At 68.0% G+C, this 113,446-nt stretch carries 100 protein-coding genes, 3 pseudogenes and 2 riboswitches (1 of these 105 cut by a window edge); of the genes and pseudogenes, 49 read left to right on the forward strand and 54 right to left on the reverse strand.

Annotated features, from left to right (window positions below):
- The 14 genes and pseudogenes from HPS01S_RS04840 to HPS01S_RS04895 form a co-directional block, all read left to right on the forward strand.
- A partial coding sequence (locus HPS01S_RS04840; RefSeq protein ID WP_174545231.1) for a TnsB C-terminal domain-containing protein occupies positions 1-1,004 on the forward strand: 1,004 nt, incomplete at its 5' end.
- Complete coding sequence (locus HPS01S_RS04845) at positions 991-1,950, forward strand: TniB family NTP-binding protein (RefSeq protein ID WP_066151837.1); 960 nt, start codon at positions 991-993, stop codon at positions 1,948-1,950. The genes HPS01S_RS04840 and HPS01S_RS04845, both read left to right, overlap by 14 nt.
- Positions 1,947-2,966, forward strand: a complete 1,020-nt coding sequence (locus HPS01S_RS22500) for a TniQ family protein (RefSeq protein WP_066151839.1) — start codon at positions 1,947-1,949, stop codon at positions 2,964-2,966. Before HPS01S_RS04845 ends, HPS01S_RS22500 begins: the two co-directional genes overlap by 4 nt.
- A gap of 245 nt (positions 2,967-3,211) precedes the next feature.
- Positions 3,212-3,580 (forward strand): annotated as a pseudogene (locus HPS01S_RS22455) (TniQ family protein); the annotation flags it as partial.
- Positions 3,581-3,682: 102 nt separating this feature from the next.
- Positions 3,683-5,020, forward strand: coding sequence for a hypothetical protein (locus HPS01S_RS04855; RefSeq protein ID WP_255284158.1), 1,338 nt, complete (start codon positions 3,683-3,685; stop codon positions 5,018-5,020).
- Positions 5,021-5,139: 119 nt separating this feature from the next.
- Positions 5,140-5,538 carry a hypothetical protein gene (locus HPS01S_RS04860; RefSeq protein ID WP_066151842.1) on the forward strand — a complete coding sequence of 133 codons (399 nt, stop codon included), beginning with the start codon at positions 5,140-5,142 and terminating at the stop codon, positions 5,536-5,538.
- 398 nt (positions 5,539-5,936) lie between these two features.
- Positions 5,937-6,137, forward strand: a complete 201-nt coding sequence (locus HPS01S_RS04865; protein ID WP_157576099.1) for a YlcI/YnfO family protein — start codon at positions 5,937-5,939, stop codon at positions 6,135-6,137.
- A 178-nt stretch (positions 6,138-6,315) separates the two neighbouring features.
- Positions 6,316-7,644 (forward strand): RES family NAD+ phosphorylase, encoded by a 1,329-nt coding sequence (locus HPS01S_RS04870; protein WP_066151846.1) that lies wholly within the window; start codon positions 6,316-6,318, stop codon positions 7,642-7,644.
- 73 nt (positions 7,645-7,717) lie between these two features.
- Positions 7,718-8,806: an HNH endonuclease gene (locus HPS01S_RS04875; protein ID WP_157576101.1), complete on the forward strand. Its 1,089-nt coding sequence runs from the start codon at positions 7,718-7,720 to the stop codon at positions 8,804-8,806.
- Between the two features lie 88 nt (positions 8,807-8,894).
- A pseudogene (locus HPS01S_RS22130) lies at positions 8,895-9,682 on the forward strand (isocitrate lyase/PEP mutase family protein).
- A 156-nt stretch (positions 9,683-9,838) separates the two neighbouring features.
- A complete protein-coding gene (locus HPS01S_RS04885; protein WP_255284159.1) occupies positions 9,839-10,270 on the forward strand; it encodes a helix-turn-helix domain-containing protein in 432 nt (143 codons plus the stop codon).
- Positions 10,254-11,492, forward strand: coding sequence for a type II toxin-antitoxin system HipA family toxin (locus HPS01S_RS04890; protein WP_066151849.1), 1,239 nt, complete (start codon positions 10,254-10,256; stop codon positions 11,490-11,492). The genes HPS01S_RS04885 and HPS01S_RS04890 overlap by 17 nt, the downstream gene beginning before the upstream one ends.
- Before the next feature lie 74 nt (positions 11,493-11,566).
- Positions 11,567-11,833 (forward strand): hypothetical protein, encoded by a 267-nt coding sequence (locus tag HPS01S_RS22135; RefSeq protein ID WP_255284160.1) that lies wholly within the window; start codon positions 11,567-11,569, stop codon positions 11,831-11,833.
- Positions 11,814-12,410 carry a protein NO VEIN domain-containing protein gene (locus tag HPS01S_RS04895; protein WP_255284161.1) on the forward strand — a complete coding sequence of 199 codons (597 nt, stop codon included), beginning with the start codon at positions 11,814-11,816 and terminating at the stop codon, positions 12,408-12,410. Before HPS01S_RS22135 ends, HPS01S_RS04895 begins: the two co-directional genes overlap by 20 nt.
- Before the next feature lie 32 nt (positions 12,411-12,442).
- Here the strand turns inward: HPS01S_RS04895 and HPS01S_RS04900 are convergent, their stop codons facing one another.
- Both HPS01S_RS04900 and HPS01S_RS04905 read right to left on the reverse strand, forming a co-directional pair.
- On the reverse strand, positions 12,443-13,228 hold the full coding sequence (locus tag HPS01S_RS04900) for an NYN domain-containing protein (RefSeq protein ID WP_066151851.1): 786 nt from the start codon (positions 13,226-13,228) through the stop codon (positions 12,443-12,445).
- 158 nt (positions 13,229-13,386) lie between these two features.
- Positions 13,387-13,824 carry a PACE efflux transporter gene (locus HPS01S_RS04905; RefSeq protein ID WP_066151853.1) on the reverse strand — a complete coding sequence of 146 codons (438 nt, stop codon included), beginning with the start codon at positions 13,822-13,824 and terminating at the stop codon, positions 13,387-13,389.
- 82 nt (positions 13,825-13,906) lie between these two features.
- Here HPS01S_RS04905 and HPS01S_RS04910 point away from each other — a divergent pair, with 82 nt between their 5' ends.
- Positions 13,907-14,251: a thioredoxin family protein gene (locus tag HPS01S_RS04910; protein WP_066151855.1), complete on the forward strand. Its 345-nt coding sequence runs from the start codon at positions 13,907-13,909 to the stop codon at positions 14,249-14,251.
- Positions 14,252-14,311: 60 nt separating this feature from the next.
- Here the strand turns inward: HPS01S_RS04910 and HPS01S_RS04915 are convergent, their stop codons facing one another.
- Genes HPS01S_RS04915 through HPS01S_RS04930 form a run of 4 tightly spaced genes read right to left on the reverse strand, consistent with a single transcriptional unit; the run spans position 14,312 to position 19,143 of the window.
- Positions 14,312-15,367 (reverse strand): bifunctional nicotinamide-nucleotide adenylyltransferase/Nudix hydroxylase, encoded by a 1,056-nt coding sequence (locus HPS01S_RS04915; protein ID WP_066151857.1) that lies wholly within the window; start codon positions 15,365-15,367, stop codon positions 14,312-14,314.
- Between the two features lie 5 nt (positions 15,368-15,372).
- Positions 15,373-17,073 (reverse strand): NAD+ synthase, encoded by a 1,701-nt coding sequence (locus HPS01S_RS04920; protein ID WP_066151859.1) that lies wholly within the window; start codon positions 17,071-17,073, stop codon positions 15,373-15,375.
- Positions 17,070-18,266, reverse strand: coding sequence for a nicotinate phosphoribosyltransferase (gene pncB / locus HPS01S_RS04925; protein WP_066151861.1), 1,197 nt, complete (start codon positions 18,264-18,266; stop codon positions 17,070-17,072). The genes HPS01S_RS04920 and pncB overlap by 4 nt, the downstream gene beginning before the upstream one ends.
- 13 nt (positions 18,267-18,279) lie before the next feature.
- A complete protein-coding gene (locus HPS01S_RS04930; protein ID WP_066151863.1) occupies positions 18,280-19,143 on the reverse strand; it encodes a cysteine hydrolase family protein in 864 nt (287 codons plus the stop codon).
- Between the two features lie 391 nt (positions 19,144-19,534).
- Between HPS01S_RS04930 and rbp the strand changes: the two genes are divergently transcribed.
- Positions 19,535-19,831: an RNA-binding regulator gene (gene rbp / locus HPS01S_RS04935; protein ID WP_066151866.1), complete on the forward strand. Its 297-nt coding sequence runs from the start codon at positions 19,535-19,537 to the stop codon at positions 19,829-19,831.
- A gap of 71 nt (positions 19,832-19,902) precedes the next feature.
- Here rbp and HPS01S_RS04940 read toward each other — a convergent pair whose 3' ends face one another.
- Both HPS01S_RS04940 and HPS01S_RS04945 read right to left on the reverse strand, forming a co-directional pair.
- Complete coding sequence (locus HPS01S_RS04940) at positions 19,903-21,189, reverse strand: O-acetylhomoserine aminocarboxypropyltransferase/cysteine synthase family protein (RefSeq protein ID WP_066151868.1); 1,287 nt, start codon at positions 21,187-21,189, stop codon at positions 19,903-19,905.
- Positions 21,190-21,193: 4 nt separating this feature from the next.
- Complete coding sequence (locus HPS01S_RS04945) at positions 21,194-21,661, reverse strand: CoA-binding protein (protein ID WP_066151869.1); 468 nt, start codon at positions 21,659-21,661, stop codon at positions 21,194-21,196.
- Positions 21,662-21,680: 19 nt separating this feature from the next.
- Here HPS01S_RS04945 and HPS01S_RS04950 point away from each other — a divergent pair, with 19 nt between their 5' ends.
- Positions 21,681-21,920, forward strand: a complete 240-nt coding sequence (locus HPS01S_RS04950) for an ATP-binding protein (protein WP_066151872.1) — start codon at positions 21,681-21,683, stop codon at positions 21,918-21,920.
- Between the two features lie 69 nt (positions 21,921-21,989).
- Complete coding sequence (locus HPS01S_RS04955; protein WP_066151874.1) at positions 21,990-22,598, forward strand: M15 family metallopeptidase; 609 nt, start codon at positions 21,990-21,992, stop codon at positions 22,596-22,598.
- Positions 22,599-22,616: 18 nt separating this feature from the next.
- Here HPS01S_RS04955 and HPS01S_RS04960 read toward each other — a convergent pair whose 3' ends face one another.
- From HPS01S_RS04960 to HPS01S_RS05000, 9 genes are read right to left on the reverse strand one after another with little or no spacing between them, the layout of a single operon-like run.
- On the reverse strand, positions 22,617-25,109 hold the full coding sequence (locus HPS01S_RS04960) for a hypothetical protein (protein WP_066151876.1): 2,493 nt from the start codon (positions 25,107-25,109) through the stop codon (positions 22,617-22,619).
- Between the two features lie 17 nt (positions 25,110-25,126).
- Positions 25,127-28,636, reverse strand: a complete 3,510-nt coding sequence (locus HPS01S_RS04965) for a S8 family peptidase (protein WP_066151878.1) — start codon at positions 28,634-28,636, stop codon at positions 25,127-25,129.
- A gap of 54 nt (positions 28,637-28,690) precedes the next feature.
- Positions 28,691-29,041, reverse strand: coding sequence for a hypothetical protein (locus tag HPS01S_RS04970; RefSeq protein ID WP_066151880.1), 351 nt, complete (start codon positions 29,039-29,041; stop codon positions 28,691-28,693).
- A 15-nt stretch (positions 29,042-29,056) separates the two neighbouring features.
- Positions 29,057-29,899, reverse strand: a complete 843-nt coding sequence (locus HPS01S_RS04975; RefSeq protein ID WP_157576103.1) for a hypothetical protein — start codon at positions 29,897-29,899, stop codon at positions 29,057-29,059.
- Positions 29,900-29,902: 3 nt separating this feature from the next.
- On the reverse strand, positions 29,903-32,248 hold the full coding sequence (locus HPS01S_RS04980) for a hypothetical protein (RefSeq protein WP_066151884.1): 2,346 nt from the start codon (positions 32,246-32,248) through the stop codon (positions 29,903-29,905).
- 20 nt (positions 32,249-32,268) lie between these two features.
- Positions 32,269-34,959 (reverse strand): hypothetical protein, encoded by a 2,691-nt coding sequence (locus tag HPS01S_RS04985; protein ID WP_066151888.1) that lies wholly within the window; start codon positions 34,957-34,959, stop codon positions 32,269-32,271.
- A 33-nt stretch (positions 34,960-34,992) separates the two neighbouring features.
- On the reverse strand, positions 34,993-37,584 hold the full coding sequence (locus tag HPS01S_RS04990) for a hypothetical protein (RefSeq protein ID WP_066151889.1): 2,592 nt from the start codon (positions 37,582-37,584) through the stop codon (positions 34,993-34,995).
- 49 nt (positions 37,585-37,633) lie between these two features.
- The gene (locus HPS01S_RS04995; RefSeq protein ID WP_066151893.1) at positions 37,634-39,436 is read right to left on the reverse strand and encodes an amino acid adenylation domain-containing protein; all 1,803 of its coding nucleotides are present in this window, start codon (positions 39,434-39,436) and stop codon (positions 37,634-37,636) included.
- 2 nt (positions 39,437-39,438) lie between these two features.
- Entirely contained in the window at positions 39,439-41,973 is a 2,535-nt protein-coding gene (locus HPS01S_RS05000; protein WP_066151895.1) for a hypothetical protein, read from the reverse strand.
- 321 nt (positions 41,974-42,294) lie between these two features.
- Here HPS01S_RS05000 and HPS01S_RS05005 point away from each other — a divergent pair, with 321 nt between their 5' ends.
- Positions 42,295-42,960 (forward strand): nitroreductase family protein, encoded by a 666-nt coding sequence (locus HPS01S_RS05005; protein ID WP_066151897.1) that lies wholly within the window; start codon positions 42,295-42,297, stop codon positions 42,958-42,960.
- A 22-nt stretch (positions 42,961-42,982) separates the two neighbouring features.
- Here the strand turns inward: HPS01S_RS05005 and HPS01S_RS05010 are convergent, their stop codons facing one another.
- On the reverse strand, positions 42,983-44,548 hold the full coding sequence (locus HPS01S_RS05010; protein WP_066151900.1) for a methyl-accepting chemotaxis protein: 1,566 nt from the start codon (positions 44,546-44,548) through the stop codon (positions 42,983-42,985).
- Between the two features lie 136 nt (positions 44,549-44,684).
- Here HPS01S_RS05010 and HPS01S_RS05015 point away from each other — a divergent pair, with 136 nt between their 5' ends.
- Entirely contained in the window at positions 44,685-45,935 is a 1,251-nt protein-coding gene (locus tag HPS01S_RS05015; RefSeq protein ID WP_066151902.1) for an MFS transporter, read from the forward strand.
- Here HPS01S_RS05015 and HPS01S_RS05020 read toward each other — a convergent pair.
- On the reverse strand, positions 45,904-46,323 hold the full coding sequence (locus HPS01S_RS05020) for a MarR family winged helix-turn-helix transcriptional regulator (RefSeq protein WP_066151904.1): 420 nt from the start codon (positions 46,321-46,323) through the stop codon (positions 45,904-45,906). The two genes, HPS01S_RS05015 and HPS01S_RS05020, sit on opposite strands and share 32 nt — an antisense overlap.
- A 124-nt stretch (positions 46,324-46,447) precedes the next feature.
- On the opposite strand from HPS01S_RS05020, the gene HPS01S_RS05025 reads away from it, so the two are divergent.
- Complete coding sequence (locus tag HPS01S_RS05025; protein ID WP_066151907.1) at positions 46,448-48,358, forward strand: FAD-dependent monooxygenase; 1,911 nt, start codon at positions 46,448-46,450, stop codon at positions 48,356-48,358.
- A 33-nt stretch (positions 48,359-48,391) separates the two neighbouring features.
- Here the strand turns inward: HPS01S_RS05025 and HPS01S_RS05030 are convergent, their stop codons facing one another.
- Positions 48,392-49,042, reverse strand: a complete 651-nt coding sequence (locus tag HPS01S_RS05030) for a DUF4844 domain-containing protein (RefSeq protein ID WP_066151910.1) — start codon at positions 49,040-49,042, stop codon at positions 48,392-48,394.
- Positions 49,043-49,186: 144 nt separating this feature from the next.
- Positions 49,187-49,654 carry an Lrp/AsnC family transcriptional regulator gene (locus HPS01S_RS05035; protein ID WP_174545232.1) on the reverse strand — a complete coding sequence of 156 codons (468 nt, stop codon included), beginning with the start codon at positions 49,652-49,654 and terminating at the stop codon, positions 49,187-49,189.
- Between the two features lie 93 nt (positions 49,655-49,747).
- On the opposite strand from HPS01S_RS05035, the gene HPS01S_RS05040 reads away from it, so the two are divergent.
- Together HPS01S_RS05040 and HPS01S_RS05045 are read left to right on the forward strand one after the other, a co-directional pair.
- Positions 49,748-50,380 (forward strand): LysE family transporter, encoded by a 633-nt coding sequence (locus HPS01S_RS05040; RefSeq protein ID WP_066151913.1) that lies wholly within the window; start codon positions 49,748-49,750, stop codon positions 50,378-50,380.
- Positions 50,381-50,431: 51 nt separating this feature from the next.
- Entirely contained in the window at positions 50,432-51,178 is a 747-nt protein-coding gene (locus HPS01S_RS05045; RefSeq protein ID WP_066151916.1) for an SAM-dependent methyltransferase, read from the forward strand.
- Positions 51,179-51,199: 21 nt separating this feature from the next.
- Here the strand turns inward: HPS01S_RS05045 and HPS01S_RS05050 are convergent, their stop codons facing one another.
- From HPS01S_RS05050 to HPS01S_RS05060, 3 genes are all read right to left on the reverse strand, one after another.
- Entirely contained in the window at positions 51,200-52,177 is a 978-nt protein-coding gene (locus tag HPS01S_RS05050) for a Bug family tripartite tricarboxylate transporter substrate binding protein (RefSeq protein ID WP_066151919.1), read from the reverse strand.
- A 127-nt stretch (positions 52,178-52,304) separates the two neighbouring features.
- The gene (gene cueR / locus HPS01S_RS05055) at positions 52,305-52,880 is read right to left on the reverse strand and encodes a Cu(I)-responsive transcriptional regulator (RefSeq protein WP_307173024.1); all 576 of its coding nucleotides are present in this window, start codon (positions 52,878-52,880) and stop codon (positions 52,305-52,307) included.
- Between the two features lie 100 nt (positions 52,881-52,980).
- On the reverse strand, positions 52,981-53,172 hold the full coding sequence (locus HPS01S_RS05060; RefSeq protein WP_066151922.1) for a heavy-metal-associated domain-containing protein: 192 nt from the start codon (positions 53,170-53,172) through the stop codon (positions 52,981-52,983).
- 150 nt (positions 53,173-53,322) lie between these two features.
- On the opposite strand from HPS01S_RS05060, the gene HPS01S_RS05065 reads away from it, so the two are divergent.
- Positions 53,323-55,539: a heavy metal translocating P-type ATPase gene (locus HPS01S_RS05065; RefSeq protein ID WP_066151925.1), complete on the forward strand. Its 2,217-nt coding sequence runs from the start codon at positions 53,323-53,325 to the stop codon at positions 55,537-55,539.
- Here the strand turns inward: HPS01S_RS05065 and HPS01S_RS05070 are convergent.
- Both HPS01S_RS05070 and HPS01S_RS05075 read right to left on the reverse strand, forming a co-directional pair.
- Positions 55,520-55,918 carry an OsmC family protein gene (locus HPS01S_RS05070; RefSeq protein WP_066151929.1) on the reverse strand — a complete coding sequence of 133 codons (399 nt, stop codon included), beginning with the start codon at positions 55,916-55,918 and terminating at the stop codon, positions 55,520-55,522. The two genes, HPS01S_RS05065 and HPS01S_RS05070, sit on opposite strands and share 20 nt — an antisense overlap.
- A gap of 13 nt (positions 55,919-55,931) precedes the next feature.
- On the reverse strand, positions 55,932-56,447 hold the full coding sequence (locus HPS01S_RS05075) for an OsmC family protein (protein ID WP_066151931.1): 516 nt from the start codon (positions 56,445-56,447) through the stop codon (positions 55,932-55,934).
- A gap of 186 nt (positions 56,448-56,633) precedes the next feature.
- On the opposite strand from HPS01S_RS05075, the gene HPS01S_RS05080 reads away from it, so the two are divergent.
- Genes HPS01S_RS05080 through HPS01S_RS05090 form a run of 3 tightly spaced genes read left to right on the forward strand, consistent with a single transcriptional unit; the run spans position 56,634 to position 58,352 of the window.
- The gene (locus HPS01S_RS05080; RefSeq protein ID WP_066151934.1) at positions 56,634-56,972 is read left to right on the forward strand and encodes an NIPSNAP family protein; all 339 of its coding nucleotides are present in this window, start codon (positions 56,634-56,636) and stop codon (positions 56,970-56,972) included.
- Positions 56,973-57,009: 37 nt separating this feature from the next.
- Positions 57,010-57,699, forward strand: a complete 690-nt coding sequence (locus HPS01S_RS05085; protein WP_066151938.1) for an ArsR/SmtB family transcription factor — start codon at positions 57,010-57,012, stop codon at positions 57,697-57,699.
- On the forward strand, positions 57,696-58,352 hold the full coding sequence (locus HPS01S_RS05090; RefSeq protein WP_066151941.1) for an NAD(P)H-binding protein: 657 nt from the start codon (positions 57,696-57,698) through the stop codon (positions 58,350-58,352). The genes HPS01S_RS05085 and HPS01S_RS05090 overlap by 4 nt, the downstream gene beginning before the upstream one ends.
- Before the next feature lie 63 nt (positions 58,353-58,415).
- On the opposite strand, the gene HPS01S_RS05095 is transcribed toward HPS01S_RS05090, so the two are convergent.
- From HPS01S_RS05095 to HPS01S_RS05110, 4 genes are all read right to left on the reverse strand, one after another.
- Positions 58,416-59,045 (reverse strand): YdeI/OmpD-associated family protein, encoded by a 630-nt coding sequence (locus HPS01S_RS05095; protein ID WP_066151947.1) that lies wholly within the window; start codon positions 59,043-59,045, stop codon positions 58,416-58,418.
- Complete coding sequence (locus tag HPS01S_RS05100) at positions 59,042-59,938, reverse strand: alpha/beta fold hydrolase (protein WP_066151950.1); 897 nt, start codon at positions 59,936-59,938, stop codon at positions 59,042-59,044. Before HPS01S_RS05100 ends, HPS01S_RS05095 begins: the two co-directional genes overlap by 4 nt.
- A 149-nt stretch (positions 59,939-60,087) precedes the next feature.
- Positions 60,088-60,537 (reverse strand): carboxymuconolactone decarboxylase family protein, encoded by a 450-nt coding sequence (locus HPS01S_RS05105; RefSeq protein ID WP_066151953.1) that lies wholly within the window; start codon positions 60,535-60,537, stop codon positions 60,088-60,090.
- A gap of 160 nt (positions 60,538-60,697) precedes the next feature.
- Complete coding sequence (locus tag HPS01S_RS05110; RefSeq protein ID WP_307173034.1) at positions 60,698-61,627, reverse strand: sigma-70 family RNA polymerase sigma factor; 930 nt, start codon at positions 61,625-61,627, stop codon at positions 60,698-60,700.
- A gap of 125 nt (positions 61,628-61,752) precedes the next feature.
- On the opposite strand from HPS01S_RS05110, the pseudogene HPS01S_RS05115 reads away from it, so the two are divergent.
- Positions 61,753-62,003, forward strand: a pseudogene (locus tag HPS01S_RS05115) (DUF1428 domain-containing protein); the annotation flags it as partial.
- Positions 62,004-62,015: 12 nt separating this feature from the next.
- Here HPS01S_RS05115 and HPS01S_RS05120 read toward each other — a convergent pair.
- Complete coding sequence (locus HPS01S_RS05120; RefSeq protein ID WP_066151960.1) at positions 62,016-62,621, reverse strand: glutathione S-transferase family protein; 606 nt, start codon at positions 62,619-62,621, stop codon at positions 62,016-62,018.
- Between the two features lie 116 nt (positions 62,622-62,737).
- Here HPS01S_RS05120 and HPS01S_RS05125 point away from each other — a divergent pair, with 116 nt between their 5' ends.
- The 4 genes from HPS01S_RS05125 to HPS01S_RS21450 all read left to right on the forward strand — a co-directional run bounded on the left by HPS01S_RS05125 (position 62,738) and on the right by HPS01S_RS21450 (position 67,702).
- A complete protein-coding gene (locus HPS01S_RS05125; protein ID WP_066151963.1) occupies positions 62,738-63,706 on the forward strand; it encodes a helix-turn-helix transcriptional regulator in 969 nt (322 codons plus the stop codon).
- A gap of 275 nt (positions 63,707-63,981) precedes the next feature.
- Positions 63,982-65,394 (forward strand): 3'-5' exonuclease, encoded by a 1,413-nt coding sequence (locus HPS01S_RS21440; protein WP_084397065.1) that lies wholly within the window; start codon positions 63,982-63,984, stop codon positions 65,392-65,394.
- Entirely contained in the window at positions 65,391-66,032 is a 642-nt protein-coding gene (locus tag HPS01S_RS21445) for a DarT ssDNA thymidine ADP-ribosyltransferase family protein (protein WP_084397067.1), read from the forward strand. The genes HPS01S_RS21440 and HPS01S_RS21445 overlap by 4 nt, the downstream gene beginning before the upstream one ends.
- Positions 66,029-67,702: an ADP-ribosylglycohydrolase family protein gene (locus HPS01S_RS21450; protein ID WP_084397069.1), complete on the forward strand. Its 1,674-nt coding sequence runs from the start codon at positions 66,029-66,031 to the stop codon at positions 67,700-67,702. The genes HPS01S_RS21445 and HPS01S_RS21450 overlap by 4 nt, the downstream gene beginning before the upstream one ends.
- Before the next feature lie 287 nt (positions 67,703-67,989).
- Here the strand turns inward: HPS01S_RS21450 and atzF are convergent, their stop codons facing one another.
- The 6 genes from atzF to HPS01S_RS05155 all read right to left on the reverse strand — a co-directional run bounded on the left by atzF (position 67,990) and on the right by HPS01S_RS05155 (position 76,836).
- The gene (gene atzF / locus HPS01S_RS05130) at positions 67,990-69,822 is read right to left on the reverse strand and encodes an allophanate hydrolase (protein ID WP_066151966.1); all 1,833 of its coding nucleotides are present in this window, start codon (positions 69,820-69,822) and stop codon (positions 67,990-67,992) included.
- Between the two features lie 27 nt (positions 69,823-69,849).
- Positions 69,850-73,476 carry an urea carboxylase gene (uca, locus tag HPS01S_RS05135; RefSeq protein ID WP_066151970.1) on the reverse strand — a complete coding sequence of 1,209 codons (3,627 nt, stop codon included), beginning with the start codon at positions 73,474-73,476 and terminating at the stop codon, positions 69,850-69,852.
- Positions 73,477-73,555: 79 nt separating this feature from the next.
- Positions 73,556-74,224 (reverse strand): urea amidolyase associated protein UAAP2, encoded by a 669-nt coding sequence (locus HPS01S_RS05140; protein ID WP_066151973.1) that lies wholly within the window; start codon positions 74,222-74,224, stop codon positions 73,556-73,558.
- Positions 74,225-74,240: 16 nt separating this feature from the next.
- Entirely contained in the window at positions 74,241-74,939 is a 699-nt protein-coding gene (locus HPS01S_RS05145) for an urea amidolyase associated protein UAAP1 (protein WP_066152528.1), read from the reverse strand.
- A gap of 152 nt (positions 74,940-75,091) precedes the next feature.
- A complete protein-coding gene (locus tag HPS01S_RS05150) occupies positions 75,092-75,952 on the reverse strand; it encodes an ABC transporter ATP-binding protein (protein WP_066151976.1) in 861 nt (286 codons plus the stop codon).
- Positions 75,953-75,957: 5 nt separating this feature from the next.
- Positions 75,958-76,836 carry an ABC transporter permease gene (locus tag HPS01S_RS05155; protein ID WP_084397070.1) on the reverse strand — a complete coding sequence of 293 codons (879 nt, stop codon included), beginning with the start codon at positions 76,834-76,836 and terminating at the stop codon, positions 75,958-75,960.
- Between the two features lie 68 nt (positions 76,837-76,904).
- Positions 76,905-77,031, reverse strand: a riboswitch (guanidine-I (ykkC/yxkD leader).
- A gap of 260 nt (positions 77,032-77,291) precedes the next feature.
- On the opposite strand from HPS01S_RS05155, the gene HPS01S_RS21715 reads away from it, so the two are divergent.
- Together HPS01S_RS21715 and HPS01S_RS05160 are read left to right on the forward strand one after the other, a co-directional pair.
- Complete coding sequence (locus HPS01S_RS21715; RefSeq protein ID WP_157576107.1) at positions 77,292-78,839, forward strand: DUF4365 domain-containing protein; 1,548 nt, start codon at positions 77,292-77,294, stop codon at positions 78,837-78,839.
- A gap of 159 nt (positions 78,840-78,998) precedes the next feature.
- Complete coding sequence (locus tag HPS01S_RS05160) at positions 78,999-79,400, forward strand: ankyrin repeat domain-containing protein (protein WP_169803932.1); 402 nt, start codon at positions 78,999-79,001, stop codon at positions 79,398-79,400.
- 15 nt (positions 79,401-79,415) lie between these two features.
- Here HPS01S_RS05160 and HPS01S_RS05165 read toward each other — a convergent pair whose 3' ends face one another.
- Positions 79,416-80,129 carry an enoyl-CoA hydratase/isomerase family protein gene (locus HPS01S_RS05165; protein ID WP_066151981.1) on the reverse strand — a complete coding sequence of 238 codons (714 nt, stop codon included), beginning with the start codon at positions 80,127-80,129 and terminating at the stop codon, positions 79,416-79,418.
- A gap of 117 nt (positions 80,130-80,246) precedes the next feature.
- On the opposite strand from HPS01S_RS05165, the gene HPS01S_RS05170 reads away from it, so the two are divergent.
- Together HPS01S_RS05170 and HPS01S_RS05175 are read left to right on the forward strand one after the other, a co-directional pair.
- Positions 80,247-80,459 carry a hypothetical protein gene (locus HPS01S_RS05170; protein ID WP_066151984.1) on the forward strand — a complete coding sequence of 71 codons (213 nt, stop codon included), beginning with the start codon at positions 80,247-80,249 and terminating at the stop codon, positions 80,457-80,459.
- Between the two features lie 99 nt (positions 80,460-80,558).
- Entirely contained in the window at positions 80,559-81,113 is a 555-nt protein-coding gene (locus tag HPS01S_RS05175; RefSeq protein ID WP_066151987.1) for a glycine zipper 2TM domain-containing protein, read from the forward strand.
- Positions 81,114-81,132: 19 nt separating this feature from the next.
- On the opposite strand, the gene HPS01S_RS05180 is transcribed toward HPS01S_RS05175, so the two are convergent.
- The 13 genes from HPS01S_RS05180 to HPS01S_RS05240 all read right to left on the reverse strand — a co-directional run bounded on the left by HPS01S_RS05180 (position 81,133) and on the right by HPS01S_RS05240 (position 94,838).
- Complete coding sequence (locus tag HPS01S_RS05180) at positions 81,133-81,903, reverse strand: trypsin-like peptidase domain-containing protein (protein WP_066152533.1); 771 nt, start codon at positions 81,901-81,903, stop codon at positions 81,133-81,135.
- Positions 81,904-81,949: 46 nt separating this feature from the next.
- Positions 81,950-82,717 (reverse strand): MBL fold metallo-hydrolase, encoded by a 768-nt coding sequence (locus HPS01S_RS05185; RefSeq protein ID WP_066151990.1) that lies wholly within the window; start codon positions 82,715-82,717, stop codon positions 81,950-81,952.
- A gap of 27 nt (positions 82,718-82,744) precedes the next feature.
- Positions 82,745-83,374, reverse strand: a complete 630-nt coding sequence (locus tag HPS01S_RS05190) for a hypothetical protein (protein WP_066151993.1) — start codon at positions 83,372-83,374, stop codon at positions 82,745-82,747.
- 4 nt (positions 83,375-83,378) lie between these two features.
- Positions 83,379-84,056: a cysteine hydrolase family protein gene (locus HPS01S_RS05195; protein ID WP_066151996.1), complete on the reverse strand. Its 678-nt coding sequence runs from the start codon at positions 84,054-84,056 to the stop codon at positions 83,379-83,381.
- Positions 84,053-84,838, reverse strand: coding sequence for a creatininase (locus tag HPS01S_RS05200; protein WP_066151999.1), 786 nt, complete (start codon positions 84,836-84,838; stop codon positions 84,053-84,055). The genes HPS01S_RS05195 and HPS01S_RS05200 overlap by 4 nt, the downstream gene beginning before the upstream one ends.
- Positions 84,835-85,779, reverse strand: coding sequence for a DMT family transporter (locus tag HPS01S_RS05205; RefSeq protein ID WP_066152001.1), 945 nt, complete (start codon positions 85,777-85,779; stop codon positions 84,835-84,837). The genes HPS01S_RS05200 and HPS01S_RS05205 overlap by 4 nt, the downstream gene beginning before the upstream one ends.
- A 10-nt stretch (positions 85,780-85,789) precedes the next feature.
- Positions 85,790-86,527, reverse strand: a complete 738-nt coding sequence (locus tag HPS01S_RS05210; protein WP_066152003.1) for a 3-oxoacyl-ACP reductase family protein — start codon at positions 86,525-86,527, stop codon at positions 85,790-85,792.
- 20 nt (positions 86,528-86,547) lie between these two features.
- A complete protein-coding gene (locus HPS01S_RS05215) occupies positions 86,548-87,333 on the reverse strand; it encodes an SDR family NAD(P)-dependent oxidoreductase (protein WP_066152006.1) in 786 nt (261 codons plus the stop codon).
- Positions 87,330-88,340, reverse strand: a complete 1,011-nt coding sequence (locus HPS01S_RS05220) for a fatty acid desaturase family protein (protein WP_066152008.1) — start codon at positions 88,338-88,340, stop codon at positions 87,330-87,332. Before HPS01S_RS05220 ends, HPS01S_RS05215 begins: the two co-directional genes overlap by 4 nt.
- 15 nt (positions 88,341-88,355) lie before the next feature.
- Positions 88,356-89,396, reverse strand: coding sequence for an ABC transporter substrate-binding protein (locus tag HPS01S_RS05225; protein WP_084397072.1), 1,041 nt, complete (start codon positions 89,394-89,396; stop codon positions 88,356-88,358).
- A 51-nt stretch (positions 89,397-89,447) separates the two neighbouring features.
- Positions 89,448-89,548: riboswitch (guanidine-I (ykkC/yxkD leader) on the reverse strand.
- Positions 89,549-89,733: 185 nt separating this feature from the next.
- Positions 89,734-91,434 carry an ABC1 kinase family protein gene (locus HPS01S_RS05230; RefSeq protein WP_066152012.1) on the reverse strand — a complete coding sequence of 567 codons (1,701 nt, stop codon included), beginning with the start codon at positions 91,432-91,434 and terminating at the stop codon, positions 89,734-89,736.
- A 571-nt stretch (positions 91,435-92,005) separates the two neighbouring features.
- Positions 92,006-93,535: an SH3 domain-containing protein gene (locus HPS01S_RS05235; protein WP_255284162.1), complete on the reverse strand. Its 1,530-nt coding sequence runs from the start codon at positions 93,533-93,535 to the stop codon at positions 92,006-92,008.
- A 1-nt stretch (position 93,536) separates the two neighbouring features.
- Positions 93,537-94,838 (reverse strand): SPFH domain-containing protein, encoded by a 1,302-nt coding sequence (locus tag HPS01S_RS05240; protein ID WP_066152015.1) that lies wholly within the window; start codon positions 94,836-94,838, stop codon positions 93,537-93,539.
- Between the two features lie 167 nt (positions 94,839-95,005).
- On the opposite strand from HPS01S_RS05240, the gene HPS01S_RS05245 reads away from it, so the two are divergent.
- Genes HPS01S_RS05245 through HPS01S_RS05255 form a run of 3 tightly spaced genes read left to right on the forward strand, consistent with a single transcriptional unit; the run spans position 95,006 to position 98,465 of the window.
- Positions 95,006-95,701, forward strand: a complete 696-nt coding sequence (locus HPS01S_RS05245; RefSeq protein ID WP_066152018.1) for a response regulator transcription factor — start codon at positions 95,006-95,008, stop codon at positions 95,699-95,701.
- Positions 95,698-97,848 (forward strand): sensor histidine kinase, encoded by a 2,151-nt coding sequence (locus HPS01S_RS05250; protein WP_066152020.1) that lies wholly within the window; start codon positions 95,698-95,700, stop codon positions 97,846-97,848. The genes HPS01S_RS05245 and HPS01S_RS05250 overlap by 4 nt, the downstream gene beginning before the upstream one ends.
- Positions 97,845-98,465 carry a 3'-5' exonuclease gene (locus HPS01S_RS05255; protein ID WP_066152022.1) on the forward strand — a complete coding sequence of 207 codons (621 nt, stop codon included), beginning with the start codon at positions 97,845-97,847 and terminating at the stop codon, positions 98,463-98,465. Before HPS01S_RS05250 ends, HPS01S_RS05255 begins: the two co-directional genes overlap by 4 nt.
- Positions 98,466-98,767: 302 nt before the next feature.
- Here HPS01S_RS05255 and HPS01S_RS05260 read toward each other — a convergent pair whose 3' ends face one another.
- From HPS01S_RS05260 to HPS01S_RS05270, 3 genes are read right to left on the reverse strand one after another with little or no spacing between them, the layout of a single operon-like run.
- Positions 98,768-99,676, reverse strand: coding sequence for a substrate-binding periplasmic protein (locus HPS01S_RS05260; RefSeq protein WP_066152027.1), 909 nt, complete (start codon positions 99,674-99,676; stop codon positions 98,768-98,770).
- Positions 99,673-100,041, reverse strand: coding sequence for a c-type cytochrome (locus HPS01S_RS05265; RefSeq protein ID WP_066152028.1), 369 nt, complete (start codon positions 100,039-100,041; stop codon positions 99,673-99,675). Before HPS01S_RS05265 ends, HPS01S_RS05260 begins: the two co-directional genes overlap by 4 nt.
- A 2-nt stretch (positions 100,042-100,043) precedes the next feature.
- Positions 100,044-101,711: a PQQ-dependent dehydrogenase, methanol/ethanol family gene (locus tag HPS01S_RS05270; RefSeq protein ID WP_066152031.1), complete on the reverse strand. Its 1,668-nt coding sequence runs from the start codon at positions 101,709-101,711 to the stop codon at positions 100,044-100,046.
- 170 nt (positions 101,712-101,881) lie between these two features.
- Between HPS01S_RS05270 and HPS01S_RS05275 the strand changes: the two genes are divergently transcribed.
- From HPS01S_RS05275 to HPS01S_RS05320, 10 genes are all read left to right on the forward strand, one after another.
- Positions 101,882-103,084 (forward strand): helix-turn-helix domain-containing protein, encoded by a 1,203-nt coding sequence (locus HPS01S_RS05275; protein WP_066152034.1) that lies wholly within the window; start codon positions 101,882-101,884, stop codon positions 103,082-103,084.
- A gap of 123 nt (positions 103,085-103,207) precedes the next feature.
- Positions 103,208-104,932: a cation:proton antiporter domain-containing protein gene (locus tag HPS01S_RS05280; RefSeq protein WP_066152035.1), complete on the forward strand. Its 1,725-nt coding sequence runs from the start codon at positions 103,208-103,210 to the stop codon at positions 104,930-104,932.
- Complete coding sequence (locus tag HPS01S_RS05285) at positions 104,929-107,613, forward strand: cation-translocating P-type ATPase (protein ID WP_066152038.1); 2,685 nt, start codon at positions 104,929-104,931, stop codon at positions 107,611-107,613. The genes HPS01S_RS05280 and HPS01S_RS05285 overlap by 4 nt, the downstream gene beginning before the upstream one ends.
- A 21-nt stretch (positions 107,614-107,634) precedes the next feature.
- Positions 107,635-108,546 (forward strand): universal stress protein, encoded by a 912-nt coding sequence (locus HPS01S_RS05290; protein ID WP_066152041.1) that lies wholly within the window; start codon positions 107,635-107,637, stop codon positions 108,544-108,546.
- Positions 108,547-108,559: 13 nt separating this feature from the next.
- On the forward strand, positions 108,560-109,555 hold the full coding sequence (locus tag HPS01S_RS05295; protein WP_218016586.1) for a calcium/sodium antiporter: 996 nt from the start codon (positions 108,560-108,562) through the stop codon (positions 109,553-109,555).
- 47 nt (positions 109,556-109,602) lie between these two features.
- Entirely contained in the window at positions 109,603-110,079 is a 477-nt protein-coding gene (locus tag HPS01S_RS05300; RefSeq protein WP_066152044.1) for a C40 family peptidase, read from the forward strand.
- Positions 110,080-110,116: 37 nt separating this feature from the next.
- A complete protein-coding gene (locus HPS01S_RS05305) occupies positions 110,117-111,211 on the forward strand; it encodes a 3-deoxy-7-phosphoheptulonate synthase (RefSeq protein WP_066152047.1) in 1,095 nt (364 codons plus the stop codon).
- A gap of 8 nt (positions 111,212-111,219) precedes the next feature.
- Positions 111,220-112,251, forward strand: coding sequence for a patatin-like phospholipase family protein (locus HPS01S_RS05310; RefSeq protein ID WP_066152050.1), 1,032 nt, complete (start codon positions 111,220-111,222; stop codon positions 112,249-112,251).
- 73 nt (positions 112,252-112,324) lie between these two features.
- Complete coding sequence (locus tag HPS01S_RS05315) at positions 112,325-113,125, forward strand: SDR family NAD(P)-dependent oxidoreductase (RefSeq protein WP_066152053.1); 801 nt, start codon at positions 112,325-112,327, stop codon at positions 113,123-113,125.
- Positions 113,126-113,217: 92 nt separating this feature from the next.
- On the forward strand, positions 113,218-113,446 hold the 5' end (the start) of the coding sequence (locus HPS01S_RS05320; protein ID WP_066152056.1) for a hypothetical protein. Its footprint extends 1,559 nt past the window's final position; 229 of the gene's 1,788 nt are visible here — the first part of the coding sequence; the start codon lies at positions 113,218-113,220; the stop codon falls past the right edge of the window.

Genomic DNA, 113,446 nt, shown 5'->3' on the forward strand with positions numbered 1-113,446 from the left:
CACACCGCTGGCCGACATATGGCATTCCCGAATACGTAGTGGCAGACAACGGCTTGGAGTTTCACGGTGTGGACCTCGAAGGCCTCGCCGTTGATCTTGGTTTTCGTATCGAGTTTTGCCCGAAGCGCCAGCCGCGCTTCAAAGGAACCATTGAGCGGTACCTCAAAACCATCAACTACCACTTCGCGCACCAACTGCCAGGCACCAGCTTTGCGCGCTTTCACCAAAGGGGCGACTACGACCCGCAGAAATGTGCGTTGATGACCCTCGCGGAGTTCAAGCATCTCTTCGAAAAGTGGGTGCTCGATGTCTACGCGCAGACCATACACAAAGGCATCGGCACCACGCCTTGGCAGCGTTGGCACGAGGGCTTGGCCGCGCATGAGCCGCAATTGCCGGCGGACCTTTCGGTTCTTCAGCAGCGGATCGGCCAAAGCGCAGCAAGAAAGCTCCGAAGGGACGGCTTTGAACTCAATGGCATTCGGTACAACGGTGACGTTCTCGCGCCAATCCTGCGGCGATTCGGTGAGGGCGTGGAAATCCGAGTGGTGTTCGATCCGGAGGATCTGGGGAGCGTCTTTGTGTGGGGTCCAGAGGATTCCGAGCCCAAAGCCGTCCAGGCGCTTGAGCTGGGCTATGCGCGCGGAATGACGAAGCAGCAAAACAGCCTGATCCACCAACTACTGCGCGAGGAGGGCGCCAAGGTTGAAGACCGGGTGGCGCTGCAACGCGCTCGAAACGACATGACGAAGGCGGTTGAAGAGCTGATGGTCAGTCGAAAACAGAAAGCTCGACAACGCTCGGCCCATCTGCGCGGCTTGAGCAGCAGCAAGCCGAACGGCACTCCTACACAAACGGATCAGGTTGCAGAAGTGCCAGTGCGTCATCCGGTCCTGACCGTCAAGCCGACGGCCAAAACGCCTTCGGTGCCCCCTGACCTGCCTCGAATTCTCCCGGCATTTCAGATGAGCCCAGTCAAGCGAGGTCGCGATGGCAACAGTTGACGCCTACTCACGACTGAAGCACTTTGATGAGCAGTACATACCCTTTCCACCATTCGTTGCAGCGATGACCGCCATCGAAGCCAATCTGCAGATGTATCGAGAGGCAGGGGTGGCCACACACATGCTGGTCACGGGTGAAGCAGGCACCGGAAAGAGCAGCCTGTGTCGATGGTTGGCACATCAACACCCACTGCGTGTGCTGCCGGAACGCGACGTGGTCGAACTCCTGGTCACGGCCATTCCACCTGCTGCCTCCATTGCGAGCATCGCCAGCACGATGCTGGAGGCCCTCGGAGACCCTTACGCAAGCACGGGGACGGTTTCGCAGAAGACCCACCGGGTGATCACGCTTTGCCGAGGGTGCGGTGTGGAGATGCTGTTGTTCGATGAAGCCCAGCACCTTCAAGATCGCGGTGACACCAAGACCCACTACATGGTGGGCGACTGGCTCAAGCACTTGATTGACGAGCTGGCCGTGCCCACCGTCTTGTTGGGTCTGCCTCGCCTGGAGAACGTCCTGCAGGTCAACGATCAATTGCGCAGGCGCTTCTCCTGTCGGCGCCGGCTGGCGGTCGGTCAAAGCGATACCGACAGCATTGAGACCGAGTGTCTGCAGCTGTTCCTTTCGCTGACCTCGCTGATCGACATCCCCGTCTTGCCACATCCATACGGTGCTCAAGAAATGGGTGTGCGGCTGTACTACGCCAGCGATGGTCGGGTGGCCTACATCAAGAAGCTGCTGTTCGCTGCGCTGCGCTCAGCACTGGAGCAGGATCTGGATGCCATCGACGCACCCATGCTGGAGAGGTCGTTCACCAACGAGATCTGGTGGGAGGGTGTCGGAAAACTCAACCCGTTCCATCCCGACTTCGAATGCCGACGTTTGGACCGCGGTGGTGAGCCGTTCCAAGTGGCGAGCAGCCCAGGAAAGCGCAGGTCGAAATGAACCACCATGTCGCCCCTGAGACGTTCCCCATCCGTCCCGTCCTGCGTGAAGGCGAAAGCCTGGGCGGATGGTGCTGGCAGCTCTATCCAGCCAACGGGCACCAGATTCCATCGGCCACGCGATCTGCCTTGCTGTTAATCCGAGCCACTCGCATTCTGAAGGCTGACAACGCCCTGAGCCAGCTCATGGGGTTCGAGCGCCTGAAGCCACTCCACGAACGAGAGAACAGCATCATCGACCCCTGGTCAGGGCAGCAAGCACCAGGGTGGTACGCGTGGTCCAAGCGACCGCGATTTTGCATTCAGTGCGCGGCCGTCTGCGAGTGCCACCTTGTGTACTGGGACCTCCCTCTAGTGTCTGCCTGTGCTGTGCATGGTTGCCTTCTGACGACCAGGTGCCATTCGTGCCGGCGCTACTGGAGTTGGCCAACCTTGAAACGTGGCTGGCGCTGCGTATGCGGCGCAAGGATTGCTGAAGGTATTGATCAGAAGGCGCCAGATCTCGAACTCCGCTTCAGCAAGATCTTGTGTGCAGCTGCCGATGCGCTGGTTTCCCCATCGGTCAAGAGTGCCGCCGTCGGATCCTCGCCGATCGATGCTGCGTACCAGACGCGAGACGTGTACGAAACCCTCTGGTGGCTGCTGAAGGTGCGAAGGGTACTGACCGACAAAGTCCAGGGTGGCATCTCGAAATACTGGCCCATGGTGAAGAGACGTGGTGCCCGCATGGTGCCCGGGTCATGGGAGAAAGCCTCGTTGATGGGATTTCCGGACACCATCAACCGCAAGGCTCAGCAAACGCTTCGTTGGTTCTCCAAGGAGTTCAAAACCACACCGGTTGATCTGCGCAGCCTCGAACGTTTGCGCGACGTGGAACGGCTGATGCATGAGCTCAGTGTTGAGCGCAATCCGATGGCCGGTTCGATCCTCAATGCCATTGAACGCGCGCGGCGCGAACCCTATGCAGGGATCTCTGGAGGAGTCGATGCTATTCAACCCTCGTTTGAGTCGCACTGATCCGAACACGCGCCTCGCGAAACTGACCGCCTGACTGCGTCTTCTCCTCGAGGATGAGGTTTCCAATGGCTCGAAACAACGACCGGACCCGCATCAGATTGTGGGTGGCCAGATGAGCGCTTTGTCGGGCCACCAAACAGAGGTGGCGATCTCCCTGTTGAACGTCCTGTTTGACGCGGCACACCAAAGAATCCTGGTGTTGCCCATCCTTCAATGGACACCATCAGCGCTCGGAGGTAGAGGACATGCATCTTGACCCAGCACACACCTTGGCGATTCGACCGCGACCACTGCCCGACGAAAGCACCCTTGGGTACTTGCAGAGAGTGGCGAACGCAAACGGGCTCGGTTCAACAAGACAACTCTTTGCATCCCTGCACGCTCGCCAACAAGGCGCTTTCGACGAACTGTGCACCCGACTGCGGCTGAGCAGTGAAGAACGGCGTTTCCTGTTCGGATCCCTTCCCGCTCATTGGGCCCACACGGACATCCCGTTTGGGCTGGCCCATTCCGACTTCAATTCAACGCACGGGCGCTGGTGCACCCTGTGCCTGCGGGAGGGTGGGGTACTGCCTGGGCAATGGACCCTCAAGCTGGTCTGCACGTGCCCAAAGCATGGCACCTGGTTGAAGGAAGCTTGCTCCACGTGCGGTGCCCATCTCCGCTGGAGTGACATTGTGCAATCTGAAGGGAGTTGCCCCTGCGGGGCGAGCCTCTTGGAAGCTGATGTCGAGGATGCCGGCGGGGATGTACAGGCGTTGACGCTCTTGCTGTGCGGCGACTCCTCCGGAATGGCGAAGCTGGCATGCCTGTCTGGCTTGAGCACCCCTGCGATTCATCGGCTGGTTCGGTACCTTGGTCCTTTTCAGGCAAACACCAGGCCATCGCATCCTGGCCAGACTTTGGACGTGCATCGACTCGACGTGGCCAGAGGCCTGGTGACTGGCGCTGCGTGTCTGTTGGCAAATTGGCCCACCAATCTCCACACGAGAATTGATGAGCTCAGAGCAGATGCACCCGAGAGCCCAAGCGTTCGCAGAACGTTTGATCCGCTGTACCGCGTGCTGTACGACGCCCTGCAGGAAGCCGAGTTTCGGTTCTTGCGCGATGCGTTTGAAGACTACCTGCACGTCCACTGGTGGGGACTGATTTGCAAACGCAACAGACGCTTGCGGCCAGAGACCGCCAACGGCCACCCACGACTGAGCCTGCCTCAGATGGCCAAGGCTGCACGAGTCCCGCCGTCGGTGGTTCGCCACATGGTGCAAGCCGAACTGGTGCCCAGCAACTCTGCGGAGTTGAGGTCAGGTCGCCGTGCGCGGTCGATTCACCTCTCTGAGCTGCAAGGCATCCAAAGTGCCACGGACGGTGCGAGGTCACTCGAAGAGACGGCGCGGATGCTCTCGCTGCCCAGGCGCAGAGTCAGGGAGCTCATCATGGGAGGCCTCTTGACCCCCCTGGTGTCCAGGCAAATCAACAAGGACGCAGCGGCGTGGCTCATCCCGAAAATGGAGATCGACCGGTTGCATGTTCAAACCATCCAGGCACCTGATGACAGCGACAGCATCCCCGCTCGCGACATCTTGAAGTACTGGCGGCTTGAGAAATATGAGTCGGTTGCCTTGATCGCAGCACTTGTGGATGGGCGTTTGCCTGCGCAAGGCGATCGCCAGAGCAAAGTGCCCGTTGGCAAAGCGCTGTTGTGCGCAGTCGGAGCCAAAGAGTGGCTCCTCAGGCATCGAAGCCATGCACGAAAGGACTTCTCGGTGGACACCGCTGCGAGGGAGTTGGGCATCAAACAGCAAGTGGCTTACGACCTGGTGCGCTTGGGGATACTGCACTCAACCACTGTCGGCGTGCTCGGCCATCGCGTGTCACCCGATGATGTTGAGCGCTTCCAGGCAACCTACGTTTCTCTGGCAAGTCTGGCCAGCCAGGCACGCCGCTCGCCACGAGCTCTGTTGGCTGAGCTTTCCGCTTCACCGGTGTGCGGGCCATCCATTGATGGCACACGCCAATACTTCTACCGCCGGACTGAAGTCGAATCCCTGTGAGTTCGAGAGGGATGCGCCGAGCGGTGCTCGGGGCCTCTCATGCGAATCCCCCGGAGACATCAAGGGAAACGGGGGTGAGCGGCGCGTGCAAAATCCGACCGCAAGTGGAGGAAAGAAAAATGCTGGGCTGGATGTTTTGCGTCTTTAATTTGCCACCCGAAAGGGTTGACCGCCTTATCGGGCATGAGGCAACCGCCCCCTTCGTTTTGGCCTCATGGGAGGCAGGGATCGGCGGTCTGGACTGGGTAGAGGCGCTGCGGACAGCAGGCAAGGCCACCCAGCTGAAAAACGGCGGGTATCCGAACCGGTACACCGCCCTGGCGGCTGACGTTCTGCCGCTGATTCAAGGCGATGGAGTGAAGCCTGTCGACGATGGCATTTGGACGTTCGGAGTGGACGAAGGCGAGGAATACGCCTTGCCCCCGGGCTGGATGGGAAAACCCAATCTCCGTTTGGACAACATTCGAGGCTGCCCCCTCAATGCAACCTTGACCATCGATGCCTGGGACTTGAGCTAGTCGCCTCGAAATGCCGTGCCTTCGGGCTGAGGGCCGCGCGCCTTGAATGCCCACGTCTGAGCCAGCCGGCACGCATACGAACTCCCGGAGTCATCGTGTTTTGACCCCTTCACCATCGTGTTCTGACCACCGAAGCTTCGTGTTTTGACCCCCTGTGGATCACGCCCAGACGCTTGTTTGGACCGGGAGAGGGGGTAGCCCACATTTCGTGCCGTGGCACGTGAGGTCCATTTCCCCAGGCCGCTTTTCCCACGAACCATGCGCCTCATATCCACGCCAAGAATGGGCACACATGAAACACGCGCTCATGCAGAATGGGGATGCGGTCCGCCTGCATGGCGCGAGCGCAACACAATCCAAGGAAATGAGGGGAACCAGCAATGTCCACACCGAGACACGTGCGCAAGCAGCTGATCATCCCGGCGGAGGTCGATCAACGCCTGACCGCTATTGCCATTGACACGGGGACCACGGCCTCCGAGGTGGTTCGCAAAGCTCTAACGCTCTACATCATTGCGACCGAGAAGAAGCAGCAAGGCTTAAAGCTCGGGTTTGCTCGCCCCGACCAAACGCTTGAAACAGAGGTCATAGGCCTGTAGGAGCATTCACTACGACGAGCAGATACAGCCAACGGCGTACCCGGTTCCTGCCGACTTGGCGGACAAAAGTTGTCTGAAGTCTGGAAGGACGATTTCCACCGAGCGGATCTATTTGCCATCGCAAGCGCAAGGATGGACGTGCGGCGGAATACTGCGCTGAGCATATAGAACCTCACATATGCCCGAACACGCAATTTGCTTCCAATGCATTGATGACGACGTACTCAGTGCGATTGTTGAAAGCCAGGGCGAACCGCTGCTCTGCGAGTGCTGCGGTGAGAACGAAAACAACGCCTTTACCTATGAGCGTCTAGGCGAGGAGCTGGAACCGATTCTGCGCGAACACTTCGAAGTCGGTCCAACTGTCCGCAGGTTCTACGATGACGACAAGGAGGGATGGGAGCAGGAAGGTGACCAACTGTCCTACATTGTCCAGGAGGTTCTTGGTCAAGATGTCGACAATCCGGATGCGCTTGTCGACGCTCTCATCGCTGCTGAACACTATTGGCCGGGCGACGGGGGTGACGCGTTCTACGACGACACCCAACTCTATGTGGCGCGCAGGGCAACGCCGCATGCCTGGATGGCCGAATGGCATGCCCTTCAAGTCGAACTGGCGCAGAAGCGAAGGTTCTTCAGCGACACGGCGCGGAAGCTCTTCAATCGGCTGTTCGAAGACGTCGCCAATGCCAGAGTCTTTGACCAAGACGCCGCTACTTGGCTGCCGGTGGTGGGTGAACTGCCGGCCGAAACAGAGGTGTTCCGCGCACGGGTAGTACGCGCCGACACAGAGTTGCGGACGTTTTTAGAAGCGCCTTCTCGAGAACTTGGAGCGCCTCCGCCAAAGAAGGCGGTAGCCGGTCGCATGAACGCGCCGGGAATCGCTGTCTTCTACGCAGCAATGGACGCGGACACCTGCCTTGCCGAGATGCGGCCTGCCATTGGGGGGCGTGTGTTGGTTGGCAAATTCAGGACGAAACAGACCCTCCGTGTTCTTGATTTCCGCCGACTCGAAGCCGGGGTGCTCGCTAAACTCAGCTACTTCGACTCAAAGTACTCCGAACAGCGAGCGCGCGCCGTATTCTTGCGTCGCCTGCATGGACTAATCAGCCGCCCAGTCGTGCCTGGTCATGAAGATGAGTACCTCATCACGCAGACTCTGGCGGAGTACCTAGCGCACGTGCATCAGCCAGCTTTCGACTGCGTGATCTTTCAGTCGGTTCAGCGCCAAGGCGGCGCGAACATAGTCCTCTTTGGCCGTGATGCCGTTGCGCCAATAGTCAGCCTAGACGCAGACAACGCGAACATCGGACCAGTGTTCGCGCCGCCACTAGCTGGAGGCGAGACTACAAACGACTTTAGCTTTCCCGTTGAGTACATCGCAGACAGTGCGAAGCTCTTCGCTACCCGATCCATCGAGTACTCACACGTGGAGCTTCACTTCTCCATCGACGACAACCACCTATTCGTACACGAGGAAAATTTCGATGATGGAGACTGGGAATAGGCGTAAAGCCCATTATTTCGCTGCAAGGCAGCGTCGTGATCGTTCGTGAATACTGGGAAGGATTCCCGTGGCCTTGTACCTGCTCAAACCAGTGCTTTGGAACACCGAGAACTATGTCCGTCCATCCGGAGTGCGCGCATCCGGACAAAGCTTCCCGGGACTGAATGGCTACGGTCACGAAGAATGGAACAACTCGCCCAAGCTGCGATTTGTTGAGTCAAAGCAACGGTGGTGCGCTTTCCACACGGAAGGAGTAAAGAAGGCGCCGGTTGAAGAGCACGCAGGGCAGATCTTTGTCTTCATGACTGCAACGCACGATCGCGTTCAGCAACTGGTAGGAGTCGCTGGGAACGCCATGTGTCTTTCTGCGGAAGATCAACTCCCAGAAAGGCGTCGATTGGCGAAGCTGCTAAAAATTGATTCATTCTGGTCAGACGCTTGGCGACTGCCCGCTGTCCAGCGCCGCTTTCAGAACGCCGGCACGTTTCAGCAGCACTTCAGCGCTGATGCTGCGTGGATTCCGAATTGGATCTGCCCGGAAGAGTTTTTCCTCTGGCTGGAAAAGCCTGTCACCCTAGACTCACAACGGCTTACAGACAAGAAAGCTTTGCCGATGATGTTTGCCGGGTATCAGCCTATCAGTCGCGAGACGGCGGCGCTGATCCTCAATCAGGTCACAACGCCACAACGCACCGATACCTGGGCTCGCTTGTTGGACGCGTTACTGAGCGCTCCCGATAGTCCGATGCCTCTCCAGGGCGAGCAAAGTGACCCAGCGACTACCAGGGCTGCACTCACGCAGCAGCGCATAGGTCAAGGCACCTTCCGCGAGGCCTTGAAGCAGCGGTGGGAGTCGGCTTGTGCAGTCACCGGCCTAACCTGTTCCGAGCTGCTTCGCGCTTCGCATGTGAGGCCGTGGAAGAACTCCAACTCACGACAGCGCCGCGACCCAGAGAACGGCTTGTTGCTGGCCGCGCACATGGACGCCCTCTTCGACAGGGGACTGGTGTCGTTTGACTCGGCAGGCAAGATGCTGCTTTCCTCTAAGCTTGGCAGTGACGTCCGCCAGGATTTCGGCTTACCTCGCGCGCTCAGATACCCACCGAGCAAGCAACTGGAGGAGTACCTCGAGTACCACCGGGAATTCCTTTTCCAGAAGTAGTCTTGGTGCTTTTTTTATTGCCGTCATGAACCAAATCCAACGGGGTCAGCGGTTTCAGCAGTTGCACACCACCGACGCCATCTTTCTGATGCCCAACGCTTGGGACGTTGGTAGTGCGCTGGTGCTCGCATCCTGCGGCTTTCCTGCCATTGCCACTACGAGTGCAGGCGTGGCTTTCTCGCTGGGCTTCCCTGATCAAGAAGCTGCTGTGAGCAGGGAAACCATGCTGGATCGCGTCGGGTCCATCGCTGCGGCAAGTCCACTTCCTGTCTCCGCCGATCTCCAGTCGGGCTACGGTGCGAGTCCTGAAGAGGTTGGAGAAACCATCACGGTCGCAATTCGCGCTGGCGTGGTGGGCGCGAACATTGAGGACTACTGCGGCAATCCTGGGCAAGCCCTGTTCGACAGAGAGCACGCCGTCACACGCGTGCGGGCAGCAAGACGCGCCGCAGACGCGTCGGGAATACCCTTTGTTCTGACAGCCAGAACCGATGTCTACCTGACCGGCACAAGCAATCCATTTGCAGAAGCTGTCGAGCGATGCAACACGTACCGTGAGGCGGGTGCGGATTGCCTCTTTGTGTCGGGGCATCCGACCCCAAGACCATCGAAGCGCTCGTCCGGGAGATCAATGGCCCCCTCACCGTAGTCATGGGCCTGACAGGTTCCCCTCTCACCGTGCCCCAACTCGGATCTTTGGGCGTTCGACGGGTCACCGTGGGCGGCAGCCTGGCACGTGCCACTTTCGGCTTGATTCGAAGGGCGGCGCAAGAGATGGCCGCGTCTGGAACGTTCTCATACGCCGACCAGCAAATCCCCGACGCGGAGCTATCCCAGTTCTTTGAAGATCAGCGTGGCACTGGCTTCGCCATGTAGGCGTACAGTTCAACGGTGGGCCGGACACGGGGTGTGGGCTGGGACTCGGCTCGTAGCCTAGATCGACAGTCACGAGTCGAAAAGTGAGCCGTCACGTTTTTTTCACTTTTCCTGGCAAGGATTCCGGCTTTTTTCACTATCTGTGTCACACGGGACTTGATCGCTGACAAGGTTGTTGAAAAACCCCTTGAAGATCAACCGGTCGCTTTTCACTTTCTGTGTCATCCGACAAATGTCAGCTGCAACTTGCATTCAGGTCTTCAAATGACCAAAATGCAAGCCATGACTGACAAAATACGGCTTCCCGATGAGTTGGGCGCCCAGCTGCGCTTGCGGCGCGAGGCCTTGGGATTGAGCAAATCCGAGCTGGCCTCCAAGGCCGGCAAGGTGCGCGAAGTCGTCTATCGGCTGGAGGCCGGTGAGGACACCACAGTCTCCTCCTTGCTGGCGGTCATGGCTGCCCTTGGCCTGTCGTTGAGGCTTGAAAATGCCGGCCTGCCGTCAGCCGCCGAGGTCGCCCGCCGCTTCCAGATGGACGACGAAGACGCGCCAGAGGGCGGAAGCTCCGGCCATGACCCAGCTGCCTGAAAAGTTGCGTCAACTGCAGGTCGCCATTGGCGACCACGCGCAGGCGGGTCAGTTGCTCAAGGGGTCGACCTACGAGTTTCGTTACCTCGACGCTGACCCGTCGCAGATGTCGGTGGCCTTGCTCATGCCCGCCAGCGAGCGCCTGACCTGGCAGGACGGCGACCTGTTCCCCCCCATGGACCAGAACCTGCCCGAGGGCGATCTGTTCATGAAGATCCGGCAGCTGTTTCCCAAGCAGCCCATGACGCCCATGCACCTGCTGGCGCTGGTGGGCCGCAATGGCATCGGCCGGCTCGGCTACAGCCTGCCCGACACGCCCGAGCCAGCTGCGCCGAGGATGCTGAACAAAACCGAGCTGCTGCAGACCCGCTACACACCCGAGGTGTTCAACGAGCTGATCGCCGCCTACCTGAGCACCGGCGCCGGCATTGCTGGCGTGCAACCCAAGATCATGGTGCCCGACCGGCCCACGGTGCCCATTCCCTCTCTCATCGTCAAAGCCGCCAGCCCCGCCTATCCGGGCCTTGCCGCCAACGAATACCTGTGCCTAAGCACCGCCCGCCGGGCCGGTATCGAGACGCCTGGCTTCGAGCTCTCGCACGACGGGCAAATGCTGATCCTCGACCGCTTCGACCTCGTCACCCACACCGACGGACACATCGAACGTCTGGGCTTCGAAGACATCGCGGCGCTGGCCGGTCTGAGGGTGCGTGATGTGCTGTCGGACCGCAAATACCAGGGCAGCTACCAGCGCGTGGCCGAGCTGTTGCGGCAGCTGCAACTGCCGGCCCGCGAACTGCACCGCTTCTTCGAGCAGGTGGCCCTGTCCGTGATGGTCCGCAACGGCGACGCCCACCTCAAGAACTTCGGCGTGCTCTACCGCACCGCCAGCGACATCCGCCTCGCCCCGCTGTTCGACGTGGTCACCACCGCCATCTACACCTACACCCAGTACCCCGGCGGGCCGGAGCTGACCGACCGCACGCTGGCCCTGAAGCTGTTCGCCGGCAGGCACCACAGCAAGGCCTACCCCACACGCGACGAACTCATCGACTTCGGGCGCCGCATCTGCGGCGTGAGCCAGCCCGCGCAGACGTTGCAGCGCATTGCCGAGGCGATGCGCGCGACGCTGGAGGAGGCGCGGGGTGATCAGCGGGTGCCGGCGGAGTTGCTGGGGAAGTTGGGGCATGTGTGGGAAGAAGGGTTCGGGTATGGTCAGTGAACTGCCGCTCCTCAAGGAGCGTCCTCAGCTGAGGGTGCTCCTACCGTCGGCATGATCTGCAACCCAGTAACGCCATGACCAGCCAAGATTGGAACCGCCTCGAAGTTGAAGCCATCGTCGCTGATTACTTGAAAATGCTCAGCCTTGAACTGGCGGGACAGGCGTTCAGCAAGACAGCCCATCGCAGAGCGCTTCAACAAAAGCTCAAGGGGCGCACTGACGGTTCCATCGAGTTCAAACACTGCAACATCAGTGCAGTGATGAGGGATCTCGGATTCCCCACTGTTCGAGTGGTATCAACCGCGGTCCAACTACCAGAGCTTGTTGCGCGAAGTCGTTGAAGCGCAAGTCACTCGCCAGACCTCACTCGATTCACTGGCGCTCGCCGCTGTCGAGCAACCGGCTGTAAGCCCGGAGCTGATCGATTTCTCCAAAGTGGTCGCCAATGCACCCAAGCGTCAGCACGTCGCAACGGACGCCGCGCCCTACAGAGACTACGCACCCGTTAAACGTGACTACATCGCCCGAGAGGCCCGCAACACCAGCCTTGGAGTTGCCGGAGAAGAGTTTGTGGTTCGTTTCGAGCACTGGCGATTGAACCAGCTCGGCATGACCACGCTGGCAGACCGCGTCGAGCATGTCTCACAAACCAAAGGTGATGGTCTTGGCTACGACGTGCTGTCGTTCGACGCCAGTGGAAGGGAGCGCTTCATCGAGGTGAAGACGACCGCCTTTGGCAAAGAGACGCCCTTCTTTGTGACCCGAAACGAACTGGACTTTTCAAAAGACGCCAAAGACCACTTCGTCCTTTGCCGCCTGTTCGAGTTTCGCCAGGCACCACGTTTGGTTGCCCTCAATGGAGCACTCGATCAGCACTGCGCGCTGGACCCTGCGACCTACCGAGCGAGTTTCGCGTAACAACGCGAGACGCCCTTGCGCAAGGGCTGAACTCAGTCGGCGGCGCCGGTCAACCGCACCTGGTTGGGCTGCTTCTCCGGCTTCAGCTCAAAACTCTGCGGAAACCGCTTGAAGAGGCGTGCACTGGAGGCGCTCTTGCTCAGCAGCTTCTTGTCGTGCAAGGCCTTGGCCGCATCCGATATCGGAATCCACTCACCGGTCTTCAGCTTGGGGATGGCCTCCAGCACCATGTCCTGGGTGACCCGGTGAGCGGGTGTGACGGATGCAGCGGTTGCGGCTTTCGCGGCCACCTTTTTGGTGGCGGGGGCCTTCTTGGCAGGCGCCTTCTTGGCGGCCGGTGCTGGAGCCGCGGCCTTCTTGGCCGGGGGCGGCGCCTTGGGGGTCGCGGCCGTGTGGGCGGCAGCGGTTCGGCCCACGTAGATCACGCCGTCATAGGCCTTCAGTGCTTCGGGTGCCATCTTGCGGTACTCGGACACGCAAAGAACCTTGATGCCCCGCTCGCGCAGACGCACGACCAGGGGCACGAAGTCCGCGTCGCCCGAACCGACCACCAAGGTGTGCGGAGCAGGTGTCTGACAGGCCAGTTCCATGGCGTCCACGGCGAGCGCCATGTCGGTGGTGTTCTTGGTGAGGTAGACGTTCAGGAACGGGCGAATGGCCCAGTCACGCAACGGTTCGGCCAGGCCCTTGAGGTTCTCCGCGCTGCCGTAGGCTCGCCGGACAGCGATGGGGCCTTCGGTGGCTTCGATAGAGTTGATGGCTTCGTTCACCCAGGCGGGCGAACTCAGGTTGTCGGCATCGATCAGGAAAACGATCACGGTAGGCTCTCCCAAGGGCGGGTGTCCATCTTATGCGGGAGCAACGCCTACGCCGTCTCCCGCTGCTCCAACCCGGTCAGCGCCCCCCACGCTCCCGTCCCGCCGATTGCGCACACGGCCGGTGATGCGCAGGTGGTGGGTATTGACGGCTTCGGCATTCATGGGGTTTCGGGCAGCGGCAGCGCCGACGCCGGCAGGCCGAACACCTTGTCGAACGCCCAGTTGAAGACGAAGGTGTAGAGCAGGAAGAACAGCGCCAGCCCGATCTCCAGCACCAGCGCGTGCTGCAGCCCGATATCGAACCACCAGGCGAACAGCGGCACCAGCAGGACCAGGAAGCCCAGCTCGAAACCGACGGCGTGGGCCACGCGGCGCCCGAGGCCACGGCCGCGCACGCTCTGGCGCGCTTCCCAGCGCTCGAACAGGGTGTTGTAGACCAGGTTCCACACGATGGCGATCACCGCCGAGGCCACCGCGATCACGCCGGCGCGCTCCAGGCTGGCGCCGGAACCGGCGGCCAGACCGGTGCTGCTGATGGCGATGGCAAACAGTTCGTAGAGGGTGACGTAGACGATTTTTCGGCGGGCGCCTTGCATGGGAATGGGAGGTGTGGGGTTACTGGGGCCGCAGGGGCGCGGCTATGCTCCCCCGATTGTGATGTCTGGGCTGGAGCGCGCGATGCTGGATGTGGTCTGTCTGTGTGCCGAGTGGTGCAGTGCCTGCCGGGCCTGGCGGCCCGACTGGGACGTGGTCATCGCGCGCCACCCGGAGCACCGCTGGCAGTGGCTGGACATCGAGGACGAGCCGGACCTGATGGACGAGGTGGGGCTGGACATCGAGACCTTCCCCACAGTGCTGATCGCCCGCGGTGGCCAGGCCCTGTTCCTCAGTGCGATCCCGCCGCAGCCGGCGTTTCTGGACCACCTGCTGGCCCGCCTGGGCGCCAAAGATGCCGCCCCGCAGGGCGTGGCGCCCGAGGCGGTGGCGCTGGCGCAGCGCCTGGCCGCGCGCCACCGCGCCTGAACACCATTCCTTTCACCGAAGCACCGGAGCCGGGCGTCGATCCCCTGCGCGGCGTCGGCTTCAGGCGGTCAGCCCGAGGAAGCTGTCGAGGATGTGGAAGTGGTCGTCGTGGAAGCGGTCTTCCATCGCCGCGAGGTCGGCGATGGGCACCCACTGCGCCGAGCGCGCGTCGTCGCTGCCCTGCACCTCGGGCGGCGGACGCTGGCCCAGGTCGAAGTGGTGGGCGTGGGTGATGACGCGGCCGCGCGCGCTGCGGTCGGGGTGGTCGAACACGCGCACGCCCTTGAGCGCGTGCGCGATGTCGGCCGGCAGCAGGTGCAGGCCGGTCTCTTCGTGCAGTTCGCGCAGGGCCGACTGGTAGACCGTCTCGCGCGGCTCCAGAAAGCCGCCGGGCAGGGCGAACAGGCCCTGGCCGGGCGCACGGTCGCGCACGATCAGCAGCACGTGGCCGGCGCACTGGATCAGCGCGTCGACCGTGACGAACACCGGCGGGTAGGGCGCGCTGGCCCACAAGGCCTTCTCGGCGCGCAGGCTGGCCCACTCCGTCCCCAGTTCGCGGTAGCAAGGCAGCTGGGCCCAGGCGCGCAGGAAGTCGATAGTTGAAGGCGGCACCTGGCTGACCAGGGCCGCGAGCGCGGGCTCCAGCGGGTGTCCGGCGGCGCCGAACAGCGCGTCGCGCACGGCGCTCGAATGCAGCGCGCCCTGCGAGCCCACGTCGTCCAGCAGCCAGCCGGGAAAGTCGTCGAGGTAGGTGCTGGTCGCGTCCTTGTGGTGGCCCACCAGCACGGTCTGGCCCGGCGGCAGGGTGCCCAGCTGCGCCTGCACGCCTTCGCGCACCGCCTGCACCCAGCGCTGGCCGTCGTAGTGGTCGCGCACCGGCAGAAAGCCCACACGCGCCGCCTCGTCGGTGCTCAGTGCCAGGCGGATCATCTCGACGCGCTCGGCCCAGGTGAAGGGGTTCTTGGGGCTGCGCGCCTGGAAGGCGGAACCGATGACGACCACCACGCGCGGTGCAAGCGCCAGGGCGCGGCGGATCACGGCGAGCTGCCCCAGGTGCAGGCCCTGGAAGCGGCCGATGCAGACGGCGGCGGCGAAGGTCGGGGTAGTGGCGTTCATGGTGATCAGAAGTGTTGGGCGGCGATGGGCATCTGGCGGCCGGAGCCGAAGGCACGGGCGCGCACACGGATGACGGGCGGGGCCTGGCGGCGCTTGTATTCACTGCGCGCGACCATGCGGCGCACACGGTCCACCAGCGCCGGACCCTCGGGCTGCTGCAGCAGACGGGCCACGAAGGTCTCGACCTCGACACGCTCCTCGCGCGCCAGACCGTGGCCTTCGATCAGGTGCTTGAGCACCTCGTCGAGCACCTCGTAGGGCGGCAGGCTGTCGGTGTCCTTCTGGTCGGGTGCGAGTTCGGCCGAGGGGGGCTTCTCGATGATGGCCTGCGGAATGATCTCGCGCCCGGCGGCGTCGTTCAGGTGGCGAGCGAGCGCGAACACCTCGGTCTTGTAGAGGTCGCCGATCAGGCCCAGGCCGCCGTTGGTGTCGCCGTAGAGCGTGCAGTAGCCGACCGACATCTCCGACTTGTTGCCGGTGGTCAGCAGCAGGTGGCCCCAGGTGTTGGAGTACTCCATGAGGACGGTGCCGCGGATGCGGGCCTGCAGGTTCTCCAGCGCCAGGCCTTGCAGCGGCGCACCGAAGGCCGCCTCGAAACCGGCGCTGTAGCCCTGCACCAGGCCGGCGATGGGGTGGCGGTGCAGGCGCACGGCCAGACCGTCGCATAGGGCCTGCGAGTCGTCCACCGAGCCCGCCGACGAAAACACCGAGGGCATGGTGATCGCCGTCACGCGATCCGGCCCGAAGGCTTCGGCCGCGAGCGCGATGGTGATGGCCGAATCGATGCCCCCGGACGAACCGATCACCGCCTGCGTGAAGCCGCAGCGGCGCGCGTAGTCGCGCAGGCCGAGCACGATCTGCTCGCGGTAGAAGGCCAGAGTGGACAAGCCCTCGGCGGGCACGGCAGGCAGTGCGCCACCCCGCGCGTCGCGGAAGCCGCTGGCCTCGAAGCGCAGCGTGGTGACGTCCTCGGCGAAGCGCTGCGCCTCGAACACCACGCCGGCTTTCGGCTCCACCGCGAAGGAGGCGCCGTCGTAGACCAGCTGGTCGTGGCCGCCGACCTGGTTGACATAGAGGATGGGCAGGCCGTGGCGGCGGCTGGCCGAGCCGAAGATCTGGTGGCGCTGTTCGCGCTTGCCGATGTGGGACGGGCTGGCGTTGATGGAGACCACCAGGTCGGGCGCGGCGTCGCGCAGCCGCTCGAACGGGTTGACCGTGTAGCCGCTGCCGTCGTCGTTCCAGCCGTCTTCGCAAATCAGGAAGCCGACCTGCGCGGTGCCGATGCGCAGCACCTTGGCCACGTCGGGGCCGGGCTCGAAGTGGCGGCGCTCGCTGAAGACGTTGTAGGTGGGCAGCAGCTGCTTGGCGTATTCGAGCAGCACTTCGCCCGCCCGGACCACGCGCAGCACGTTGCGCAGCGGCTTGCCCGGCCCTTGGTGGGCCGCCGGCATGCCGATCACCCAGTGCAGCGCGGGCATCTGGCGCGACGCTTGCAGCAGCGCCTCGAAGCCTGCGTCCACGCGGGCCATGAAGTGCGGTTCGTCCAGCAGGTCGCCGGGGTAGTAGCCGGTGAGCGAGAGTTCGGAGAAGACCACCAGCTCGGCACCGTCGTCGCAGGCGCGCTGCGCGGCCGCGACCATCTGGCGCACGTTGCCGTCCATGTCGCCCACGGTGACGTTGAGCTGGGCCAGGGTGATGGTGATCATGTGGCCTCCGCAGGCACGTTGAACACCTGGCGCAGGTAGGCCAGGAAGGTGGCGTCGTCGCACAGGGTCTTGCCGGGCGAGTCCGACAACTTGGCCACCGGCTGGCCGTTGGCGCTGGTGAGCTTCATGACGATGTTGAGCGTCTGCAATCCGACGTCGTTGGACAAATGGGTGCCGATGCCGAAGCCCAGCTGCGTGCGGTCGCCCAGCGCGCGGTAGATGGCGATGGCCTTGTCCACGGTCAGACCGTCGGAGAACACCAGGCGCTTGGTGTGCGGGTCGATGCGCAGCTTGGCGTAGTGGGCCAGGGCCTTTTCGGCCCAGACCAGCGGGTCGCCCGAGTCGTGGCGCAGACCGTCGAACAGCTTGGCGAAATAGAGGTCGAAGTCGGCCAGGAAAGCGTCCATGCCGACCACGTCGGTCAGCGCGATGCCGAGGTCGCCGCGGTACTCCTGCACCCAGTCCTCCAGCGCGGCCTTCTGCGAATCGCGCAGGCGCACGCCCAGCGCCTGGTAGGTCTGCAGGTACTCGTGCGCCATGGTGCCGATGGGCACCAGACCGAGGTCGCACGCCAGCCGCACATTGGAGGTGCCCTTGAACACCTGGGGCAGGCGCGCGCTGAAGGCCTGCACCACCTCGCGCTGCCAGGGCCGCGAGAAGCGGCGGCGCACGCCGAAGTCGAACAGCTCGAAGGGGTGGCGCAGGGCGGGCTGCTGCACGAAGGCCTCGATGGTGGCGATCTTGGCCTCCAGCCGGCGGCGACCCTCGACCTCGGCCGCCGCACGGTCGAAGCGGCGGAAGTACAGCTCGTTGACGATGGCCAGCACGAAGATCTCGAAGGCCATGACGTGCACCTGCGGCCCCTTCGCCACGATGCGCAGCTGGTCGCCCTCGGCGAAGGCCTGGATGAAGCCGCGCTGGAAACGGAAGATGCGCAGGAAGTCGACGAAGTCGCTCTTGATGTAGCGCAGGCCGCCGAGGTAGCGCAGCTCGTCTTCGGTGAACGAGAGGGCGCACAGCGCGTCCAGTTCGGCGTTGACCTCGTCCAGCAGTTCGGTCAGCGGGTAAGCGGGCTGGTTGCGGCAGACGAAGCGGTACTCGGCCTGCGTCTGCGGGTGGCGGTGCAGCATGGTCTGCCACATCGTGAACTTGTAGAGGTCTGTGTCCAGCAGGCTGGTGATGACGGGTTCCATGGTGGCTCCGGGTTCAGGCATCGGCCTGCAGCTGGGGAAGGACCTCGGCGCAGGTGGCCAGGCGCGCGCCCTGGCGCTGCAGATCCGACAGGAAAGCGGCGGCCTGCGTCTCGAAGCCGGTGACCGGACTCATCGCGTCGGTGAGCAGCATCAGCTTGTCGATCCGGCGTGAGGGCAGGTGCTGCGCCAGGTGTTCGACGGTGGCCTTGACGCAGTGGCTGCTGGCCTCGCCCGCGATGACGATGCGCTCGGCCTCGTCGAGGCGGACGATCAGCGCGGTGTTGAGCTGCGTGTCGTCGTCGGCCGCGTCGGGCACCTCGGCCTGCAGGGCGCTGTAGTGCTCGGTCCAGGGGTTGCTGCCCTTGGTGACCTTCTGCACCACGCCCAGGCGCCGGTCCTCCCAGCGGTTGTAGGCGGCCCGGACGGCGGGGTGCACGTTGTGGCCCCAGCTGCCGATCTCGCAGTGCACGGGCCAGACCATCAGCGTGTAGCGGCCGGCCTGCTCCAGCGCGTCGAGGTAGGCGAGCGTGCGGGGCAGGGCGCTCGCATCGCGCGGCCGGTACTCGCCTGCGCGGACCTGGGCCGCAGTGATGGCGGTGAACGGCGCCACGGCCGCGCCTTCGCCGGTCTGCCAGAAGGTGGGGTGGGCGATGTCGTAGCGCTGGTGCGAATCGAGGGTGACGACGATGCGGTGAATGCCACCACCCCCGGCGTCGATCAGCGCGGCCAGGCGCAGCATGTCGGCGTGGGCGCCGCTGACCGGCAGCGCAGGTGCGGCGGGGGTCTGGCGCAGCGGGTCCACGGCGCGCCATTCCTCGGGCAGGTCACAGAAGTCGTTCTGCGGGTCGATGACCAACAAAGTGGTGCAGCTGCTCATGGTGTCCTCCTGGGTCGATGGTAGGTGAGGGCGCGCCTTTCCCCGGGCGCTGAGCCCTGCCCGGCGGTTTGTCGACGTGCTCCAGGGCGCCTCGCCGCAAGCCTGCGCGGGTGATCGGCGGCGGCAGAATGAGCCATTTTTAAAACCAGTAAAAATAAAAAACTAGCTTTTTATTTACATAAGGCATATGATTCGCCGGTGAGCGGGGTTCGCTGGCATGCGCCAACCGAAGCCCCAAGGCTGGCAGCCCCTGTGCCGCACAGCCCGTCTCCCTGCCCTGCGGCCTTGCGGCTCCTGCGGCATCTGTCCTCGCGGCATCCTTTGAAGCCGCTTCTCTCTGCGCCACCGGGGCTGTGTCCCGACCACGGCGCCACTCTCTGAAAGGCTCGCCATGAGCACCAAACTGTACGTGGGCAACCTGCCCTACTCCGCCGACGACCATTCGTTGCGCACCAACTTCGCCGAGTTCGGCGATGTGGCATCCGCCAAGATCATGATGGACCGCGACAGCGGCCGCTCCAAGGGCTTCGGCTTTGTGGAAATGGGCTCGTCCGAGCAGGCCGAAGCCGCCATCAAAGGCCTGAACGGCCTGTCCGTCGGTGGCCGCAACATCGTCGTCAACGTGTCGCGCCCGAAAGAGTCGACCGGCGGTGGCTACGGCGACCGTGGCGGACGCGGCGGCTACTGAGCCCCCACGCTCCTCGCAAAGAAGCCGGCCCACTGGGCCGGTTTTTTTTCGTCGATCGTTGGCCGATGGCTTCAGGCCTGAACCGCGCGGTCCAGCGCCTGGTCGATGTCCCAGAGGATGTCGTCGATGTGCTCCAGGCCGACCGAGATGCGCACCATGTCCGGCGGCACGCCGGCCGCGAGCTGCTGCGCTTCGTCGAGCTGGCGGTGGGTGGTGCTGGCCGGGTGGCTGATGAGGGTGCGCGTGTCGCCGATGTTGACCAGGTGGCTCATGAACTGCGCGCTCTCGATGAATTTCACGCCCTGGGCCAGACCGCCCTTGACCCCGAACGCGAGCAGGCCCGAGGCGCCGCGCATCTGCTGCTTCATCAGCTCGTGCTGCGGGTGGTCGGGCAGGCCGGGGTAGTTGACCCAGCCCACGCGCGGGTCGTCCTTGAGGTACTGCGCGACGGCCAGCGCGTTGGCGCAGTGGCGCTCCATGCGCAGCGGCAGGGTTTCGACGCCCTGCAGGATCTGCCAGGCGCTGGTGGGCGCGAGCGCCGCGCCGAACACGCGCAGGCCTTCCATGCGGCAGCGCATGGTGAAGCCGAAGTTGCCGAAGGTCTCGTAGAACCTGACGCCGTGGTAGCCGGGCGAGGGCTCGGTCATGCCGGGGAACTTGCCGTTGTCCCACGGGAAGGTACCGCTCTCGACCACCACGCCGCCCAGCGTGCTGCCGTGGCCCGCGAGGTACTTGGTGGCGCTGTGCACCACGATGTCGGCGCCGAAGCGGATCGGGTTGCAGAGGAAGGGGCTGGGCACGGTGTTGTCCACCACCAGCGGCAGGCCGTGCGCATGGGCCACGTCGGCAATGGCCGTGATGTCCAGCACCACCATGCTGGGGTTGCCCAGGGTCTCGGCAAACAACGCGCGGGTGTTGGGGCGGATCGCGGCGGCGAAAGCCTCGGGGTCGGTGGCATCGACAAACGTGGTCTCGATGCCGAACTTTTTCAGGTTGACGGCCAGCATGGTCACGCTGCCGCCGTACAGCGCGCCGGCCGCGACCACGTGGTCACCCGCCTGCAGCAGCGTGGTCAGCGCCAGCGCCTCGGCCGCCATGCCGCTGGCCGTGGCCACCGCGGCGCGCCCGCCTTCGAGCGCCGCCACGCGCTCTTCCAGCGCCGCCACCGTGGGGTTGGACAGGCGCGAGTAGACGTTGCCGAAGGTCTGCAGGTTGAACAGGCTGGCCGCGTGGTCGGCGCTGTCGAACACGAAGCTGGTGGTCTGGTAGATCGGCAGGGCGCGCGCGCCGGTGGCGGCGTCGGGGATCTGGCCGGCGTGGATGGCCAGGGTCTCGGGCTGGAAGTTGCGGTCGGCCATGGTGTCAGACCTGCTTCGGCCGGTGGGCCGAGATGACCTTGGTGTTGACGCCGGCCCAGTTCAGGCCGCCGAAGAGGCGCGCGTGTTCGATCTTCACGCAGCGGTCCCAGACCGAGTCGAGCCCGCCCTCAGTCGCGATGCGGTCGGCCTCCTCGCTCATCAGGCCCAGCTGCTGCCACAGCGTTTTTGCGCCGATGGCGACCGCGCTCCTCGCAATCGCCGGGATCTCCTCGACCTTGCGGAACACGTCCACCATGTCGACCGGGAAGGGGATGTCCTCCAGCCGCGCATAACTCTTCTCGCCCAGGATCTCGGGGTAGCGCGGGTTCACCGGCACGATGCGGTAGCCGCGCTCCTGCATGTACTTGGCGGCGAAGTAGCTGGGGCGGTGCCATTCGGCCGAGAGGCCGACCACGGCGATGGTGCGGTCGCGCGCGAGGATGCCGCGCAGGGTGGGGATGTCGTCTTGCATGGCCCGACACAATACCGCCATGGCGAGCGAACGCAAGGCACTGCCTGTCATCGACACGACCCGCTGCACCGGCTGCGGCTGGTGCGTGGCGGTGTGCCCGCCGCACGTGCTCTCGCTGGCGGTGGTGCCGGGCTGGCAGAAGAAGAGCACGCTGCGCGACGAGGCCGGCTGCACCGGCTGCGCGAAGTGCGCGGTGCGCTGCCCGTTCGACGCGATCGCCATGCAGCGCCTGGGCGGCGGTCCCTTGGACGAGGGATGAAGCCCCCGCGCGAGCGTCCTACAGTGGCCCTCCGGCTTCCTAGGGGAAGCGTTTCACATCGGAGGTTCCATGGACATCACCGACATGATCCGCGCCGTCCAGGGCGCGCTGGGCATCGAGACCGACGGCCGTGCCGGACCACAGACCTGGGGCGCCATCTACGCCGCCCTGGTCAAGCCGACGATCAACCGCAAGCCGCCCGAACAGGCCCTCTCCGCGGTGGACCCGCGCAGCGAAACCGCCATCGCCACCCTGCTGCCGGAAGCCCGGCCCATGGCGCGCGCGCTGGTGCAGAAGGCGGCCGCCAGCGGCATCCAGATCAAGGTGATCAGCGGCACCCGCAGCTTCGCCGAACAGGACGCGCTGTTTGCCAAGGGACGCACCGCACCGGGCCCCAAGGTCACCAACGCGCGCGGCGGCTTCTCCAACCACAACTTCGGCATCGCCTTCGACATCGGCGTCTTCAGCGGCAACAGGTACCTGCCGGAGTCGCCCAAGTACAAGGCGGTCGGCGTGCTGGGCATGGAGCTGGGGCTGGAGTGGGGCGGCAACTGGACCACCATCGTCGACCAGCCCCACTTCCAGCTGCGCCCGGCCTGGGCACAGGACCTCCCGGAACGCGAGATGCTGGCGAGCCTGCGCGAGCGGCTCGCCAGCGGGCAACCGGTGTTCGCCTGAGCGGCACCGGCCGCCGGCTCAGGCCGGCATGGGCACGATGAAGGCCGGCCCCGACTGCTGGCCGGTCTGCCCGGGCACCGGCTGGCCCAGGTTGTTGTAGCCCGTCACCGTGAAGCTGTAGGTGAACGGCCCGCCACCGGCCGACGGCGGCTGCACCAGCACCACGGTCTTCTCTTCGAGCTGGCTGGGCGTGAACAGCACGCTGGCGAAGTCGGGCTCGTCGCCCGGCCCGCGCAGGTCCACCTTCAGCGCGATCAGCGCACCCAGCGTGGCCTGGGGCAGGCGCACCCGGATGCGCTGCGTGACGCCGACGCCGTCCATGATCACCGCCACGTTGCCGTCGGCCGCCACCTGGCCGGACTCGAACACCGAACCATCGCCGCGCACCACCGTGGTCTCGTAGGTGAAGGGCGGTGGCTCGGGCACCAGGGTGGGGATGCGCAGCGAGCGGCGGTCGAGCCGGGTCTCGTCGTAGATCTCCTGGAACTCGCGCCGGTAGCCCGAGGACGGCTCGTGGTAGCGGATGTCGACCACCGCCTCCATCAGGTTGGTCTGGTCCAGCAGGGGGATGAGGCGGATGTTGAGCTCGCCCTCGAAGGGCTCGTTGATGATCACCGCCGGGTCGGCGGTGGTGATCCAGTCTTCCTGCACGCGCAGGTTGCCCGACTTGAGGAAGTAGCGCGCCCGGTAGCGGAAGCTGCGGGTGGCGTTGTTGGCCAGCCGCAGGCGCCAGTGCTTGGTGGCCTCGCCGGGCTTGAGCAGCAAGGTCTTCTCGACCCGGAAGGCGTTGGAGGGGTCGTCGTAGACCAGCTCGACCTCCACCTGCGTGATCTCGCCGCTGTCCATGTCGCCCAGCGACACCTCGACGTCCATCAGTTCCACATGGTCGAGCGGCGCAATCACCAGCTGGCGCGTGCGCTCCACCACCCAGCCGGTGGAGACCTGCGTGTTGGCCGCCGTCCAGTCGCTGTTGGGCGTGAAGGTGATGTCCAGCTTGTAGCGGTAGCTCAGGTCGCGCCGGTCGTTGAGGAAGGTGGTGAAGGTGCGCGGATCGGTCTTGCCGGGCACGAACAGGAAGCCGTCGACGTGCTGGGCGTCCTCGTTGGGCGGGCGCTCGCCGGGGTATTCCAGGTTCACCGCCACGCTGGCGATGCCGGCCTGCGCGAGGTCGGTGCCCATGGAGACGGTGGCGATCAGGCGCTGGAAGAAGCTGTCGTCCAGGCTCACGCTGCGGATGCGGTCGGCCAGGTTGAAGCCCGCCACCACGGTGCCGAACATGCCCTGCGGTGCGGCCGTGCGGGCCTCGGCCGACTGCATGGAATAGTCGAAGGTGCGCACCTGCAGCTCGTCCTGGTGCACGAACTTGAGCGAGAAGGCCACCTGGAACGGCGAGATCGAGCTGTTGCCGGCCGGCCCCGCCGCGCCCCCGCTGCCGGCGTTGGCGGCCGCCGCGCTGCGGTTGACGGTGCTGGTGGACGGCACGCCCTCGGACGGCCCGTGCACCGCCGGCGCGGTGGTGGGCGTGGCGGTGGACGGTGCGCCCATGGGCGGCGCCAGGGCGGTGCCGGTCTGCGGCCCGGTCAGGCCGCCGAACAGCGACTGCAGCTGGCCCAGCATGCCCAGGTTGCCCGACTGGCGCGTCATGAAGCTCGGAGGCTCCAGCGCCGATTCGAAGAAGTCCTCCAGCAGCTTGGTCTGGAACCACTGCCAGGCGTCGTCGGCCTTCTTGCGCAGGTCCTCGTCGTCGGTGAAGTTCATCACCTCGATCTGCACCGAGCCGTTGTCGCGCAGCTTCTGGAAGGCCACGCCGATGTCGGCGGCGAGGCTGACCATGCCGATCGATCCGCGGGCGCCCAGCTCGGCCTCCAGGGTCTCGTAGACGCGCTTGTATTCGGCGCGGATCTTGATGCGGAACGAGGGGCGCAGGCCCAGGAACTCCAGGTTGTAGATCACCCCCACCGGGCTGATGCCGGTGCGCAGGCCGGCCTCCATCAGGGTGGCGGCCTCGCGGTCGAGCATCATGGCGAAGGTGGCGCGGTTGAAGCCGAACAGCGAAGGCTGTGTCGCGCCGTACACCTCCTCGTAGAGCTTGAGGCCGCGCGCCGCGGTGGGCGAGGGGGCCGGGGCGCCCTCGGGCGGGTCCTCGGCGGCGTCCTTGACCACCGACAGCCGCACCGTGCCCTTGCGGAACTGGATCGGCACCAGCTTGACGTCGCCGTCGGCGAAGCGGCCGAGCTCGCCCTTGATGCTGCCCAGCGTGCGGTCGTCGACGCCGAGGTCGACGGTGAAGGCCATGAAGCCGCCGCCCAGCGACTGGCCGCCCGCGTCGGGGTCGAAGTCGGGGTTGTCGGTGATGTCGCGCCGGTACTTGAGGAACAGGAACTCGGGCACGCCGTCGTTGAGGGCGAGCCGGGGCCGCTCGGGCACGTAATAGAACAGGTTGGTGTCTTCGTGATCGCGGTAGATCATCAGGCCACGGATGGGGCCGATCGGTGCGTCGAGGTACAGCATGTCAGGCTCCTTGGTGGTCAGGCGGGGTGGTGGAACCAGCGGATCCAGTCGCCCAGGTCGTTGTCGCCCATGGACTCCAGCGCCTGGGCCGGGTCTTCGTAGCGACGGGGCGGGGCGGCCGCGCCGCCATTGGGTGCGGCGCCAGCGGGTGGTGAACTGCCTGCGTACTGCGGGTTCTTGAAGAACACCCGGCCCGACTCGCCGCGCAGCGCCACCACCGCATGCAGACCGGTGTGGGCCGCGTCGCTGGGCGGCGCGCCCCAGTGCACCACCAGCAGCATCGGGTCGCGCGCCTGCTGGATGCGCTGCACGAAGTCGTTGCGCAAGGCATCGGTGGGCTGCGGCGCCTGCTGCGTCGAGTGAGCACGCCCCAGCAGCCCGCTGAGCGCCCGCTGCAGCTGGGCCGCCGTCACGCCGCGCCGCATGGTCTCCTGGAACACGGTGTTGACGCCGTTGGGTGCGTCCGGCGGCGCCGACGGGTCGTACTCGGGCCAGGCGCTGCCGCGCGCATAGCGCAGCACGGCCGACTGGAAGCCCAGCTCGGCGTTGGTCCGCACAAAGAAGGGCAGCGAGGCGGTGCCGGCGTAGCGCGCCACCTGGTAGACCCCGGGCGGCACCTCGATCAGATCGCCGTTGGCGAGGGTGGCCTTGGCCTCGCGGCCGAGCAGGCCGCGCAGCAGGCGCACGTATTCCGAGGCGTTGGTGTTGATCAGCAGCGTCTGCACGCTGGTGGGCCCGCAGGTGCTGGCCGTGCCCTGGTTGGTCTGGCCGTTGGGGTCCATGATTTCGGTCAGCGCGTCGTCGACCAGCTGTTCGGCAGCGGTGACACCGGCGATGTCGGGGTGCGGATCGATCTGCAGCAGCGCCAGCAGGTGGTCCACCAGCAGCTCGCGGTCCTTGAGGTCCGGCTGCTTGAGGATGGACATCTCCAGGTTGGCGGCGTTGCGAAAGCGCGTGTCCAGCAGGGTCGGCAGCTTCTGCCGCGCGCCCGGCCCGGCGAACAGCCACAGCATCAGGATCTTGCCGCGCGTGGCGGTCTCGATCTCGTTGGTGAAGAAGCGGTGGCTGAACACCCCTGCCAGCGACTGGCGGTCGGGCGAGTCGTCCGGCAGGTTGTTCCACAACCATTGCAGGAAGGCCCCCCAGGGCACCGGCATGGCGTCGACCGCGGCCTGGTCCGGCGCCACCTGCGAAGCGGCCGAGAGGTTGGTCTGGATGATGGCCAGCCGCTGCGCCAGCGGGTCGTTCTGGAAGCTGGCATCGGGCGGCCAGATCAGCACCGAGGCCGCGCCGGTGGGGTTCAGACGCACGCGGTAGTAGAGGTTGGGCGACATGGTGGACTGGCCCGCCCGCGCCTTGCGCAGCTCCTCGCGGTAGCCGTCCCACAGGGTCTGGGGCATCTGCCAGCGCGCCCGGTTGCCGGTCAGGCGGATCACCTGCACCGGTAGCTGAATCTGCTGGTTGCCGCCCGCGGCCTTGGTGATGGTGACGTCCAGCGCCTGGCCGGTGTTGTAGTAGCGCAGCGGCACATAGCCGGTGCTGGGCGCGAGCAGGGCCTGCGGGTCCCAGGCCAGCTCGATCACCGCCTCGCCGTTCTCGTTGGCGCTGATCTCGAAGGTCGGCGGCGTGTCGGCCTCGGTCCAGTTGTAGAGCATGGTGCGGATGCGCACCCAGTTGCGGCTGGCAAAGGCCGGGTAGTTGTAGGCCACGGCGGCCTCGATGTCGAGCTTGCCGTGGCCCCAGTTGTTGTTGGGCGCCGCACTGCCGGTGCCGGTCTGCGCGTCCTTGCGCGCCGTGGCCTGCAGGCCCAGGCGGATCTGCTCCTGGCGCAGGGTCGGGTTCTTCTCCAGGATCAGGGCCACGGTGCCCGCGACCATGGGCGTGGACATGCTGGTGCCGGCCATGAGCTGGTAGGTGCCGCTCGCGTCGGTGGTGCCGGGGCTGGTTTCGTCGATGGACATCGCCGACATGACGAACTCGCCCGGCGCGCTCAGGTCGGGCTTGATGCGCCCGTCGCGCGTGGGCCCGCGGCTGGAGAAGTCCGACAGCGTGCCCTTGTTGCCACCGGCATCGGCACCGGCACCGGTCTTGGTGCGGTAGCAGCCCACCGCGATGGCCTCTCGCGCACTGGCCGGGATGGCCACCGACTTGCTGACCGTGTCGGGGCTGCCGGTCCAGACCGGGTTGCCGTCCACCGGGCGCTCGATCCAGGCGTCGAACGGCACGGCGGTGGTGCCGGCGTTGGTCAGCGTGATGCGCCAGGTGCCGCTGGCGATGGACGCCGCCGTGCCCCGGGTCAGCCGGATCAGGATCTCGTTGTCGTGGTTCTGCACGCTGTCGATGCGCGAATCGATCGCCACCACATTGCCCCCGGCCAGGGTGTGGACCAGCGTGGTCGGCGCCGCGGCGCTGGCCGGCGGCACCACCACCGGCGTGGCCACGCCCGCCGGGTTGGTCAGGGTGACCGACAGCCGCTGGTTGCCGGGGTACCAGAGGTCGATGGTGTCGTCCACCACGTCGCCCGCCGGCACGCTGAAGGTCTGCACCAGGTTGCCCGAGGCCGGCACACTGCCGCTGACGGCGATGGCGTTGTCGGCCTGGTTGCCCGACGAACAGACATAGGCCCGGCCGGGGAAACCCAGCTCGCGGTTGATCGCCTGCTCCAGCAGGGTCGTGCCGTCGTGGGGGCCGACGTTCATGCTCTGGCTCTGGTTGACCACCACCGGCCGGTTCAGGGCGGCCGCCACGCTGTAGATGTAGTGCAGGGCGTCGACCGTGCGCACCGAGTTGGCCAGCTGCAGCGTGCCGTCGCTGCCCCGGCTGTCGTTGCGCACCATGATGATGTCGGCCTCGGGCGCGACCCCGGCGAAGGTGCCGGCCGCGCGGCCGTTGCCCGCCGCGATGCCCGCCACGTGGGTGCCGTGGGCACCCCGGTCGCGGTGGCGCACCACGCTGTGGGGGTTGGCGTTGCCCAGGGCGCTGTTGATCTGGGTGTCGGTGTACTCGACGCCGTAGCTGTAGCCGGCCGGCGCCGCCTCGCCCGCCGCCGGCACGAGGAACTGGTCCCAGATGCGCAGGATGCGCGTGCTGCCGTCGGCCCTGCGGAAGCTGGCGTGGGTGTAGTCGATGCCCGAATCGATCAGGCCCACGATCACGTTGCGCCCCCGGTAGGCGGTGGGCGGCGTGCCGATGCCGGGACTGCGCGTGTTGCCCAGGTGGGCGTCGGCCGTGGCGATGTCGAGCATGGGATGCATCAGGCGCGCGCCCTCGATGCGGACCACACCTTCAATGACCGCGAGGGCGTCGATGGCCGACACCGCGATGTCGCCCGTCAGCACGTCGTCGGTCCGGCTGGCGATCTGCAGGCCGGCCGTCACGAGCGGGCCGGTCTCGCCGTTGAACTGCACCAGCACCGACACGCGCTGGCCATCGGCCGAGAAGCCGTAGCGGTCCAGCAGGTCGGCCGGCAGCTGGTTGCCGGCCTTCAGCCGGAGGTTGAGATTCAGGGAGGCGTCGATCTTGCTCATGATGGTGTTCTCCAGAGATCGAAGGGATCGCGAGGGCGGCGGACGCGCCGGGCGTCAGGGGTTCGGCCGGACGCCGTCGGCGGGCGGACCGTCGTCGGTGTCCGGTGCCAGCGGCGCGGCGGCCGACAGCGCCCGGACCGACGGCAGGCGCGCCAGCTCGGCCAGCGCCCTCAGCGGCAGCCGCAGGGTCTGCAGGTCGGTCGGCGCGGGGCCTGCCGCGGCCGTGGGCGGGCGGTTCCAGACGCCCCCCAGCCGGGCCACCTGGTCCAGGTCGGCGGCGCTGGGTGTGGAGGCCCATTGCAGGAGCACATCGACCACCGGGTTGTCCTGCGGGGCCAGCAGGCGGATCTGCAGGCTGGTCGGTGCGTCGATCTTGTTCAGGTAGGAGGTGTCGTCGTTGTCCATGGGGCGCTCCGGTGGTCAGTGAAGCGGCGGCGCGTGGCCGCCGTGGTGGAGGGTCTGCTTGGGGCCGCGCAGCACGAAGTGCACCGTCTCCAGCGAACCGTCGGGGTGCAGGCTGATTTCGAGGGCCGCGCCGATCACCTGCGACGGCGGGTCCGGCAGGTCCGGTGCCAGCAGCTTGTAGAGCGCCTGGGCGAAGCAGCCGTCGCCCCCCAGGCTGTGCACCGCCTCGGTCAGCCGGTCGCACTTGTCCCGCGTCTCGGGCACCAGCGCCCACAGGCTGCTGGCCACCCGCAGCGCGGGCTGCTCGCCACCGGGACCGCGCAGGCCCAGGCTCCAGGGCCGGCTGCGCGGCGGCAGGGGGCGGCCCAGCAGGGTCGCCCAGACATCGGCCACCGTCGACCAGGCCCTCGACAGGCCCAGCAGGCGCAGCGCATCGGCCGCGTCGGCCTGGCGCGGCAGGTGGTAGGAAAACCAGGGCTCGGTCTTGTGGTCGGCGTCGATGCGGTAGAGGGTCGCCAGCGCGCCCACGCGCGGGTGCAGGCCCTGCTGCGGACGCTCCCAGCCCCATGCCTGCGGCTGCCAGCCGGGGGCACCGATCACCACCTGGCCCACCTCCTGGCCGTCCAGCCAGTGGGTCCAGCGCTGCGCACCCGGGGCGGACGGGCGCCGGGTCCAGAGGTTGAGTCGGCGCGCGCCCGGCGCCTGCACCGACACCAGCGCGCCGCTGCCGGCCTCGATGCAGGTGCGGAAAGACAGGTCGGTCGCCAGCGCGTCGCCCTCGACCCGGGGCACGAAGGCGCGCGGCCCGAGTCCGGCCAGCAGGCCCGCGTGCTGCATCCATGAGGGTGTGGTCTGCATGATTCAGCCCCTGGGTGGAACGGTCGAGAGCATGAGGAAGCGGTCGCGCGTCGAGCGCCGGCCGGAGCTCTTTTCAAAGCCGGTGGTGAGCACGTAGGTCAGCTCGTAGGTGTAGTCGCGCAGGGACGCGTCCTGCAGCTTGACGCGCCAGGGCGCGCCCACGCCGGGTTGCACGAAGGACTGCTGGTCCTCCTCGTGCACGTTGTTGGCGTCGTCGTCGTAGCGCAGGGTCAGCACGATGCGCTCGACGCCATTGGCGGACAGCGGCGGCCCCACCAGCTCGGGCTGCACCTCCATCAGCTTGACGAAGGTTTCGCCCACGGTGAGGGTGCTCTTGTCTTCCTGCTGGAAGCCAGTGGAGGTGACGTTGCCGTCGACATCGATGATGGTCTGGCCGTACTCGTAGCGCCGCCTGGACGGGTCGACCACCGGGATCTCCCACACCTGGGCGGTGTGGATGTTGGTGGTGTCGAACACGATGGACTCGGTGGCCGAGACGCCATTGGCCGGGTCGCTGTAGCGCAGGTCGACGATCAGGTTGAGGATGCGCGTGCGGTCACCCGCGACGACGATGCGCACCTTGGGGCGCGGCGGCATCGGGTCGCGCACGATCACCAGGTCGCTGGAGGTGCGCTGCCAGCCTTCCTCCACCGTGCCGCCACCGGCCTTCAGGTAGCTCAGGCGGTAGTCGATGCCCGGGTCCGCGGCCTTGTCGGTGCGCAGGGCCAGGCGCATGCTGCTGTCGCCCTTGTGCAGCATCTTCGAGTCCTCATGGGTCCACGCCCCGGTGCTGTGCCGCAGGTGCACGAACACGCCGGAGTAGCGGTCCCATGGGAAATTGGTGTCGACCTGCACTTCCAGCGCCAGCCGCCGGTACAGCTCGTCGGGCGAGATCACCAGCAGCTGCGAATCGTGCGGGCGCCAGCCGCTGCTCACGCTGTGGGTCGGTCCGGGCAGTGCCGAGGGCTTGAAGAAGACGCTGTAGCGGTAGAAGTACTGGTGCCCGATGTCCGGGTTGTACCAGGACGAACGCTTGACGCGGTCGTCGGGCGAGTCGAACAGGAAGGACCATTCGGCGTCCGGGTCGGCCAGCGGGTCGAAGTGGTCGGGCGAGCGGTACTGCACGTCCAGCGCCACGCTGTGGATGGCGTCGCCGGCGTAGTCGGCGTTGACCATGGCGTCGAAGGTGGTGGTGTTCCACAGCGCGTCGTTGCCGTCCACCACGGTCACCACGTCCTCTTTCGTCAGGCCGAAGTCCTCGAAGAACAGGCTGATGTGCGCCTGCGGCGCGATCTTGCGCGAGACCGCCTTGTTGACCGTGTAGTCGACCTGGATCGAACGGATTTCCTCGGTGCTCACCTCGCGCCGGCTGTAGCCCGCGCTGGGCCAGAGGTGGACGATGTTGCGGACCTGGCGCGCGGTGCTGAGCACGGTGCTCACGGTCTGGTCGTCGGGTGTGGCCTCGTTGGGGTTGGGCGCCGGCTCGAAGAACTTCTCCAGCACCAGCTCGGTCAGGTCCTTGCGCACCTGGTTGAACTCCTCCTCCACCACCGCCGCCTCTTCGCCTTCGAGCTCCAGCGAGGCCTTGATGCTGATGATCTTTTTTTCCTCCAGCCGCTCGACGATGTCGTCCAGGTCGACCGTGACAAACACGAGGTCGAGGCCGAAGTGCTCCTGGATGAAGTGGTAGACCTGTTCCCAGTCGGCCTGCACATCGACCCGGTAGGCGGTCTGCATGCCCACGAACTCCAGGTTGTAGACCACGCCCGCCGGCATGAAGCCCTCGAAGGCGCCGTAGAGCAGCTTGGTCGCCTTGCGGCTGAGCATGGCGCTGAAGATGGCCCGGTTGTCGCCGTACAGCGAGGGCACGCCGCTGGACTTGAGGAAGGGCACCCAGCGCTGCTCGGCATCGACCGGATCGGCCGGGGCCGGCGGCGGGGTCGGGTTGGTGGGGTCCACCGGCCTGGGCAGCTCGGTGGTGCGGTCCAGGAAGGTCAGCTGCACCGTGCCGCCCTTGTAGGGCAGGGGCGCCAGCCGCGGCGTGTCGGCCAGGTTCATCTCGCGCTTGATGAAGCGCTCGGCCTTGCGCACCGCCTCGCTGTCCCAGGCCAGGTCGGTGTCGAACACCAGGAAGCCGGCCACGTCGTCCTCGGCGGCCGTGCCGTCGGGGTTGCGCTCGATCTCGTCCTGGGCTTCCTTGAGGATGATGAAGCGGATGGCGGGGCGGCCCTGCTCGTCCACCGAAAGCTTGGGGCGGTTGGGGAAGTAATAGAACTGGAGGGGGTCGTGAAAGTCACTCATGACCGTCATCCCCTCGACCTGGAAATAGGGCGGGCCGAACGAGAGCATGTCAGTCTCCTGGGCTGTGGTCAGGGCTGGGGCGCCAGCTCGGGCACGAACTTGGGCAGCGGAAAGTGCTTCTTGTCCGTGCGCACCGGCGTCTGCGGGAAGGCCGTGCCGTCCTTGTTGAAGTAGGTGATCTGCAGCTCGTACCCGGTCGGCGAATCCGCCCGCACGGGGATGCGGAACACCTGGTCGACCGGCTCGGTGAACAGGAAGGAGTCGTTGAAGCGGATCTGGTTGGCCGCGTCCTCGTAGCGCACGCTCACCTCCACCACCGGCGTGTCGATGAAGCTGACGAAGCGCGGCAGCAGCGTGACCTTGATCTCGGGCGTGAGCAGCCGGGGCAGCACCACCTCGGTCCGGTCGTCCATTACCTCGGGCTCCTTCACCGTGCGGCCGTCGGCGGTGTGGAAGGTGACCTGGTAGCGGTACTGGCGCGGGCTGGCGTCGGCGATCGGCACGCGCCACTCCTCGATCTTGTCGCCCTTGACGAAGGTGAAGGTCTCGACCTTCTGGATGCTGTTGGCCGCGTCGGCGTAGCGCATCGTGGTCTCCACCACCGGGCTGGCGTCGAAGTCCACCACGTTGGGCAGCAGCTTGACCACCAGCTGCGGCACGGTCCGCACCACGATGGGCAGGGCCTGGTCGCCGTCCATCCGGGTCCATTCCCCCTCTCGCAGGTCGCCGTTCTGGAAGGTGGTCAGCACCTTGTATTCGAACTGGCGCACCTGGCTGTTGCGCAGCACCACCGACCAGGTCTTGAACTCGTTGATGGCCTTGAGCGAGAAGGCCTCGTCGGCGCGGTAGTTGTTGGCCGCATCCTCGTAGCGCAGGCTCACCACCGACTGCACCACGCCGGCCCAGTCGCCCGTGGGCACGAGCCGCACGTCCAGCTTGTCGTACAGCGGCGCGTTGATCAGCAGCTGCCGGGCCGTGGTCTCGGTCCAGTCGGTCTCGATGCGCTGGCCGTCCTTGAGGAAGAAGTGCGAGCGGTAGCGCACCGGCCGGTCCCAGTTGGTGAAGATGACGCGGTTGTAGGTCTGTTCCTGCTGGCCGTCGAGCAGGCGGAAGGTCTCGATCTCCTCGTTCACACCCGAGCTGGTGTCGGCGTAGGCCACCTCCACCTGCACCTGGTCGACCGTCTGCGCGAAGTCGATCTGCCCCGCCAGCAGGCGCACGTGGACCCGGCCCGCATCGGGTATCGAGAGGTTGAGCTGCGGCGAGCGCTCGCGCTCCCAGCGCGTGAAGTCGCCGGGCGGCTTGCCCTGGAAGGCGATGCGGTAGCGGTACTGGTACTCGCGCTTGGCACCGATCAGGCTGGGGTCCCACTCGCCGCGCGTGCTGTCCTTGCTGAAGGTGAAGGTCTGCTGCTTCTCCACCATGTCGCCGTTCTCGTCGCGGCCTTCGTACTGCACCTGCGCCTCGACGAAGGCAATCGGGTTGTGCTCCCAGTCGGCGAAGGCCGAGACCTTCAGGCCCAGCGTCATGAAGAAGGGGTCGTTGAGGTCGGCCACGCGCACGTACTTGCCGATCTCCTGGGCCGACATGCCGGCGAAGAAGGACTGCATGGTGCCCTGCGGGTGCACCGGCCACTCGGCGATGCTCCTGATCTCCTCGTGGTAGGCGATGGAGGTGAACTCCATCTCCTGCTCGGACTTGAAGAAGTACACCTTGCGTTCGTCGTCCATGGCCACCGGGTCTTCGGTGGCGGCGGGCGCGTCCTCCTTCTTGAAGAACTTCTCTTCCATCAGGTTGGTGACGATCTCCATCGCCGTGGCGCGCAGCTCGTTGACGAACTTGTCGTCGAGCTTGAGCGTGCCGGTGTCGAAGCTGATCTTGATCAGGTTGGACTCCACCGCCATCTTCAGGTGCTGGTCGAAGTGGTAGAGCTCGTCCTCGTTGCATTCGTTGCCCTCGAAGTCGTGCATCACCGCGCGCAGGCCCTGGTAGACGCTGCGCGTGTCGGCCTCGATGGACAGGCGCACCGGCGGCAGGCGCGCCCACATCTTGAGGTCGAAGCGCACCTGGATCGGCGTCAGGTCGCTGCCGCCCGTGCCGTCGCGGTTGACCAGGGTCTTCTCCATGAAGGTCGCGCCGGCCTCGGTCAGGTCCATGTTGGCGCTGGCCACGTTGCTGCCCACCAGCGACAGCGGGCCTTCGACCACGCGGTGGCTGACCAGCGAGGCGGCCTGCGGCGCGCTCACGCTGAAGGTGCCTTCGGTCCAGGTGGGCACCGAGAGGATCACCGTGGGCGGCTTGTTGCCGGGCGGCGCTTCGGGCGCGTCCGGCCGCAGCCCGAGCTTGACGTCGTGGATCGACAGCGAGGTGCTCATGGACCGGTTGTTGGCGTAGGCCCAGCTGCTCAGGCGCATGCCTTCGACCCGCTCGTTGTGGGCCTCGGCCAGGGCCTTCAGGCGCCGGTACTCGTCGTCCACCAGATCCTGCAGACGCTGCACCAGCGCGGCCTGGTCCTGTTCGGCCACCCGCATCTCCACGTCGAAGGCCATGAAGCCGCCGCCGCGCCCCAGCGCCGGGTTGGCCACCCGGTCCTGGTCGCCGAAGGCGTACTTGATCAGCAGGAAGACGGGGTTGTCGTTCTGGTCGCGCCGGACAGAGATGTAGTCCGGGATCACGTAGAACTTCCAGAACATGGTGTCGTCCTGGTAGACGGTGACGCGCAGGTCTTCGAAATACGCGTAGGCGGGCACTTTGAGCATGGTGGTTCTCCTGGCGGTGGGTGTGCGGTGGGGTCAGGGTGCGGGCTGCCAGCGCGGAATCACCAGCAAGGGCTTGTCGGTGTGGGCCAGCGGCAGGGTGTGGGGCGTCTGGTCGGGCGCCACGAAGTAGGTGATCTGGTAGCTGTAGAAGCGGCGACTGAGGTCGCCAACCTCGACCGTCCAGCTCAGCGTCGCGCGCTCGCTGAAGGCCACCGCGTGGCTGGCGTCGATGCCGTGCACCTCGTCCTGGTAGCGCAGGTCCACCGTCACCAGCGGTGTCTGGGCGAAATCGATCAGCGCGCCGACCAGCTGCACCGTGAGCGAGCCCGGCCGGGGCGGCTGGTAGGGCGGCAGCACGAGCACCGGGTCCTCTTCCTCGAAGGGCGGCAGCACCACCGGGTCGCCGGTGGCCGGGAAGTGCGTCACCTGCACGCGGTAGCGCACCGGTGTGCCGGCGGGCACGTCCACGTTCCACACCACCGGCTGCTTGGCCCGGAACACGAAGGTCTCCTGCCGGCCGGTGGGCAGGTGGGTCAGGCCGACCTCGGTCAGCGGCGCGGCGGCCAGATCGAGCCGGTCGGGAATGATCTGGATCTGGTGGCGCGGCGGCGCCTGGACCACGATGGGCAGGGTCTCCTCGCCCGTGTGGCTCTGCCACGGTCCCTGCTGGAAGCGGCCGTCCTTGAAGCTGGCGTGCACGCGGTACTCGAAGCCCCGGCGGTTCTGGTCGCGCAGCGCCACTTCCCAGGTGCGGAACTCCTGGCTGGTCTTGAGCACCAGGCTTTCCTCGCGCCGCAGGCCATTGGGGGCGTCCTCGTAGCGCAGGTCGACGATCACCTGGGCCACACCGTCCCAACCGTCGCCGGCGGGCAGCAGGCGCACGCGCAGCAGGCCGCGGGCCGGCTGGTTGACGATGAGCTGGTGGCCGGAGAGTTCCTGCCAGTCGGGGTCTTCCACCACCTCGCCGCTGAGCATCCGAAAGCGCTGGCGGTAGAGCACCGGGCGCGCGCGCGGTTCAAAAATCTGCCGGTCGTACACACCGCTTGTGCTGGTCTTGTCCAGCAGCACGGTCTGTTCCTGGCGCGGCACACCGGCGGCCGGGTCTTCGTAGGCCAGCAGCACCTGCACCTGCCGCACCTGGTTCTCGAAGTCGATGTCGCCCGCGCGCACCTCGACGAACACCCGGCCGGCGGCCGGCACGGAAATGTTGAGGTCGTTGCGGCTGGCGGCTTCCCAGCGGGTGAACGAGCCGAACGCCCGGCCGGCGAACTTGAAGCGGTAGCGGTATTCGTAGCCACGCTCGTCGCCGATCAGCTTGGGCTCCCACTTCTGCGGCTGGTTGCCGGTGAAGGTGAAGGTCTTGAGCTTTTCCTGGCGGTCGCCGTTGGCGTCGCGGCCGGCGTAGCGCAGCTCGACCTCGACCGCCTCCAGCCCCGCGGGATCAAAAGGCGCGAACACGCGGGCCGTGAGGTTGAGCGACTGGAACACCGGATCGTCCAGCACCACCACGCGCACGAAGTTCGCGATCTGCGCCGCCGACATGCCGCGGAAGAAGGTCTGCAGCGTGCCCTGCGGGTGGATGGGCCAGGACACCACGCTGTTCTGCTCCAGGCTCAGTTCCAGCTTCACGTGCATGCTGTCCTGCTGCTTGCGCAGGTACTTCTTGGTCCGGTCGCGGCGGCCCGAGAGCGCCTCGTCGGGCACGTCGCCCGAGCCCGAGGGCCGGTGCGCCTCGGCCGGGTCGTCGGTGAAGAAGTTCGACTCCACCAGCTGCTGCATCACCTCCAGCGCGTAGCGCCGCAGCTCGGCGATCACCGCGTCGTCGAGCGAGCCGCTGCCGGTGTCGATCTGCACCGTGATCAGGCCGGCCACCTCGGCCGAGGCGGTGTCGATGTCGCTGTGCTGGAAGTCGTAGGTGGTGCAGTGGTCGACACCGGCGCCGTCCATGATCTTGCGCACCTGCTCGTACATGCGCTGCGAGTCGGCCTTCACATGGATGCGCACCGGCGGCAGGCGGGCCCAGAAGCTCAGGTCGTAGCGCACCTGGATCGGCGTCAGGTCGGAGGCCCCGGCGGCCCCACCGCCGCCGGTGAGGGTGCGCTCCATGAAGGTGGCGCCCTCGCTGGTGAGGTCCATGCTGAACACCGAGACGTTGTCGGCCAGCAGGGACGGCGCGCCGCTGGCCACGCGCTTGCTCACCAGCACGCTGGTCTGCGGCGCGTCCATGGCCACCGTGCCGCCGGTGTAGGTGGGGGTGCCGAAGTCCACCGGCGGTGGTGCGGTCATGCCCTGCACCGAAGCCTTCTCCTCGGCACTGCCGGCCTGGCGGCGCGCGAACTCGGTGTCCACCCAGGCCTGCAGGTTGGCGCGCACTGCCTCGCGCTGCGCGTCGTCCAGCTCGAACACCACGTCGACGTTGAGGTAGCCGCCGCCGCGCGGCAGCGTGGGGTTGCGCGCCAGCTCCTCGTCGGACAGCGCGTACTTGACCAGCAGGAACACCGGCTGGCCGTCGGCGTCCAGGCGCACCCGGGGCTGGTCTGCCACGGGGTAGAAGCGGTGCCAGAGCGTGTCGTCGGCGTAGACGGTGACGCCGTCGACGGTTCGGAAGGCGGGGACTTTCAGCATGGGGTCACCTCTGTGGAGGGTGGGCGCACCGGGGCGGTGGGGCGCGGGTTCATGTCGGCACCTGCTCGACGAGCAGTTCGGGGGTCTGGTCCACGCGCCAGGGGCCGACGCGCAGCGGGCGGGTGGCGCCAGTGGCCGGGTCGCGGCCGACCCAGTGCAGGCGCCAGGCGTAGGAACGGGGCTGCAGCAGGCTGCGGCGCCAGTAGGACCAGCGGCGTGCCTGCCCCGCCTCCAGCGTCAGCAGGGTGCCGCTGGCGCCGTCGGCGGGCACGGTGTCGCTGGCCAGCAGCTCCACCGCCACCAGCGCCGTCGCCCCGGCCAGCGGTTCGGCCAGGCGCAGGTCGACCGTTTCTGGCGCCGTGGGCTCCAGCGCCCAGCCGTTCAGGCGCAGACCCTCTGTCGGCAAGGGGCCGGACCAGAAAAGCTGCTCCGCCCCGTCGCCCGCGCGGGCCATGGCCTGGGCCGTCACCGGGGTCAGGCGCTCGTCGCCGGTCAGGCACACCCAGGCGTCCGGGGTCTGCGGGTTCAGTTCGATGGATCGGGTCGGGCCGCTGGCGGGAGTCACCACCAGCCGCACCGCCACGGCGTGGGCCCAGAGCGAGGGGTCGGCCGCCACCGGCACCGGGCGCACGCCGGCCTCCGCCTCGCCGATCACCAGTTGCAGGCCCTGCACCGGCACGAAGTCCGGCGACGACAGCGTCAGCGGCAGCTGCCCTTCCCGGGCCACCACCGCCAGCGTGCGGTGCGACAGTTCCAGGCCGGCACCGAAGGCGGGGCCGACCACCGACAGGGCGTGCAGCCCGGTGCGGGCATCGAAGCGGAAGGTGTGGTGCACCCAGGCCCCGCTGGGACCGCGGTAGCGCAGCTCCACGTCCAGCTGGGCCAGGCCGCGGGGGTGCAGGGGCAGGGCGCAGAGCACGTGCACCGTGACCCGCTGCATGGGGCGGAACGGCGTGACCACCGGAAAGGCCAGGGCGTGCCCGGCCCATTGGCGGTGGGCCTCGCTCACCGACCAGCCCAGGCGCCGCTCGACGGTGTCGGGCAGGGGCAGGTCCAGGCGCCACGAGAGGCCGTCGACCGCGTCGGTCAGCGGCACCCCGGGGTGCCACTCGAAGCCCTCGCCCACGCGGCGGAACAGGCTCTGGCGCGCGCTGCGCGCGGCCTGCAGCGCCAGTGCTTCGGTGTCGGCCGGTACCGCGTCGTCCAGCAGCGGCTGCCAGCGCAGCAGGCCCGCTGGCAGGCTCAGGAAGGCGCGGTCGAGGTCCCGGGCGCTGGCCGGCGCATCGGCGGGCAGCAGGGCCTGCAGCTGGTCGTGCAGGGTGGTGCCGGTGGTCGTCACCACCCAGGGCAGGCCGGGCCGCAGCCCCGGCACGCGCAGCCGCAGCTCCAGCTCCACCGGTTCCGGCCCGCCGGCCTCGGCCTCGCGCACCAGTGCCGTGACGATGCGGGTGTCGTCCGGGCCCAGGTGATGGGTGAGCGAGAGGGCATCGGCCGAGCCCACGGCCACGGGCTGCCACTGACCGGACGCCTGCACCAGGTCGCCCGACACGCCGCGCAGCACCAGGCGGGCCTCGGCCTGCGCCACCGGCGCGGGCTCCAGCGCATGGCCGGCCAGCGACGGCTCGCGGGCCAGGGCATCGAGGTGGGTGTGGTCCAGCGCCAGGAAGGCCTGCAGCAGGCCGCCGTCCTGCGCCGCGCCGTCGTCGGCGGTGCGCCGCAGCAGCGTGAAGCGCGGCAAGCCGTCGGCGTCCAGCGCCAGGGCCACGCGGTCCGGCAGGACATACAGCCGGTGCGCGTCCCGGTGGTCGGGGAACACGTCCGGGAAGTCGGGCAGCGGCCGGGTGAGCATCATGGTCACTCCTGCGGCAACGTCACCTGCAGATGGCCGACCCCGGCCAGTCCGTCGTGCACGCGTTCGCCACCCCGCGCATCCACCGCCACCAGCCGGTAGCGGTAACCAGGCTCCAGGCCCAGGATGCGCGCCACCACCGGCTTGCGCAGGCTCACCGTCTGCACCAGCGTGCCGGCGTCGAGCGTCACCACCGGACCGTCGTCGAACTCGACCCGCAGCGACGTCAGCGCACCGGGACCGAAGAACAGCGGGCTGGCCGACACCTGCACCTCGAACGTGGCCTCGGTGAAGGCCTCGGTGACGGTGAGCTGGCCCATGAGCCGGGCGAGGTCGGGCTGGATGTCCAGGTCCAGCGCCGGGCTGACCGACAGCAGCGGGAAGGCCGCGGGCTCGACGGCCAGGCGCAGGTCCAGGGTCTGGCCCGGCGCCACCGCAGCGGCCGGTGGCAGCTCCAGGGGGCGCACGGTCACGGTCTGCGCGACACCGGTGGCCGGGTCGGTCCACACGCCCAGCTCCTGCGGGTGGACCCCGTTGACGCGCACCGGGCTCTCGATGCGGTTGCGCAGGGTCACGACGTGGTGGCCGGGCACGCCGTCGGGGTCGGGGCGCAGCAGCTGGGGATCGAACACGCTGCCGGTGTTGTCCTTGAGCGAGACCACCAGCGGGATGTCGACCTGCGTGCCGTCGCTGATGGTGGCCGTCACCCAGCCCTGCATGCCGATGCCCGCCGGCGACTGGAAGGCGGCCGCCAGACGCACGAACTGCGCCTCGTCCAGCGACAGCTCGTCGGTGATGCCCTCGTCGAAGCGGATCACCGCGTCGGGCCGCTCCTGCAGCGCCGGGGGCGCGCCGTCGGCGGTCGGCACGCCCAGGGTGAGCCGGGCCGACCGGGGGGTGAGCGCGGTCAGGCGCGCCGCGGGACCAAAGCGCTGGCGCGCCAGCAGAAGGAAGGCCTGGCCGAGGTGGGGCCGCGCCTGGAACGCCAGGCGCACCCGGTAGGACAGCGCCTCGCTCTCGGTGGCCACGTCGGTGATGGCGAACACCAGCGAGGGCAGGAAGGGGCTGGCGTCGCTGCGCGCGAGCCGGAACTCCTGCGGCTCGTAGTAGACCTGGTCGCGCACCAGCGAATCCTGGAAGAAGGTCACGCTCTGGCCCTCGGCCACCAGGTCGTGCTTGAACAGCACATGGGCCTGCGAGGGGTCGCGCGGCGCATCGAGCATGTAGCCGTCGGCCTGGGGGTCGAAGGTGCAGGCCAGCGACTGCGTGCACTCGACCTCGCGCCGCACCAGCACCGGCCGGCCCTTCTTGTCGATGGCCACGCGCCGCGGCAGGGTGCGCAGCACGCGCGCCGTCTCTTCCCGGGACAGCGCCTCGTCCAGATCGGGGTTGTGGTGCGGGCGCCGTACGCCCCGCGCGAGTGCCAGCGTGGCGGCACTGGCGCGGTCGGCCCGCAGGCTGGCGATCGCGGGCATCCGCGGCCCCGCCGCCGCCACCACCGCCAGCGGCTGGGTGCGCAGCGTGCTCAGCACCGCGGGGCTGATGCGCACCATGTCGATGTCCGGCCGCAGCGGGGCCACCGCCGGCCGGTCGTGCAGCCACCACTGCTGCCAGGTGCGCTGGCCGATCGTGGCCTTGCACACCACCTCCAGCCGGGCGCGGTGCACCGGCGAGGTGATGATCTGGTGGATGCGGTCGTAGTCCTCCTGGGCGTGGAAGGGCAGCGTGCAGCGGTGCACGCTGCCGCCCAGCGGGTTCAGCGGGCCGAGCGGCTCCCAGATCAGCGGCTGCGCCGGCGCGGCGGCCACCGAGCGGGCCATGACGTAGTTGCTCAGGCGATCGGTGCGGCCATCGGCGTCGGTGTAGTCGTCCAGCACGTCCACCACCAGCGTCTGGCCGCTGCGGCGGGCGGTGAGGGTGGTGACCTTGAAGCCGAAGGCGTAGACACCGGTCAGCGCGTCGCCCGAGGGCATGGCCGTGGTCTCGCCCCAGTCGCAGTCGCTCGGGTGGCACTTGCCGAAGCCGTGCATGAACCAGCCGCCGTCGGCCCGCCGCCCGATCAGCAGGCGGGTCATGCCCCGCGTGGCCGCATCGGTGTTTTCCCACTGGCCCTCCCAGGTCAGCGTCGCCGGGTCGGCCGCCGCCACCACCGGCATTTCGTACCCCAGCCGCAGCGTGGCGGTGTGCTCAAGCGTGCGCATGGCGAAGCGCGCATCGACGGCGTGCACCGCCAGCAGCTCGATGTTCAGCCAGCCCAGCGGACCGAGCGGGTCGTCGTCGGCCGTGCGCAGGCGCAACCGGGAGGTGTGGCGCCCGCCCACCGTGTTCCATTCGTAGCGCGGCAGCTGGTACCGGGCGCTGGCATCGTCCGATGCCTCGTAGAGCACCTGGGGTTGGAGGGAGCCGTCCGGGCTCACCGGCACCGGGGCCTGTGCAGCCGCTGTCGTCACCGGATGCACCTTGGGCGTGAGCAGCAGCGTCTTGAGCTCGAAAGCTTGCAGCTGGTTGCTCATCAACAGAACCTGCTCGTCGCTTGCCATGTCCGCTCCTGCAAGAGGTGCCCCCGGTGGCCCTGACCCGGTGGACGGACCAGCGCGGCGGGGGGAGGGGACCCAATGTAGGAGTGCAGAACGGCGGTGACATCCTTCCGACTAGGGACCGGCGGCCGCAAGGATCACCCGTTTTGAGGACAAGTCCGCGCCCGTATAACCGATCCGCCGCCGCACCGCCGGGCGGCAGGAACAAAGGCGTTCCGGTTCCCGTTTTCCCCGCGGGCGCCAGCGCTGTTTGCTGCACCGCGTCATGATTTCTTCATGTGCCCGCACGGTGCGGGCGCCCCACCTCCCCGGAGCACCCGTTTCATGAGCGACCTGTCGCAACCCACCCACGCCCCCGTCCTGCTGGACAAACTGCAATGGCGCTACGCCACCAAGAAGATGGACCCGTCCCGCGCCGTGCCGCAGGACAAGGTCGAGCGCATCGTCGAGGCCGCGCGCCTGGCGCCCACCTCCAGCGGCCTGCAGCCGTTTGAAATCATCGTCGTCACCAGCAAAACGGTGCGCGAACAGATCCAGCCCATCGCCTGGAACCAGGCCCAGATCACCGACGGTTCGCACCTGCTGGTGTTCGCCGCCTGGGACACCTACACGGCCGAGCGCATCAACCACATGTTCGACCTGGTGAACACCGAGCGCGGTTTCACCAATGAGGGCTGGGAGAACTACCGCCAGATGCTGCTGAACAGCTACCCGCAGCGCGACGCGCAGGTGAACTTCGAGCACGCCGCCCGCCAGGCCTACATCGGCCTGGGCGCCGCTCTGATCGCCGCCGCGTTTGAAGAAGTGGACGCCACGCCGATGGAAGGCTTCGACCCCGCCAAGCTGGACGAGATCCTCAAGCTGCGCGAGCGCGGCCTGCGCAGCGTGGCCATCGTGCCGCTGGGCTACCGCGCCACCGACGGCGACTGGCTGGTGAACCTGAAGAAGGTGCGCCGCCCGCTGGAACAGTTCGTCACCGAAGTGAAGTGATCCGCCCGGGCGGCGGCGGGCCTCAGGCGGCCTGCAGCGCCCGGCGGTCGATCTGGAACGCCGCCACCGAGGCCACCAGCTCGCGGGCCTGGTCGTCCAGGCTCTGCGAGGCCGCGGCGGTCTCTTCCACCAGGGCCGCGTTCTGCTGCGTGGCCTGGTCCAGCTGGGTGATGGCCTCGCCCATCTGGGTCACGCCGGTGCTCTGCTCCTGCATGGCAGAGGCAATGTCCACCACCAGCTGGTTCACCCGCCGGATGGATGCCACCACCCCGGTCATCGCCGCGCCGGCCTGATCGGCCAGTGCGGCGCCCGTGCCGACCTGGTCCACGCTGGCCTCGATCAGCTGCTTGATCTGCCGCGCCGCGTCGGCCGAACGGCCGGCCAGCGCCCGCACCTCCGAGGCCACCACGGCAAAGCCGCGCCCCTGTTCGCCGGCCCGCGCCGCCTCCACCGCCGCGTTGAGCGCGAGGATGTTGGTCTGGAAAGCGATGCCGTCGATCACGCCGATGATCTCGGCGATGCGCCGCGAGGCGTCCTCGATGCTGCGCATGGTGCGCACCACCGAGGCCACGGTCTCGCCGCCGGCCTCGGCCGCCTGCGAGGCGTCGGTGGACAGCGTGCGGGCCGCCTGCGCGCTGTCGGCGTTCAGGGCGATGGCGCTGCTGAGCTGCTCCATCGACGCGGCCGACTGTTCCAGCGCGCTGGCCTGCGCCTCGGTGCGGGCGCTCAGGTCCTTGTTGGCGCTGGCGATCTGCGCCGAGGCCGAACCCACATGGTCCACCCCGCGGTGCACCTGGCCCACCAGGCTGCGCAACCCGTCCTGCATCACCCCCAGCGACTGCAGCAGCTCGGCCACCTCGTCGCGGCCCTGCACCGGCACGTCCTTGGTGAGGTCACCGGACGCAATGCGACCGGCCACCGCCACGCCTTCGCGCAGCGGCCGCACGATGCTGCGGGCCAGCACCACCGAGGCCAGCAGGCCCAGCACCAGCGCCGCCGCCCCCAGGCCGATCTGCAGCAGCTGGGCACCGCCGATGGAGCGCCCCACGGCCTGGCCATGTTCCTGCGCCAGGCGGTCCTGCAGTGCGCGCAGGGTGTCGATGGGTTGCTGCAGGCGCGCCAGCGCCGGCAGGGTCTCGCTGCGCAGCAGCTGCTGGGCCTCCTCAATGCGGCCTTCCTTCGCCAGCGGACCGACCTTGACGAACGAGGCCACATAGGCGGCGCGGGAGCTGCGCAGCTCGGCCAGCGCGGCCTTGCCTTCGGGCCGTTCCACCAGCCGGTCCAGCGTGAGCAGGGCCTCGTCAATGGCCTTGCGGTTGGCGTCGATGCGCGCCTGCACCACGGGTATCTGCGAGGGCTCCACCAGCAGCAGCTCGGCTGTGTTCAGGCCGTTGGCCCGCGTGGCCGTGTCGATCACCGACACCGCCGCCACCTTCACCATTTCGCGCTCGATCAGCTGGCTGTTTTCCTGCCCGATCAGCCGCAACGACAGCAGCGACGAGGCCACCAGCCCCGCAATGAGCAACAACATCAAACCGAAACCGGCCGCCAGCCGCGCACCGATCCGGAACCTGGACACACCCCACATGCTGAACTCCTGGCGCGCGCACACCGCGGCCTGATGCGGAGTTCTTCGGCGCGGGGCGGGCGGGCTGAATAGTCCTGAAGAACTATGGCGGGCCTAAGATCCGGGACACCTCGCCACCCACCGCCGCCGACACGCCATGTCCCAGGAATCCCGCCGCACCAGCCAGACCGGGGTCGTGCTGCGCCTGGGCAGCACGCAGACCCTGGCCTGGGCCTCGTCCTACTACCTGCCTGCCCTGCTGGCGGCGCCGCTGGCCGCCGAGCTGGGCCTGGCGGTCACCCAGGTGTTCGGTGCCTTCACGCTGGCACTGGTGATCTCGGCCCTGGTCGGGCCGGCCGCGGGCCGCGCCATCGACCGCCACGGCGGGCGCGCGGTGCTGCGGGTCACCAACCTGCTGTTTGCCGCCGGCCTGGCGGCGCTGGGCCTGGCGCAGGTCGGGTGGCAGGTCTGGGCCGCGTGGTGCGTGATCGGCGTGGCCATGGGCAGCGGGCTCTACGACGCGGCCTTCGCCACGCTGGTGCGGCTCTACCCGGTCAGCGCGCGCAACGCCATCACCGGCATCACGCTGATCGCCGGCTTCGCCAGCACCGTGGGCTGGCCGCTCACACAGTGGGGCCTGGACACACTGGGCTGGCGCGGCACCTGCCTGGGCTGGGCGGCGCTGCACCTCGTGCTGGGCCTGCCGCTGCACGGCGGGTTGCCGCGCGGGCGGGAGGAAGAGGCGCCGCCGGTGCGGGCCGAATCCGCGCCCACCGCACCCGCCGACTCGGGCGCACCGGCGCAGGCACCCGCCGGCAATGGCGTCGCCATCGTGCTCGCCGCCGTGTTCGCCATCGCCTGGTTCACCAGCACCGCCATGGCCGCGCACCTGCCGCTGCTGCTGCAGGCGCAGGGCCTGTCGGCCTCCACCGCACTGGGCGTGGCCATGCTGGTCGGCCCGGCGCAGGTGGCGGGGCGGCTGCTGGAATTCGGCCTGCTGCGCCGCGCCCACCCGCTGCTCTCCAGCCGCTTCGCGACCGCGGGGCACCCCATCGGCGTGGCGTTGCTGGCCCTGGGCGGGCCGCTGGGCGCCTGGCTGTTCGCCGTGATGCACGGCATGGGCAACGGCATCCTGACCATCGCCAAGGGCACGCTGCCGCTGGTGGTGTTCGGTGCCGCGGGTTATGGCGAGCGCCAGGGCTGGCTGATGGCGCCGGCCCGGGTGTCGCAGGCGTTTGCGCCGCTGCTGTTCGGCCTGGCCATGGCGCACTGGGGCGGCCACGCGCTCTGGCTCACGGCAGGGCTCGGGCTGCTGGCGCTGGCCCTGCTGCAGGGACTGGCGCTGCACATGGCGCGCCGCAGCGCGGCCGTGGCGCCTACGAGCCCACGGCCTGACGCGCCAGCTTGAGGAAGCGCGCCCGGTCTGCCTCGCCCAGGGACGCGAGGATCTCGTCCTGCAGGTTGCGCACCACCGGCACCAGCGCCTGGAGGATGCGCTCGCCCTCGGCCGTCAGCGACAGCACGCGCGCGCGGCGGTCGCGTTCGCTGATGACGCGGTCGACCCAGCCCTTCTGCTCCAGCCGCTCGATCACGCCGCCGATGGTGGCGCGGTCGTAGGCGATCAGCTCGGCCACGGTCGCCTGGTCCGTGCCCGGGTGGTGGCCGATGGCGTCCAGCGCTGCGAACTGCACCGGCGTCAGGTCGAAGCCCGCCGCCTGCGTGCGCTGCACGAACACCTGCGTGGACAGCTGGTGCAGCCGGCGGATCAGGTGTCCCGCCATGTCGAGTGAGTCCATGCCTGCGCTCCGTTTCAAAGACTATTGATAAGTATACGTACCGTATTGACACGAATTAGTAAGCATAGATATCATTTGCCCCCACCCATCGCCTCCCGGCGACCTTCCCATCAGGAGACACCCCATGCAGTTCTACAAAGACGGTTTTCGCGGCGGCAACCCCGACATCAAGCAGGCCGCGCCCAACCGCCGCAACCGGGGCGTCAACGAACCCCTGCCGGAGAAGGTGGACGTGCTGATCGCCGGTACCGGCCCGGCCGGCCTGTGTCTGGCCGCGCAACTGGCGGCCTTCCCGGAGATCGACACCCTGATCGTCGAGCGCATGGCCAGCAACATCATCAAAGGCAAGGCCGACGGCATCAACACGCGCACCATGGAAATGTTCCAGGCCTTCGGTTTCGCCGACAAGGTCAAGCGCGAGACCTACTGGGTCAACCAGACCGCGTTCTGGATGCCCGACCCCGCCAACCCCTCGCACATCCGGCGCGTGGGCCGGGTGCAGGACGTGGCCGACGACAGCTCGGAGATGCCGCACATCCTGATCAACCAGGCGCGGCTGCACGAGCTGTTCCTGGAGGTGATGGCGAACTCGCCCTCGCGCCTGGCGCCCGACTACGGCTGGGAGATCGTGGGCCTGACCATCGACGAGACCACCGACGACCACCCGGTGACCGTGACGCTCAAGGACTCGACCGGCATCAACTGGGGCGCCACGCGCACCGTGCGCGCCAACTACGTGGTCGGCTGCGACGGCGCGCACTCGGCGGTGCGCAAGGCGATTGGCGGCGTGCTGCACGGCGACGCGGCCAACCAGGCCTGGGGCGTGATGGACATCCTGGCCAACACCGACTTCCCCGATGTGCGCCAGAAGTGCCTGATCTCCTCGGCCAACGAAGGCAACGTGCTGATCCTGCCGCGCGAGGGCGGCTACGTGTTCCGCATGTACGTGGAGCTGGACAAGCTCAAGGACGGCGAGAAGGCCGCGAGCAAGAAGTTCACGCAGGACGACATGATCGCGGCCGCGAACCGCATCATCAAACCCTACTCGCTGGACGTGAAGGAAATCGTCTGGTGGTCGATCTACGACATCGGCCACAGCATCACCGACAAGTTCGACGACGTGCCCGAAGGCAGCAACCGCGCGCCGCGCGTGTTCACCGCCGGCGACGCCTGCCACACCCATTCGCCCAAGGCGGGGCAGGGCATGAACGTGTCGATGCAGGACACCTTCAACCTCGGCTGGAAGCTGGTGCATGTGCTGCAGGGCCGCGCCGACCCCAGCCTGCTGCGCAGCTACAGCAAAGAACGCCTGACCGAGGCCAAGCGCCTGGTCGAGACCGACCACGAGTGGTCGCGCATCATGTCCGCGCCGACCACGCAGGCCGAGCGCGAGGGCACCGAAGAGCCGCGCATCATCCGCCAGTTCAAGGCCAACCTCGAGTTCACCGGCGGCACCGCGGTGAAGTACGACACCTCGACCCTGTTCGCGCCCGGCACGCACCAGGCGCTGGCCAGGGGCGAAGAGATTGGCCGCCGCTTTCACTCCGCGCCGGTGGTGCGCCTGTCGGACGCCAAGCAGATGCAGCTGGGCCATGCGGCCGAGGCCGACGCGCGCTGGCGGATCTACGCCTTCGCGGGCCAAGGCGACGTGGGCCAGTCCGGCGCACCCATGGCCCGCCTGGCCGACTGGCTGGAGAACGACCCTCAGTCACCGGTCGTGAAGCACACGCGCAAGGGCGAAGACATCGACGCCATCATCGACGTGCGCGCTATCTTCCAGCCGACCTTCGACCAGCTCGACTACGGCCAGATGCCCTCGCTGCTCAAGCCCAGGACCGGCAAGCTCGGCCTGCAGGACCACGAGAAGGTTTTCTGCGTGGACCACAAGGGCGCGGGCGACATCTACGACATGCGCGGCATTCACCGCGAGCGCGGTTGTCTCATCGTCGTGCGGCCCGACCAGTACGTGGCGAACGTGCTGCCGCTGGACGCGCGCGAGGAACTCTCGGCGTTCTTTGCCGGGGTGTTGCGCTGAGGCAAGGCGGCGCGGCCAGCGACGGGGCCGGCCTCAGAGCCGGCGGGCGTAGATGAACCGGCCGTTGGCCTGCCAGAGCAGGGTGAGTGCGCCCCACCGCTCCAACAGACCCAGGGTGGACGAGCGGTCGGCAGCCGTCACCGACCACATCTTGCTGCCCTCGTCCTCGAACACGGGCGCGCCGAACAGGGACCGCAGCGTCTCCTCGGCGTTGGCCTTGTGGATGCCCTGAAGCCGTTCCAGCAGCACCCGTTCATCGGGCGTCATCGCCGCCACCGCCTGCGCGTTGCGCGCTTCCAGCAAGCCCGAGGTGTCGGCGCCGTGGCGCCAGGAGCTCAGCAGCCCGTCCGAACTCTCGATGCCGAAAATGTCCATCAGCTCTTCGAGGTAGCCGACGAACCGGTCCTGGTCCTCGCCCTCGGCGGAATCGAACTTCTTCATCACCGGCTTGAACAGGCCCAGCACGACCGGCTTCGTCTGCCGGGACGGCGGCAGCTTGCGCAGGTCGCGCGCCAGCTGGTTCACCCAGGCTTCGTACCGGAGCCGGTCCGCTTCCTTCAGGTCCACGCGGTAGAACGGCTCGTTCACGAACTTCTTTTTGGCGATGAAGCGGTCCAGGGCCTGACGGCGGTCCTCGGCGGCCGAACTCTGAGCTGCGGGGTCGGCCCAGACGTGGATGGACACCGCGCCGAGCAGGGCGGATAGGAGAAGGGCGCGGCGGGAGGGGGAGGTACAGGCCGGCATTGCTCGCCCAGGAGGGTGTGGTGGAGGTTCGGAGGTGAACAAGTTCGCCAATCTTGCGACGGAGGGGCCGGGGAATGCGCCGCCTCAGCGGCCGGCACCCGGCGCCACCAGTCCGCGGCGCGGGATGGGCGTGGAGAACACGATCGAGGTCCGCGTCTCGCCGTAGCCATTGATGGACGAGAGGAACCGTTCCAGGTCTTCCAGGCTGCGCGCCACCACGGTCACCACATAGGAATCCGCCCCTGCGACGTGGTGGCATTCCAGCACCTCGGGCGCACGGCGCAGCTTGTCGATGAACGCCTTCTTGCCCGGCTGCTGCACCGTGATGCCGACGATGGCGCGCACCGGATAGCCGGCCAGCGCCGGGTCCACGTCGGCGCTCACCGCACGCACCACGCCCGCGTCCTTCAGCCGCTTCAGGCGTTCGACCGTGGCGGGCACCGACAGGCCCGCGGCCATGGCCAGGGTCTTGAGCGGCGCCCGGCCATCGGCCTGCAACGCCATCAGCAGCGCCCATGCCTTGGCGTCCAGTTCCAGCGTCGTCTCGGCCATACACGCCTTTCACCTGAAAAATCGATGGTGAACGCGATTCTCACCTGAGATAGCGCCTGTGCAGCGCACCAGGGCCTGCCGACAATCTGGTCCATGGACACGCTTCATTCATTCCCCCTGGCCGGGCTGTTCGTTCAGTCGATGCTCATCGGACTCTCCATCGCGGCACCGGTCGGGCAGATCGGCATCCTGGCCATCCAGCGCACGCTGGACCACGGCCGCGCCGCCGGCCTGGCCACGGGCCTCGGCGCCGCGTTGGCCGACGCGGTCTACGGCGCCATCGGCGCGTTCGGTGTCGCCGGCCTCATCAAATGGCTGCTGGGCCTGAAGCTGTGGCTGGGCCTGTTTGGCGGCGGGTTCCTGCTGTGGCTGGCGTGGCGCATCGCGCACAAGCCGCCGGTGCGGCGCAACGGCCAGCACCCGCCACCGGGCACCCTGCTGCGGTACGTCTCGGGCACCTTCCTGCTGACGCTGTCGAACCCCACCACCATCCTGTCGTTCATGGCGGTGTTCGGTGCGCTGGCGGGTGGTGCGCCCGTGCTCTCGCCCTGGGTGATGGTGCTGGGCGTGCTGCTGGGCTCGGCCCTGTGGTGGCTGATCCTGTCCACGGGCGTGGCATGGCTGCGCGAGCGCTTCGACGAGCGCTGGCAGCGCGCGGTCAACCTCGGCTCGGCCGCGCTGCTGGCCGCCCTGGGGCTGTGGCAACTGGGTCAGCTCGTGGCTTAGGGTCGACAATCGACGCTGCCTCAGCCACGGCCCTTTTCAGGAGTTTCATCAGTGGACATCCCCCGGATTTTCAACATCACGGAAAGCGCGCATCGCATTCACAACCCGATCACCGCGGACAAGCTCGCCACGCTGGGCGCGGCGCTGCGCATGGCCCCCGAAACCCGGGTGCTGGACCTGGGCAGCGGTTCGGGTGAAATGCTGTGCACCTGGGCGCGCGACCACCAGATCGTCGGCACGGGCATCGACATGAGCCCGCTGTTCACCGAACAGGCGCAGCAGCGGGCTCAGGCGCTGGGTGTCGCGCACCAGGTCCGCTTCATTCACGGCGATGCCGCCGGCCATGTGGCGGACGAGCCGGTCGACGTGGCGGCCTGTGTCGGCGCCACCTGGATCGGCGGCGGCGTGGCCGGCACCATCGCGCTGCTGAAGCGCAGCCTGCGCGACGGCGGGATGCTGCTCATCGGCGAACCCTTCTGGCGCCAGCTGCCGCCCAGCGATGCGGTGGCACAAGGCTGCCAGGCGCACGCGGTGTCCGACTTCCTCACGCTGCCGCAGCTGCTGACCTCGTTCGCCGAACTGGGCCACGACGTGGTGGAAATGGTGCTGGCCGACCAGGACGGCTGGGACCGCTACGAAGCGGCCAAGTGGCTCACCATGCGCCGCTGGCTGGAAGCGAACCCTGGCGACGAACTGGCCGCAGAAGTTCGCGCCCAGTTGCACTCGGAACCGGTGCGCTACGCGACCTACACACGCGAGTACCTGGGCTGGGGCGTGTTTGCGCTGATGGCGCGGTAGGCGCGGGCGCCACGGCCGCCGCTACTGCGGCACCAGCCCGGCCGACTTCACCAGCTCCGCGTGCAGCTTGATGTCGCTGGCGATCAGGCGCTGCAGTTCTTTGGGCGAGCTGGTCGCCACCTCGATGCCGCTCTCGGCCAGCCTGGCCTTGAGCTCGGGGTCGAACGCGGCCTGCACCGCGCGGTTGAGCTGGTCCACGATGGGGCGCGGCGTCTTGGCCGGCGCCAGCAGCGCCATCCAGGCCGAGAGGTTCATGTCGGCCACGCCCGCCTCGGCCATGGTGGGCACCTGCGGCATCACCGGCGAGCGGGTCGGGCTCATCACGCCCAGCGCGTGCAGCTTGCCCGACGCGACGTGCGGCACCGCCTCGGGCATCACCGCGAACATCACGTCCACCGTGCCAGCCAGCGTGTCGTTGATGGCCAGCGCGCCGCCCTTGTAGGGCACGTGCAGCATCTTCACCTTGGCGCGCGATTCGAACAGCAGGCCGCCCAGGTGCTGCGGGCTGCCGTCGCCCGACGAAGCGTAGGTGATGCCGCCCGGCTTGGCCTTGGCCGCCGCGATCAGCGCTGCGACCGAGGGGTACTTCTGCTTGTCCTTGACGATCAGCACCATGGGCTGGTTGACCAGGCGGGTGACGGGCGTGAAGTCCGCCTCGGGGTCGTAGGGCAGTGTCTTGAACACGCTCTTGTTGGTGGTCAGGAACGAGGCCGGCGACACCGCGAGCGTGTGGCCATCCGGCGCCGCCTTGGCCACCACCGGCATGCCGATCTGGCCCGAGGCGCCGCCGCGGTTGTCCACGATGAAGGGCACGCCCAGCGACGCGTTCAGCTTCTGGCCCAGCGCCCGCGCGATCATGTCCACACTGCCGCCAGCGGGCAGGGCCACGACCAGCTTGACGGTCTGGTCCGGGTACTTGCCTTGCGCGGCCGACAGGCCGGAGAAGGACAGGGCGGCGAGGGCGGCGGCACAGGCCAGGGTGGTGCGGCGGTCGGGCATGAAGGGCTCCTGAAAAGCGGGGTGGGGCGCGCACCGTGCCAGTGCGCGTGTGTGCAGTGCCTGCAGCCCCATGCAAGACACGCGCCCAGCCGCCGGCCGCGTGCTGCCCCCCGCCCTGGTCGCAGGCTCAGGCCTTGCCCCCGGCCCCGGACTGGTGCGTGTGCACGCCCTGCATCCAGGCCATCAGGTCGACATGGCCGGAGGCGGGCGCGGCCCTGGCGCTGCGCGGGGCCTCGTCGTCCGGTGCCAGGCGGCGGCGCCTGGGTTTGACGAAGCGCGCCACATGGCGCGGCGCCTCCGGGCTCTCGGCGGCCAGGTTGTCCAGGATCGCGCAGTGGGCGTGGTCGTCGCCCGCGCAGGCGCGCACCAGCCCTTCGAGCCCGGCCTTCATCTCGGCGATTTCCCTGAGCTTCTCGTCCAGATCCGCCAGGTGGCGCAGGGCGATGGTCTTGACCTCGCGGCTGGTGCGCCGGTCGTCGCCCCAGCGGCCGATCAGCTCGGCGATCTGCGGCACGGAAAAACCCAGCCGCCTGGACTGGCGGATGAAGCGCAGCACCGACACCTCCCGCTCGCCGTACAGGCGGTAGCCCGATTCGGTGCGCTCGGCCGGCGGCAGCAGGCCGGTCTGCTCGTAGTGGCGGACCATCTTGGGCGAGACGCCGGCGGCTTTGGCGGCTTCACCGATGTTCATGAGCGGGTTCATGGGAAGGCTCCTCGAAACGGAAAGGACACGGTGGCCCGGACTGTCGTCCTTGCCACCGTGTCAAGGTCAAGTGACCATGGGACGCCCATGGTCTGCGCGCTCAGGCCGGCGGGTAGCCGGCGTCGGCCAGGGCCTCGGCCAGCACCGCGCGGTCTTCGTCGCTCTGCACGGTGACCTTGCGCGCCTGCAGGTCCACCTGGAACTTGCAGGCCGGGTCGGCCAGGTGCAGCGTCTGGCCCACCATCCCGGCGCAATGGCCGCAGGTCATGTCGGGCAACTGGAATTCATGCATGTCGCACTCCTGAAAAAAGTTGAGGAGCGGCCAGTCTGGGCATTGCCACAGCGGCAAGGTCAAGGGCCGTGGCCCGGCGCGGAGGGCGTTTGACCTTGCCACTGCGTCACACCCGAGAGTGCGGGCTCCCCCTCACACCAGGAGATCGCCATGCAAGCATCCGCCACCCTCGCCCCGCCGGTCGACGCCCGGCCCGGCACCGAGTTCGAACTGCCCATCGAGGGCATGACCTGCGCGTCCTGCGTCGGGCGCGTCGAGAAGGCCCTGAAGGCCGTGCCCGGCGTGCAGGACGTCACCGTCAACCTCGCCACCGAACGCGCGTCGGTGGTGGCCGGGCCCGGCGTGTCGCTCCCCGCGCTCACCGGCGCTGTCGAGCGCGCGGGCTACTCGGTCGCGCAGCCCGCCGAAGAAGACCGGCCCGCGCCGGCCTCCCACCCCTGGTGGCCGGTGGCCCTGTCGGCCGCCTTCAGCTTTCCGCTGGTCCTGCCCATGCTGGGCATGCTGTTCGGCCAGGACTGGTCACTCAACGGCTGGGCCCAGTGGCTGCTGGCCACGCCGGTCCAGTTCTGGCTGGGCGCGCGCTTCTACCGCGCCGGCTGGAAGGCCCTGCGGGCCGGCGCCGGCAACATGGACCTGCTGGTGGCCCTGGGCACCTCCGCCGGCTACGGGCTGAGCGTCTACCTGCTGTTCAAGCACGCCGCGCACGGCACGCCGCACCTGTACTTCGAGGCCTCGGCGGTCATCATCACCCTGGTGCTGCTGGGCAAGTGGCTGGAGGCGCGCGCCAAGCGGCAGACGACCGCGGCCATCCAGGCGCTCAACGCCCTGCGACCGGAGGTAGCGCGGGTGCGCACCGCCTCGGGCGATGTGGACCGGCCGCTGGCGCAGGTGCGCGTGGGCGACCTGGTGGTGGTCCGGCCCGGCGAACGCATCCCCGTGGACGGCACCGTCACCGAAGGTGCGAGCGAGGTGGACGAGTCCCTCATCACCGGCGAAAGCCTGCCGGTGGCCAAGCACCCGGGCGACAGGGTCACGGGCGGCGCCGTCAACGCCGAAGGCCTGCTGCTGGTGATGACCACGGCCATCGGCGCCGAGTCCACCCTCTCGCGCATCGTGCGCATGGTCGAGTCCGCGCAGGCCAAGAAGGCGCCCATCCAGCGCATGGTCGACCAGGTCAGTGCCGTGTTCGTGCCCGTCGTGCTGGCACTGGCGCTGGCCACCCTGCTGGGCTGGGGCCTGTCGACCGGCGACTGGGAGCGCGCGATCCTGAACGCCGTGGCGGTGCTGGTGATTGCCTGCCCCTGCGCACTGGGCCTGGCGACGCCCACGGCCATCATGGCCGGCACCGGCGTGGCGGCGCGCCGCGGCATCCTGATCAAGGACGCCGAAGCGCTGGAGATCGCCCACAAGATCGACACTGTCGCCTTCGACAAGACCGGCACGCTCACCCAGGGCAAGCCCACGCTGGTGGCCCTGGAGGCGGCCGCCGGCCACGAGACCCAGCTGCTGCCATTCGCCGCCGCCATCCAGAACGGCAGCGAACACCCGCTGGCCCGTGCGGTGATGGATGTGGCGCGCGCGCGGTCTGTCGCGGTGCCCGCGGCGCATGGCGTCGCGGCCGTGGCCGGCCGGGGCATGCGGGCGCAGGTGAAAGGGCGCGACATCCACCTGGGCAGCACGCGTTACATGAACGAACTGGCCGTGGACCTGTCGCCCATGGACGCCGCGACCAGCGCGTTGCAATCGGAAGGCCGCACCGTCTCCTGGCTGGCCGACCTGACGGACGCCCCCCGCCTGATGGGCCTGCTCGCCTTCGGTGACGAGCTCAAGCCCACGGCCGCGCACGCCGTGCGGCAGCTCAAGGCCCTGGGCATCCGGACCGTGCTGGTGACCGGCGACAACCAGGGCAGCGCCCAGGCGGTGGGCCGTGCATTGGGCCTGGACCACATCCGCGCCGAGGTGCTGCCGGCCGACAAGGCCGGCATCGTGGCCGACCTGCGCCGCGGCGGCGACCGCGTGGCGATGGTGGGCGACGGCATCAACGACGCCCCCGCACTGGCCGCCGCCGACGTGGGCATGGCCATGTCCACCGGCACCGACGTGGCCATGCACGCCGCCGGCATCACCCTGATGCGGGGCGACCCCTCGCTCATTGGCGATGCCATCGACATCTCGCGCCGCACCTACGCCAAGATCCGCCAGAACCTGTTCTGGGCCTTCGCCTACAACGTCATCGGCATCCCGCTGGCCGCACTGGGCTGGCTCAACCCGATGGTGGCCGGCGCCGCGATGGCGCTGAGCAGCGTGAGCGTGATCTCCAACGCGCTGCTGCTGCGCCGCTGGCGCCCTACCAGCGCACCCAGCTGACCGGGACGCCCGTTCGCAGCGTGTTGTGCACCTCGGCCACGGCATCGGTCTCGCGCAGCAGGCGCTCCACCGCCTCGGGCGCAGCGGGCGACTGGACCCGGGCCCGGTAGCGGACATCGGACGCGGCCAGGCCCACGCCCTCGAACGACGCCGTGGCCTCGACTTCGACCTGGGTCAGCTCCATGCCCAGGCGGCGCGCTTCGCGGTAGAGGTCGTTGGCGTAGCAGGTGGCCAGGGCCAGCATGAGGAATTCGCCGCCGTTCACGGCCGAGCCGCCACCGGCCCTGGGCGGCACGGCCAGCGGCTGCTCCGCATCGCCCGTGCGCACCGACACGGCGTGCTGGCCGGCTGAGCTGACAACGCGGGCGCTGATCTGCACGGTGGCCTCCTTCTCAGACGAGCGTGACCTCGACCCGCGACGGGACGGCCCGGCGCACCGCATCGCCCACCGGGGAGTGCGCCTCGGCCCAGGCGACGATCTCGTGCAGCTGTTCGGCGGACGCCCCCTCCGCCGCGATGCGCACGCGGATGCTCACGCTCTGCGGTCCCGGCGGCACGCCATCCCCCAGCCCCAGGATGCCCCGGTCGTCGGAGACGCTGTCCACCGTGACCTCCAGCCGGCTCAGCACGATGCCCAGTTGCGCGGCGCGCAGGGCGATGACGGTGGCGTCGCAGCTGGCCAGGGCCGCGCGCAGATACCAGCCGGGTGTGGGCGCGCTCGCGGCGCCGCCGATGCCCTTGGGCATGTCGCTGACCAGGGTCTCGCCGCCGGGGCCGGTGGCGACGCAGCGCAGGCCCTGCTCGACGACGGCCGTGGCGGCCTTGTCGGTGGACAGCGCCTTCTCCGGGTGCTCGGAAAAGTACCTCGTCACGCCCTCGATCGATTGCTGGATGTGTGCAAGCGTCATGCGGTTTCTCCAGTGGCGGCCAACCGGTGCCGGAAACGGCGGACCAGTCTACCCGTGACCGATCCCTGCATGCAGCCCGGCCGCCGGGCGGCGCGGCGACGGGGCACCACGCTTCGGCGCAGCCCGAAGCATCCGCGGCCCGATCAGGCGGACAGTCCACCCCTGTTCCACACCGGTACCCGCACCATGCCCATCACCTGCTTCATCCGCTACCAGATCGACCCCTTCCAGCGCGAGGCTTTTCGCCGCTACGCCGAGGCCTGGGGCCGCATCATTCCCCGCTGCGGCGGGAACCTGCTCGGCTACTTCCTGCCGCACGAAGGCAGCAATCACATCGCCTGGGGGCTGATCGGCTTCGACGACATGGCCGCCTACGAGCGCTACCGCGCCGTGCTGCGCGCCGACCCCGAAGGCCGCGCCAACTTCGAGCTGGCGCAGGCGCAGCGCTTCATCCTGCGTGAGGAACGCAGCTGGCTCGAAGACGTGGCCGGCACGGTCCATCGGCCGCGGCAGGTGGCGCCGTGATGGTGGAAGCATGGCCCGCTGCGTTACGCTGAGGCCCATGAGCCGCAACACCCCGCACGAACCCCGCCTCGCCCGCGTGGCCGCCATGGTGGCCGACCCGGCGCGCTCGCGCATGCTCGCCTACCTGCTCAGCGGCGAGTGCGCCAGCGCCAGCGAGCTGGCCAAGGCCGCATCCGTCACGCCCGCCACCGCCAGCGGCCACCTCGCCCAGCTGCTGGAAGCGCGCTTCGTGGTCTGCGAACCGCGCGGCCGCCACCGCTACTACCGCCTCGCCGACGCCGACGTGGCCCACGCGCTGGAAGCCCTGGCCGTGGTGGCCGAGCGCGGCGACCACGAGCAGCAATGGGCCTCGCCCGAACGGGCGCGCCTGCGCGAGGCGCGCTGCTGCTACGGGCACCTGGCGGGGCGCCTCGGCGTCCGGCTGTTCGACGGCCTGATGGCGGCCGATGGATTGCAGCCGGTGAGCAACGGCTACGCCCTCACCGACAGCGGCCGCGCGTGGTGCCAGCGTCTGGGCTTCGAGCCACCGGAGCCCGGCAGGAAGCGGCGCTACGCCTACCCCTGCCTGGACTGGTCCGAGCGGCGCGACCACCTGGCGGGCGAACTGGCCGACCGGCTGTACCAGCACCTGGTGGCGCAGGGCTGGGTGCGGCGCGGGGCGGGTCGCGATGTGGCGGTCACGCCAGTGGGGCAACAGGAACTGATGGCCTTGCTCACCACCCCATGAACCCCACACGCAAAGTGCTGCTCGCCGGCGCCACCGGCCTGGTGGGCGGACAGATGCTGCAAGCCCTGCTGGCCGACCCGACGGTGGCGCAGGTGCATGCGCTGACCCGCCGCGACCTGAACCTGCACCACCCCAAGCTGCAGCCCCTGCGCGTCGACTTCACGCGCCTGCCTGCGCTGCCACCCGCCGAAGAGCTCTACCTCGCGCTGGGCACCACCATCAAGGTGGCGGGCAGCCAGGCGGCCTTCCGTGCGGTGGACCTCGACGCCAACCTCGCGGTGGCGCGCGCCGCAGTGGCCGCGGGCGTGCGGCGCATCGGCCTGGTCAGCGCGGCCGGTGCCAGCGCGCAGTCGTCCGTGTTCTACAACCGCGTCAAGGGCGAGCTGGAAGATGCGCTGCGCGCGCTGGACCTGCAGGCCCTGGTGCTGGCACAGCCTTCATTGCTGCTCGACCTGCGCGACGGCCTGCAACAGCCGCCGCGCCTGGGCGAACGCATCGCCATTCCCATCGCCCGCGTGCTGGCGCCGCTGTTTCCGGGGCGCTACCAACCGGTGCATGCGCGGGCGGTCGCGCTGGCGCTGCTGCGCACGGTACCGACCGCGCAGGGCGTGGTCGTGCTGGCGTCGGATGCGCTGGCGCGCATCGGCCGCTGAGGTCGGCCAGGGCGAACTGTGCAAGGGGCCGAACGCCCCGAACGCAACGTCAGCCAGCCACCATCAGCCCTTGGCGGGCGGGTTGGACCTGGGCTTGAAGATGTGAATCGCCTCCCCGCGCGCCAGCATGTCCACCAGCTGCTCGATGCGACGGGCACGCGTCTCGGGCTTCACGGCGGTCTGGACGCGCCACAGCACCGCGTAGCGGTTGCTCGCATTGAGCGTGGCAAAGAAGGCCTTGGCGGGCGGCTGTGCGTCCAGCGCCGCCTGCAGGTCGTCGGGCACCACCGAGGTCCGCGCGCCGTCGTAGGCCCTGGCCCAGCGGCCGTCGGCCTTGGCCGCGTCCACTTGCGCGAGACCCGGCGCCTGCATGCGCCCCGCCGCGATGAGCGCCGCGACCTTCTCCACATTGACCTTCGACCAGACGCTGCGCGCACGCCGTGGCGTGAAGCGCTGCAGAAAGTGCTGGTCGTCCAGCCCCTTCTTCTGGCCATCGATCCAGCCCCAGCACAGCGCGATCTCCACCGCTTCGGCGTAGGTGACGCTGGGCTCGTCGGCGCCCCGTTTGGCGATCTGGAGCCAGAGGCCGTCGGAACTGGCGTGGTGCTTCTTCAGCCAGGTCTCGAACGCCTTGGCGTTCCTGAACAGGCTCGGGGCAGGTTGAACCTGAAGGCCGGGTTCCCGGGTGCTCATCGCTGCGTGGACGGCGCCTGCGCCGCGTGCGCGCGCAGCCAGGCCACGATGTCGGCGGTCACCTCGTCGCGGTTGGTCTCGTTCAGGATTTCGTGGCGGCCGCCCGGGTAGAGCTTCACCGTCACGTCAGCAAGCCCCGCGTCGCGGTAGCGCTGGCCCAGCAGCTGGATCAGCGCGCCGCCGCCGGCCAGCGGATCGGCGTCACCGGAGGCGATCAGCACCGGCAAGTCGCGGCGGATGCCGGCCAGCCGTGCCGGGTCGGCCACGCGGGGCGCGGGCTCGAACAGGGCGGGGATCACATCGGCCGGCACGTCCCAGCCGCACCAGGGATTCGCCACGTAGGCGTCCACCTCGGCGGGGTCGCGCGACAGCCACTCGTAGCCCGTGCGGTGCTCGAAGCCCGCGTTGAAGGCTTCGAGCCCGGCCGGTCCGTCCGCGGGCGCGCTGGCCATGGCCGCGGCAAACGCGTCCAGCGCGGTCGAGCCGGACAGCACCACGCCCGACCAGGTGGCGGAGTGGTCGAGCATGGCCGCCTGCGCGGCAAACGACCCCATCGAATGCGCGAACAGGAACACCGGCAGGCCGCCGTGCTGCGCGCGCAGCGCGGCGCCGAACTGCGCGACGTCGGCGATCAGGCCGCCGAAGCCGGCCGCACCGAAGTCGCCCAGCCGCCCGCTGGCGGTGCGCCCGTGCCCGCGGTGGTCGACCGCGTGGACCACGAAGCCGGCCGCGTTGAGCGCCCGGGCAAAGCGGTCGTAGCGCTCGCCATGTTCGGCCAGCCCGTGCGCGATCTGCACCACGCCGGCGGGCTGGTCGTCCACGTCGGACCAGGTGTAGGTGACGACGCGGGTGCCGTCTGCGTCGGAGAGGAAGGAGGAGGTTGAGGTGCTCATCGCTGCATTCTCACCCCGCCCGCGCCCCGCCCGACCTAGTGAAAACGGCAGGGCGCGCATGCTGCAAGTGGCTGCGGCGGGCGAGTGAGCGGGTCGGGCGGAGTCCCGCCCTGGAAAGGACACAGGCAAGCATTGGCGGCCCGACAGGTTCACGCTTTGGCCCGCGGCTTCATACGGAAACTCACGCCCATGCGATTGATGGCGTTCATGGCGGCAATCGTGAGCGTCAGATCCACCAGATCCTTCTCACCAAACACGGCCAACGCGGCCGCATAGGCGTCATCGGATGCGTGGGTCTCGCTCACGCGCGTCACCTCCTCGGACCATGCCAGCGCGGCGCGCTCCTGCTCAGAGAAGAGGTATTCCGCCTCGTGCCAGACGGGAACGAGCACCACCTTCTCCACCGACATGCCTTCGGCAAGCAGGTCCCGCGTGTGGATGTCGATGCAGTGCGCGCAGCCGTTGATCTGCGACACGCGCAGGAAGACCAGGTGCGTCAGCAAGCTCGGAAGGCCGGTGCTCTTGGTGACAAAGTGGTGCAGCGTGCCGACAGCCTTGGCACCCTCAGGAGAGACTTGGAACCAAACAGCGCGATTCATGAATCAATTTCCTTCGATGTGAATGATGGGCGGAGGCCAAAACCGACCTCCCGCTCCCAAGACGTTTGACCCGAAGGCGCTGTGACACCAGTTGGAAAAAAAGCTGCGGACGCCGCCATGCCGCGCACGTTGTCGCGGCCACACACCGGAACCGGCGGCATCAGTGAGGATTCGGCAGGGGCAGCAAGTAGCTCTGGCGTTTGACACCCGCCAGCTTCGCAGGATTGCGCTGTATCCGCACCTGCGAGATGCGGCCACCGTCGAACTCGAAGGCCTGGACGGACTCCAGTTCCCCTTGCAGGTAACGCAAGAGCGCCCACTCGCCGTTCAACAAGGCCAGTTCGAGTCGCATGCTGTCGCCATGTCGCCGGTGGTGCGCGTAGTAAAGCTGGGCAATGCGCCGGGCCCCACTCAAAGGTGAGCGCAAGCTTGGACCGACCCCGCCAAAGTCGCCCATCAGGGCGGCCTCCTCAGCCAGCAGCGCCTGGATCCCCTGGAAGTCACCCTCCGTGATGGTCTGGATCAGGCGACGCAGAATCGCGTACTGTTCCTGCGGCGGGGTTCGCGCGTGCTCCCGATCTGCGCCGCGCACTTTCTTCAAACGTTGCTTGGCGCGGTGCACGATCTGCCGGGCCGACGCCTCGCTCTTGCCAATGGCCGCTGCGACCTGCTCATAGTCGACTTCAAAGACCTCACGGAGCAAGAACGCAGCCCGCGCCTCCGGGGTCAGGCAATCGAGCAGCACCAGGAAGGCGATGGAAACGTCATCGGCGAGTTCGCGGATCTGCTCCGGCGAGGCTGGTCCATCCTCGACCAGGGGCTCGGGAAGCCAGAGGCCCGGGTAGGCTTCACGTCGCAGCTTGGCAGCGCGCAGTCGATCGATGGCCATGCGCGTGGTGACCGTGACCAGCCAAGCCTCTGGAATGAGCACGGCGGCATGTGGATCCTTGAGTTCATCGTGCCAACGCAGCCAGACATCCTGCACCAAGTCCTCGGTCTCCTGGACGGAGCCAAGCATTCGATAGCCGATGGCCATCAGCCTTGGTCGCAAGCGTGAAAAGACTTCTTCAGACGGTAGGGACAAAGTCACCTTTTTGATATTCCTTCTATCGCCGTTCCTGCACGCGCAGCGCGGAGCCTGACCCATTGTGAGACATCCATTGAGCACCCCATCGAAAACATGTCGGGCTGCCTACAGTCCAGCGACTCCCGAGCGAGGCCTGGGGCGATGACGTCCCCGACGGCAAAGTCACTGACATCCGCCGCGCGGTCCAGGCCACGGCCGAGGAAACGGTGGCGTTTTCGTGGGTCGAAGGCCGGACAAGTCCACGCGCGACGCCGGCATGAAGAAGATGCTGGAAGACCCGCGCATGGACCCGACCAACCCCGACAACCCGCCCATGCCCTTCGACGGCAAGCGCATGATCTTCGGCGGCTTTGAAGCGGTGGTCGAAGTGAAGGCCTAAGCGGCTGTTCGGTCAGGCGTCGATCTGCATCGCCGGGCGCGCCTGCACCTTCTGCAGCCAGGCGTTGGTGACCGGGTGCTGGTCCACCGGCGCGCCGAGGTAGACGCTGTAGCCAATCACGGAGGCCACGATCAGGTCGGCCAACGTGTACGCATCGCCCAGCAACCAGGGCTTCTGGCTCAGGCGCCCATCGAGCACGGTGAGCAGCTCGTCCAGGGCCTTGTGCGCCGCGGTGCCGTGGGCGTCGTCGGGTGTGCCCATGTTTTTCGCGGCCTGCAGGCGGTAGAGCTGCGCGCCGTAGGTCACATAGGACCAGATGCTCCACGACATCGCCTGCAGGTGTTCGGGCGTGCCGCCGGCCGGCCACAGGCCGCTTTGCACGCCAAAGGTGTGGCCCAGCCACAGCTCGATCGCCAGCGCCTCGAACATCGGCGCGCCGTCCACCGTCATCGTGGGCACCTTGCCGTTGGGGTTCAAGGCCAGGTAGTCGGGCCGGCGCTGCTCGCCGGTGGTGATGTCGACCTTGACGCGCTCGTGCGGCACGCCGAGTTCGGCGAGGGCGCAGGCAACCGGTGTGGCGCTGGACATGGGGTGCCAGTAGAGAACGATCTGGGGCATGAGAGGCTCCTTGATGAAGATGTGAACAGCGGGCCCGGCACCGCGCCGAACCCGTGGCTGCAATGTCGCGCCCATTGCGGACAGTTTTGGCCCTCAATCAAAGTTAGAGTGCGGCCATGCTGTCATCGTCCTCACGCCTGCTGCGCGTCCTCTCGCTGCTGCAGACCCGCAGCCACTGGGCCGGCCCCGAGCTGGCCGAGCGGCTTGAGGTTCACCCGCGCACGCTGCGGCGCGACATCGACCGGCTGCGCCAGCTCGGCTACCCCATCCACGCCAGCAGCGGCGTGGCGGGCGGCTATGCGTTTCGCGCGGGGCAGTCGCTGCCGCCGCTGCTGCTGGACGACGAAGAGGCGCTGGCCGTGGCCATTGCCCTGCAGATCGCCGCGGCCGGCACCGTGAGCGGCGTGGAAGAAAGCTCGCTGCGCGCGCTGGTGAAACTGGAACAGGTGATGCCCACCCGCCTGCGCCGCCGCACGGGCGCACTGCGCTCGGCCATCGTGCCGGTGCAGCGCATGGGGCCCACCATCGACGCCAGCGTGCTCGCCACCCTGGCCACGGCCTGCCGCGACCAGTTGCAAGTGGGGTTCAGCTACCGCGACCTGCGCGGCCAGGCCAGCGTGCGCCAGGTGCAGCCGCACGGGCTGGTGCACACCGGCCACCACTGGTACCTCGTGGCCTGGGACCCGGCGCGCGACGACTGGCGCACCTTCCGCATCGACCGCGTGCAGGGCACACCCCGCACCGGCGCGCACTTCGCGCCACGCCCGCCGCCCGCGGGCGACCTGCGCGCCTACGTCACCGGGGCCATGGCCGGCGTGCACCAGCAGGGCGAGCAGGCGCGCGTGGTGCTGCACCAGCCGCGCGAGGTGATGGCGAAAACCATTCCCCCATCCGCCGCCACGCTGGAAGCGATCGACGACGCACACTGCCTCATGCTCTGCGGCACCGGCCAACTGGACTCGCTGGTCTACTGGCTCATGGCGCTGGACGTGGAGTTTGATGTGCTGGAGCCGCCCGCGCTGAAGGAGCGGCTGCGCCGGGCGAGTGAGCGGGTGGGAAGGAGTTTGGCGCGGGGTGGGGGGTAGGTCTCGGCGGCTGTGGCGAAAAGTTTGGGTCTACTTTAGGCTCAAGTGGTCTTCTGCGTCACGCGCTCATCCTTAAAGGCGTCCATGTGTTTCGATAGTCGGCCGCGTGGGACCCAACATACAACGCAAGCGACCCAGGCATCCTTCATCGAAATTCCCGACGTCCATGAACATGAGGTACGCTATCAACCGCAGTTACTCATTAACCAATTCACTGCATTTGGGTATTCGCTGACATACTCATTTCCTATAACGCACAGAAAAGGAGGAGTGCAATGCGCGCTTTGTTAGACGTCATCCCCACTGCGGAACAACTCGCTCTGTTCTCGCGAATCAGGACCGGCACGGAAATCATCAGAGGTGCAGCCGGAAGTGGCAAGACCACGACCGCACTCCTCAAGCTACGTGCTGCCGTCGGCTTCTATCTCAATCGACAGCGTCGCATGAAGGACGCATCACCTGTCCGTGTACTGGTGCTCACTTTCAACCGTACATTGCGCGGCTATGTGGCAGAGCTTGCCAATCGTCAAATTGCCAGTGGTGACGAGGTGATTCTTGAAATTGACACTTTTTCGCGTTGGGCAAAGGGGCTGCTCGGAAATCCCGAGATGATCGAGCATGACGAGTCGGAGGACTTGCTCAGTCGTGGAGCTGGGGTACTTAATTTGCCTGTTGCTTTCGTCCGTGAAGAGGCGCGTTATGTCATGGAGCGTTTCCTGCCCAATGACTTGCCAACATATTTAGGCACACGCCGAGACGGTCGAGGCACCATGCCACGGATGGAGCGGTCAACGCGGGAAACTCTACTCGATCAGGTGATCTATCCGTATCTCGAATACAAGCAGACGTCAGGCAAGTTAGATTGGAACGACTTGGCGATTCGACTTGCATCGGAAAAACAGGCAGCGTACGACATTGTGATCGTCGATGAAACACAAGACTTCTCGGCCAATGAGATTCGTGCAATCATGAATCAGTTGTCGGAAAATCACACGGTGACATTTGTCTTGGATTCGACTCAGCGCATTTATCCACGAAAATTCAATTGGGCCGAAGTCGGTGTGAATCTGAGTGCAGAAACAAGTCACAAACTGACCTCAAATTACAGAAATACCAAGCAGATTGCGCAGTTTGCGGCCTCAATACTCTCTGGAATGACCGTTGATGACGATGGGACGATACCAAATTTCAGCAGCGCGTCGCGACAGGGGGAGGTGCCTACTGTCATTACAGGGCGGTTCACGGCACAGATGGCTTTCGCAATCCAAAAGATCAAAACATCGATCGATCTATCAAAAGAGTCGGTTGCCTTCCTACATGCAAAGGGCGGTCGCTGGTTTAATGAACTCAAAGATTGTCTTGCTCGGGAGGAGCTTCCTTATGTTTCCATCGCGCGGAAATCTGATTGGCCGGAAGGTGTGGAAAACATTGCATTGAGCACCTTGCATTCCGCCAAAGGTCTTGAATTTGATCATATTTTTATTCTTGGCCTTAATGCTGAGGTCGTACCGGTTGATGACGAGAGCTCTGATATCCCAGATGCAGAAAAATTGAACGCCATTCGTAGGCTCGTTGCAATGGGTATTGGGAGAGCGCGGCAGACAGTGACGATTGGATATAAAGCATCTGATGCACCAGGAGTCGCTGCATTTTTTGACGACGCTGTATGTCGAAAGATTGCACTGTGAGCATTTCTAGTTTCATTGCCCAGCGCGGCATCAGAGAGTTGCTTCACTTCACTACCAATCGCGGGGCTTTGGGCATCTTGGCGTCTAAGGCTCTAAAATCCAGAGAGAGGCTGGGTGCAGATCCTCAATTGGAGAAAATCTTTTTCCCCAATGCCGAGAACCGCTCACGCGATGCGCAGTGGCTCGATTATGTGAATCTTTCCGTATCACAGATCAACGAGAGGTTCTTCTCCATTTCTGCAAGAAACTGGCACAGGGATAAGGATTTCTGGTGGGCAATCATTTCTATTCATCCCGATGTGATGACCCACGATGGCGTTTACTTCACGACCACAAATAATATGTACTCAGGTGTGCGCCGACAGAGTGGGTTGATAGGTTTGGAGTCTATGTTTGCGCCTCGAGTCACCCAGTGGGCGGGAAATGTTGTAACGCGATCCACGAATGCCCCGCTGAATGCGCCGACCTGCAATCAGGCCGAAGTCTTGTATCCAGCACAGTTGTCCACGCAGTATGTTCGCTGTATCTACACTCACAGCGGGAGGGATGCGGATGAGTTGGCTGGGCAAATGGCGGCCGTGGGCCATGAGCCAATTGCAATTGAGGTACGACCAGAGCTTTTTGGAGAGATCACATGACTCACGGCACACCATTGGATAGAAGAGAGCGCACCATCTCTTCGGCTTTGTGGGCGGCGTATGGTGATGCTATTGGCTTTACGACCGAATTGGCGGATGCTTCCTTGGTGAAGCGGCGTACCGGCCAGGCAGGTCCTGTAGCTACCACCGTGCCATGGCAGCGCCTCATTGGGGGGCGCTTCGGTGCACTCATTGACTTGCCTGCAGGCACGTACTCTGACGATACGCAATTGCGGCTAGCAACCGGGCGATCCATTCGCCACGACGGTTTCTTTGATGTTGAGTCGTTTGCAAAGATCGAGCTGCCAGTGTGGCTCGCGTATTCGTTGGGAAGTGGGATAGGGAGCAAGACGGCGGCTTCATCGCTTAGCAGTAGCTCTACCACGTGGTACAGCAACTTCTTCCGAACCACCAAGGCAACATACGTTGACGGTGGGGGGAACGGTGCTGCGATGCGTGTGCAGCCGCATGTATGGGCTGCTACCGACCTCCGAAAACCTAGCAGCTACCTAGGCGACGTGGTAAGGAATTCCATTGCTACTCATGGACATGTGCGTGGGATTGCGGGTGCAATGATCCACGCTGAGGCACTTGCGTTTGTGTTTCGCGAAGGCAAACTCCCGAATCCAGATCAATGGATGACCTTTAGTTCGACCGTGCGCCTGCTTCCTGAAATTGTTCATAGTGACAGTGATCTGCGTACATTCTGGCTACCCACATGGCAACGCGAAAGCGGATGCTCTATTGAGGATGCTTCATTCACCGTAGCAGATGAGTGGCGTGAGTCTTGCGCAATTGCAGGGAGTTCGCCGCTGGAGACGCGAGAGGACTACATAGTAGTGGTTGAGCGGCTCTCTGGCCTCCGTCCAGAAGAACGGGGTTCGGGTCTCAAGGCTTCATTGTTTTCGCTTTGCGCTGCATGGGCGTTGAGAAGGCGAAGCCCGAGTGAGACACTCGATTTAGTTGCCAATCTTTTAAATAGTGACACAGACACGATTGCCACTATGGCGGGAGCATTGATCGGGGCGCTGCCTGCGCAGCCACTTCCCGAAGGGGTGGTTCAAGATTCTGACTACATTCGTAGCGAGGCAGTGCGACTCTTTGATGTGAGCCAGCGACAGAGTAAGCAAAGCTTTACGTATCCCGACTTGTTGCACTGGCAGCTACCGAAATCACCTCTCGATGTGCTAGGTCGAGAAGAAGAACGCTTCGCGCTTCACGGTCTTGGTCTTGTTGAAGCCCTCAACGAGCCCTATGCAACAAGGCAGGCGGACACCGCATATCAATGGTTCAGACTACCATTTGGTCAAACGGTGTTGTGCAAGCGTCGCTCGGTTCCGCGTCCAATCCCGCCCACAGCATTGCCAACACCGGAGCCGCTCCTGGCGGCCGTGAATACACGAAACAGGTACGCCATGCATAATCAAGAATTGTTCACCTCGAAGCCGGAAGAGGAATTGAAGAACGAAGTTCCCAGTGAGCAACACACGCAATCGCTTGATGTTGCAACCGACGAGGCGATTATTCGTTCGGAATTCAATCCCGTTGTCATCGGGCGACAGTTACTCAGTTATGCCGATGCAGAGAATGGACTTGAACTTGCGGTGGCCTATGCTGCGATTGTCGTCAAGGCAAGGCAGGCGAGGCTGAAGCGCAACAAATCGCGATAGTTAATGTGTTCATGATTTATTGAGGCGAAGTTTTTGGGTCGTTTCAGATACATAACTTTCAGGATTCGCGTGTCTTGATTTGCCATTGCATCCAATCCTGACATTACCGTTCTCTTGGGCGCAGTCCATAGCATGGCAAGCAACACTAAGCTGGCGAACAGACTCTGGTAGAGATGCCTTGAACTTCCGCTTCTGTTCGATAGTGGCTGTATCTATCTTCATCTTTGAATAGATACTCCCGCTGCGTTTTGGTCAGTCGCACCCAGAGCGGGTGCTTAACGTCAGTCCTACCGAGCAAGCCACTCCCGCCAGCTCCCCAGCTCGGTGATCTCGGTCCCACCCTCGACCCCGATCGCCTCGCACACAAACCCGCTCACCCACGTCCCATCGGCCAGCTTCACCTTGCCGATGCCCAGCGGGGCGGGGATGCCGTCGACGAAGCTGCCGAAGTGTTCGGCGGGCAGTTCCCAGACTTCCATGTCGATCGCGGCGCCGCCTTCGTTGACGCGCACCATGCCGGGCCGCTGGACCGGGCCGCCGGCGAGGGCGTAGAACTTGTATTCGGGCGCGGACTGCACCGCGCCGAGCAGGCGCGCGCCGCGCTGGGTGAGTTGCCAATTGAGCGGCAGGCCGCTGAGGTGGGCGCCGCAGACGGCGACCTTGACGGTGCCGGCAGTGTTGGAGCCTTTGGGCAGGTCGGCGCTGTGGATGGCGGGGGTGTCGGCCAACTTCGCTGATGTGGCGCCGAGTGACAGCGCGGCCTGCGCGCGGTGGAAGCGATCGGCCAGGCGCAGAAGGGGCACGTCCTTGAACGCGGGGGCGGCCAGGGTCACGCCCCAGGGCAGGCCTTGCGCGTCGCCGCTGGCCTGGAAGCCGGCGGGCACCGCGACGGCGGCGTAGTCCAGCAGGTTCATGAAGTTGGTGTAGTAGCCCAGGTTGCTGTTCAGGCGGATCGGGTCGGCCTGCATGTCGGCGATGCGGTAGATGGTGCCGGCGGTGGGCGTGAGCAGGCAGTCGATGTCGTTCCACACCGCGTCACACACGTGCTTTAGGGCCTTGAGGCGGTAGCTGGCCGCAAAGGCGTCGGCCGCGGTCTTGGTCTTGCCGCCTTCGATGATGGTGCGCACGGGCGGGAACACGGCGCCCGGCTGCGCGTCGATGAAGTCCTGGATGGCGACGTAGCGCTCGGCCACCCACGGGCCTTCGTAGAGCAGGCGCGCGGCGTCGAGGAAGGGCGTGAGGTCGATCTCGACGGCGGTGCCGCCGAGGGCCTTGAGGCGTTCGACCGACTCGGCGAACAGCGCGGCCGCGGCGTCGTTGCCGAAGAAGTTGAGGTCCTGCGGGCGCGGCACGCCGAAGCGGAAGGGGCCGGCCGAAAAGTCCACGCCGAAGGGCTTGGCCGCGCGGCTGAAGGCGTCGGCCGCGTCGGGCACCGCAGCCACGGCCAGCACGGCCTGCGCATCAGCCGCGGTGAGCGCGAAGATGGAGACGGTGTCCACCGACCGGCAGGCCGGCACCACGCCGGTGGCGGACAGCAGGCCGATGGTGGGCTTGAGGCCGATGAGGTTGTTGAAGCTGGCGGGCACGCGGCCCGAGCCGGCCGTGTCGGTGCCCAGCGAGAAGCTGACCCAGCCCTTGGCCACGCTCACGGCCGAACCGCTGCTGGAGCCGCCCGAAACGAAGTCAGGGTTGAAGGCGTTGCGGCAGGCGCCGTAGGGCGAGCGGGTGCCGTTGAGGCCGGTGGCGAACTGGTCGAGGTTGGCCTTGCCCAGCGGCACGGCGCCGGCCGCAATCAGCTGCTGCACGAGGAAGGCGCTTTCCGTGGGCGTGTACGCGTATTCGGGGCAGCCCGCGGTGGTGGGGATGTGCGCGAGGTCGATGTTGTCCTTGATCGCAAACGGCACGCCGTACAGCGGCAGGCTGTCGGGGTCCACGCCATCGAGGTGCGAAACGTAGGGCTCGATCTCGGCGTCGGTCAGGCGGTGGATGAAGGCGTGGTTCGCGTCGGTGGCGCAGCGGCGCATGGCCTCGGCGATGACGGCGCGCACGGGGGTGCCGGCGGCGTAGGCGGCGCGCAGGCTGGCGAGGTCGAAGGACAGGTCTTGCAGGTTCGTGGTCATGGGTGGGCTCCGCTGATTCGGTTCTGTTCAGTCTTCGGTGACGAGGACCAGCACGTCCTGGCCGGCGGCCACGGGCGCGCCTTCGCGGCACATGAGGCGGTGCACGGTGGCGTCCTGCGGCGCGAGCACGCTGAATTCCATCTTCATGGACTCGACGACGAGCAGCACGTCGCCCGCGGCCACGCGCTGGCCTTCGCTGACCAGCACCTTCCACACGCTGCCGGGCACGCTGCTGGCCAGCGGGCGGCCGCCGGGCGGCAGGTCCAGTTCCACACTCGCATCGGCCGCGGCCACGTCGGCGTCGCCTGCGTAGCTCAGCTGGCCGCTCGCGGCCCAGCGCTCGCGCTCGGCGTCGAACGACGCCTGCTGTTGCGCCTTGAAGGCGCCGATGCTTTGGGCGTTGTCGGCCAGGAAGCGGCGGTAGTCGCGCAGGCTGAACGTGGTCTCTTCGACCTGCAGCGCGTAGCCGCCGTGCGGGAAGGCGGCGCGGATGCGCAGCAGCTCGTCCTGATCGACCGGCACGAAGCGGATCTGGTCGAAGAAGCGCAGCAGCCAGGGCTGCTCGAACACCGAGCCGGGCTCGCCATGCCGCCAGCGGTTCCACATCTGCAGCGTGCGGCCGACGAACTGGTAGCCGCCGGGGCCTTCCATGCCGTAGACGCAGAGGTAGGCGCCGCCGATGCCGACGGCGTTCTCGGGCGTCCAGGTGCGCGCGGGGTTGTACTTGGTGGTCACCAGGCGGTGGCGCGGGTCCACCGGCGTGGCCACCGGCGCGCCCAGGTACACGTCGCCCAGGCCCAGCACCAGGTAGCTGGCGTCGAACACGACCTTGAACACGTCGTCGATGCTGTCCAGCCCGTTGATGCGGCGGATGAACTCGATGTTGCTCGGGCACCAGGGCGCGTCGGGCCGCACCGACTGCATGTACTTCTCGATGGCGAGTTTGGTCTGCGGGTCGTCCCAGCTGAGCGGCAGGTGCACGATGCGGCTGGGCACTTCCATGTCGTCCACCGCGGGCAGCGCGGCTTCGGCCTCGACCAGCACCTTCAACAGCTCGGCGCGCGACACCTTGGATGGATCGAAGTGCAGCTGCAGCGAACGGATGCCGGGCGTCATGTCCACGATGCCGGGCAGGGTGCCCGCTGCCATGCGCGCTTGCAGCGCCTGCATGAGCACGTGCACGCGCAGGCGCAGTTCGATGTCGAGCACCAGCGGGCCGAACTCGACCAGCAGGTAACGGTCGCCGGCCTGGCGCACCACCATGGCGGGCACGGCCTCGTCTTCGCGCGCGGGGTCTTCGTGGACGACCGGCGTGGGGTGGGCCGTGGCGTCGTCGGTGGGCGTGGCGGGCAGGGGCTGCGTGAGCGAGGTCAGCGCGGCCTCGACCATCGCGCTGCGGTCCAGCGCCTGATCGAGCGAGAGGCGGTGGAAGCGCACCGTGTCGCCAGGGCGCAGCTGGCCGAGCTTCCAGAGTTCGGCGTCCACCACCACGGCGGGGCAGACGAAACCACCGAGGCTGGGGCCGTCGGGGCCGAGGATGACCGGCATGTCGCCGGTGAAGTCGATGGCGCCGATGGCGTAGGCGTTGTCGTGGATGTTCGACGGGTGCAGGCCGGCCTCGCCGCCATCGGCCCGCGCCCATTGCGGCTTGGGGCCGATCAGGCGCACGCCGGTGCGGCTGGAGTTGTAGTGCACCTCCCAGTCGGTGGCGAAGAAGGTGGTCACGTCCTCGGGCGTGAAAAAGTCGGGCGCGCCGTGCGGGCCGTAGAGCACGCCCACGTCCCAGTGGTGGGTGAAGGCGGGCACGGTGTCGGGGGCGGCGCTCACGTCTGCGGTGCCGGCGCCGGGCGCGGCCAGGTGCAGCACGTCGCCGGTGCGCAGGTGGCGGCCGGCGTGGCCGCCGAACTGGCCGAGCGTGAAGGTGCTGCGGCTGCCCAGGTACAGCGGCACGTCGAAGCCGCCGCCCACGGCCAGGCACAGGCGCGCGCCGGCCTCGGCCCGGCCGATGGCGAGCACGCTGCCGGCAGCCACACGGTGGCTCTGCCACATCGGCAGCGGCGCGCCGTCGAGCAGCACCTTCACCGGCGCGCCGGTCACGGCGATCACCGCGTCGGCGTTGAAGCGCAGCGTGGGGCCGGAGAGCGTGATCTCCAGCGCGGCCGCGTCGTCGGCATTGCCCACCAGGCGGTTGGCCATGCGGTGGGCGTAGGCGTCCATGGGGCCGCTGGGCGGCACGCCCACGTCCCAGTGACCCAGGCGGCCCGGCCAGTCCTGCACGCTGGTCTGCACGCCGGGCTCGACCACTTCGACGGTCGCGGGGCGGAAGTGGAAGCTGTTGAGGAAGCGCGTGACCTGCCGGCCCTCGCGGAACACCGGGTCGCGCACCACCTGGCGCAGGTAGCCCAGGTTGGTCTCGATGCCAGCCAGGCGCGTGGCGGCCAGTGCGGCGTCCAACTTCGCCAGCGCCTGCTCGCGGTCGGGCGCGGTGACGATGAGCTTGGCCAGCATGGGGTCGTACCAGGCGGGCACCTCGGTGCCGCGCTCGACCCAGCCGTCCACGCGGGCGTCTTGCGGAAACACCACCTCGGTCAGCAGACCGGCGCTGGGCTGGAAGTTCTTCGCGGGGTCTTCGGCGTACAGCCGCACCTGGATGGACGCGCCCTGCGGCGTGGGCGCCAGCGTGGCCAGCGGCGGCAGGTCGCCGGCGGCGAGTTGCACCATCCACGCGACCAGATCGACCCCCGTGACCTGCTCGGTCACGCCGTGTTCCACCTGCAGGCGCGTGTTGACTTCGAGGAAATAGAACTGGCCGGTGGCCGCGTCGTACACAAACTCCACCGTGCCGGCCGAGCGGTAGTTCACCGCCTGCGCCAGCCGCACCGCGGTGGCGTGCAGTTCGGCGCGCTGCGCGTCCGTCAGACCCGGCGCGGGCGTCTCTTCGATCACCTTCTGGTTGCGGCGTTGCACCGAGCAGTCGCGCTCGCCCAGCGCGAGCACCGTGCCCGCGCCGTCGCCGAACACCTGCACCTCGATGTGGCGCGCCTGCTCGACGTACTTTTCCAGGAAGAGTCCAGCGTCCTTGAAGTTGGCGCTGGCCAGGCGCTGCACGGATGCGAACGCGTCGCTGAGTTCGTCTTCGCTCCACACCAGGCGCATGCCGATGCCGCCGCCGCCGGCCGTGCTCTTGAGCATGACCGGGTAGCCGATGCGCAGCGCCTCGGCGCGGGCCTGAGCCGCGTCGGCCAGCAGGCCGGTGCCGGGCAGCAGCGGCACGCCGCGCTGTTCGGCCAGGTTCCGCGCCGTGTGCTTGAGGCCGAAGGCGCGCATCTGCTCGGGCGTAGGGCCAATGAAGGCGATGCCCGCGTCTTCGCAGGCCTGGGCAAAGCCCGGGTTCTCGGACAGGAAGCCGTAGCCGGGGTGGATGGCCTCGGCACCGCACTCGCGGGCGATCTGCAGGATGCGCTCGGCCTTGAGGTAGCTCTCGGCCGCGGGCGCGGGGCCGAGCAGGTAGGCCTCGTCGGCCTCGCGCACATGGCGGGCCTGCGCGTCGGCTTCGGAATACACGGCCACGCTCTGCACACCCAGGGCTTTGAGCGTGCGGATGATGCGGCAGGCGATGGCGCCGCGGTTGGCGATCAGGACCTTGCGGAACATGGGCTCTCCGGTGGCAGGCCGTCCTGCCGAGGGGTGTCGCGCAGCAGGCCGTCCTGCTGGCCGGTGGCAAGGAAGGGGGTCAGGCCGGGTCCCAGACGATCAGCTGGATCGGCGTGGGGTTGTAGGCGTTGCAGGGGTTGTTGAGCTGCGGGCAGTTGCTGATCAGCACCCACAGGTCCATCTCGGCGCGCATCTCCACGTACTTGCCGGGGCCGGACACGCCGTCGTCGAACTTCAGCCCGCCTTCGCCGGTCACCGGCACGTTCATGAAGAAGTTGATGTTGGGCACCAGGTCGCGCTTGGTGAGGCCCATGTCGGCGCGCTGCAGGGCGATGAGGTAGTTGTCGCGGCAGCTGTGCATGAACTTCTTCTGCAGCGCGTAGCGCACGGTGTTGCTCTCGGCTGCGCATGCACCCCCCAGCGTGTCGTGCCGGCCGCAGGTGTCGGCCACGATCGTGAGCATGGGCCGCGCCTCGTTGCTGCGGATCACCGAGCCGGTGGTCAGGTAGATGCCGCCCTGGTGCAGCATGGTGTCGGTGGCGCTGTAGTGCTCGGCCAGGTCGTCGCGGTTGTAGAAGATCACGTCGGCGGCCTGGTTGCCTTCGAGGTCGACGATGCGCAGGGTCTGGCCCTGGTTGACGGCGAACAGGATGGGCTCGCCCGCGGGGTGGCGCTGGTTCATCACGGCGGTGGCCGGGTCGAGCGCGCTTTCCTGGATGCGGATGTCGGTGGCGGTGATGGCGTTCATGTCGTCGTCTCCTCGCTCACAGGTAGAGCATGTCGCTGTTGTGCAGCGCGCGCGCGTTCTCTGGGCGGAAGGCGCGGCAGGCGTCGTTGGCCGGCGCGGCGCCGCAGCGCCAGGCCAGCAGGCCGACCTTCTTGGGCGACCATTCGGTGGACGGGTCCAGCGGGTGCGGCGCGCTGGAGACCGCGACGATCACGTCCATGTCGAAGCGCAGCTCGACGAAGTCGCCCGCGCGGCTGTGGTCCTTCGCGAAATGGAAGCGGCCCTGTTCGTCGACGCTGACCTTGCTGAACAGGTTGACCGGCGCCACGAGGTCGCGCTTGGTCAGGCCGTACTTGCCGATCTCGATCAGCAGCCCGTCCTTGCCCGAGCGGTGCATGGCGTTGCGCGCCTTTTCGTAGGGCAGCGCGCCGTACTTCGCGTCCATCAGCTCGTTGTCCAGCAGCGCGCCCAGCGGGTCGTGCCAGCCCAGGCTGTCGGCGGTGACGCTGGCCATGCTGCGGCCCATGTCGCTCATCAGCACATGGCCCTTGCCGTAGTGCGCGGTGTGCTGCGCCTTGAGGCTGTCGGGCATGTTGTAGCGCTCCAGCTTTTCCAGCGCGGAGTACATGACCACGCTCACGTTGGCGCCGGCTTCCAGCGCCACGAAGCGGATCGCGCTGCCGCGCGGCATGCGCCAGCCCCAGTGGCTGCCGCCGGGCATCGCCTCGCTCCACATCGCGTGGCCGGTGTGCACGCCCGCCAGCGCCGCTTGCGGGAAGCGCTGCCACAGCGCGGGCGCGTCCACCGGCATGGCGGCCGGCGGGTTGGAGGGGATCACGCTCAGCGGGTCGGTGAGCGTCTCGGGCAGGGGGTAGGTGTTGGTGGGTGTCATACGGTCTCCGCGGTCAGGCCACTGAGGCGCTGCAGTTGTTCAAGGTCAGTCTTCATGCCCGAGGTTTCCCGGATTCGTTCGAGGATCTCGCGCTTGAGGCGCAGGAACTCGGGCGCGTGCTTGAGGTCCTGGTCGCGCTGGTCGCCGAAGGGCACGTCGTAGACGGTGTCGATGCGGCCCGGGCGCGGCGCCATCAGCACCACGCGGCCGCCGAGGTAGATGGCTTCTTCCACGTCGTGGGTGACAAAGACGATGGTCGCGCGCTCCAGCCGGTGCACGTGGCGGATCAGGTCGTGCATCACCTCGCGCGTCTGCGCGTCCAGCGCGCCGAAGGGCTCGTCCATCAGCAGGATGCCGGGCCGGCCCATCAGCGCGCGCGCGATCGCCACGCGCTGCTGCATGCCGCCCGAGAGCTGGTTGGGCCAGGCGTTGGCCGAGGCCTGCAGGCCCATCAGGCGCAGCAGCGCGTCGGCCCGGCCCGAGGCCGCCTCGACCTGGGCCGAGGTGTGGTCCTTGCGGTGCGCGGCGAGCTGGCGGCAGAACTTGATGTTCTCCATCACCGACATCCAGGGGTAGAGGCTGTAGTGCTGGAACACCATGGCGCGGTCGATGTCGGGGCCGGTGACGGGCCGGCCGTCCACCAGCAGCTCGCCGCTGGTGTGCGTTTCCAGCCCGCCGATGGTGCGCAGCAGCGTGCTCTTGCCGCAGCCCGATGCGCCGACGAAGGTGACGAACTCGTTGTGCGCGATGTCGAGATTGATGTGCTCCAGTGCGTTCAGCGGCGCGCCGTCGAAGCGCTTGTGCAGGTCGCGGATCTGGATCTTGGGGACCAGGGGGTTGAAGGCGGGAAAGCGCATGGCGGTCAGCCTTTCAGGTAGAGCCAGGGGAACGCCTTGCGGTGGGCGAGGCGGAACAGCTGGTCCGTGGCCAGGCCGATGAGGCCGATGACGATGATTCCCGCGAAGATGGTGTCGGTCTGCAGGAAGCGCTGCGCGCGCAGGATGGCGTAGCCCAGGCCCGAGTTGGCCGCCACCAGCTCGGCCACCACCAGGTAGGTCCAGGCCCAGCCCATCGTGATGCGCAGCGTGTCCAGCAGCGCGGGCTTGGCGCTGGGCAGGATGACTTTTTCGATCAGCTCGCTGCGGGTCGCGCCCATGGTCTGCGCGGCCTCGACCTGCGCGGCCGGCACACGCCGCACGTCCTCGGCCACCATCAGCACCATCTGGAAAAAGGTGCCGATGAAGATGATGGCGATCTTGGAGCCCTCGTCGATGCCCACCCACAGCATCACCAGCGGAATGAAGGCCACTGCCGGCATGTAGCGGATGAAGTCGGTCAGCGGCTCCAGCAGCGCCTGCACCGAGCGGAACGAGCCGATGAACAGGCCCAGCGGCAGGGCAATCACCGCCGACAGCAGAAAGCCCGCGACCACGCGGTAGGTGCTGATCGCCATGTCGTTGAGCAGGTCGTTCTCGGTCAGCCACACCCAGAACTTGCCCAGCACCGCCGCGGGCGAGGGCATGAAGGTCGGGTCCAGCCCGCCCCAGGCGGCCAGCGCGGCCCAGGCCAGCAGCGGCAGCACGAGGCCGGAGAGCGCGAGCACCCAGTAGGCGCGGCGGTTGATGGGCGCGCGCACCGTCCAGAGCGAGGACAGCGGGCGGCGCGCTGGCGGTGGCGCGGGCACCGCAGACGCCGTGGCCGGCGGCACCAGCAACGGCAGCGAAGGGGGAGACGTGGACATGCGCGGGCTCCTGTTCGGGGGGACGACGGCCAGAGAGGCTCGCGCAACCGCATCAGCGGCATGCCAGCTTCTCCCGGGCTTTTGTCCCTCCGTGGAGCCACACGATCGTGGCCGACCGCTCTCGGACCAGGCGGCGCTGCGGACTACATATATATGTGTCGGTGTGCAGCGCCCGGAACCCTAGCGGTCATTCAAGGCTGCGACGTGGGATACACGACGCCTCTCTGGCCAGAGACTAAGCAAGTTAGATGCCAGAAAAAAACAGGCCCTACAAGGTGCTCTGCACCAAGTAGGGGCACACACGTTTGATGTACGGCCTGCTCAAGAAGACTCCGATTGTGTTAGACCGCCGATAAACCTGATTTCGCGTGTTGCTCGCAGAGCTGCTTTCTGTGCTCATTGCTTAACAACATGGACTACCATCCCTTCTCATATCAAGCCATTGGAGCCGAAAAATGAGAGACCTTGGTCAGATGGGAGAGAGCACCTTCAGACTTTGGTGCAACCAAGCAGGTCTTGTTGCAAATGATTCGAAGATCGATAGAACTGGTTGGGACTACCTTGTTGAATTCTCAATACCAACAAAAACCACTCCGACAACGCTTCATCACCCTGCAATAGAGTGCAAGGTTCAAGTCAAAGCCACTGACAATAATTCTAGAAAAATATCAATAACGCTATCCAATCTTCGGCGCCTCGCTACGGCCCAGATGCCGACCTTTGTAATAGTGATCGAATTTGACAAGAAGGAGGTAGCACAACGAGCCTTTTTAGTACATATTGACGAGAAAATGATTACAAAGATCCTTCGGCGATTGCATGAACGAGAAACTATTCAAGAGTTATTCGATCATCACAAAAGCTCAATGCAAATTAGCTATGGCGAAGAAAACGAAATCCCATACCTCAACGGCGAATCACTCAAAGCAGGCATAGAACGATTCATTCCCAACGGAATGAGCGCATACGTAGCCGACAAAAATAAGCATCTCGCATCGACGGGCTTTGAAAAAGGATACGCCCACATACGATTTAGCACTGATGGCGAGCAGGGGGCCATTGATCTAATTGACGTATCCATAGGGCTAAAGCAGTCTACAAAAATATCAAATTTCACAGGCTTTCATTCAAGATTCGGCATTACAAGCAAGAAGCCTATATTCGAGAGCGACTCCGGAATCCTGGAGATGCCGGACATAAAACCAACGACAATCGGGACAATCTGCTTTAGAGAATCAAAGCTTTTGCCGGGACTGGTTTTCCCATGCAAGGTCTATTCGTCACCCTTAAATCTGGCAGTCCCAAGAAAACTAGAAAAATTCCGCATCGATGGCGAACACTTCGATATCAGCATGAATCCCCATACGGGCGCTGCCCAATATCGATTCAAAACAGACGAAAATACTGAACTGCCCATCACGCAACTCAGGGACGTCATTCGGCTAATGCGGCTAATGACCACCTCCGGCAAAAAAGTTCTTGTCAGCATTTTCTTAGATGGGGCAGATAAGGTCGAATTTTCATTCGACTCACCAAAGCAGGATTTCGAATTCTCGGAACTACTGGATGCTCTTGAGTCATCAGTAAAGATATGCCAACAGTTTGACCTAGGCCAACCAATAAAGGCCTCCCTAAAGAACATTGGAGGCAATGGAAAATCAATTATTAATTTTTGTGCAATATTCGATACCAAACAGCCTGTTTTCCGATGTGACTTTTCAGTGCAAGGCGACGGATTTGACGAAAATAAGCCTGTCGCATGCATTAACCTAGTATCCATAAACATCGGAGATCATGTTTTGGGCGCACTTGTTGTTACGAAGGGCCGCGCACTCTCTTTGGAGCCCAATCGCTATTCACTAATATCGAGCACCGCCGAAATAAAGCTGAAAATCACCTCGGACGAGCGAGGAACAATAAACAAAGATGACCTAATTGAAGCAGTCAAGACCATCGAAGCCGACTACCTAAATAATTTCCAAGTCATCACGTTGCCGATCTAGGGTTATGTATTCCATGCGATCAATTTCGCACTGCACCGGAAAGTCGGCACAGCGAACATTTCGGCTTCACGCCCTCCTGCTCAAATCGGAGGAGTACTGCTTTTGGAAACTTCGCTCCAAAGCGTTTTAAATCCCATGACCCCCTGGCAACTCCAGCAAATGATCAAAGCCTCCGGCTGGCCCCTGGCCTCGGAGCATCTCGCGCCCGGCTCCGATTTCAATGCGCGGCTGGAGGGCGGGCTGGTGCCGCTGCATTGGGCCTGTGCGGGCGGCAAGGCGGGGGTGGTCAAGTTCATGATCGAGCACGGCGCCAACGTGCTGGACGCGGCCGATGACGGGCAGACGCCGCTGACGATGGCGGTGGACTCGGGCAGCTTTCAGGTGCTGATGCTGGTGATCGACAAGCTCAAGGCGCTGGGCGCGCCGCCGCCGGACGAGGCGCTGCGCCGGCAGATGGCCGAGACCTTCGGCCAGAGCCACACCGACGCGAAGAACCGGTTGCTGCAGACGCTGCGCGACTGGGACCGCCTCGCGAAGAAGCAGCGCCCGCCGGCGGGCTGAACCGCGCCGAGGGCTCTACGCCCCGGCGTCGCCCTGGCCCAGCCGGCGCTGCACCGCCGACTCTTCATCTACCGCCCGCTCGAAGCGCTCCAGTCCGATCTGGTTGAGCACACGCTTGAACTCGCAGGCCACCTCGGGCTTCAGCTCGGCGACCCGCCGCGCTGCGGCGAGCGACACCGCGTCGAGTTCGTCCGGCGGCACGCAGCGGTAGACCAGGCCCCAGGCCAGCGCCTGCGCGGCGTCGAAGGGCTCGCCCAGCAGCGTCAGCGCCTTGGCGCGCATGGGGCCGATGGCGGCGGGCAGAGTGGCCACCAGGCCACCGGTGACGAAGACGCCGAGCGAGGCTTCGGGCAGCTTGAACTTCGCGCTGTCGGCGGCGAAGACGATGTCGGCGTTCATCGTCCATTCGAAGCCCGCGCCGACCGTCCAGCCGTGCACTGCAGCAATCACCGGGCAGCGGTGCGCGACGATGGCGCGCGAGACGGCCTGCACGAGTTCCAGGTCTTTGTCGGTCGGCGCGGCGCTCACGTCGCGGCCGGCGCAGAAGGCGCGGCCGTTGCCGCGCAGGCGGATGGCGCGCACCGCGGGGTCGGTGGCCGCCGTGTTGAGCGCTTCAAGCAGGGCCTCGGCCAGCGGGTTGTGGATGGCGTTGAGCTTGTCCGGGCGGTTGAGCGTGAGCGTGAGGACGCCGGCGTCGGTGGTGTGCAGGAGTGTGGATGTGGCGGGCATGGCGCAGGCTAGCAGGGTTTGGCGTGTAGGACCTGTCCTACCAGCAGACTGCGCGTTCACCGATGCCGGGGCAACGGCATGACCAACAGAATGAATCACAACCGAAAGGAGTGCCTCATGACACAACAGACTGGATTCATCGTTGGCAAGGTCGAGTTCCGCCCGGGCGATGGCGCCCTGATGCGCATCCCGAAAGGCCCGGTGGAGATCGAGACCACCAAACTCGAAGCCACCCTGAGCTGGGTGGAAGGCGAAACCCACGGGGCTGCGGCCATGCCGCTGGCGGACTTCAAACGCTACGTGACCCAGGGTGCGATTGCACTGCACTGAACGCGGTGGGGGCGTGAACAGCGGTGTGCGATTGACACCGTTTGTCACGCCCTCGCGGGCGGGCGGCACTACATTGCGCGCCCTGAAAGGAACATAAAAATGGACAAGTCGTTGATCAAGGGCATGGCCGTGGGTGGCATCGCCACGGTGGTGCTGGGGGCCGGCGCGGTCTCCGGGTACCGCACGCTGGCGCAGCCCAAGGAGGCCGAGGTGGTGGCCGTGAAGCAGGTGCTGCAGACCGTGTCGACACCGCAGGTGCGCTGCGAGAACGTGCAGGTGCGCCGGCAGGCGCCGGTGAAGGATGAGCACCGCATCGCCGGCACGGTGATCGGCGGTGTGGCGGGCGGCCTGCTGGGCAACCAGATCGGTGGTGGCAACGGCAAGAAGGTGGCCACGGTGGCGGGCGCGGTGGCCGGGGGCTACGCCGGTAACCGGGTGCAAAAAAATCTGCAGGAAAACGACGTGGTCACGACCACGGAGCAGCGCTGCAAGACGGTGCAGCAGAAGTCGCAGCGGCTGGTGGGTTACGACGTGACCTACCGCCTCAACGGCCAGGAGGGCAAGACGCGCACGTCTTTTGAACCCGGCGCCACGCTGCCGGTGAAGGACGGGCAGGTGGTGACCACGCCGCCGCCGACGGAGGCGCGCTCGTAAGCCGGCCCGGGCGCCGCGCTCACGCCGTCAGCGTGAGCAGGATGTCGGCGTACCAGGCGCAGTTCAGCCCCAGGGATTCGTCCTGCACACGGTCGCGGTTGCCCATGTCCATGCGCGCCGAGTGCACGCCCAGCAGCTGCCATGGCAGTGGTGCGCCGTCGCGCGTCATGCCGTGGTGACGCGTCACCACCGGCGCCCCGCTGGTGCCGCGGTGGGTGCGCGCGTCGGTGAGAAAGAAGCCCCGGCCCTGGAAGCGCACACCAAACGGTGAGGCGATGGCCGCGTGGCGCAGGACCGGCAGCTGGTACACCGTGTCGCGAAAGCCCAGCGGGAAGCCGGCGATGCACAGGGCCGCATCGATGGGCACGCTGTCGAAGTCGCCGGGCAGGTGCTCCGGCGTGAAGGCGAAGACGATGGCCCCTTCGGGCAAGGCCTCCCGGTCAATCTCCAGCACGCCCACGTCGATCTCGCCACCGCCGTCGGTGCCCTGGCGCCAGACGGCCGTCCCGTTCGCATACAGCAGCATGGAAAACTCGGTGCAGCGCGAGAGGTTCTGGGCGTCCAGGTGCAGCGTGATCGCCAACCGGCTGGGGTGGTGGTGGCTGGGTTCGTCGATCAGCACATGGCGGCTGGTCACAAGGAACAGGCGGTCGTCGCGCTGGAAGAAGAAGCCGGAGGCGTTGGTCAGGGCGATGTCACCGTCGTAGGTGGTGATGCCTGGCGTGGCGAGGAACAGCGGGTCCACGGCGGGTGTGGGAGCGGTCGACCGGTCGGCAGGAGCTGCGTTCATGCCCGCAGTGTCGGCGCTTTCGGGTGTCTGTGCCATGTGGGTGCTGCTATGACCCGGGCGGGCGGTCCAGGTAGGCCCGCACCAGTTCCTTGAGCCGATCGCGCCCGAAGCTCGGGTCGTGGCCGGCGTGCACCACGTTCACCGGCAGGCCGAGCAGGCGTTCCATGGTGCGCGCGTAGGCCGCGCGGTCGGAGTGCGGCAGGGCGTCGAGCAGCGGGCCGTCGTAGACCGCATCGCCGGAAAACAGCGTGCCGGTGGCCGCCTCCCACAGGCCGATGCTGCCGGGCGAGTGGCCGGGCAGGTGCAGCACCTCGAAGTGGCGGTTGCCCAGGTCGATGACGTCGCCGTCTTCGAGCTCGCGCGTGACGGTGGCCTGTTTGATCTCCCAGGCCGAGAGGTCGTAGTCCGGCCGGGGCAGCGCGGTGAGCGCGGCGCCGCCGGTTTCGTAACCGGGCGCCGCGAAGTCCAGGTGCTGGAGGTCGATGTCGCCCAGCGTGTAGGCCGGGTCGGCGCCGCGCAGGCCGGGCGCTTCGAGCCGGTGGCACCAGCACTCGGCGAATTCGTGGTGGCCGCCCACGTGGTCCAGGTGCACGTGCGTGGCGAGTGCCGCGACGCGATGGCCGAACAGGTGGCGCGAGGCCTGGTAGAGGCTGCTCACGCCCAGGCCGGTGTCGACCACGAGGTCGATGTCGCGGCCGCGGATGTGCCAGATGTTGCAGCGGAGCAGCGGCACGACGTGGGGCTCGGTGATCAGCGTGAGGCCGTCGCCGAGGGAACGGAATTCAAACCAGTCGCCCTCGAGGGTGGGGAGCATCGTGGGCCTGTGGTGGTGGCGACCAGTCTAGGCCGGCGCTTCGCTGAACACCAGCTCGAAGTCGAGCAACGCATCGGCTGCGGCCGGGTGGCGCTGCACCAGTTCGGCCAGGGTTTCGTCGGGCCGCAGGTCGGCCGGCCAGGCGGCGCGGCGTGGGCGCACGGTGAGGGTGTATCGGCCGGCCGTGAAGCGCATCGCGCCGGTGGGCTGGCCCTGGCCATCCACCTCGGCCTGCGCGGCATGGGGGCCGGTGGAGCCGGGCAGGCGCTCCCACACCTCCAGGTAGCGGCCGTGCACGCCGGTCTCGATCACGCGCTCGCTGGTCTCGAACACCATGTACCCCGCGTCGGGCGTGCTGCGCGGCGGCTGCACGTCCCAGTGGCGGTGCCAGGTGCAGATGTCGGGCTGGCCATTCACACCATGCGTGATGCGCGTGAGGCCGCAGAAGCCCTGCAGCAACGCGCGGCCGGCGGACGTCGCTGGGTCGATGCCCGCGGGCACGCGCAGGTCGGCGTGCCAGCCCTCGGTCTGCAGCCAGTGCACCTGCGTGGTGGTGTCGCGGCCCTCCGGCGTTTCCAGCAGGGTGCGTTGCCAGACGCCGCGGTAGGCGGCGGGCACGGGTTCGTCGGGTGCGGGCAGGTCGATCCAGTGGGTCATGGGTTCACGCCGCTTCCCGGTTCGCGCGCGGCAGCGCGTTGAGCGCGGCCGCGGCCTCGGCCGTGCTGCAGACGCCGCCGAAGATGCCGCCCTCGACACCGATCATGGCCAGGGCCGGGGCCTGCAGCTCGGGCTGGCTGGCGGCGGTGGCGTCGCCCACGGTGGTGCAGACAAAGCCGCGGTCGATGGCTTCGCGCAGGGTGGAGTGCACGCACACCTCGGTGGTGACGCCGCACAGCAGCAGGCGGCGGACGCCGAAGGCGCCGAGCAGCGCGCCCAGCGTGGTCTTGTGGAAGGCGCCGTAGCCGGGCTTGTCGATCACGTGTTCGCAGGCCAGCGGGCGCAGCTCGGGCACGAAGTCGTGGCCCTGTTCGCCGCGCACCAGCAACCGGCCCAGGGGCCCGGGGCCGCCGATGCGCGCCCCGGCCGCCACACTGCGCGCGAGCTTGGCCGGCGGGCAGTCCGAGAGGTCGGGCAGGTGGCCTTCGCGCGTGTGGAAGATGTGCAGACCGGCGCCGCGCGCGGCCACCAGCAGCGCCTTCACCTGGCCCACCACGGCCTGCATGCGAGAGATGTCCAGACCGGCCTGTTGCGCGTAACCGCCGGGGCTGCAGAAGTCGCGCTGCATGTCGATGACGATCAGCGCGGTGGCCTGGGGGTCGAGGTCTTGCAGGTTGGTCATGGTCGGGTGAATCCGGTGGTGATGGCCTCGGCCATGCGGCGCGCGACCTCGTCGGCCAGCAGCTTGCCCTTGGCGGCGTCGGAACCTTTGGCCGACGACAGCACGCCCGAGGGCGGCACCCAGTCGGTGCGACTGGGATACATGTCGTAGGGCGGGAAGTCGGCCGGCCCGTCGTCGGGCAGCAGGTCCATGCGCACCAGGCTGGGGTGGTGGTGCAGCATCATGGACGTCTCCAGCACGGCCGCGTGTTCGAGCGCGAAGCCGGGGAAGCCGTCGGGGAACACGTCGCCCAGGGTCTCGGGCGTCATGAAGTCCCAGTACTCCAGCCGCATCACCTGCAGCGCACAGGCCGGGTCGGCCGCTTTGGCGTCGCGCAGGCCAAGGTCGATGCCTTCGATCAGGAACCACTGGTTTTCGTAGTGGCCGTTGACGACGACGAGCTTGTCGACGCCATGGCGCGCGAACTCGCGCACCGCGTCGCGGATCTGGCCGATGAGGGTGGCGGCGTCGACGCTGGTGGTGCCGCAGAAGTGCTGGCCGCCGCCGCACTTGGGCTGCGACTTGTAGCCGTAGCTCAGCGTGGGCGCGACCAGACCGCCCACGCGCGCGGCCGTGTCGGCCGCGACGGCGCTGGCCAGCAGGCCGTCGGTGCCCAGCGGCAGGTGCGGGCCGTGCTGCTCCAGCGCGCCCACCGGCAGCAGCACGGGCGGGTGCCCGGCGCGGATGCGCTGCTGGTAGTCGACCCAGGAGAGCTGGTTCATCCAGACGGTGGTGGTGTTCATGGCGTGCGGGGGCCGGTGGCGGCGATGGGGTGGGAGGGTGTCTCGGTCATGGTCGGTTCGGCGGGCGGGAACAGGGCCTCGGCCAGCGCCGCGAAGGTGATCAGCGCGCCGCCGGCCCAGCCCATGGGGCTCAGGCTTTCGCCACCGAATGCAATGGCCGTGCCCACCGAGACCAGCAGCTCGGCCAGCAGGATCACGCCGGCGCGGCTGCTCTCCAGGTGGCTCACGCCGTACTGCCAGGTCACGGTGGCCAGCAGCATCCAGCCGAAGCCGTAGGCCAGCAGCGCCAGCCACAGCCACGCACCGATGACGGGCAGCTCGCGCCCCGTGACCGCGGTGGCGATGCCCGAGAGCAGGCCGCAGCCGACGAAGACGGCGAAGGTCTTGGTGCGCAGCGGCACGCGGTGCGCGGCGCGCGCGATCACGTTGTTGGCGGCGAAGGCGAAGCCGGCCGAGAGCGAGAGCGCGTCGACCCAGGTGAAGGCCAGCGCCTCGCCGCCGATGCCCGGCCCGCCGAGCACCAGCCACAGCCCGACGACCGCACCGGCCACCGCGGCCCAGCGCGCGGGCGGGATGCGTTCCTTCAGGAACAGCCAGCCGCCCAGCACCGACCACACCGGCGAGAGGTAGAACAGGAACATCACCCGCGCCACGTCGCCCAGCATCACCGCGTTCACGAACGAGGTGTTGGCCCAGCCGCCGACCAGCGTGAGCGCGAGCACCAGGCCCCACTGGGCGCGCCAGGCGGTGCGGTCGCGCCAGAGCACGACCAGCGCCAGCAGCCCCACCGAGCCGTAGGTGAGCAGCGAGACCAGCGGGCCGGGCAGGCCCTGCGCGATGAAGCCTTTGAGCGGCATCCAGGTCAGGCCCCAGAGCGTGGCCGAGAACAGCAGCACGGCGGTGGCAACGCGGTCGGTGGGGTGGGCGGGCAGCAGGGTCATGGGGGAGGGTTCAGGGCATCGCCGAGCCGCCGTTGGGGCCCAGCACCTGCCCGGTGTAGAAGCGTGAGAGGTCACTGGCGAGGAAGAGCACGCTGTCGGCGATCTCCTCCGGTGCACCGAGCCGGTGCTGCGGGATCGCCAGCTCTTTCTCCACCCACTCGGCGCTCATGTGTTCGAGCGAGACCATGGCGGTGGCCACCGGGCCGGGCGCCACCGCGTTGGCGCGGATGTGCTGCGGCGCGAACTCGCGCGCCAGCGATTTGGTGAGGCCGATCACGCCGGCCTTGGCAGCGCAATACGGCGCGTAGCGCTCGCGGCCCAGGATGCCGAGATCGGACGCGATGTTGACGATGGCGCCCTGGCCCTTTGAAAGCATGCCGGGGATGACCGCACGGCAGACCAGGAACACGGCCTTGAGGTCCACCGCCAGCATCCGGTCCCAGTCGGCCTCGGTGGTCTCCAGAAAGGGCTTCTCCTGAATGATGCCGGCGTTGTTCACCAGCACGTCCACGGCGCCCACGGCGTCGGCCATGCGCTGCACCGGGGCGGCGTCGCTCACGTCGGCCTCGACGGCCTGCGCATGGCCGCCGGCCAAGACGATCTCGCGCACCACGGCGTCGGCCGCGTCCACCTGCCCGAGGTGGTTGACCCACACGAACGCACCCGCCTGCGCCAGGCGCAGTGCGCAGGCGCGGCCGATGCCGGTGGCCGCACCGGTGACCAGGGCCGTGCGGCCCTGCAACGACATCGTGGGGAGCGTCGAGACCGTCACAGCATCACCTCGCCGTGGCTGGGACACAGGCACTGGCCGGTGAGCGCCGCCGACCCGTCGCTGGCCAGGAAGAGAAAACTGCCGGCCAGATCGTCCGGCGTGAGCATGACCGGCACGGCCTGGCGCGACAGGATCTCGCGTTCCACCTCGGCTTCGCTGCAGCCCCGCTCCAGTGCCATGGCCGCGAGCGATCGCATGGCGGCGTCTGTGCGCACCCAGCCGGGGCAGACCGCGTTGACGCGGATGCCGCGCGGGCCCAGTTCCAGCGCCAGCGAGCGCGTGAGGCCGACGATGGCGTGCTTGCTGGCGCTGTAGGCCGAGAAGCCGGCCACGCCGATGCGGCCCCAGATGGACGACTGGTGGATCACGCTGGCGCCGCGCGGCAACACTGGCAACAGCGCGCGCGTGAGCCGCCACATGCCGCTGACGTTGTTGTCCAGCAGCGCGGCCCAGCGGGCGTTGGCGTCGTCGGCACCGTCGTCGACGGGCGTCGGGTATTCGGTGCCGGCGTTGTGGACCAGCACGTCGAGCCGGCCGAAGCATTCCGCCACCTGCGCGGCGACGGCGGCCACCGCGGCATCGCTGCCCAGCTCGCACACCGCGCTGTGCACCTGGTGGCTGTGCAGGGATTCGACCAGCGCGTCCAGCGGCGCGGCCTCGCGGTCCAGCAGCAGCAACCGGGCGCCCTGTGCGAGGAAGGCCCGCGCCAGCGCCTGGCCGATGCCGCCGGCCGCGCCGGTGATGAGCACGGTGCGGCCTTCCAGGCCGTAACGGACCGTCATACCGCGGTGAGGAAAGACACGCCCACGGCGCCGATGAAGCCGTCGGCCCGGCCCGGCGTGCCGGGTGGCAGCACCTGGCCGTAGTCCTTGGCCAGCACGCGCGTGACGCGGTGGCGGTGGTAGGCGCGCAGCAGCTCGCCCACGGTCACCACCTGCGGGCTCTTGTCGGCATACAGCTGCTGGTGCAGCGCGGGCAGCTGGTACCAGGGCGCGACGGGACGTTCGTGGTGCGCGTTGTGGAAGCCGAAGTTCAGCCACACCAGGTTGAGCCACTTGGCGTCCATACCCACCACGTCGCTGTAGGTGTTGGCCTGCTCGTAGGCGCGGTCGCGCACCTTGTCCTGCGGAATCGGCTTGTCGTCCAGGATGGGGTAGGCGTCGTAGGTGTGCTGAAAACAGTCGGCAAAGCGCAGCAGGTGCACGAACAGCAGGTAGGCCAGTGCGTACAGCGCCAGCGCCTTGAGCGACCACCATCCGAGCAGCACCCAGGCGGTCAGCCGCACCACGGCCACGCCGAGGATGCGGCCGCGCGCCGCCTTCTTGCGCTCGTCCATGAAGGGCAGGGCGACCACGAAGCCGCGCATCACGAACTCCACCGCCGGGATGTGCAGCCACTCCAGCGCCAGCACCACGCGCCGTACCAGCGGGTGCGCGCGCAGGAAGGCCTGGTGATCGAAGGTGATGACATCGGCACGCTCGACGTGGTGGCGCATGTGCTTGCGGCGCAGGTCGTCGAAGCTGGCGTAGGCGCTGCCGTTGATCCAGCTCATGGCCACGCCCCAGCGCTCGTTGGCCTGCGGCGTGCGGAAGATGGCCTGGTGGGCGAACTCGTGGATGAAGTAGGCCGACCAGGTGAGGGTGAGCGCGACCAGCAGCACGCCGGTGGCATTCAGCCACCAGGCGCTCTGGCCGAGCATCCAGATGCCGGCGGGCCAGCCCAGCACGGTCACCGCGAGGGCGAGCGTGTTGGGCAGCGCGCCGTCGGCGTGCCGGTACAGGGCGGGCATGACGCGCCTCGTGCCTTACTTGGCCAGGGCCTTGACCAGCGAAGCGTCGAAGGTCGCCTCGGTGGCCGGGATGGCGCTGATCTGGCCCTTGGCCTTGAGCAGCTGGCCGATCACCTCGCCGCTGGCGTAGTAGGAGGTGGTTTCCTTGGCCGGCAGGAAGGCCTTGGGCATCTCGGCCAGCGGGATGTTGTACACGCCGCTCATCTGTTCCTTGGCTTCCTTGGCCGAGACACCCATGAACTTGCCGATGATCTTGGCGGCCTCGTCGGGCTTGGCCTTCATGTAGGCCATGCCGTCGAGGTAGGCCTTGATGAGACCGGTGATCTCGGCCGGCTTGGCCTTGATGACCTTGTCGTCGAACACCAGCACGTCGGCGATCAGGCCGGGCGCGTCCTTGGACGAGAACACCACCTTGAACTTTTTGCCGCCGCCCTGGCCCAGCACCTGCGACAGGCTGGGCTCGTAGGTCACGCCGATGGGCAGCTGGCCCGAGGCCATCGCGGCGGGCACGGCTTCGGGCGTCATGCTGACGGGGCTGATGTCCTTCTCGCCCAGGCCGTTGATCTTGAGCGCGTAGGACAGCAGGAAGTCGCTCGGCGAGAGCGGGTTGTAGCCCACCTTCTTGCCCTTGAAGTCCTTGACCGACTGGATGGACGCGTCGGCCACGATGGCGTCGCCGCCGTTGGAGTAGTCGATGGGCATGACCACCTTCATGGCCTTGCCGGCCGCCACCTGGCCGACCACCTGGTCGTAGGTCAGCATGCCGCCGTCGACCGCGCCGGACGCGATGGCGGGCGGGATCAGCGCCGGGTCGGTGAAGACCTGCAGCGAGACCTTGAGGTTGTACTTCTTGAACAGGTCCAGCGACTCGGCCACGTAGAACGGGCCGTAGCCGATCCACACCACGGTGGCGATCTTCATGTTGGTGGGGGCGGCCATCGCGGCGGCCGTGGCCAGCGAGAGCGCCACGCCCAGCGCGGGCTTGAACAGCCGGCCGAGCAGGGACGACGAAGGGGTGGACGCTGCGGGAGAGGAGAAGAGACCAGCCAGTTTCATGTGAAGCTCCATGTGGTGTGGGACGGGCGCAGGAGAGACGATCTGATGTCGTTCTCCCGGGCTTTTGTCCCTCCGTGGAGCCTGCGATGAGGCCGGCCCACTCTCGGACCAGACCCTGCGCTGCCGCAGACGGAACCCTAGTGGACCTACGCACGAGCCGCTGCAACCACCGGTCACAGACCGCTCATCCATGCTGATACCCCCCAATGCATGGAGCGTGCCAGGGTTGGCGGGGCCTTTGAACGCGCACGACGCACCAAAGCGCGACAGAAACCGGTCGGCGCGGGCCACTCATGAACAGACTTGGTGCGCCGGACCCTGGCGCACCGGGTGGCGCTCAGTCGTCGCCCAGGTCCTTGCCGTGGCTGCTGCGCCAGATGGCGCGCACCAGCCACAGGCCGCCGGCAAACGCGCTGGCAAAGCCGATGAAGCCGAACGCCGGCAAGCCAAACAGGGTCGGTCCACCCTGCACCGTCATCACGATCGAGGAGCCGACGATGAGCGCGGCAATGATCAGCGCCATCGCCAGCCGGTTGGCCGCGCGGTCGATCTGGTCGCCCACCCGCTTGAGGTGGGCGATGTCGATGCCCACATGCATCTTGCCGCGGCGCGCATTGCGCAGCAGCCGCGTGACGTCGTCGGGCAGCTGCTCGGCCACCGAGAGCACCCGGCGCAGCGTCTTCCAGGCCCGCGTGGCCATGGCCTTGGGCTGGTAGCGCGCGCGCACCACCTGCTTGAGCAGGGGCAGCGCCTCGCTGGTCATGTGGAAGTCCGGGTCCAGCCCGCGACCCATGCCTTCGAGCGTGATGAAGGCCTTGATCAGCAGCGCCAGGTCGGACGGCAGGCCCAGCTGGTGGCCGCGCAGGATGCCCGTCACGTCGCCCAGCATCTGGCCCAGGTTGAGCTCGGCCAGCGGCGCGCCGTGGTACTGGTCGACGAAGGTCTCGATCTCGGTTTCCAGCGAGGACAGGTTGGCGGTGTGCGCGTCGCCGGCCCAGTCCAGCAGCACGTCGGCCACGGTGCGCGGGTCGCGCTCGACCAGGCCCATCAGCAGCTGCAGCAGCTCCTCGCGGCGGCGCGCCGAGAGGCGGCCGACCATGCCGAAGTCGATGAAGGCGATGCGGTTGTCCGGCAGGTAGAACACGTTCCCGGGGTGCGGGTCGGCGTGGAACAGACCGTCCTGCACGATCTGCTTGAGCACCGCCTGGGCGCCGCGGCGCGCCAGCAGGGCGCGGTCCAGCCCGGTTTCGTCGAGCTGGGCCAGCTCGTGGCCTGCGATGCCCTGGACGAAGTCCTGCACGTTCACGCGCGCGCGGGTGAAGTCCCAGTGCACCCTGGGCACCACGATCCAGGGCAGGCCAGCCATGTTGGTGGCAATGCGCTCGGCGTTGCGGCACTCGCTGGCCAGGTCCAGTTCGCGGCGCAGCGACTGCGCCAGCTCGCGCACCAGCTGCTGCGGGCGGTAGGGCTTGAGGGCGGGCAGCTCGGCCTCGGCCAGCGCCGCCAGGCGGCCCATCAGCCGCAGGTCGGCCTCGATGGTGCGGTCGATACCCGGGCGGCGGATCTTGACCACCACCTCGGTGCCGTCGTGCAGCTGGGCGCGGTGCACCTGCGCGATGGAGGCCGCCGCCAGCGGTTCGGTGTCGAAGCGCGCGAACACCGCCTCGGGCTCGCCGCCCAGGTCTTCGCGCAGCTGCGGCCGAAGCTCGTCCAGCGGCAGGCCGGGCACGTTGCTGTGCAGCTTCTCGAACTCGGCGATGTACTCGGGGCCGAACAGGTCGGCGCGCCCGGCGAGGATCTGGCCCAGCTTGACAAAGGTCGGCCCCAGCTCTTCGAGCACCAGGCGCAGCTGCACCGGCGGCTCCAGCTTCGCCAGGTCGGCCGCGTGCTCCCAGCGCAGCGCGTGGCCGGCGCGCTCCAGCCGGTCGGCCAGGCCCAGCCGGCGCACGCTGTCGCCGAAGCCGTGGCGGATGAGCACACCCAGAATCTGGTTGAGGCGGCCCATGTCGCGGGCCGAACCCAGGGTTTCGATCAGCATGGGGGCATCATAGGATGGAAGGTGGCCTGCTCAGGTGAGACGCAACCTTTCGTCCGGCAGCGGGTGGATCCCGCCCTGGTCAACTCCAAGCTCATAGAACAGCGGCTTTTTGTCTCTTCTGGATGTGCCGGGTATCCACATACAGCTCAGACGGCTCGTCCTGCGAGATGAAAGCCGGCCTAGGTGGACAGAAGTTCAACGAGCTTCTTCCGAATCCACTGCTCGGATTGTTCGCCGAGATCTCTTCCGCGTGGCCTACAACGATCAGCTAGACAAATAGCAAGACATTCCACCCGAATGGCTTCCAGCGATGGGTCTTCGATGGGACGGGCAAGAAAAACATCAAAGGCGTCGTGGGCGCCAGAGTCGTCTAGGTCGAGAACATTGCGGAGAGCGTCTTCCACGTCCTGCTTCGTAAGGCGTACGGTCTTTTGCATCTATGTTGACCTATTTGTCAGAACGCAAGAGAACCACCATCTTGGCCGTAGAACCCAGTCGCATAACCCCCCCGAAGATTGTTTGACATCAACCCAGCGACGCATCTTACTGAGTGCATGAAAAGGCTTAACCCTCACCGCAACGCCAGCGATTCCCGCTTCCACGCCGCGTCCGGCCAGCGGCTGAACGGTCCCAGGGCTTCGGCGTCGAAGGCGGTGCGTTCGGGCGTGAGCGTCGCGAGCTTCACCACCTCGAAGCGGCGGATGGTCTTGCCTTCGGCCATCGCTTCGCGCGCCACCAGCAGGCGCTGGCCACCGGGTTCCCAGCCAGCGAATTCGGCGTAGCCGGTGCCGGGTTGCAGCGCGGCCGGCGGCAGCACCTGCACGCCCCAGCCGCCCGCGTCCTTCTTGAACACCCACAGCTCGCGCCAGCCGTCGACCGGCTGCACCGCGAGCGCGAGCGCCGTGCCTTCGCGGTTGGGCGCGGCCGAGGCGGCCCAGACCTGGCCCCAGCTGCAGCGCTCGGCCAGCGCGGGGGCGTCGGCCTTCGCTTTCGGGTCGCGCAGGCCCACGCAGGTCTGGCCGTCGTCGGCGCGGCGGGTGGCAACGGTGAGGCGGCCAGTCGTGGCGACGGCGGGCGCGGCGGCCCAGCGCACGGCGTTGACGCGCACGGCGGCGGCGTGGAAGCGGGCGAGGTCGTCGTCGACCAGTTCGGCCTTCTCGATGCGGCCGATGGCGTCGATGGCCTGCTGCGCAGCGCTGCGCGCGGTGTCGGCGCTGTCGCGCTGGGCGCGGGCGTAGGCGATGCGGCTCCAGACTTCGGCCTGCCGCGTCGCCAGTCGGGCGCGCCAGTGGGGCGGGAGCGAGGGTGCGTCGGCGCGGGCCAGCAGGTCGGCCAGGCCTTCGTCCAGCGCCTCGCGGTCGGCGATGCGGGCCGGCTGCTCCAGGCACTCGGCGCGGGTCAACGCCAGCGCGGCGCGGGCCTTGTGTTCGGCACTGGCGGCGGGCATGGCGAGCAGGCGGCGGAAGGCGTCGCCGTCGTAGCAGACGTTCATGCGGCTGTCGTGCTCTCTTGTGATCAGTTGCACGCCGTGGCGACGCGCGATGTCCAGGTGCGCGGTCAGCAGCGGGTCGTCGGCGCGGCCGGCGCCGGCTGTGGCGCGTTCGGCCAAGCGCTCGGCCTGGCGGCCGATGGCGTCCATCACGGCTGCGCCCTGCGGCCCCTGCAGCGCGGCGGCGGGCAGGGCCTGGATGGCGGCGGCGGCCAGCGCCAGGCCCAGCGGCTCGGCGCCGGGCTGTTCGCTCACGAAGTCGAGCAGGGCCAGCAGCTGCGGCGCCTCGGCCGCGTCGCCGGCCACGCGCATCAGCTGCGTGGCGCGCACATAGCCGCCGCGCTCACGGTGGTGGTCCCACACCTGCAGGAAGTCGCCCCGGGCGCCGCGGATCTCCAGCGCCTCGCCTCGCCAGAGCAGGGTCTGGCTGGCGGCGCTCTCGCTCGGCGCGGCGCGCAGGGCGACCTTGTCGCGCGTCACCAGGCCGACGGCGGCGGCGGGTGCGGAGGTCGCAGCGCGTGCAGCGGCGGTGTAGAGCGTGGCGGCCAGCGCGATGGCCAGCGTGCCGGCCCAGAGGTAGCGCGCCCAGCGGGTCTTCGGTCCGAGGCCCATCTCATTGCTCCCCGTGGTCGCCGGCCAGCTCGTCGTCGCGCGATGCCGCTGCGACGTTGCCAATGAGGTTGTTGCCGATGAAGCCGTTGCTGTTCGGCGGCGCGATGATCACCTGCACCTTGTCGCTCAGGCGGTCGGCCATGGTCTTCTGGATCAGCAGCGGGTGCCTGGTGATGAGCGCGCCTTCGAGCGCCATCTGTTCGGCGTTGACCTTGCCGATGTTCCTGAGGCGGTAGGCCTCGGCGTCGGCCAGCTTCTGGCGCGCTTCGGCCTCGCCCTCGGCCTCGATGCGGCGCGCCTGGGCCGCGCCCTCGGCCTGTTTGACGCGCGAGACGCGCGCGGCCTCGGCTTCGAGCTGGCGCTGTTCGATCTGGCGCTGCTTGAGCGGCAGCACGTGTTTCATCGCCTCTTCCTGCGCCTTGGCCGCGATCACCTGTTCGCGCGCCGCGGCCTCGGCCGCGACCTCGCGCCGCGCCTTCTCGGCGGCCGCGGTGAGTTCACTTTCCTTCACCTGCTTCTCGCGCAGCTCCAGCGTGTAGCGCATCTTCTCGGCCGACAGGCCTTCGGTCAGCAGCACCTCCATGCCGCGGCGGTAGTCCTCGGGCAGGTCGATCTGGCCGATGTGCACCGAACGCAGCAGCAGGCCGTCGGCCCTGAGGCGCTCGCGGATCTGGGTCTCGATGTCCTGTTCGATCTGGGCGCGCTGCGACGAGAAGATCTCGCGCACCGTGTGGCGCGCGACGATCTTGTAGACCGTGGCCTGCACGGCGGGTTCGATGATCTGGCCGTCGATGTCCTTCGGGTAGCTCATGGCCTGGGCACCGCCGATGCGCGAGGGGTCGATGGCGTAGCGCACCCGCAGGTCCATGCCGATGGACAGGCCTTCCACCGTCTGGGCCGGCGCGGCGCCGTCGGCGGTGGCCATGGCCGCCGCAGTCCAGCTGCGGTCCTGCAGCGAGAGGGTGGCGAGCTGGTGCAGGCCGGGCCAGACCCAGACCGGGCCTTCGCGCCAGACGCTGGTCTCGCCCGTCAGGTTGTTGGTGCGCACGGCCAGGTGGCCGGGCTCCAGCGGCTGCACCGGTGGGTGCTTCACGAGCGTCCAGGCGGCGCCTGCGGCGACGGCGGCGGTGCCCAGGGTGAGCAGCACGGGGCGCAGGCCGACGCTGGGCATGGGGCGCATCGGGCGCAGCGGGGGTGTGGAGCCCTCGTCGCCCTCTTCGGTGGCGGCGGCGCGGTCCCCGCGCAGCCATTGGGCCAGCGCCAGGCGGGTGGAACGGGTGAGGGTCTTGAGTCGGTGCAGCATGGGGTCCTCCGGGTGTTGTGGCTGGCGTTCCCAACCGCGGGTTCGCCATGCCCTGCATCGTTCCCAAGACGCGCGGAAGTCTCAATGCGGCCAGCGGGCGGGTTTGCCGCCGGCCCCGGAAGAAATACTCACAGGGGCCCATTCCGGGCCGCTTCGATAATCGGCCCATGCCCACCGTTGCCGTGATCGAAGACGACCGCCCCACCAGCGACCAGCTGGCCGGCTGGATCCAGGCCGCCCGCCCCGAACTGACCGTGCACCAGTGGTTCGACCGCGACAGCGCCGAGGCCGCGCTGGCCCGCGAGCGCTACGAGCTGGTGGTGCTGGACATCGAGCTGGGCCGTGAGCGGCACGCGGGCGTGGCCATCATCAACACCATCAACAAGCTGCACCAGGGCACGCCGGTGCTGGTGGTCTCGGCCATGCCGGCCGCCATCTACCGCAGCATCATGAAGGCGCTGGACGCCTGGGATTACCTGCAGAAGACCACCTTCGACGAGGCCGAGTTCGTCGAGACCTTCCTGGACATCCTGCGCAGCGCGCGGGCGCAGAAGGGCGCGGCGCCGGTGGCCGCGGCCGACGAGGAACTGAGCCTGGACCCGCTGTGGCAGCGCTCGCCCACCTGGCGCGGCCAGCGCATCAACCTGCCGCTGACCGCGCAGCGCATCCTGGCCGTGCTGGTGCAGCACAAGGGCCAGACGGTGAGCTACGAGGACCTGTTCGAGGTGGTCAAGAGCGGGCGCAACCGCGACAACGTGCGCAAGCACGTGAGCGCGATCCGCGACGCGTTCCGCGACCTCGACCCGGGCTTCGACGCCATTGAAAACGTGCCGATGCGCGGCTTCCGCTGGTCACGGCCGTGAAGTTCGGCCCGCTGGACCTGCCCTCGCTGCCGGCGCTGACGCTGCCGCGGCTGCCGCTGGCGGCGTTCCGGCGGCGCATCGTGTTCCACGGCGTGTTCCTGCTGCTGGCGTTGGCGGTGGTGGGGCTGGCGCTGACGCTGCTGGCCGAGGAGAAGCAGCGCGCGCGGGCGCGCTACGAGGCGGGCTTCCGGCAGACGCTCTCCACCCTGGCCGCGCAGCTGCGCCACCCCACCGGGCAGCTGGCGCTGATCAACGCCGACGCGGTGGCGCCTTCGGACGCGGGGCTCTCGCCGGTGGTGCTGCCGTTCTCCGCGCTCGACTACTCCGACCCGTTCAAGGCGCGGCAGGCGGTGGAAATGAGCGGCTGCGCGGTGCACTGGCCGAACGACGGCGGGCAGCTGTGTGTGGGTGTGGGCAACAGCGCGTACGCGGGCGGCGTGGTCTACCTGGTGGCCGACCTGGTGCTGCCACCGGCGGTGGCGCGCGAGAAGGGCACGCTGGAGCTGGACCCGGTGAGCCACGCGGTGATCCGCGCCGAGACCGCCGCCGGCACCGAGCGCTGGGTCGCGCCCTTCGAGGCACCGGGCGACGCACCGGCCGACCTGGGCGACGGCGGCCTGCGCGGCCGCATCACCGGCTTCGCGGGCGAGGGCACGCTGCTGGTCAAGGGCTCGCGGCCGGTGCGCGACTTCCGCGGCTGGCTCTGGCAGGAGGCCGGCTGCGCGGTGCCGGGCCAGGCCCTGCCGGACTGCGCGCGCCGCAGCCTGCTCTCGCTGCGCGTGCCGGTCGAGGCCTGGCGCAAGGCGCTGTTTGCCAAAGGACCACGCACCTGGCCGCCGGCCGACCTGGCGCAGACGCGGCTGCACCTGCAATGGGTGGGGCCGGGCGGGCGGGTGCTGTTCGACAGCGCGCGGCCGGGCGCGGAACGGGCGTTTTCGCTGCAGCAGCTGGCGGGCACGCTGTCCGAGGGCGAGGTGCTGCGCATCGAGCGCCTGGGCGCCGACCAGCCGCAGCTGGTGACGCAGCTGCGCGGCCAGGCGCAGGGCGAGGGCGTGGCCGCGCCCTGGCTCACGCGCCTGATCCTGCGGCTGCCCTCCAGCGACACCCGCACGCAGGTGTCGGCCAGCGAAACCGTCAGCACCTCCAGCGGCCGCTACCAGCTGAGCCTCAGCGGCGAGCTGGCCAGCGTGGACCGCAGCCTGAGCGCCACCGCCACGCGCGTGAGCGGCTTTGTGGGCGCGATGCTGGCGGCGATCTTCCTGGCCTGGCTGGTGATCGAACTGGGCCTGATCCGGCCGGTGGCGCTGCTGACCCAGCGCGCGGCGGCGCTGAACTACAACATGCAGGACCCGCAGGTCGAGCGGCGGCTGGGCGATCTGGACGTGAGCGAGTTCCGCGGACGCGACGAGATGGGCATCCTGGCCGGCTCGCTGGCGGCGCTGCTGCAGCGGGTGAAGGAGGGCGTGCGGCGCGAGCACCTGCGCAACGAGCAGGAGCGCGACATGTGGCACGCGGTGGGCCACGAGATCATGTCGCCGCTGCAGTCGCTGATGGTGCTGCACGGCGACGCGGCCGACCCCAGCCACCGCTATGTGCACCGCATGCAGCAGGCGGTGCGCGCGCTCTACGGCACGGCCTCGCCGAGCGAGGCGATCACCGCGGCCACGGTGGAGGTGGACGCGCTGGACCTGGACACCTTCCTGCGCCACGTGGCCGAGAACGCGCCCTACGCCGGCATCGCCGATGTGGTCTACGCGCCGGCCGGCGCGCCGGTGTGGGTGCAGGCCGACGAACACTCGCTGGAGGACGTGGTGACCCACGTGCTGCGCAACGCCGACCGCTACCGCCCCACGGGCACGCCGGTGACGCTGGCGCTGTCGGGCCTGGGCGAGGCGATGGTGGCGCTGGAGATCCACAACACCGGCCCGGCGATTCCCGAGGCGCTGCTGGACAAGATCTTCGACTACGGCGTGAGCGACGGCGCGGCCAGCGGCGCGCAGGGCGAGGGCCGCGGCCAGGGCCTGTTCGTCGCACGCACCTACATGGCCAAGATGGGTGGCACCATCACGGCCGCGAACGTCGGCGACGGCGTCAGCTTCACGCTGCGCCTGCCGCGCGCCACCTCACGAACGCCCACTTCCGCATGAACCGCATCGCCGTCATCGACTTTGAAACCACCGGCACCTCGCCGAACCTGGGCGACCGCGCGACCGAGGTCGCGATCGTGATGACCGAGGGCGGGCGCGTGGTGGACCGCTTCCAGAGCCTGATGAACGCGGGCGTGCGCATCCCGTCCTTCATCACGCAGCTGACGGGCATCACGAACGCGATGGTGCAGGCCGCGCCGCCGGCCGCGCAGGTGATGGCCGAGGCCGCACGCTTCGTGGGCGATGCGCCGATGGTGGCGCACAACGCGGGTTTCGACCGGCGCTACTGGCAGGCCGAGCTGGCGCTGTGTGGTCTGCCGGCGCTGCAACCCTATGCCTGCACGGTGCTGCTGTCGCGCCGGCTGTACCCGGAGGCACCGAGCCACAAGCTGGGGCAGTTGGTGGACTGGTTCGGCCTGCCGCGCACGGGCAAGGCGCACCGGGCGCTGGCGGATGCGGAGATGGCGACGGAGCTGCTGGGGCGCATCCGGCACGACCTGCTTCTCAAGCACGGTGTGGCGCGGCCAGACCACGCGTTTCTTTGTGCTTTGCAGGCTTGTTCGAAGGCTTCTTTGCCGAAGTTTTTTGCTCGTCAGGCTTCGGTGGCTCTGGCCTGAGTTTTCTTTTGTCTTGTTTCTTTCGCGGCGTTGGTTCAGAGCCGGGTGTGCGAAGCAAGAGGAGACAGGGATGTCCGACTCCCCTGCCTTCTGATGCGTTCACGCACGCCCCTCACAGGGTGATGGCGCCGTCCGCAGGCGCAGGCCCCATTCGCGCATGCCACAGAGTTGGGCGCGCCCACCCGGTGTTCATGAAGCAATGGCGGCGAACAGGCGAGCGCGCGTGCGAGGTGGGCCGGAGCCTGCGGGCGGCGCCATCACCCTGGCGCGAGGTCCAAGCCCAGAAAAGACACGAAAGAAGCTCAGTCCCGAAGCAACCCAGCCAACGACAGAGTCCCGGTCACAGCAGGCACAGAAGGCGCCTGCCACGACAGACCCGCCTCCCGCGCCCACACCTGCAGCTCCCCGGAAGCCGAAGCACGCGCCACCACCCGGTTCACCGCCTCCAGCAGATCCGCCTTCGACGACAGCGCCACCCAGCCCAGGTTGATCCCCAGCGGCCGCGCGGGCCCCGCCTGCAGGGTCGTGCCCGGCTTGCGCGCCCGGTAGGTGTCGAACGCCGCGGACGGCACCATCAGCGCGTCCACCCGGCCGCTGTCCAGCGCCGCCCAGACATCCTCGCGCTGCCCCAGCGACACCATGTCCTTGGCCAGCGCACCGCCGCCGTACATGGCCACCAGCGTGCCTTCGAGCGTGCCCGCCACCGCGGCCACCTTGCGGCCCTTCAGATCACCCAGCGACACCGCCACGGGCGCACCGGCGCGCTGCACGATCACCAGCGCCGTGCCCTGGTAGGACTGGCTCGGCACCAGCGTGCCCAGCGGCACGAAAGGCCGCTCGCGCGGCGGCTTGGCGCCCGGGTGGTCCGGTGTCTTGAAACGCTCGCGCGTCGGCGGCCCCAGGTCCGAGGCCAGCAGCGGAAAACCGCTGGCCAGATCGCACAGGCCGGCCGAGAGCATGGCGTTGACCTCGTGCGTCAGCATCGCCTCCTTCTCGACCTCGGGCTCGAAGGGCATGAGCTTCAGCTCGCGCCCCAGCTCGCGCGCCACCGCCTCGGCCAGCTTCACGTCGAAGCCCGTGACCTGGCCCTTGCGCGCCATCGAGAACGGCGGGTTGTCCTCGGCCATGCAGACCGTCAGCGGCGCCGCCTGCGCCAGCGCCATCACCGGTGCGAGCAGCAGCGACGCCATCAGCGCGCGCGGGGTGTTCACAGCTCTTTCCCTCCACGCGTCGCCACGTAGTTCCACAGCAGCTCGATCGCCTCCGGCTCCAGCGCGCCCTTGAACGAGGGCATGTTGCCCTTGCCGTTGGTCACGGAGTTGTAGAAGCGCTCGCGCTGCTCGGTGGGGAACTTGCGCAGGTCATACACCGTGGTGCCCGCGTTGACCATGTTGCGGCCATGGCACTGCGCGCAGGTGCGGTGGAACTGCTCGCGGCCTTTTTCCACCGCCTCGGCGGTGAAGGGGGCTGCGGGCGGGATCTCCACCGGCAGCGTCTGGGCCGGCACGGTGTTCGACTGCGCCAGCGCCGCGCCCGTGAGGGCGAGCGCACACAGGATGGGTTCACGCCAGCGCATCGTCAATCGACAGCAAAGGTCCAGACCGACCCGCCGGCGGGCACCTGCGACATGCGCTCGTCGCCCAGCAGCGCCCACACACCGCCCGCACCCGAGACGATGCTCACGTACTGCTTGCCCTTGTGCTCGAAGGTCACCGGCAGACCGATGATGCCGCTGCTGGTCTGGAACTCGTAGAGCTTCTTGCCGTTGTTCGCGTCCACCGCGATGAACTCGCCCGTGGCCGCGCCGGTGAACACCAGGCCGCCGCCGGTAGACAGCGTGCCGGCCATGCTCGGTTGGCCCGGCCACGCCATCTGCCACTTGCTCTTGCCGGTCATCGGGTCGATGGCGCTGAGGTAACCGTGCGGTTCGTTCTTGGGCATGTTCACGCCGCGGAAGTTCACGCCCAGGTACCACTCGCCCTTCTTGTACTCGGGCTTGGCCAGCTGGTAGGGCCAGCTGATGTTGAGCGTGTTGGCGTAGGCGAGACCCGTGGACGGGTTCCAGGACATCGGCGTCCAGTTCTTGCCGCCGAGCACGCTGGGGAAGATCTCCACGTCTTCACCGGCGCGCGCCTTCTTGTCGGTTTCGGTGGGCACCGGGCGGCCGGTCTTGAGGTCGATGCGCTCGGCCCAGTTGACCTTCACATAGGGATTGGCCGCCAGCAGCTCGCCGCTGGCGCGGTCGAGCACGTAGAAGAAGCCGTTGCGGTTGGCCTGCGCCAGCACCTTGCGGTCCTTGCCGCCGATCTTCATGTCGACCAGCATGCCGACCTCGGTGGCGTCGTAGTCGTAGGGGTCGTTGGGGCTGAACTGGTAGTGCCACACGAGCTCGCCGGTCTTGGGGCGGATCGCCACGACCGAGGCGATGTAGAGGTTGTCGCCCTTGCGCGCGTTCGGGTTCCAGGGGCCGCCGTTGCCGGTGCCCCAGTAGACCAGGTCCAGATCGGGGTCGTAGGCACCGGTCAGCCAGGTCGGTGCGCCGCCCTTGAGGTGCGTGTCGCCGGGCCAGGTGTCGCCGCCCTTCTGGTCGGGCGCAGCGGTGGTGTAGAAGCGCCAGAGCTGCTTGCCGGTGGCCGGGTCCCAGCCGTCGATGAAGCCGCGCGTGCCGTACTCGCCGCCGGCGATGCCGGTCAGCACCACACCATTGGCAATCAGCGGCGCGCTGGTCATGGCCTGGCCGTTCTGGTAGTCGGCGGCCTTGCTCTTCCACAGCTGCTTGCCGGTCTTGGCGTCCATCGCCATCACGTGGGCGTCCAGCGTGCTGCGGAACAGCTTGCCGTCGTAGATGGCGGCACCGCGGTTGAGGATGCCGCAGCAGGCCATCTTGAACACGTCCTGGGGCAGCTCGATCTCCTGCTTCCAGATCTGCTTGCCGGTGGCCGGGTCGAGCGCAACGGTGCTGTTGTGCGTGGTCACGTACATCACGCCGTTGTGCACGATGGGCTGCGACTCCTGGCCCTGCGGGTTGTTCAGGCTGTAGGCCCAGACCGGGCGCAGCTTGGCCGCGTTGTTCGTGTTGATCTGCTTGAGCGGGCTGTAGCGCTGGTTGTTGTAGCCCATGCCGTAGGTGAGCACGTCGCCGGGCGTGGCGCTGTCGCGCTTGAGGTCGTCCAGGGACTGGGCGTGCAGGCTGGTGGCGAGCAGCGCAAGCGCGGCCGCGCCCGCCCATCGGGTGGTCTGTTGCATGGATGTCTCCTGTGGGTTGAGGCTGCGCCTCTGGTTGTTGTCTGTCCTCTTTCATTGTGGGAATTTGGGCGCCGCGGATCACGTCCGGGTTTTCCCGGTGGGAAAAGTGTTCTGCAGTGGAACACTCACCCACACCGCCGCTTCGGACGCGAGACTTCGCCCCCACCACCATGCGCGCCCCCCACCGAACCCTGTCCACCCAGGACCTGCCGCCGCAGCCGTTCTTCCAGACGCCCGAGCAGCGCGCGGCGCTGGCGCGCCAGCGCTTCTTCGAGGAACAGCAGCACCCCGCCGGTCTGGTGAGCGAGGCGGTGATCCGCTCCTGGGGCCGCAGCCGCACGCTGGGCCACGCCAGCCACAAGATGCCCGCGCTGGACCCGGTCAACCGCAGCGCGCTGAGCGCCGCGCTGGCGCGCAACCGGCGCCTGCTGGAGGCCGCGCACGGCGACCTGCAGCAGCTCGAAGCCGCGCTCGCAGGCACCGCCAGCCGCCTGATGCTGACCGACGCGCACGGGGTCATCGTGCACGCCTCGCGCGGCACGGGCGACCCCGAACAGAAGGTGCTGGACGCCGCCACGCGCGTGGGCGTCCAGCTGGCCGAGGAGGTGCTGGGCACCAACGCGCCGGGCATCGTGGTGCAGACCGGCATGGCCTGCACCGTGCAGTGCTGCGAGCACTTCTACGAGGTGTTCGGCCAGGTGCGCTGCGCGGCCGCACCGATCCACGACGTGCACGGCCGGCTGGTCGGTGTGCTGGACGTGTCCACCGAATCGCGCGCCTTCGGCTTCGACGCCGCGGCCGTGGTCGGCGTGTACGCCACCTCGATCGAGAACCGCCTGCTGCAGGCGCAATCCGACGAGCACCTGGTGCTGCATTTCCAGGCCGCCCCCGCGCTGCTGGGCACGCCGATGGAGGGACTGGCCGGCGTGGACCACGGCGGTCGCGTGGTCTGGGTCAACGCCACCGGCCACAGCCTGCTGGGCCGCCCGTCGCGCCAGGAGGTGGCGCCGGTGGAAGAGCTGTTCGGCCACGGGCTGGCGCAGCTGCTGCCCCTGTGCGGCGCCACCGAAGCCCTGCGCCTGCAGCTGCCCAGCGGCCTGGGCATCTGGGTGCGCGCGACCCTGGGTCTGCGCGATGGCATCGACTTCCGGCACGCGGTCGCCTGGCCGGCCACCGTGCCACCCGCGCCCGGGCCGGTACCCGCCGCCGAGCCCGAGGCCCCGGCGCCCGCCCCGGCGGCCGCCCCCTCGCTGGCCCAGACCCAGCAGCGCCTGATCGAAGACGCGCTGCAGGCCAACGGCGGCAACGTCGCGCGCACCGCGCGCCAGCTCGGCGTCTCGCGCGGCCTGGTCTACCGGCACCTGCGGAAATAGGCGACCGCCCGGGTCGCCCACGCCCACGCTCGGACACCCGGGCGGGTGGCCCCGCGCGTGATAAGGTCAAAAGCGCCACCCGCCAAAAAACCCTTTTTCCACGCCCGAAGGAAGCCCGCACGGATGCCCCATGACGTCACGCTGATCGCCACCATCGCGACCGCCTTTGGCCTGGCCATGGTGTTCGGACTGCTCGCTGCCCGGCTGAAGCTGCCCCCGCTGGTGGGCTACCTGCTGGCGGGCATCGTGGTCAGCCCGGCCACGCCGGGTTTCGTGGCCGATGTCGGCCTGGCCGGCCAGCTGGCCGAGATCGGGGTGATGCTGCTGATGTTCGGGGTGGGTCTGCACTTCTCGCTGGCCGACCTGATGTCGGTCAAGAAGATCGCTGTGCCGGGCGCGGTGGTGCAGATCGCCGTGGCCACCGCGCTGGGGGGCGGCGTGGCCATGCTCTGGGGCTGGGACCTGGGCGCCGCCATCGTGTTTGGCCTGTGCCTGTCGGTGGCCAGCACGGTGGTGCTGCTGCGCGCGCTGGAGGCCAAGGGCCTGCTCAAGTCGGTCAACGGCCAGATCGCGGTCGGCTGGCTGGTGGTGGAAGACCTGGTGATGGTGCTGGTTCTGGTGCTGCTGCCTGCGCTGGCGGGCGTGCTCAAGGCGCACGGCGGGGAGGCCGCGGTGGCGCCCCAGGCCGGCGAGATCTGGACCACGGTGGGCATCACCCTGGCCAAGGTCACGGCCTTCGTGGTGCTGATGCTGGTGGTGGGCCGACGGCTGCTGCCCAAGCTGCTGTGGTGGGTGGCGCGCACCGGCTCGCAGGAGCTGTTCACCCTGGGCGTGGTGGCCATCGCCGTGGGCGTGGCCTTCGGCGCGGCCCTGCTGTTCGACGTGTCCTTCGCGCTGGGCGCCTTCTTCGCCGGCATGATGATGCGCGAGTCCGAGTTCAGCCACCGCGCGGCCGACGAGTCGCTGCCGCTGCGCGACGCCTTCGCCGTGCTGTTCTTCGTCTCGGTGGGCATGCTGTTCGAACCGGCGGTGGTCTTTCAGCAGCCGGTCAAGCTGCTGGCGGTGGTGGCCATTGTCCTGATCGGCAAGACCGTGGCGGCCGTGGCGCTGGTGCTGCTGTTCCGCTACCCGCTGAACACCGCGCTGACGGTGGGCGCGAGCCTGGCGCAGATCGGCGAGTTCTCCTTCATCCTGGCCGGCCTGGGCGTGGCGCTGGAGCTGATGCCGCGCGAGGGCCAGAGCCTGGTGCTGGCGGCCGCACTGATCTCGATCGCGGCCAACGCGGCGCTGTTCTCGGCCGTCGAGCCACTGCGGCGCTGGGTCCTGGCGCGTTCGGCCTTCGCGCGCCAGCTGGAGATGCGCGACGATCCGCTGGCCGAACTGCCGACCTCGACCGACCGCCAGCTGCTCAGCGGCCAGGTGGTGCTGGTGGGCTATGGCCGCGTGGGCCGGCGCATCGCCCAGGCGCTGCGCGAACACCAGCTGCCGTTCGTGGTGGTGGAGCAGAACCGCGAGACGGTGGACGCGCTGCGCCGCGAGGGCATCGCGGCCGTCAGCGGCGACGCCATGACACCCGAGGTGCTGGTGCAGGGCCACATCGCCGAGGCCGCCATGCTGGTGGTGGCCATCCCCGACGCGGTGGACGTGCGCAAGATGGTGGAGATCGCCCGCACGCTCAACCCCGGCATCGCCGTGGTGCTGCGCACCCACAACGAGGAAGAGGCCGATCTGCTGCGCAAGGAAAGCCTGGGCACGGTGTTCCTGGGCGAGCACGAGCTGGCGCGCGGCATGACCTCGCACATCCTGGACCGGCTGCAGGAGACCGCACCCGCAAGGGAGGCCGCATGAAGACCCCGTGGCACGCCCTGGAAGGCCCCGAGGTGCTGCGGCGCCTGGGCGTGGACCCGGCCGACGGACTGGGCGCCGGCGAGGTGGCCCGGCGGCTCGCCCAGCACGGCCCCAACCGCCTGCCCGATCCGCCGCGCCGACCGGCCTGGTTGCGCTTTGCGCTGCAGTTCCACAACCCGCTGATCTATGTGCTGCTGGCCGCCGGGCTGGCCACGCTGCTGCTGGGCAGCCTGGTGGACGCGGGCGTGATCCTGGGCGTGGTGCTGATCAACGCGCTGATTGGCCACATCCAGGAGGGCAAGGCCGAGCAGGCCCTGGCGGCGGTGCGCAGCATGCTGGCCGCGCGCGCCACGGTGCAGCGCGGCGGCGAGCGCCACCAGATCGACGCCGGGGAGCTGGTGCCGGGCGACATCGTCTGGCTGGAGCCGGGCGACCGCGTGCCGGCCGACCTGCGCCTGCTGCAGGGCCGCAACCTGCGCACGGTGGAATCGGCGCTGACCGGCGAATCGGCCGCGGTGGACAAGGACACAGGCGCCGCGGCCGAGGGCGCGCCGCTGGGCGACCGCCACGGCATGGCCTTCTCGGGCACGCTGGTGGCCTACGGCAGCGGCAGCGGCGTGGTGGTGGCCACCGGCGGCGCCACCGAGATCGGCCACATCGGCCAGCTGGTCAGCGGCGTGCAGACCCTGGCCACGCCGCTGACGCGCCGGCTCGACCGCTTCGCGCGCCAGATCACCGCCTTCATCCTCGGGGTGTCGGTGCTGACCATGGCCTGGGGCCACTTCGTGGCCGGCATGGCGCTGTTCGACCTGTTTCTGGCGGTGGTGGGGCTGGCAGTGGCCGCCATCCCCGAGGGCATGCCGGCGGTGGTGACCATCGTGCTGGCCATCGGCACCCGGGTGATGGCGCGCAAGAAGGCCATCGTGCGGCGGCTGCCGGCGGTGGAGTCGCTGGGCTCCGTCACCGTCATCTGCAGCGACAAGACGGGCACCCTCACCCGCAACGAGATGACCGCGGTGCGCGTGGTGCTGCCGTCGCGCGAGGTCATCGTCAGCGGCACCGGCTACGCGCCCGAAGGCGGCTTCCACCTTGCGGACGGATCGGTGCTGCACCCTGGCGACGAGCCGGCGCTGATGGCCCTGCTGCACTGCGCGCTGCTGTGCAACGACGCGCGCATTCACCGCGAAGACGACAAAGGCTGGGTCCTCACTGGAGACCCCACAGAAGGTGCGCTGACCACCCTGGCGCACAAGGCCGACCTGGACGCCACGACCGAAGCCCAGGCCTTCCCCCGGCTGGACGCGATCCCCTTCGAGTCCGAGCGGCAGATCATGGTCACGCTGCACCACGACCACGCCGGCCACCACGAGCTGCTGCTCAAGGGCGCGCCCGAGCGGGTGCTGGCGCTGTGCACGGGCGAAGCGGGCGGCCGCCCCCTGGACTGCGCGCGCTGGACCGCGGCGGTGGAGCGCGCCGGCGGCGCGGGTGAGCGCGTGCTGGCACTGGCCCGCTGCGACTGGCCCACAGGGCGCACCGAGGTGGACCTGGCCGACCTCACCCCGCGCTTCGAGATGCTGGGCCTGGTGGGCATCATCGACCCGCCGCGCGAGGAGGCGGTGGCTGCCGTGGCGGAGTGCCGAGAGGCCGGCATCCGCGTGAAGATGATCACCGGCGACCACGCGGTGACGGCCGCGGCCATCGGCCGCCAGCTGGGCCTGCAGGCTGACCGGGCACTGACGGGCGACGCCGTCGCCGCGCTCGACGACGCGGCGCTGCGCCGCGCCGCCCAGGACACCGACGTGTTCGCGCGCGCCAGCCCCGAGCACAAGCTGCGGCTGATCGCCGCACTGCAGGCCGAGGGCCACCAGGTGGCCATGACCGGCGACGGCGTGAACGACGCGCCCGCGCTGAAAGCCGCCGATGTGGGCGTGGCCATGGGCGGCAAGGGCACGGACGCGGCGCGCGAGGCCTCCGACCTGGTGCTGACCGACGACAACTTCGCCACCATCGCGCGCGCCGTGCGCGAGGGCCGGGTGGTCTACGACAACATCAAGAAGTCGCTGATGCACATGCTGCCCACCAACGGCGGCGAGGCCGGCGTGATCCTGCTGGCCATCTTCGCGGGCCTGCCGCTGCCGGTGACGGCCGGGCAGATCCTGTGGGTCAACACCGTGACCTCGGTGACGCTGGCGCTGTCGCTGGCCTTCGAGCCGGCCGAGCCGGGCGTGATGCGGCACCCGCCGCGGCCCCCGCAGGAATCCATCATCACGCGCGCGCTGGGCGGGCGCATCCTGTTCGTCATCGGGCTGATGATCGCCGCCACCTTCTGGGTGTTCCACTGGGAGCTCGCGCGCGGCACGCCGCTGGAGACCGCGCGCACCGCGGCGGTCAACACCATCGTGATGTGCGAGCTGTTCTACCTGTTCAACGTGCGCCACTTCACCCGCCATGCCTGGCGGGCCGAGACGCTGACCGGCAACCCCGTCGCGCTGGGTGTGGCGGCCCTGCTGGTGGGGCTGCAGCTGCTGTTCACCTATGCGCCGCCGCTGCAGCGGCTGTTCCACACCACGCCGCTGCACGCCAGCTCCTGGGCCATGATCCTGGCGATGGGGGCGGGCGTGTTCGTGCTGGTGGAGGCCGAGAAGGCGCTGTTGCGTCGCCGCGGTGTGCGCCGCATCTGAAGAACCTGCGAGGAGAGAGCCATGACCATGACCCGACACATCCTGAGCGCCACCGACCTGTCGGCGCACTCACTGCAGGCGGTGGACCGCGCGGCCGACCTGGCCACGACCACCGGCGCCCGCCACACCGTGCTGCACGCGCTGGGGCTGGACGCGCTGGGCCCGCTGCGCAACCTGCTGGGCGAGCGCGCCGACAGCGTGGCCCACACGGCCGTGCAGCAGCAGCAGGCCGCACTGGCCGCCGCCATGGCCGACCCGGCACGCCACCCGGGGCCGGCGCCCACCCTGCGGGTGGAAGAGGGCCTGGCCTCGCGCGTGGTGCCGTCGCTGGTGCGCGAGACCGACACCGACCTGGTGGTGGTGGGCGCGCGCGGGCAGAGCCTGCTGCGCCGCCTGGTGGTGGGTTCCACCGCCTCGCACCTGCTGCGCAGGAGCCATTGCCCGGTGCTGGTGGTCAAAAACCCGTTCCAGCAGCCCTACCGCCGCGTGCTGCTGCCCATGGACTTCTCGCCCGGTTCCGCGCTGGCGCTGGCACTGGCGCGCGAACTCGCGCCCCGGGCCGGCCTGGTGCTGCTGCACGCCTTCGACGTGCCCTTCGAGGGCATGCTGCAGTACGCCGGCGTGTCGCAGGACATCATCCACCAGTACCGCATCGAGGCGCGCGAGCGCGCCCTGCAGCAGCTGCGCGAGATGGCGGCCGAACAGGGCCTGGCGGCTGGCGACTACACACCGCTGGTCGAACACGGCGACGCCGTGGCGCTGATCACCGGCCACCAGCAACGCCTGGGCTGCGACCTGGTGGTGATGGGCAAACACGGCACCCATGTGACCGAAGAACTGCTGCTGGGCAGCGTGACCAAGCGGGTGCTCTCCGAGGGCGACGCCGACGTGCTGGTGGTAGTCGACAAGCGCGGTCCGCAGGACGCCGGCTGACGCGGGACAGGCCGTGGCGCTGCATCCCGCCCTGCTGTTCCTCGGTGGCCTGGTCGTGGTGGTGCTGGGCGCCGAGATGCTGCTGCGCGGCGCGACCCGCATTGCGACCCTGCTGCGCATCAGCCCCATCGTCATCGGCCTGACGGTGGTCTCGGTGGGCACCAGCGCGCCCGAGCTGGCGGTGGGCCTGACCGCCGCGCACGAGGGCAAGGGTCCGCTGGCGGTGGGCAACATCGCCGGCACCAACATCGTCAACATCCTGCTCATCCTGGGCCTGAGTGCGGCCATCCGCCCGCTGCCCACGCGTTCGCTGAGCGTGCGGCTGGACGTGCCGGTGATGATTGCCACCGCCGTGGCCGTGCTCGTCATGGCGATGGACGGCGTGCTCACCCGGGCCGAGGGTCTGGGCCTGCTGCTGGCGGCGGTGGTCTACACCGTGGCGCTGGTGCAGCTGAGCCGGCAGGAGGCGCCGGACACCCGACTGGCGTTCCGCGACGCGCTGGCCGCGCAGGCGCCTCCGCGGGTGAACCTGCCCACCGGTGCCGCGGCCTGGGCCTGGAACGGTGCGCTGCTGCTGGCAGGCATGGCGCTGGCGGTGCTGGGCGCCGAGCTGCTGGTGGCCGGCGCAGTCGAACTGGCCAAGGCCTACGGCGTGTCGGACGCCTTCATCGGCCTGAGCATCGTGGCCATCGGCACTTCGGCGCCGGAGCTGGTGACCACGATGATCTCGACCCTGCGCAACGACCGCGACGTGGCGATCGGCAACCTCATCGGCAGCAGCATCTACAACGTGCTGGTCATCCTCGGCCTGACCATGGTGGCCGCACCCACCAGCGGGGTGGACGTCAGCGCCGAGGTGCTGTGGATCGACCTGCCGCTGGCCGCGCTGGTGGCCATCGTCTGTCTGCCGGTGTTCCGCAGCGACCGGCTGGTCTCGCGCCGCGAGGGCATCGGCTTCGTGCTGGCCTACGCCGCCTATCTGGGCAGCCTGCTGCTCTGGCGGACCTGACACCGTTGGACACCAGCCCCCCGCGGGCATGCCGTAAGCTCGCCGCCATGCGTCTGGCCCTGCACACCCTGAGTCTCTCCGCCGCCCTGCTGCTGGCTGCCTGCGGCAGCGCACCACCGGCCCGCCCGCCTTCGTCGTCGCTGCCGCCGCTGTCGGCCGAACACAGCAGCGACCTCGCCATCCACGCCATGGGCCTGGTGGGCACGCCCTACCGCTGGGGCGGCAACACGCCTGAGAGCGGCTTCGACTGCAGCGGCCTGATCGGCTATGTCTACCGGCACCGCGCCGGTGTGGCGCCGCCGCGCACCGTGGCCCAGCTGTCGGGCTTCGGCCAGGCGGTGGATGCCGACGAGCTGCGCACCGGCGACCTGGTGATCTTCGGCCGCGACCCGGCCTGGCACGCGGGCATCTACGTCGGCGACGGCCGCTTCGTGCATGCGCCGTCCAGCGGCGGCACGGTGCGGCTGGACCGGCTGGACAACCGCTACTGGGCGCGCCAGACGGTGCGTTATCGCAGGCCCTGACACGGTTTTTCCGGACAAGCCGGCGACAATCGGAGCCATGCCCCACGTTCACGCCACCCCGCCGCTGTCCACCCACGACACCACCCGCATCGACGACCTGCGCATCGGCGCGGTGCGGCCGCTGATCACGCCCGCGCTGCTGCAGGAGTGGCTGCCCACGCCGCCGGCCGCCCAGGCCCTGGTGGAGAGCAGCCGCGCCGCGCTCTCGCGCGTGCTGCACGGGCAGGACGACCGGCTGATCGTGGTGGTCGGGCCGTGTTCGATCCACGACCACGGCCAGGCCATGGACTACGCACGGCGCCTGAAAGAGCAGGCCGATGCGCTGGCCGAGGACCTGCTGATCGTGATGCGCGTGTACTTCGAGAAGCCGCGCACCACCGTGGGCTGGAAGGGCTACATCAACGATCCGCACCTGGACGGCAGCTTCGCCATCAACGAAGGCCTGGAGCTGGCGCGCCAGCTGCTGCTGGACGTGCTGGGCGCCGGCCTGCCGGTGGGCACCGAGTTCCTGGACCTGCTCTCGCCGCAGTTCATCAGCGACCTGGTCAGCTGGGGCGCCATCGGCGCGCGCACCACCGAGAGCCAGAGCCACCGCCAGCTGGCCTCGGGCCTGTCCTGCCCGGTGGGGTTCAAGAACGGCACCGACGGCAGCGTCAAGGTCGCCAGCGACGCGATCCAGGCCGCGCAGGCGCCGCACGCCTTCATGGGCATGACCAAGATGGGCCAGGCCGCGATCTTCGAGACCCGTGGCAACCAGGACTGCCACGTCATCCTGCGCGGCGGCAAGGCGCCCAACTACAGCGCCGAGGACGTCAACACCGCCTGCGCCCTGCTCAAGGCCGCCGGCCAGCGCGAGCAGGTGATGATCGACGTCTCGCACGCCAACAGCAGCAAGCAGCACCGCCGGCAGATCGACGTGGCGGCCGACGTGGCCGGCCAGATCGCCGCGGGCGATGCGCGCATCACCGGCATCATGATCGATAGCCACCTGTTCGAGGGCCGGCAGGACATCGTGCCCGGCCAGCCGCTGCTGCCCGGCGTGAGCGTGACCGACGCCTGCATCAGCTTCGAGCAGACCGTACCGGTGCTGCAGGGGCTGGCGGCCGCCGTGCGCCAGCGCCGCGCCCGCTGACGCGCGACATGCGCCTGCCCTGGCAGACCGCCACGCCCGCGCTGAACCTGGCGCTGCAGGGCGGTGGGGCGCACGGGGCCTTCACTTGGGGCGTGCTCGACGCGCTGCTGGAGGACGGACAGCTCGCCTTCGACGGCGTCAGCGGCACCAGCGCGGGGGCCATGAACGCGGTGGTGCTGGCCCAGGGCCTGATGGACGATGGCCGCGAGGGCGCGCGCGCCGCCCTGCGCCGCTTCTGGACCGCCGTGGCCGGCAGCCTGCCGTTCGAGGTGGCGGTGCCGCGGGCCGACGGCTCGGGCTACCAGCTGGCGCCGGCGATGCGCCTGATGCTGCAGTGGACCCACCACTTCACGCCCGAACAGCTCAACCCCTTCGACCTCAACCCGCTGCGCGACGTGCTGCGCCAGCAGCTGGACATCGAGGGCCTGCGCCAGCGATCACCGGTGCGGCTGTTCATCGCCACCACCGAGGCCAACACCGGCCGGCTGCGGCTGTTCCGCAACGCCGATCTGTCGCTGGACGCGGTGCTGGCCTCGGCCTGCCTGCCGCGCCTGCACCGCAGCGTGCTGATCGACGGTCAGCCGCACTGGGACGGCGGCTATTCGGCCAACCCCGCCGTCTACCCGCTGCTGCTGGAAACCCCCACGCGCGACACGCTGCTGGTGATGCTCACGCCGCTGCGCTACGCCGCCACGCCGCAGTCGGCGCAGGACATCGAGCACCGCATGCAGGAGCTGGCCTTCAACGCCACCTTCCTGCGCGAGATGCGCATGTTCGCGCACCTGCGCGAGCGCATCGCCCACATCGGCTGGTGGCGCCGCGGCCCACTGGAGCGGCGGCTGGCCGGGGCGCGCTTTCACGCCATCGAGCCCGGCCCGGTGCTGGGGGAACTGGGGACCGACACCAAGGCCGCCGCCGGCCAGCGCTTCTTCGAGATGCTGTTCGATGCGGGGCGGGGGCAGGGCCGGCAGTGGCTGGACACGCACCGGGCAGCCGTCGGTCGCCACGGCACTGTCGAACTTGCCGGGCTGTTCGGCTGACCCGGGACCGGCGCTGCCGACAATGGTGGGCCCGGATCGCCCTGGCGGGCCGTCCCCCACCGGAGAAACACCCATGAGCTCTCTCTTGCAAGGCCGCACCGCCCTGGTCACCGGGGGTGCCCGTGGCTTGGGCGCCGGCATGGCGCAGGCCCTCGCCGCGGCCGGCGCGGCCGTGATGATCGGCGACATTCTTGAGGACACGGGCCGCGAGACGGCCCGGTCGATCGGCGCCACCGGCGGCCGGGCCGCCTTCGTGCAGCTGGATGTGACCGACGAGGCTGGCTGGCTCGCCGCGATCTATGCCGTCCACACCACCTTCGGCGGCTTCGACATCCTGATCAACAACGCCGGGATCGAGGAGACCGCGCTGGTGTCGGAGCTGGATGCCGATGCGCTGCGGCGCATGCTGGACGTGAACATCGTCGGCACTGCGCTGGGCCTCAAGCACGCATTCCGCGCCATGCGCCCGGGCGGCGTGGCCGGGAAAGGAGGGGCCGTGGTCAACGTGGCCTCGGTTGCGGCCACCATCGCCTTCCCGGCGATCGCCGGCTACTCGGCCACCAAGTCGGCGGTGGACCGGCTCACGCGGGTGGCCGCGATGGAGGCCGGCCAGCTGGGCTACGGCGTGCGGGTGAACTGCATCTACCCGGGTCTGGTGCCGACCGACATGGGCATGAAACTGGCCGCCGACGTGGTGACAGCCGGGCTGTTCCCGACGCCAGAGGCCGCGGTCGGCGCCATCGTCGCGCAGACACCGCTGGGGCGCCTGGGCAATGTGGCCGACATGGCCGATGCGGTGGTGTTCCTGTGTTCCGACGCGGCGCGTTTCATCACCGGCGCGGGCCTGCCGGTGGACGGCGGCATGGGAATGTAAATAGATGTAGCTAAAATGTTTAATCGGGGGGCAGATTGCATCCAATCTTGTGATGCCGGCCGAGCCCAAGTCACAAACCAGGGAGGGTTGCGATGTTCTGGAAGCTGGGAGGCAGTATTGGCCTGCTCTTCGCGTTGGTGAGCTGCGGCGGCGGGTCCACCTCGTCCACTGAACCTGTTGATGGCAATGCCAGTCAAGTGCGCACGAGCGACAGCCGGTATGGAACGCCCCAAGACAGCGTCCAGATCCAAATGATGGCCGAAAGGCTGTCTACTTACTTCGGCAGCGAAAAGGCCAGCCTGACGGATACCACTGCCGCTG

Source organism: Hydrogenophaga pseudoflava NBRC 102511 (assembly GCF_001592285.1).
Classification (GTDB): Bacteria; Pseudomonadota; Gammaproteobacteria; order Burkholderiales; family Burkholderiaceae_C; genus Hydrogenophaga; species Hydrogenophaga pseudoflava.

Coding starts and splice junctions, on each gene's coding strand:
- HPS01S_RS04845 (WP_066151837.1), top strand. CDS start 991: ATGGCAACAGTTGACGCCTACTCACGACTGAAGCACTTTGATGAGCAG.
- HPS01S_RS22500 (WP_066151839.1), top strand. CDS start 1,947: ATGAACCACCATGTCGCCCCTGAGACGTTCCCCATCCGTCCCGTCCTG.
- HPS01S_RS04860 (WP_066151842.1), top strand. CDS start 5,140: ATGCTGGGCTGGATGTTTTGCGTCTTTAATTTGCCACCCGAAAGGGTT.
- HPS01S_RS04870 (WP_066151846.1), top strand. CDS start 6,316: ATGCCCGAACACGCAATTTGCTTCCAATGCATTGATGACGACGTACTC.
- HPS01S_RS04890 (WP_066151849.1), top strand. CDS start 10,254: ATGACCCAGCTGCCTGAAAAGTTGCGTCAACTGCAGGTCGCCATTGGC.
- HPS01S_RS22135 (WP_255284160.1), top strand. CDS start 11,567: ATGACCAGCCAAGATTGGAACCGCCTCGAAGTTGAAGCCATCGTCGCT.
- HPS01S_RS04905 (WP_066151853.1), bottom strand. CDS start 13,824: ATGCAAGGCGCCCGCCGAAAAATCGTCTACGTCACCCTCTACGAACTG.
- HPS01S_RS04910 (WP_066151855.1), top strand. CDS start 13,907: ATGCTGGATGTGGTCTGTCTGTGTGCCGAGTGGTGCAGTGCCTGCCGG.
- HPS01S_RS04915 (WP_066151857.1), bottom strand. CDS start 15,367: ATGAACGCCACTACCCCGACCTTCGCCGCCGCCGTCTGCATCGGCCGC.
- HPS01S_RS04920 (WP_066151859.1), bottom strand. CDS start 17,073: ATGATCACCATCACCCTGGCCCAGCTCAACGTCACCGTGGGCGACATG.
- pncB (WP_066151861.1), bottom strand. CDS start 18,266: ATGGAACCCGTCATCACCAGCCTGCTGGACACAGACCTCTACAAGTTC.
- HPS01S_RS04930 (WP_066151863.1), bottom strand. CDS start 19,143: ATGAGCAGCTGCACCACTTTGTTGGTCATCGACCCGCAGAACGACTTC.
- rbp (WP_066151866.1), top strand. CDS start 19,535: ATGAGCACCAAACTGTACGTGGGCAACCTGCCCTACTCCGCCGACGAC.
- HPS01S_RS04940 (WP_066151868.1), bottom strand. CDS start 21,189: ATGGCCGACCGCAACTTCCAGCCCGAGACCCTGGCCATCCACGCCGGC.
- HPS01S_RS04945 (WP_066151869.1), bottom strand. CDS start 21,661: ATGCAAGACGACATCCCCACCCTGCGCGGCATCCTCGCGCGCGACCGC.
- HPS01S_RS04950 (WP_066151872.1), top strand. CDS start 21,681: ATGGCGAGCGAACGCAAGGCACTGCCTGTCATCGACACGACCCGCTGC.
- HPS01S_RS04955 (WP_066151874.1), top strand. CDS start 21,990: ATGGACATCACCGACATGATCCGCGCCGTCCAGGGCGCGCTGGGCATC.
- HPS01S_RS04960 (WP_066151876.1), bottom strand. CDS start 25,109: ATGCTGTACCTCGACGCACCGATCGGCCCCATCCGTGGCCTGATGATC.
- HPS01S_RS04965 (WP_066151878.1), bottom strand. CDS start 28,636: ATGAGCAAGATCGACGCCTCCCTGAATCTCAACCTCCGGCTGAAGGCC.
- HPS01S_RS04970 (WP_066151880.1), bottom strand. CDS start 29,041: ATGGACAACGACGACACCTCCTACCTGAACAAGATCGACGCACCGACC.
- HPS01S_RS04975 (WP_157576103.1), bottom strand. CDS start 29,899: ATGCAGACCACACCCTCATGGATGCAGCACGCGGGCCTGCTGGCCGGA.
- HPS01S_RS04980 (WP_066151884.1), bottom strand. CDS start 32,248: ATGCTCTCGTTCGGCCCGCCCTATTTCCAGGTCGAGGGGATGACGGTC.
- HPS01S_RS04985 (WP_066151888.1), bottom strand. CDS start 34,959: ATGCTCAAAGTGCCCGCCTACGCGTATTTCGAAGACCTGCGCGTCACC.
- HPS01S_RS04990 (WP_066151889.1), bottom strand. CDS start 37,584: ATGCTGAAAGTCCCCGCCTTCCGAACCGTCGACGGCGTCACCGTCTAC.
- HPS01S_RS04995 (WP_066151893.1), bottom strand. CDS start 39,436: ATGATGCTCACCCGGCCGCTGCCCGACTTCCCGGACGTGTTCCCCGAC.
- HPS01S_RS05000 (WP_066151895.1), bottom strand. CDS start 41,973: ATGGCAAGCGACGAGCAGGTTCTGTTGATGAGCAACCAGCTGCAAGCT.
- HPS01S_RS05005 (WP_066151897.1), top strand. CDS start 42,295: ATGAGCGACCTGTCGCAACCCACCCACGCCCCCGTCCTGCTGGACAAA.
- HPS01S_RS05010 (WP_066151900.1), bottom strand. CDS start 44,548: ATGTGGGGTGTGTCCAGGTTCCGGATCGGTGCGCGGCTGGCGGCCGGT.
- HPS01S_RS05015 (WP_066151902.1), top strand. CDS start 44,685: ATGTCCCAGGAATCCCGCCGCACCAGCCAGACCGGGGTCGTGCTGCGC.
- HPS01S_RS05020 (WP_066151904.1), bottom strand. CDS start 46,323: ATGGACTCACTCGACATGGCGGGACACCTGATCCGCCGGCTGCACCAG.
- HPS01S_RS05025 (WP_066151907.1), top strand. CDS start 46,448: ATGCAGTTCTACAAAGACGGTTTTCGCGGCGGCAACCCCGACATCAAG.
- HPS01S_RS05035 (WP_174545232.1), bottom strand. CDS start 49,654: ATGGCCGAGACGACGCTGGAACTGGACGCCAAGGCATGGGCGCTGCTG.
- HPS01S_RS05040 (WP_066151913.1), top strand. CDS start 49,748: ATGGACACGCTTCATTCATTCCCCCTGGCCGGGCTGTTCGTTCAGTCG.
- HPS01S_RS05050 (WP_066151919.1), bottom strand. CDS start 52,177: ATGCCCGACCGCCGCACCACCCTGGCCTGTGCCGCCGCCCTCGCCGCC.
- cueR (WP_307173024.1), bottom strand. CDS start 52,880: ATGAACCCGCTCATGAACATCGGTGAAGCCGCCAAAGCCGCCGGCGTC.
- HPS01S_RS05060 (WP_066151922.1), bottom strand. CDS start 53,172: ATGCATGAATTCCAGTTGCCCGACATGACCTGCGGCCATTGCGCCGGG.
- HPS01S_RS05065 (WP_066151925.1), top strand. CDS start 53,323: ATGCAAGCATCCGCCACCCTCGCCCCGCCGGTCGACGCCCGGCCCGGC.
- HPS01S_RS05075 (WP_066151931.1), bottom strand. CDS start 56,447: ATGACGCTTGCACACATCCAGCAATCGATCGAGGGCGTGACGAGGTAC.
- HPS01S_RS05080 (WP_066151934.1), top strand. CDS start 56,634: ATGCCCATCACCTGCTTCATCCGCTACCAGATCGACCCCTTCCAGCGC.
- HPS01S_RS05085 (WP_066151938.1), top strand. CDS start 57,010: ATGAGCCGCAACACCCCGCACGAACCCCGCCTCGCCCGCGTGGCCGCC.
- HPS01S_RS05090 (WP_066151941.1), top strand. CDS start 57,696: ATGAACCCCACACGCAAAGTGCTGCTCGCCGGCGCCACCGGCCTGGTG.
- HPS01S_RS05095 (WP_066151947.1), bottom strand. CDS start 59,045: ATGAGCACCCGGGAACCCGGCCTTCAGGTTCAACCTGCCCCGAGCCTG.
- HPS01S_RS05100 (WP_066151950.1), bottom strand. CDS start 59,938: ATGAGCACCTCAACCTCCTCCTTCCTCTCCGACGCAGACGGCACCCGC.
- HPS01S_RS05105 (WP_066151953.1), bottom strand. CDS start 60,537: ATGAATCGCGCTGTTTGGTTCCAAGTCTCTCCTGAGGGTGCCAAGGCT.
- HPS01S_RS05120 (WP_066151960.1), bottom strand. CDS start 62,621: ATGCCCCAGATCGTTCTCTACTGGCACCCCATGTCCAGCGCCACACCG.
- HPS01S_RS05125 (WP_066151963.1), top strand. CDS start 62,738: ATGCTGTCATCGTCCTCACGCCTGCTGCGCGTCCTCTCGCTGCTGCAG.
- HPS01S_RS21440 (WP_084397065.1), top strand. CDS start 63,982: ATGCGCGCTTTGTTAGACGTCATCCCCACTGCGGAACAACTCGCTCTG.
- HPS01S_RS21450 (WP_084397069.1), top strand. CDS start 66,029: ATGACTCACGGCACACCATTGGATAGAAGAGAGCGCACCATCTCTTCG.
- atzF (WP_066151966.1), bottom strand. CDS start 69,822: ATGACCACGAACCTGCAAGACCTGTCCTTCGACCTCGCCAGCCTGCGC.
- uca (WP_066151970.1), bottom strand. CDS start 73,476: ATGTTCCGCAAGGTCCTGATCGCCAACCGCGGCGCCATCGCCTGCCGC.
- HPS01S_RS05140 (WP_066151973.1), bottom strand. CDS start 74,224: ATGAACGCCATCACCGCCACCGACATCCGCATCCAGGAAAGCGCGCTC.
- HPS01S_RS05145 (WP_066152528.1), bottom strand. CDS start 74,939: ATGTGGAGCGAGGCGATGCCCGGCGGCAGCCACTGGGGCTGGCGCATG.
- HPS01S_RS05150 (WP_066151976.1), bottom strand. CDS start 75,952: ATGCGCTTTCCCGCCTTCAACCCCCTGGTCCCCAAGATCCAGATCCGC.
- HPS01S_RS05155 (WP_084397070.1), bottom strand. CDS start 76,836: ATGTCCACGTCTCCCCCTTCGCTGCCGTTGCTGGTGCCGCCGGCCACG.
- HPS01S_RS21715 (WP_157576107.1), top strand. CDS start 77,292: ATGAGAGACCTTGGTCAGATGGGAGAGAGCACCTTCAGACTTTGGTGC.
- HPS01S_RS05160 (WP_169803932.1), top strand. CDS start 78,999: ATGATCAAAGCCTCCGGCTGGCCCCTGGCCTCGGAGCATCTCGCGCCC.
- HPS01S_RS05165 (WP_066151981.1), bottom strand. CDS start 80,129: ATGCCCGCCACATCCACACTCCTGCACACCACCGACGCCGGCGTCCTC.
- HPS01S_RS05170 (WP_066151984.1), top strand. CDS start 80,247: ATGACACAACAGACTGGATTCATCGTTGGCAAGGTCGAGTTCCGCCCG.
- HPS01S_RS05175 (WP_066151987.1), top strand. CDS start 80,559: ATGGACAAGTCGTTGATCAAGGGCATGGCCGTGGGTGGCATCGCCACG.
- HPS01S_RS05180 (WP_066152533.1), bottom strand. CDS start 81,903: ATGAACGCAGCTCCTGCCGACCGGTCGACCGCTCCCACACCCGCCGTG.
- HPS01S_RS05185 (WP_066151990.1), bottom strand. CDS start 82,717: ATGCTCCCCACCCTCGAGGGCGACTGGTTTGAATTCCGTTCCCTCGGC.
- HPS01S_RS05190 (WP_066151993.1), bottom strand. CDS start 83,374: ATGACCCACTGGATCGACCTGCCCGCACCCGACGAACCCGTGCCCGCC.
- HPS01S_RS05195 (WP_066151996.1), bottom strand. CDS start 84,056: ATGACCAACCTGCAAGACCTCGACCCCCAGGCCACCGCGCTGATCGTC.
- HPS01S_RS05200 (WP_066151999.1), bottom strand. CDS start 84,838: ATGAACACCACCACCGTCTGGATGAACCAGCTCTCCTGGGTCGACTAC.
- HPS01S_RS05205 (WP_066152001.1), bottom strand. CDS start 85,779: ATGACCCTGCTGCCCGCCCACCCCACCGACCGCGTTGCCACCGCCGTG.
- HPS01S_RS05210 (WP_066152003.1), bottom strand. CDS start 86,527: ATGTCGTTGCAGGGCCGCACGGCCCTGGTCACCGGTGCGGCCACCGGC.
- HPS01S_RS05215 (WP_066152006.1), bottom strand. CDS start 87,333: ATGACGGTCCGTTACGGCCTGGAAGGCCGCACCGTGCTCATCACCGGC.
- HPS01S_RS05220 (WP_066152008.1), bottom strand. CDS start 88,340: ATGCCCGCCCTGTACCGGCACGCCGACGGCGCGCTGCCCAACACGCTC.
- HPS01S_RS05225 (WP_084397072.1), bottom strand. CDS start 89,396: ATGAAACTGGCTGGTCTCTTCTCCTCTCCCGCAGCGTCCACCCCTTCG.
- HPS01S_RS05230 (WP_066152012.1), bottom strand. CDS start 91,434: ATGCTGATCGAAACCCTGGGTTCGGCCCGCGACATGGGCCGCCTCAAC.
- HPS01S_RS05235 (WP_255284162.1), bottom strand. CDS start 93,535: ATGGGCCTCGGACCGAAGACCCGCTGGGCGCGCTACCTCTGGGCCGGC.
- HPS01S_RS05240 (WP_066152015.1), bottom strand. CDS start 94,838: ATGCTGCACCGACTCAAGACCCTCACCCGTTCCACCCGCCTGGCGCTG.
- HPS01S_RS05245 (WP_066152018.1), top strand. CDS start 95,006: ATGCCCACCGTTGCCGTGATCGAAGACGACCGCCCCACCAGCGACCAG.
- HPS01S_RS05255 (WP_066152022.1), top strand. CDS start 97,845: ATGAACCGCATCGCCGTCATCGACTTTGAAACCACCGGCACCTCGCCG.
- HPS01S_RS05265 (WP_066152028.1), bottom strand. CDS start 100,041: ATGCGCTGGCGTGAACCCATCCTGTGTGCGCTCGCCCTCACGGGCGCG.
- HPS01S_RS05270 (WP_066152031.1), bottom strand. CDS start 101,711: ATGCAACAGACCACCCGATGGGCGGGCGCGGCCGCGCTTGCGCTGCTC.
- HPS01S_RS05275 (WP_066152034.1), top strand. CDS start 101,882: ATGCGCGCCCCCCACCGAACCCTGTCCACCCAGGACCTGCCGCCGCAG.
- HPS01S_RS05280 (WP_066152035.1), top strand. CDS start 103,208: ATGCCCCATGACGTCACGCTGATCGCCACCATCGCGACCGCCTTTGGC.
- HPS01S_RS05285 (WP_066152038.1), top strand. CDS start 104,929: ATGAAGACCCCGTGGCACGCCCTGGAAGGCCCCGAGGTGCTGCGGCGC.
- HPS01S_RS05290 (WP_066152041.1), top strand. CDS start 107,635: ATGACCATGACCCGACACATCCTGAGCGCCACCGACCTGTCGGCGCAC.
- HPS01S_RS05300 (WP_066152044.1), top strand. CDS start 109,603: ATGCGTCTGGCCCTGCACACCCTGAGTCTCTCCGCCGCCCTGCTGCTG.
- HPS01S_RS05305 (WP_066152047.1), top strand. CDS start 110,117: ATGCCCCACGTTCACGCCACCCCGCCGCTGTCCACCCACGACACCACC.
- HPS01S_RS05310 (WP_066152050.1), top strand. CDS start 111,220: ATGCGCCTGCCCTGGCAGACCGCCACGCCCGCGCTGAACCTGGCGCTG.
- HPS01S_RS05315 (WP_066152053.1), top strand. CDS start 112,325: ATGAGCTCTCTCTTGCAAGGCCGCACCGCCCTGGTCACCGGGGGTGCC.